Raw genomic sequence first — 112714 nt, 5'->3', positions numbered from 1 at the left:
CATTCGGCACGCGCGTCACGCAGATGCGGCTCGACGGGCGCTTCACCAACGACCGGCTGGACATTCGCGATTTCTCCGGCCGCGCGGGCGACGGGAACGTGCAGGCAAGCGGCTTTGTCGGACTGTCGGCGGACAGCGGCTATCCGATGAACATCGCGGTGAAGCTGGATCGTGCCCGCATCGCCCGCAGCGAAGCAATCACCAGCGTGGTGAGCGGCACGATCACCGTCACCAACAGCGCCGCCGATGGCGGGCTTGTCAAAGGCGACCTGAGGCTGCCCGAAACGCGCTATCGCATTGCCTGGCAAGGCGGGGCCGAGATCCGCCAGCTGCAGGGCGTGCGGCGCAAGGGCGAAGGCGCCGACCTGCTCGACCAGCGCCTGGCTGCGCGTCGGACGGCCCCCAGGCCAACGACGTGGAAACTCGACATCCGGGTGCGCGCCGACAATGAAATCTATCTGACCGGCATGGGCCTGGATTCCGAATGGAAGACCAACATGCGTATCACCGGCACCACCGCCGATCCGCGCGTCGTCGGCAGGATCGAGGTGATCCGTGGCCGCTACAGCTTCTCGGGCCATCAGTTCGACCTGGAACAGGGCGTCATCACCTTCAACGGCCCGATGATGAACCCCGGCCTTGCCATCCGCGCCGAAACGCGGATCAACACGGTGACGGCGGGCATCGCCGTCGGCGGCACGGCGCAGCGGCCCGATATCGGCTTCGTGTCGACGCCCAGCCTGCCGCAGGACGAGATACTGGCGCGCATCCTGTTTGGCGACAATGTCGCAAACCTGTCGGCGACGCAGGCGATCCAGCTGGCGGCGGCGCTCAACGGCCTGCGCGGCGGGGGCGGCGGCCTCAATCCGATGGGCAAGCTGCAAAATGCCTCGGGCGTCGACCGCATCGGCATCGTCAGCGGCGACGCGGCAACCGGGCGGGGGACGTCGCTGGCCGTGGGCCAGCACATCTCCAACAATATCTATGTGGAGGTCATCACCGACCCCAAGGGCTTCACCGCCACCCAGCTGGAAATCTCGCTCTCCAGGACGCTGAGCCTGCTGTCGAAGACCGGCACCAACGCGGGGTCATCGGCGAACCTGCGCTATTCAAAGGATTATTGAGGTGATCGGGTAGCGAGCGAGCCAGTTGCGCCTGGCCGCGACGGGTGGGCTTTTCGCGCCTGCATCCGGTGTCTGGGCACTTCGGCCAATGTCGGCGGGCTGAACATCACAGCCCGGTCGCCAGGGCGAGCGCGGATAAATGCATATTTCCCCCTTCGAAACGTCACCCGAATCTCGATATACGTCCGTATATGGAGGTCGCTTTGGTTCACAAGACGGGAAAATCAGGAGCTGCCTCATAAGCTGGGTTGGTCGGGAGAAGGGTTGCCTTCGGCCACGCGCGGGGCTGCCAGCAGCAATTTCATCAGTTCAGCATAGGCGGGGCTTTGGGTTATCGCTGAAGCTTCCTCCTGAAGGGTCCGATAGGCAGCCAGTATGGCCAATCCATGTTCCGTGACCCGTGCGCCACGCTCGCGTCCTCCGCCTGACAATGTTTCGACCAGCTTCTGCGCGAAACAGCGGTTCATCTCGTCAACCAGCAACCATGTGCGCCGGTAACTCATGCCGAGCGCCCGCCCCGCCGCGGAAATCGAGCCCTCTCGCCTGATCGCCTCAAGCAGGTCCGCCTTGCCCGGTCCCATGGCGTAGCCGTCCCCGCAGCGAAGCTGTAGTTTAATCTTCAGCCGACCCGTATCCACCTCAGATATCCAAAATGTCGCGAGCAGCGATCTGTTCGTGGAAGCCTTGATTCATTTCAGTCCTGATTCAGGAGAGCGAGTTACCCTTCGTGTAGGCAGTCGAATATCATCGCCGCACGCCAAAATCGACAATATGCTCGTCCTCACTCTGTCGACTGTAACCCTTGGGCCACGGAGAGGGAAAAAAACGTCCTATTTTTAATGCGGACCGCATTCCTCCCCTGTCCTACACCCCTCCGGCCCGCCCAGAATCGTGCGGTCTTTGAAATGTCGAACCGCTTCCCACGACGCCTACGCGCGCCTGCGCACGCGCGCGCATATGGTGTGAACTTCGGCGGAAAATCGCCGGTTTCACGCCTGATGCGCCGGGTCCGGAAGATGAGAATTCCTATCCACGGGAACTGGTCAGTTCATGTCATGCCGGCTTGAGCCAGCACTCCGCTATCTTCGACAAGGTGAGTGGAGCCCGGATCAAGTCCGCGATGACGAGAGGGCGAGGTGCGCGGCCCGGCGCGCCATCCTCAATGAAAATCGCGCGAGCGGGGCAATATCCGCACATTGCGCGGATGACTGGACGTACGAGGATGCTGCGGGTGCAGGAATTCATCCGCGCGTGACAGGGTGATGTTCGGGCGATGCGCGTCCGACAGGCGGGAAAGCTCGGCACTGCGGTCATGCACGCGGGCGGCCATCAGGTGGACGACGCCTTCCTTGCTGCGCTGCACTTCCCCTTCCACCAGCATCAGCCGCGACGCCATCACCGGGCGGCGCTGCATTTCGAACAGCCGCGCCCACAGCAGAATGTTGGTGATCCCGGTCTCATCCTCGATGGTGATGAAGACGGCATTGCCCTTGCCCGGCCGCTGGCGCACCAGCACCACGCCTGCGGTCCTGACCTGCGCGCCATTTTTAGCGGCGCTGGTTTCGGCGCAGCTCAGCACCCCTTCGGCGGCGAAGAGAGGCCGCAGAAACTGCATCGGATGGCCTTTGAGCGACAGCCGCGTCATCTGGTAATCGGCCGCGACCTGCTCGGCGAGCGGCATGATGGGCAGCCTCGCATCAGGCTCCTTGCCCAGTTCGCCTGCCTGCCCCTCGCGCTGGCGGGCGGCAGCGAACAGTGGCAGTTCGTCCGACGGCGTGCGCCGCGCTTCCCACAAGGCGGCGCGCCGGTCCTGACCCAGCGATCGGCAGGCGTCGGCATCGGCGAGCAGGCGCAATGCGCGCGCCGGCAGTGCCGCTCGCCGCGCCAGATCCTCGATACTGGCGAACAGTCCGCTTGCCCGCGCATCGACCAATTGCTGCGCCCAGGCTTCGCGAAAGCCGTCGATCTGGCGAAAGCCCAGCCGCAGCGCGAGCGCCCACCCCCTCCCCTCGCCCCGCCGACTGTCCCGCGAACGCAGCAGCGGCTCCAGGCTGTTGTCCCAGACGCTCATGTTCACATCGACATCATGCACCGTCACGCCATGTTCGCGCGCGTCGCGGACGATCTGCGCCGGGGCGTAGAAGCCCATGGGCTGGGAATTGAGCAGCGCGCAGGCGAAGACGGCGGGCTGGTGGCATTTGATCCACGCCGACACATAGACCAGCCGCGCGAACGACAGCGCGTGGCTTTCGGGAAAGCCATAGCTGCCGAACCCTTCGATCTGCTTGTAGCAGCGTTCGGCGAAGTCCCGTTCATAGCCGCGCCTGACCATGCCGTTGATCAGCTTGTCGCGAAACTTGTCCATGCCGCCCACCTGGCGGAAGGTCGCCATCGACCGGCGCAACTGGTTCGCTTCGGAAGGGGTGAATTCGGCGGCGACGATGGCGAGCTTCATCGCCTGCTCCTGGAACAGCGGCACGCCATAGGTATCCTTCAGCAGGTCCCGCAGCTCATGGGGATTGTGCGGCGGGCCGGGCGAAGGAAATTCGGCCTTTTCCAGGCCCGACCGCCGCCGCAGATAAGGATGCACCATATCACCTTCGATGGGGCCCGGCCGCACGATCGCCACCTGCACCGTCAAATCGTAGAGATTGATCGGCTTCAGACGCGGCAGCATGTTGATCTGCGCACGGCTTTCCACCTGGAACACGCCGATGCTGTCGCCCTTCTGCAGCATGGCGTAAACTTCCGTATCTTCGGAATCCAGGTCGACGGTCAGGTCATGCTTGCCCAGGCCATGGCGCTGCATCAGGTCATAGGCCTTGCGGATGCAGCTCAACATGCCGAGCGCCAGCACATCCACTTTCATGAGGCCGAGCGCGTCGATATCGTCCTTGTCCCATTCGATGAAGCTGCGGTCGGGCATCGCGGCATTATGGATCGGCACCGTCTCATCCAGCCGGTTCTGAGTCAGCACGAAACCACCTACATGCTGTGACAGATGGCGTGGAAAGGGAGCGCGGATCAGCTGTTCGACCAGCGTGCGCAGCCGCACCATTTCGGGATTGTCGAGCGCAAAGCCCGCTTCGGTGAAACGCGCATCGCCAAGGTCGCCCGAATAGCTGCCCCATACCGTGCTGGACAGGCGGGCGGCGATATCCTCCCCCAGGCCCAGCACCTTCGCCACCTCGCGCAGCGCGCTGCGTGAGCGATAGTGGATGACGGTCGCCGCGATGCCGGCCCGTTCGCGTCCATAGCGACGGTAGATATATTGCATCACCTCCTCGCGCCGCTCATGTTCGAAATCGACGTCGATATCGGGTGGCTCGTTTCGCTCATCCGACACGAATCGGGAAAAGAGCAGGTCGTGCTTCATGGGGTCGACAGACGTGACGCCCAGCAGGAAGCAGACGATGGAATTGGCGGCTGATCCTCGCCCCTGGCAGAGGATCGGCGGCTCCTGCGCACGGGCGAAGCGGACAAGATCGTGCACGGTCAGGAAATAATAGGCATATTTCTGCTTGCGGATGAGCCGCAATTCCTGACCGATCAACGCCCGGACCTTGGGAGGCAAGCTGCGTCCATAGCGTCGCTTCGCCCGCCTGCGCACCAGATTTTCCAGCCAGTCGTCGGGGGACCAGCCGGACGGAACCGGCTCATGCGGATATTCATATTGAAGGTCGCTGAGCACGAAGCTGATCCGATCGACAAATCGGATCGTTTCCGCCAGCGCATCCGGACAGGCGGCATAAAGCCGTGCCATCTCCTGGGGGGATTTGAGATGGCGTTCGGCATGGGCTCCCAGCCGTCGCCCCGCCTGCTTGAGCGTCACGCCGTCCCGGATGCAACTGAGCACATCCTGCAAGGGCCGCGCGCCATCGTCCGCATAGAGCACGTCATTGGTCGCGATGAGCGGCACCCCGAGTTGCGCGGCGATGCGCTGCATGGTGGCGGCATGGCGGCCATCCCGCCCGGCATAGCGCATGGTGAGCCCCAGCCACACCCGCCCCGGCGCTTGGTCCTGCAACTGTCGTACCGCATCCTGCCATGTGGAGGGCGAGGCAGGCGGAACCAGTCGCAGATGAGAGACAGGCCCCTTCTCCCCATCCCTGTCTTCGAAAGAATAAGCGGGAGGCGCTTTATGCACCTGTTGCGGCCGCGCGGTGGAGAGCGGCAGGACGATAAGCAGAAGATCGTCAAGATGATCGATCAAGTCCCCAAAGGTCAGGATGCAATCGCCCTTGATTGCTTCGATATTGCCCTTGGTGAGCAGTCGGGTCAGCCGTCCCCAGCCGAAACGGCTCTGGGGATAGGCGAGGATGTCGGGCGTGCCGTCGACAAAGACCAGACGGGCGCCCACCACCAGGCGCAGATCGGTGCGACAGGCGGCCTCTTCCGCCGGCGTCAGCCGAGGCGGCTCGCCCCTGTCCTGCTTCGCTTCGATCAGGGCAGCCCGCGCCTTGGCGGGAGCATCGCGCAAGGCGACATGGGCGCGAACGACCCCCGCGACGCTGTTCCTATCGGCAATGCCAATGGCGCGGAGGCCCAAATGGACCGCTTGCCCTACCAGATCGGACGGATGGGACGCGCCGTGCAGAAAACTATAATTGGACATGACGCCCAATTCCGCAAAGGCCGGCTGCGCCTGCCCGGGTGGTGAAGATGCGGGCGGGCGTGGCTTTCTCTCGCTCTCCCGCGCCGCCTCGATCGCGTTCAACTCGCGCCGATCGATCGACTTGGGCTTGGCCGGATCGGGTGCCTGGCCCCGCCGCTTCATGCGAACAGGCCGTGAATATACCATCGCGGATGGGCCACCTCCGTCCCGTACAGGCCGTGGCGGAAAATCCAGTAGCGCCGCCCCCGCGCATCCTCGATCCGGTAATAATCGCGCGTCAGGCCGGCGCCTTCCCCTTCGATCGCGCCGTCCTTCGCCTTCCACCATTCGGGGGCGATCCGCTCCGGTCCCTCGAAGCGGGTCACTTCATGCACCGTCCGGCGCCATCGGAAGCGATGCGGCGGCCCGTCGGGCACCTGCGCCACCACCTCGACCGGCTGGGGCGGATCGAACAGATGGATGGGACGCATCGGTGGATCGCCGGGTTCGGCCAGCTTCGGCCAACTCACAGGCGCCCGGCTTTCGACCGCCGGCAGGGCCAATTGCGCCTGTTCGGGGATATGGCTGTCGCGCGGCTCCAGCCGCTGGATACGCCCCCGCCCGACGCGGACCGACAGCCGATCGACCAGCGCGGCAACGGCTTCCTCGCGGCGCACCTCTCCCCCCTCCAGCGCCAGTTGAGTGGGGGCCATGGGCTCGGCCTGCGGGACAGTAAGGCGCAGCATGTCGAAGCCGAAGCCGGGGTCGATCGGGTCGGACAGGCTGTCGATCCGCTCCTGCGCCAGCCGCATGATCGACGCCGCATCGCGCAGCGGCAGGCTGGTTTCGATGCGCAGGGGAAAGGCAAGGCCATCGGTACGAAAGAAGATGATCTCGAACCGGCGCCCGCCCTGTCCGCGCTCGCCCAGCCGTTCGCCTGCTTCCTCCACCATCGCTTCCAGCGCCTTGAGCGCATAGGCGGTGCTGCCCACCGGCTCGGCGAAGCGGCGTTCGATGCGGACGATGGGGCGCGGGCGCCGGGGCGCCAGCGGGCGGTGGCCCAGGCCCAGCAGCCGGTGCAACGCGTCCACCGCATCCTCGCCGAAGCGAGCCGCCAGTATCGAGGCCGGACGCGCTGCGAGATCACCGATGATCCGCAGCCCCGCGCGGCGTAGCGCGACTAGGCTGTCCTCGTCCAGGCCCAGCGCCTCGACCGGCAGGCGGCGGAGCGCGCCCTCTTCATCGGCGGCAGGCGCGGAGGCGAAGCGGGCAAGCGCATGAGCACCTTCGGGGCTGCCCGCCAGCGCATGACGCACGCGCATGCCGTGCCGCTCCAACCGGTCGGCCACGTCGCGCACCAGTGCCTCTTCCCCACCCCACAAATGCGCGCAGCCGCTGATGTCCAACATCAGTCCCTGCGGCGCATCGACCGCGACGCTCGGCGTATAGCGGGCGCAGCCGTCGCACAGCCGCTCCAGCCAGTCCTGGTCGGCATGCGGATCGGCATCGAAGACGACAAGGCCGGGCTCGCGTGCCCGCGCGTCGGCCAGGGTCATGCCGGCCGTCAGGCCAATCGCCAGCGCATCGGCATCAGACGTGACGAGCCGCATGGCCCCGCGTACCGGTTCGACGATGGCGCAAGGCCCTTGCTGCGTCGCCCAGAGGTCAGGCCGCGCGATGCGCAGCCGGTCGAGCGGCAGGAACGGGAACCACAGCGCCAGGTAGCGGCGCGCCTGCACCGCGCCCTCCACCGTCCTGTCCATGGTCATGGCGTTCATGGCATTCGTCTCCAAAAGCTCCCCGCTCGCTGTCCCAGACCAGCCGCCAGGCAAGGCCATCGGGTCCCGACCGCCGGCGCAGCAAGCTGATGTCGAAGGCGCTCATCCCCGGCGCATTGCCCGGCAGGGGCACCGATGGTGCCGCCGTCACCTGCCAGCGCGTGTCCGCCGCGCTGGGCACGGGATCGCCATCGATCCGCAGCAGCAGCGCCGTGACTCCCGATGCCTCCGCCGCCAGCGCGAGACGACGGCTGGCGGTGAGGTCGAGCAGCGGCGCACGTCCGCGCAGTTCGATCACCAGCGCGCCCAGCGCCGGGCAGCGCAGCGCATCCGCCGCCGCCTGCAGCAACAGCGCCTCGGTCGCCATCATGCCGATCAGCAGCCTCGCCGGGTCCAGCCCCAGCGCGACCAACCCCGGCCCATAGGCCCGCGCCATTCCCTTGCCGCCGCCGCGCAGCCAGAAAAGCGGCGCTTGGCCCGCAGCCAGATGAGCGAGGATCAATCCCAGCCCGACCGCCGCGCCTTCATCCTCCGCGCCGCCGAACAGTTCATGCACGCGCCCCCGGGCCAATCCGCCTTGCAGTGCCTGGTCAAGCAGGCCATGGCCGGTGGCGACGCGGCCACAGCCTTTCACCGCCGGACCGCCCTCCAGCGATGCGATGCGCCGCCTCAACGCAGCTAATGTTGTCACCGACTCGGTCATATAGATGTTCCCTATATGTTCCTTTTCGGTGCTGGCAATCGCGCTGTCAATGTAGAGCGTTCGGGTGAAGAGAGACTTCCCTCTCCTCAAGGGGAGAGGAAAAGGTTCAACGCCGCCAGCGCGCCCAGATGGCGGTAGGCAGCAGCAAGCCCCGCGCTTCCTCGCGCACCACCAGTTCGCCCGCCTCGACCGTGCCGGGCAGGTCGGCAAAGGCTTGGGCGACCAGTTCGCCGATCGCCAGCGCCGACATGCGGACCGCATAGACCGTCAGAAACAGGAAGCGGCTGTCGCCATCCAGTAATTGCCGGCAGTTGGAGATCAGGCCGGGCAGATCCTCCTCCAGCCGCCAAATCTCGCCATCGGGACCCCGGCCATATTTGGGCGGGTCGAGCAGGATGCCGTCATAGCGCCGCCCGCGCCGCACCTCGCGGTTGACGAACTTGGCGGCATCATCGACGATCCAGCGCACAGGCCGATCCTCCAGGCCCGACGCGGCCGCATTGGCGCGGGCCTGCGCGACCGATTTCTTCGACGCATCGACATGCACCATCTGCGCGCCGGCCGCGCTCATCGCCAGCGTGCCAACCCCGGTATAGCCGAACAGGTTCATGACCTGGGGCTCCGCCTTGTCCGCCACCTGCTCGCGCATCCAGCTCCAGACCGGCGCCATGTCGGGAAAGAAGCCCAGATGGCGAAAGGGCGTGCAACTCGCCTGGAACGTCACCTCGTTCCAGCGGAGCGGCCATCCTTCCGCCGGCACCGGACGATCATAGAACCAGCGGCCGCCGCCTTCCTCATCGGACCCGGGGACGAATTCGCCATCGGCTTGCCAGTCGGCACTGGCGGGCGCCCACATCGCCTGCGGCTCGGGACGGATGAAGCGATAGCGGCCATAGCGCTCCAGCTTGCGACCATGGCCCGAATCGACCAGGCCATAGTCCGGCCAGGGTTCGCCGATCAGCGTTTCCAGCGTCATGCCCGAGGCGTGGAGCGCTCCGCGACATAGGCGGTGATCGCCTCGAAGGTCGCGGGCAGCTTGGCATAGGCCTCCTCACGGGCGAAGAGGTCTCCCATGCGCGACGGCAGCGGCGGGCGCAGCCCGGTAGCGCGCTCCACCGCATCCGGGAACTTGGCGGGATGTGCGGTCGCCAGCGTCACCACCGGCACAGCGGGGTCGACCTCCAGCGCGCGCGCAGCGGCGAGGCCGACCGCGGTATGCGGATCTATCACCTGGCCGGCGCCGTCGAATGCCCAGCGGATCGCCATGTTCATGGCGTCGCCATCGACGCGGGCCGAAGTGAAAAGCTTCGCCGCGCCATCGCGCTGCGCATTGGTGAGGCGCATCGACCGGTTTGCCTCGAATCCCTTCATCTGCTCGGCGAGCGCCAGGCCGCCGCGGCCGCCGCGGCCGCCGGCGTCGAACAGCAAGCGTTCGAAATTGGAGCTGACCTGGATATCCATGCTGGGCGTCGCGGTCTGGACCACCTGCCCCTGGCTGTAATCGCCATCGGCGAGCGCGCGATGCAGGATGTCGTTGACGTTGGTCGCGACCATCAGCTTCACCACCGGCAGGCCCATCTGCGCCGCGACATAGCCGGCGAACACGTCGCCGAAATTGCCCGTCGGCACGGAAAAGGCGATCGGCCGCTCCGGCGCGCCCAGGCGCACGGCGGCATAGAAATAATAGACCACCTGCGCCATCAGCCGGGCCCAGTTGATGCTGTTCACCGCCGACAGGTTGAACCGCTTTGAAAATGCGGCATCGTTGAACATCGCCTTCACCAGCGCCTGCGCGTCGTCGAAGCTGCCCTCGATGGCGATGTTGTGAACGTTGGGCGCCCTGACCGTGGTCATCTGCCGCCGCTGCACATCCGACACCCGCCCTTCGGGATGGAGCATGAAGATGTCGATCTTCTCCCGCCCGGCGACCGCATCGATCGCAGCCGATCCGGTATCGCCCGATGTCGCGCCCACGATGGTCAGATGATCGTCGCGGCGTGAAAGGAAACGCTCGAACATCTGTCCCAGCAGCTGCAGCGCCACATCCTTGAACGCCAGCGTCGGACCGTGAAACAGCTCAAGCAGCCAGTGCTGATGGTCCAGCTGCACCAGTGGCGTCACCGCCTGATGGCTGAACCGCCCATAAGCAGCGGTGCACAGTTCGCGCAGTTCGTCCTCGCCCAGCGATCCGGCAACATAGGGCGCCATCACTCGAACGGCGGTTTCAACATAGGACAGGCCGGCCAGCGCCCGAATATCATCGGCAGAAAAGCGAGGCCAGCTTTCGGGCACATAGAGCCCGCCATCGGACGCCAGCCCCGCCAGCGTCACATCCTCGAAACCCAGCGCCGGCGCGCTTCCCCTGGTGCTCACATATTGCATGATGGGGAAGCGCGGTAGCGGTGCGAAGCCGCGGGAGCAAGCTTTTACGACGCCTCGCCCTTCAGGCGGCACCCCGTCGCCGCAGCGCCAGCAGGTAGATGACGATCGCAATCGCGGCGAAGAAGAACCACTGCACGGCATAGGCGAGGTGATTGTTGGGCACGTCGGCCACGCTGGGCGGCGCCACGGCTTTAAGCCCCGCCGGCGCGCGATCGGCGATCAGCATCGGGCGCAGGGGCGGCGCCTTGCCGCCCAGCCGGGAAAGGAGCGATCGATGATCGGGCTCCTCCGAAATCCAGCCACTGACATGGCCGCCATTCCAATTCGGCCTGGCATCAGGTTTTTGCGTGACGCCCAGGGCGACGAGCAGACCCGGCCCTTCGGCGCCCGTCGCGCACTGTGCGATATGCCGGTATCCGACCGTTCCGTCGGCCGCGCGCCCCGCCTCTGTCTGCCAGCCGATGACCCGCAGGCAATAGGCCGACGAACGGCGGAACAGCAGTTCGGCGGGAACGGGGGGCACGCCAGGATAGCCGACCGCCGGCCTGGTCGGATTGGCGGCCGCCAACGCCAGCATCGCTTCCTTCTCGTCCCTCCGGTGCAATTGCCAGATGCCGAGGCCGATCATTACCGCGACGGCGAGCGCGACAATGATCGTGGGTATGAGGGGAACCTTCCGTATCACTGCGCTTCACTCCCGCTTCGCGATTCGCCTTCGTTCGCGCAATTCCCTAGGTTCGGCATGCCGCCATAATGGCCCTTCCCGCAAAAGAAAACGGCCGGGGGAAACCCGGCCGCATCCAATCGACATGTCGTGCGGATCAGCCGCCGTGGATCGGCGCGCCCCAGCCACCCCAGACATAGATGACGACGAACAGGAACAGCCAGACGACGTCGACGAAATGCCAATACCAGGCGGCCGCCTCGAACCCGAAATGCTGGCGCGGCGTGAAGTCGCCCTTGTGCGCGCGGACCAGGTTCACCAGCAGGAAGATAGTGCCGATGAGCACGTGGAAACCGTGGAAGCCTGTCGCCATGTAGAAGGCCGAGCCGTACGGCGTCTTGCCGAACGGGAAGGGCGCATGGGCATATTCATAGGCCTGGATCGAGGAGAAGAGCAGGCCGAGGATAACGGTCAGCGTCAGCCCCTTCTTCAGCCCTTCGCGATCGCCATGGATCAGCGCATGATGCGCCCAGGTGACGGTCGTGCCCGAGCAGAGCAGGATCAGCGTGTTGAGCAGGGGCAGCTCAAACGCATTCATCACCTCGATGCCCTTCGAAGGGAAAAGCCCTTCGATAGGCGCCAGCTGGCTGGGGAAAAGGGAGAAGTCGAAAAAGGACCAGAACCAGCCGACGAAGAACATCACTTCCGAAGCGATGAACAGGATCATGCCATAGCGCAGGTGCAACTGGACGACGGGCGTATGATCGCCGGCATGGGCTTCCGCGATCACATTGGCCCACCAGCTGTACATGGTGAACAGGACGCCCACCACGCCGATCAGGAAGACCCAGCCACCGCCCGCCGGCATGGCATCAGGATGCATCCACATGATCGCGCCCAACGCCATGACCAGCGCCGACATGGAACCGAACAACGGCCAGATGCTGGGCGGTAGGATGTGATAATCGTGGTTCTTGGCGCCTGCCATGACGTTCTCTTCCCTGTTCGCAGTTCGCGTTATCGTCTTTGCCTTAGCTTGGCTTCTTGTCCTGCTCAACAGGATAGAAGGTGTAGCTCAGCGTAATTTGTTGCGTGTCCCGGTTGTCGGGATCGGCCAGAATCTTGGGGTCGACATAATAGATCACCGGCATACGGACCTGCTCGCCAGGCTGCAGGGTCTGCTGGGTGAAGCAGAAACACTGGATCTTGGTGAAATAGGCCCCGGCCTGAAGCGGCGTCACGTTGAAGCTTGCCGATCCCGTCACTGGCTTGTCCGACATGTTCTTGGCGATGAAGATCGCCATTTCGCGGGCGCCCACCGTCACCGTGTCGGTCGGATGTTCAGGGTAGAACTGCCAGGGCATGCCGGGTTGCACGTTGGAATCGAAGCGGATCGACATGGTGTGGCCCACCGCGACAGGAACATTGACGCCTGCGACAGCGCGCTGCGTGGTCCCGCCAAAGCCGGTGCGCTGGCAAAAAATGCGGTAGAGCGGGACGGAGGCGAAGCCCAGGCCCAGCATGGCGAGCCCGACAATGGCCATCGCCATCAGCGTGCGCCGGTTGCGACGGTCCCGATCAAAGGGCGAAGGCGGCAGGGTCGTCATCCATGGCCTCCGCTGATCTTCGCGATGGTGATCGCGTAGAAAAGGATCACCAGCGCGGCCAGCAGCACGCCGGTGACGATCGCTCGCGAGCGCTGTCGGCCCCGCACGCGCTCCTGTTCTTCCGGCGTCATGCCATCAGCCAGCGGTCGACCACCACTGCCCCGAACAGGAGGAAAAGATAGACGATCGAATATTTGAACAGCCGGCGCTCGGGCTTCATGCGGCTGGGATCGGTCTCGCGCTGACGAAACACCTGAAAGGCGAGGAGCACAAACAGGGCCGTCCCGACCAGCGCCGTCACGCCATAGACCAGCCCGGTCAGGCGCAGGAGCACCGGCGCCATGGCCGCCGCCGCCATGACGGCAGTATAGAACCAGATCTGCCGACGCGTGGCCAGTTCGCCCGATACGACGGGCAGCATCGGAATATTGGCCGCGGCATAGTCAGTCTTCACGAACAGCGCCAGCGACCAGAAATGCGGTGGCGTCCAAAAGAAGATCAGCATGAAAAGTGCCACGGGCAACGCACTGATGTCGCCTGTCACCGCCGCCCAGCCGATCACTGGTGGGAAGGCGCCCGCCGCGCCGCCGATCACGATATTCTGGGTTGTGCGGGGCTTGAGCCAGATCGTGTAGACGAAGACATAGAAGAGGATCGAAACGGCCAGAATGGCTGCGGCCAGCCAGTTGGTCGCCATACCCATCAGCAGTACGGAAAAGAAGGACAGACCGACGCCGAAATGGAGCGCGGTCTGGCGATCCATGCGGCCGGCGGGCAGCGGGCGATTCGCCGTCCGCTTCATCTTGGCGTCGATGTCGGCTTCATACCATTGGTTGAGGGTCGCGGCCGCACCCGCCCCCAAGGCGATGCACAGGATCGCCGTGAAGGCCAGCACGGGATGGATATGGCCCGGCGCGGCCAACAAGCCGCAAAGACCGGTGAAAACCACCAGGGTCATCACGCGCGGCTTGGTGAGCGCGACGAAATCCCGCCAATCGGCGGCTATCGCGGGAGCCGTGCTCCCAGCCATGAACGGCGTACTTGCCATATGCTCCTCATGCGGCAGCCCGGCGCGGTCAAATGCGCCGGGACTGCTGATCAGGGGTACGACCTCAGCCGCACCCCGGCACCCCGCCGCCCGGGGCGCCCTTGAATTTCCCAGCCGTGTCAGTCGATGACCGGCAGCGTTTCGAACTGGTGGAACGGCGGCGGGCTCGACAGAGTCCATTCCAGCGTCGTTGCACCCTCGCCCCAGGGATTGGGGGCAGCCTTCTTGCCCGCAGCAAGCGACCAGATCAGGTTGACGAAAAAGATCAGCATGCCGGCAGCCATCACTTCATAGCCGTGGCTCGCGACCTTGTTCCAATAGGCGAACGCTTCCGGATAATCGGGATAGCGACGCGGCATGCCCGACAGGCCCAGGAAGTGCATCGGGAAGAACAGCATGTTCACGCCCACGAAGAACACCCAGAAATGCAGGTGGCCCAGGAACTCGTTATACATACGGCCCGACATTTTCGGGAACCAGTAGTAGAAGCCCGCGAACAGGCCGAACACGGCGCCAAGCGACAACACATAGTGGAAGTGAGCCACGACATAATAAGTGTCGTGCAGCACGTCATCGACGCCGCCATTGGCCAGCACGACGCCGGTCACGCCGCCAACGGTGAACAGGAAGATGAAGCCCAGCGCCCAGACCATGGGGGTCTTGTAGCTGATCGACCCGCCCCAGATCGTCGCGATCCAGGAGAAGATCTTGATGCCAGTCGGAACGGCGATCACCATGGTGGCCGCAGTGAAGTACATCTTCACGTTCACCGACATGCCCGTGACGAACATGTGGTGCGCCCAGACGACGAAGCCGACCACGCCGATCGCGACCATGGCATAGGCCATGCCGAGATAGCCGAAGACCGGTTTGCGGCTGAAGGTGGACACGATCTGGCTGACAATGCCGAAGCCCGGAAGGATCATGATGTAGACTTCGGGGTGACCGAAGAACCAGAACAGATGCTGGTACAGCTCCGGATCGCCACCGCCGGCGGCGTCATAGAAGGTGGTACCGAAATTGCGGTCGGTCAGCAGCATGGTGATCGCGGCGGCCAGGACCGGCAGCGCGAGCAGCAGCAGGAAGGCGGTAACCAGCACCGACCAGACGAACAGCGGCATCTTGTGCAGGGTCATGCCCGGCGCGCGCATGTTCAGGATGGTGGTGATGAAGTTGATCGCGCCCAGGATCGAGCTGGCGCCCGCGATATGGAGCGACAGGATCGCCATGTCGACGGCGGGTCCGGCCGAACCACTGGTCGACAGCGGCGCATAGACTGTCCAGCCCGTACCCGCGCCATTGCCCGTGCCGCCGGGGACGAACGTCGAACCCAGCAACAGGGTGAAGGCGGGGATCAGCAGCCAGAAGCTGATATTGTTCATGCGCGGGAAGGCCATGTCGGGCGCGCCGATCATGATCGGCACGAACCAGTTGCCAAAGCCGCCGATCATTGCGGGCATCACCATGAAGAAGACCATGATGAGGCCGTGCGCGGTGATCAGCACGTTCCAGAGGTGATAGGCCTGGTCGAGCGTGGCCGACGGGCCGTCGCTCCACCGCGCCCAGGTCTGGAGATACTGGATGCCCGGCTCTGCCAGTTCCGCACGCATCAGGCCGGATATTCCGCCGCCGATGATGCCGGCGATGATCGCGAAGATCAGATAGAGGGTGCCGATGTCCTTGTGGTTCGTGGACATGAACCAGCGCTGGAAGAAGGCCGGCTTGTGATCGGCGTCATGATGCTCGTGAGCATGATCGCCGTGATGATCTGCGGTAATGGTGGTCATGGCGTCTTGCCCTTACATCAAAGCTTGGCGGCGGGAGCGGCAGCCGGCGCGGCGGCTACGGCGGTCTTGGCCGCCGCGGCGCCCGCACCTTGGAGCTTGCCGCCCTGCGAGAGGACCCATTGATCGAACTGTGCCGGGGGCAGTGCTTCGATCGCGATCGGCATGAAGCCGTGGCGCGCGCCACACAGTTCCGAACACTGGCCATAATAGACGCCCGGCTTCTCGATCGAGAAGCTCTTCTCATTGAGGCGGCCGGGAACAGCGTCCATCTTCACCCAGAGCGACGGCACGGCGAAGCTGTGGATCACGTCGGCGCCCGTGATGATCAGCTTGATCGGACGGCCCACCGGCAGGACCAGCCGGTTGTCGGGCGCCAGCAGATAGGGCTCGCCATTGGCTTCCGCCTTTTCCCTGGGCAGCAGGTTCGACACATATTCAGGGATGCCGTTGTCGGGATATTCATACCCCCAATACCACTGATAGCCGGTCACCTTGACAGTCAGCGCATCCTTGGGCGCGGGCTTGTACTGATCCGCCAGCAGGCCGATCGAAGGCACCGCGATCACCAGCAGGATCACCACCGGAACGACGGTCCAGACCACTTCGATCAGCGTGTTGTGCGAGGTCTTCGACGGCACCGGGTTAGCGCTGCGGCGATAGCGCCACATCACCCACAGCATCAGGCCGAGCACCAACACCGAAATGATGGTGATGATCGGCAGCAGCATCTGGTCGTGCAGCCAGCGTGCGGTGTGGCCGGTGGGGCTGAACTGTTCCTGCAGGGTGATTTCACCCGGACGCGGCATGCCGATGCCTTGGGTCGGCTTCATGCGCGGCGGGGCGGCCACCTTGGCGGCAGGGGCATCGGCGGTCCCAGCCGGCGCCGCTGCATTCGCGCTCGAATCGGCCGGCGCGGCAGCATTGGCGGCAGACGCCGCGGTGGCGGCATTGTCCTGCGCGAACGCCTGACTGCCCAGCGCCGCCGCCGGCGCGAAGGCCAGCAAGCCGGCGAGAACGAGCGATTTCACCATTTTCATAAGCGTCTTCTTACCCCGTAACCCCTTGCGCCGCTGCAACGAAGGCGCGCGCTTACACGTCTCCCCCGCCCGGTCGGTCTGCCGCGGCTTATAGGCATGGTTTTTTCCGGCCTCAAGCGGGCAGGTGCAGATTTTCTTGGCTGTTGCAACACTTCCATCGTCCGCCTATCTCGCTGCTCGCGCGCAGGGGCGCGATCATGGGCGCCTGCCCATGCTGGGCAAGCGCCTGCTTGGCCGCCGTCAAAAGGCGGGCTGGCAGGGGCGAATGGATCGAATCTGGAAATGACCGACGAGGAAGTATTGGCGGAATTCAGGGCAGCAGGGGCGCTGCTTGAAGGACATTTCATCCTGTCGTCGGGCCGGCGCAGCGCCAACTATCTGCAATGCGCGCGCGTCCTGATGAATGCGGAGCGCGCCGGCCGCCTCGCCCGCGCCACTGTCCAGAAGCTGCCACGCGAATTGCGGCAGGATATCGACCTGGTCGCCTCACCCGCCATGGGCGGCCTGATCATAGGGCATGAGATTGGTCGCGCGCTCGACAAGGATGCCGTCTTCCTGGAACGGCCGGAAGGCACGTTCGAACTGCGGCGCGGCTTCGCGATCGCGCCCGGCCAAAGGGTCCTGATGGTGGAGGATGTCGTCACGACGGGCCTGTCGTCGCGGCAGGCGATCGAGGCGGTGGAGCGCGAAGGCGGCATCGTCGTCGCGGAAGCGGCGCTGGTCGACCGGTCGGCAGGAGAGGTCGATCTGGGCGTACCCTTCTACCCGCTCGTCAGCATCAATTTCCCGGTCTATGATGAACAGGACGTGCCGCCCGAACTGGCGGCGATCCCCGCCATCAAGCCCGGAAGCCGGAAACAATAGCCGATATGCAGCAGTCCCCCGCTCCCCTGCGTCTGGGCGTCAACATCGACCATGTGGCCACCATTCGCAACGCGCGCGGGGGCGCGCATCCTGATCCGGTCAAGGCTGCGCTGCTGGCGGTGAAGGCCGGCGCGGATGGCATAACCGCCCATCTGCGTGAAGACCGGCGCCATATCCGCGACGAAGACATCGCGACATTGATGGCGGCGCTGACCGTGCCGTTGAACCTTGAGATGGCCGCGACGCAGGAAATGCTGGAGATCGCGCTCAAGCATCGCCCCCATGCCGCCTGCATCGTCCCGGAAAAGCGCGAGGAACGCACGACCGAAGGCGGCCTCGACGCCGCCTCGAACCGGGATATGCTGCAACCGATCGTCACGGCGCTCGGCGAAGCGGGCATTCGCGTCAGCCTGTTCATCGAACCCGACCCGGCGCAGATCGAGGCGGCCATCGGCCTCGGCGCCCCCGTTGTCGAGTTCCACACCGGCCGCTACGCGCATCTGTCGGGAAGCGCCCGCGCCGAGGAGTTGAGGCGCCTTGCCGACGCGGCGGCGCTGGCGACAAAAAACGGCATCGAACCCCATGCCGGCCACGGACTGACGTTCGACAATGTCGGACCGATCGCCGCGATACCGCAGATTGCCGAACTCAACATCGGTCATTTCCTGATGGGCGAGGCGATCTTCGCCGGCCTGGAAGCCAGCATCCAGGAGATGCGCCACCAGATGGATCTGGTGCGTTGATCGTCGGCCTCGGCTCCGACCTCTGCAATATCGAGCGGATTCGGAACTCGCTCGATCGCTTTGGCGAGAGGTTCGAGCGGCGCGTCTTCACCGATGTCGAGCGCGCCAAGGCGGCGCGCCGCCCCTTCACCAAGGCGGGTACGCTTGCGAAGCGCTTCGCCGCCAAGGAGGCGTTCGCCAAGGCGGTAGGCACCGGCTTTGCCCAAGGCGTGTTCATGAAGGACATCGGTGTCGTCAATCAGCGCAGCGGAGCGCCGACGCTGGAACTCGCTGGCGGCGCGCTCGCCCGGCTCCAGTCGATGGTTCCGCCTGGCCACCGCCCCGTCATTCACCTGACACTCACCGACGATCATCCATGGGCGCAGGCCTTCGTGATCATCGAAGCCCTGCCGCAATGACTGCGGCGCCCACGCATCCGAGAAGCCAGGCATGACGGCATCAGACATGAGCGATAACAGCCCCCTCTCCTCCGACGAACCGGCAGCACCTCCCGTCGCACAGGATAGCGGCAGGACCCGGATAAACTGGTGGCATGAGGTCAAGAGCATAACCCTGCTCATCCTTGCCGTGCTCGCGTTCCACAGTTTCGTCGCCAAGCCCTTCTACATCCCGAGCGAATCGATGATGCCGGTACTGCTGAAGGGCGACCGGCTGGTGGTAAGCAAATTCCCTTATGGCTGGTCCTATGTGTCGCCGAGCTTTCACCCCCTGCCGTTCCTGAAGGGGCGCATATTCGGTCGCCTGCCCGAACGCGGGGACATCGTGATCGTGTCGCCCCAGCATCGGCGCGAAGATTATATCAAGCGCGTCATCGGCCTGCCGGGCGACATATTGGAAGTGCGCGGCGGCCAGGTGGTGCTGAACGGCGTGCCGGTGCCGCAAAAGGCGCTGAAGCCGCTCCGCATCCCGGTGGATGGCAATGCGCCCTGCCCGCCCAGCCAGTTCCCGGGCGCGCGCGTGACCGATGTCGCTGGAAAGGCCTGGTGCCAATTGCCGGTGAAGCAGGAGATGTTGCCCAATGGCCGCACCTATCTGACGATCGACATGGGCCCAAGCTCGCTCGACTGGTATGGGCCGGTACGCATTCCGCCCAATCACGTGTTCCTGATGGGGGACAATCGCGACAACAGCGCCGACAGCCGCGCGCCGCTCGATGAAAACGGCCTGGGCGGGCCGGTGCCGTGGGAGACGATCGGCGGTCGCGCCGAGTTCATCACCTTCTCGCTGGACGGCAATTCCACCTGGAATCCGATGAGCTGGCTGCACGCGCTGCGCGCCGGCCGCGCCGGGAACAGTCTGCGGCCGCAGAGCGTTTCAGCCCCGAAATAAAGCAGAAAAAGGGGGCTCGGTTGAGCGGCACAGACAGCTACACCGAGCAACCCGGCCCCAGCGAGCCGCACAGTCCGCTCGTTCAGCATGAGATGAAGCGGGCCGGCGTGTGGATCGCGATGGCGCTGGCGGTCGCGCTCGTCGCCTTGCTCACGCAGCCGATCCTGCTGATCATGGGCGCGCTGGTTCTGGCGACGATGATGGACGGCGGCACCCGGCTTCTGGGCCGGATTCTGCCGATCGGACGGGGATGGCGGCTGCTGATCGTGCTGCTCTCTGTCCTGTTGTTCGTCGCCTATACCTTCTATCTTACAGGGTCGAGCCTTGCCGAACAGGCGCAGGCGATGCGCAAGATCGTGGAAACCCAGTTCAATCGCGTCGGCGTATGGATGGAACAGCTGGGGATCAGCCATACGCCGGAGGATCTGAAGGGCATTGCCGGCCAGGCGCTGAATTCGCTTGGCCGCGTGACCGCTGCCGTCGGCACCGCCGTGGGCATCGTCACGAGCGTCGTCATGATGCTGGTCCTCGCAGTCTTCATTGCGATCGAACCCAAACTCTATGAACATGGCGTCGCCTGGCTGCTCCCGATGAAGCGGCGGCCCGCCTTCTATGCGGTCGCCGACCGGATGGGCTATACGTTGCGCCGCCTGATGCTGGGCCGGTTGATCGGCATGGCGGTAGAGGGGGTGGGCACTTGGCTGCTGTTGATGGCCGCGGGCGTCCCGATGGCGGGACTGCTTGGCATATTGACCGGCCTCTTCGCCTTCCTTCCCAATATCGGGGCGATCATATCGGGCGTGTTGATCCTGCTCGTAGGCTTTTCAGCCGGGACGCAAATCGGGCTTTACGCACTCGGCGTCTATCTGATCGTGCAGATCATCGATGGCTATCTGATCGTGCCAATGGTCGCGAAACGGGCGACCGACCTCGCTCCCGCCCTGGTGCTGGCGGCGCAAATCCTGTTGGGTGCCCTGTTCGGCATATTGGGCCTGTTCCTGGCCGACCCCATCGTCGCGATGATCAAGGTCTATCTGGAAGAGCGCTCAAAGGCGCTGGAAGCCGACGCGGAAAGCGCCACAGTCCCCCTGCCCCAATAAAAAAGGCCCGATCGCATCGGGCCCTTTTCCTCTTTCTGACGGCCATCAATGGCCTGGCATCGGCGGTGGCGTGGCGCCCTGCTGCATCATCTGCTGCATCCTCATGATTTCCGCCTTCGACTTGAAATCATGCAGCTGAACGTCGAATACCAGAACCGAATTGGCAGGGATCGGCCCGGCCGCCTGCGCGCCATAGCCAAGCTGCGGCGGAATCCAGAGGCGGTATTTGCCGCCCTTCTTCATCTTCTGCAGACCTTCCGAAAAGCCCGGCACCACGCCATCGACCGGCATCGCCGTCTGCGGGTTTTCGTCGAACACCGTACCGTCGAGCAGCGTGCCCTTATAGCCGACCAGCGCCACGTCGGCGGGGGTCGGGCTGGGTCCGGTACCTTCTTCCAGCACCTTGTACTGCAAGCCCGACTCGGTCGTCACGACACCGTCCACAGCCGCATTGCGCGTCAGATAGCTGGCAGGCGAGGCGGTGACGCCGCGCTGCCCGGCCCAGGCTAGGCCGCCCGCCGCCAGCGCGACCGCGGCGACGCCGATCCAGAGTCGCGTCAGCGATCCCTTGGCGATAGGACGAAGGGGAACAGCCGTCGTGGACATGGACGTCAAGCCTCGCAGTTGGTGCGGGTAATCAGCAGGAAGAACGGGCGATCAGGACGACCGCCCGGCAGCAATCTCAACGAACGCCGTCGCGCTCGGCGCGCTTGCGCTCCAGCTTGCGCGCGCGGCGAACAGCGGCCGCCTTTTCGCGGGCGCGCTTTTCCGACGGCTTTTCATAGTGACGGCGCAACTTCATCTCGCGATACACGCCCTCGCGCTGCAGCTTCTTCTTGAGCGCGCGAAGGGCCTGGTCGACATTGTTGTCGCGAACGATGATTTGCATAAGCCAGTCTAACTCCAGTCGAAAGCGGGCGGTTCGCCAGGAACAAAACCCCTCCCGACGGGCCTACCGAAAATAATAGCGGTGAGTCGTCGCAGGTCGCCCTACGCCGTGTGGGGCGCGCCCTACCAGCAGAGTCGGGCGAATTCAACCCCCCGGCGTGCAACTGCCCACAGGTGCAGGCGCCCCCGATTGGGAGGCGATGATCCGCAAGTTCGACCGGATCGATCCCGGCGGCAAGGACTGACGGGGCGCGGGTCGTCCTTCTGCCGATCGCCACAGCGTGCGGTCCCGGCCATGGACAGACAGATAAATAGAACATATCATGAACTGATGGCCGTCCTTTCGATCAAGCAAAAGCTGGAAATCCTTGCCGACGCGGCAAAATATGACGCATCCTGCGCCTCTTCAGGGACAGGGAAGCGCGACAGCCTGTCCGGAGGCAAGGGCGGGCTGGGCTCCACCGAAGGCATGGGCATCTGCCATGCCTACGCGCCCGACGGACGCTGCATATCGCTGCTCAAGATCCTGCTGACCAACAGTTGCATCTTCGACTGCCATTATTGCATCAACCGACGCTCCAGCGACGTGCGCCGCGCGCGCTTCACCGTGCGCGAGGTCGTCGACCTGACGCTGAACTTCTATCGCCGCAATTATATTGAGGGACTGTTTCTGTCCTCGGGCATCATCGGGTCGTCCGACTATACGATGGAGCAGTTGATCGGCGTTGCCCGGACGCTGCGCGAGGAGCATGATTTTCGCGGCTACATCCACCTCAAGACCATCCCCGATGCCGATCCCGACCTGGCGCGTCAGGCGGGGCTCTATGCCGACCGGCTGTCCATCAACGTCGAACTGCCGACCGAAGGGGGCCTCCAGCGGCTGGCGCCGGAAAAGGACAGCAAGCGGATCGAAGGCGCGATGGCGGACATGCGCGCATCGATCGATGATATGGGCGACGCCCGCCGCCGCTATCGTCACGCGCCGCGCTTCGCCCCTGCCGGCCAGTCGACGCAGATGATCGTCGGCGCCGATGACGCGAACGACCGCACGATCATCCGGCGCGCCCGGTCGCTCTACGACCGACACGCCTTGCGCCGCGTCTATTACAGCGCCTTTTCGCCCATCCCCTCGCCCAGCAGCGTGCTGCCGCTCAAGCGCCCGCCCCTGCTGCGCGAGCATCGGCTCTATCAATCGGACTGGATGATGCGCTTCTACGGCTATTCCGTGCATGACATGGAACAGGCGACCGATCCTGTCAGCGGCTGCCTGCCGCTCGACATCGACCCCAAGCTCGCCTGGGCGCTGCGGCACCGTGGCCTTTTCCCCGTCGACGTCAACCGCGCCCCGCGCGAGGCGCTGCTGCGTGTTCCGGGCCTGGGGGTCAAGGCGGTAGACCGCATCCTGGCGAGCCGGCGCCATCGCTCGCTACGGCTCGACGATGTAGGCCGCCTTACCCGCTCCGTGGTCAAGCTGCGGCCCTTTCTGGTCGCTGCCGACTGGCGCCCCGGCCAGCTGCTCGATCGCCAGGACCTGCGCCAGTCGCTCACCCCTGCCCCCACCCAGATGGAGCTTTTCGCCTGAACCCGAAATTTGCCGTTGATCCGCTGACTCGTTCATGTTTTCCTGATTTCAGCGACAGGGACGAACAGGGTGTCAGTGCCGATCAGGAATGGCTCGCTCAGGGCGAATGGCGGTTATGCAAGGCGGATGAGCAGCCATCTGGCCGCCGCCCTTATCCTCTTCTGCCTCCTCCAGATCGGCATTGTCGCGCGGATGGGCGGATCGCTCGTCCTGCATCTGGGCGTGATCGTCGCCATCGGCGCCTTTGCCGTCGCGGCACGTGGACTGGAACGGCGCTGGGAAAGGCTGGGCAAGCGCGACGTGTCACCTCTTGGCCTCGCCCCGCGCTTCCGTCGCGATGTGGCGCGTCTCTGGCTTGCGAGCGTCTTGGGTGGACTGCTCTGGATACCGGTCGCCATCCTCTTCCGCCCCTTGATCAGCTGAGCTGCGGACCCAAAAGCCCGGGCCTGTCGTTGTGTGTTCTTCATGTAGAGGAGCGCAGCATGGCGAACGCCACGATTTTCGATCGATTGAAGCAGGACCACGACCTGCACCGGCAGCTGTTTGACAAGATGGCAAGGGCGGAACAGGATCCGGAGCGGCTGGAACAGCTGTTCGCCCAATTCCGGGTGGAAGTGACCGCCCACGCCGCGGCCGAGGAGGAAACCCTCTACGCAACCATGCTTGCCCGTCCCGATCTGCGGGAAGATGCCCAGCACAGTGTCTCCGAGCACAAGGAGATTGACGACTATCTGGAGGAGATGGAGGAGCAGACGTTCAACAGCCCGGCGTGGCGCGAAACCTTCGCCAATCTGAAAAAACGCTACCTCCACCATATCGACGAGGAGGAAGAGGAGATGTTCCCCGATGCCGCGCGCGAATTGACGACGGAGGAAGAACAGCGGCTCGCGACCGTCTTCGCGCGGCGCAAGCCCGCCGAGCTGGAACGGGCGGAAGCCAAAGACTGACGAAGGCATGTATCGTGTCCTGCTGAGCGGTCCGGATGATTTCGACGGCTGGCGGGACGCGGCCCGGCGCCTCGCCCTGGCGAAGGTTCGCGCGGAGGACGTGGAGTGGCAAATTGAGGGCGAAGAGGCGTCGCTCCTCGCCCATGACCCGCCACCGCCTGCTCGCGACGACGGCGGGTTCAAGGTGCCCCGCGCCTTTGTCGACCTTGCGGAAAGCGCGATACTACACCGCAATCGCGAGCGCTTCGCGCTGCTTTATGCCCTGCTGCTGCAATTGCGGCGGGACCCGCGCTGCATGGAGGACCGCGCCGACTCCCTGCTGCAGCGCGTGGAGGGTTTGGCCAAGGCGGTCCGGCGCGACATGCACAAGATGCGGGCCTTCCTGCGCTTTCGCGAACTGGAGGACGCGGAAGGACCGCGCTTTGTCGCCTGGTTCGAACCCGATCATCATATTGTCCGCGCCAACGCCGGATTTTTTGTGCGGCGTTTCGCCTCCATGCGCTGGTCGATCCTGACGCCAGAGGTCAGCCTGCACTGGGACGGCGTACGGCTGAGCGAAGGACCGGGCGCGACCAAGGCTGACGCGCCGGATGGCGATCCGGTCGAGGAGATGTGGAAGGGCTATTATGCCGCGATCTTCAACCCGGCCCGACTCAAACGGCGCGCCATGCTTTCGGAAATGCCGCGCAAATATTGGCGCAACCTGCCCGAAGCAGCACTTATCCCCGACCTTGTCGCCGGGGCGCAGGCCAGGGAGGCAGCCATGATCGCCAAATCGCCGAATCCTGCGACGTCACACGGCGGCAACGCCGGGGCAGCCTGGGTCGCCTTGCGGAAGGAGGCGATGGGCTGCACCCGTTGCCCCCTCTATCGCGACACCACCCAGACCGTGTTCGGAGAGGGGCCGGTCGACGCCCCGCTGATGCTGATCGGCGAGCAGCCGGGCGACCATGAGGATCTGGCCGGCCATCCCTTCGTGGGGCCCGCCGGGCAGTTGCTGGACCGCGCACTGGACGAAGCCCGTATCGACCGCGGCAGCTTATACCTCACCAATGCCGTCAAGCATTTCAAGCATGAGCGACGGGGCAAGCGGCGCATCCACCAGACGCCCGAGACAGCTGAAATCAAGGCCTGCCATTGGTGGCTGGAGCAGGAGCAGGACCTCGTCCGGCCGCGCATCATCGTGGCCCTGGGCGCCACCGCCGCGCGGGCGCTACTGGGCAAGGCGGTAACGATCGGCCGCACGCGCGGCGCGCCGATCCGGCTGGACGGTGGCGTCGAAGCGTGGGTTACGGTGCATCCGAGCTTTCTGCTGCGGATGCCGGACGAGGCCCGCAAGGCAGCCGAACGGACGCGCTTCGTCGAGGAACTGCGCGCCATCGGCGAGCGGGTCCGGGCGCTTGCCTGAAGCTCCCCGACATCGCGGCTTGACCGCCGGCTCTCGCGCGGCGACATCCGGGGCGACCAACAGCCTTGCCGCAGGAAAGTCCACATCCATGTCCATCGCCTATCTCAATGGCCAGTTCCTGCCGATCGCCGAAGCCCGCATATCCGTGCTGGACCGGGGCTTCCTGTTCGCCGAGGGAGTTTACGAGGTGACGGCAGTCATCGACGGCCGTTTGGTCGACAGTGCATCCCATCTGGCGCGCCTTCAGCGATCAGCAGACGCCATCGGGCTTTCACTGCCGCTGGACGGCGCGCAGGTCGAGGCCGCTCAGAAGGAGTTGGTCGCGCGCAATGCCCTGGACCAAGGTCTGCTGTATCTGCAACTGACGCGCGGCGCCGATGCAAGCCGCGACTTCCTGCCCTCGCCTGGGATGGTGCCGACCCTGGTGATGTTCACGCAAGTCAAAGCCTTCCTCGACACACCGGCGGTGAGGGATGGCATCGCTGTCATCACTACACCCGATCTGCGCTGGGCCCGCCGCGATATCAAGAGCGTCGGCCTGCTCGCCCAGGCCATGGCCAAGCAACTGGCCGCTAAAGCTGGCGCGCAGGAAGCCTGGATGGTGGAGGATGGACATGTGACCGAGGGCGCCTCCTCCACAGCCTTTCTGGTCACCGATGAGGGCATTGTGACCCGATCCTATTCGCAAGCTGTGCTCGCCGGCTGCACCGGCGCGGCGCTGACCGCACTGGCAGAGGAAAGCGGGCTGACCATCATTCGTCGCCCCTTCACCGTCGCAGAAGCGCTGACCGCGCGCGAAGCCTTTATCACCAGCGCCTCAACGCTCTGCCAGGCAGTCGTCCGCATCGACGGCCAAGCGATCGGCGCCGGCGTTCCCGGCCCGGTCGCCACGCGGTTGCGGCAACTTTATATCGATTTTGCTCGCCGTACAGCGGTATGAAGGCGAACGATCGGGCAGACATATCCATTTCGGACGAAAGAGCGAGACCCGTCCGACGCCCCCATTTCGGCGTGAAAGCCGCGCCATTTTGGCGTCAGCGCCGACCGGCGGCCCGAACCGCCCGATAAAGATAGGGCGAATGCAGCTCCCGCCCTCTCCGATCTGGAGAAGAGAGCAGCGGCAGGACCCGAACTTTGCGCTAAGTTCGAAACAAGAGGGACAGGAGATATAAGGTGGAAATGGACCGTTCCGGGACCAACAACGGCAGATTCATGGACGAACCTTATGGGATTAAGGATATGCGGCCCGGCCTCCTGATCCTGGCTGACGACATCTTCCTGGACGATGTGGAGCAACTGTCCCGTGCCGCGCAATTCCGGCTGCTGGACATCGTGCCGCTGGCGGATGCGGCCTTGCGGCTTGACATGCAGGTCGGGTGCGACGTCATTCTGCTGTTCGCTTCACGCCCGTCGCAGATGCTGGAAAGGCTGGTGGTGCAGGCGGAAACGCTGGCCCTGCAAAACGATCTGGCCGTCATCCTGGTCGTCAGCCTGGACACGCTCGACCTGGCCTATGCCTGCATCCGCAGCGACCGCACACAGTTGCTGTGTGGCCCCGATCACGCCGATCTGGCCGGGGCGCTGCTGGCCGCGAGCAGCGCCACCCACACGCGAACGGTGCATGAGGTGAACCAGGAAAGCGAGGGCGTCCGCCTTCAGCAACTGAGCGAGGAGGTCAGCCGGCTGGCCCGCACGCTGGAAGCGCTGACCGCCCGCCCCCGCCACGCTACCCCGTCCTTCGCGCTGGGGCCGCGCATATCGGACCGGTCGAGCGACTATATCGGCATGCCCGCCATCGAACCGATCGGCGGGGAGAAAAAGGATGCCAGCCATTCGCCACTGACTGCGCCGCAGGTACGCGATCTGCTGCGGGCGCGTCGGCTGCGCGAGGAAATCCTGCCGGGCGACCTGTTCGCCGATCCGGCCTGGGACATGCTGCTCGACCTGCTGGCTGCCCGCCTGGAACAGGAGCGTGTTTCCGTCTCCAGCCTCTGCATCGCCTCTGCCGTCCCGCCGACCACGGCGCTGCGCTGGATTCGGACGCTGACGGACAAGGGCTTCGTCCACCGCCAGGCCGACCCGCATGATGGCCGCCGCGTCTTCATTGCGCTGACGGAGGAAACGGCGGACGCGCTGACCCGCTGGTTCACGGCCAGTCGCCGCTTCCTGTGCGGCTAGGCCGCCGCGTAGATCAGCGCTTGACGCGCCCGCCCATTGCCCTAGATAGACCCGCGCTTGCCGTGCCCCATCGGTCGCGGCGGCGGGCGATTAGCTCAGTTGGTAGAGCGTCTCGTTTACACCGAGAATGTCGGCGGTTCGAGCCCGTCATCGCCCACCATAAAACCCGCGGAAAACGGCGGGGGCACGATCTGCATGACGGGCAAATTGCACCTAAATGTCGGTTTCGGACTCCAGCGACCGATACATTTGCACGACATCCTTACTGGTGCGACCGAGCGTATATTCGCCCTTCCCCAATGATGCGAGAAAGCCATCGCCGAAATCTTCGAGCCGCTTGATCGAAAGCGCGCGCAATTTGGGCGATCTGTCCTTGACGGCTCTGCCCAGCGCATCGCGCAGTTCCGGCGCGGTCAGCTCGGTGCAATAGGCCGGTGTTCCCGGTTGCTGCCGCCACGATTCAGCCAAGGGGCCTCCATCGATGCCGTCGAAACCCAGATCGTCGACGAGGCCGATCACCGTCTTCTTGGCTTCGGTGTCGTCCCCGTAAACCGACATGGCCATGCGTCCGGGCGTGCCCGCCGGATGGCCTTCATTGGCCTGGGTGTAGGCCAACTGATGGTTGAACGCCTTGATGATGGGTCTGCCAATCTGCTGCTCGACCCAGAGGCTTTCCACCATCCCGTCCTCGATCGCCGGAATGATCTGATCGCGGAAGGGGAAGTAGTTGGAGGTGTCGATCAGGATCGCGTCGCTCGGCAACGCGTCGAACAGGCCCTTTGGCAGCGACGGGATAGCGTTGAGCGGAATGGTGACCACGACCGCATCGACGTCGGCCACAACGTCCGTCAATGCCACTGCCGTGGCGCCGATCTCCGCCGCAAGTTCGTCGCGCGCGGCCATGTCGAAGTCGTTGGCGATACGTACGGTATGTCCTGCGGCTGTCCATTTCCGTGCCAGATTGGCTCCGATGAGGCCAGTGCCGATAATTCCTATCTTCATGGGTTTTTCCTTCATTTTTCCTATGCCCGAAGTCAGATTAGACGGCCGTCTGGCCGCCGTCGACAGGCACGACCGCGCCCGTCATGTAGGAGGAGGCGTCGGACGCGAGGAACAGCATCGCCTGCGCGATCTCTTCCGGCTTTCCGACGCGTCCTGCCGGAATCTGTTCGACGCTCTTGCGCACGGCTTCGGGGTTTTTAGCGAGGTCCTCAAGGTAGATCGGGGTTTCGATCCCGCCCGGGCAGATCACGTTGGCCCGGACGCCCTTGCTCGCATATTCAGCAGCGATCGTCCGGGTCATGGCGATGATCGCGCCCTTCGTCGCCGAATAGACGGCAAGGCCTGGCATGCCAATCAGCGCGACGGCGGAAGAGATGTTCACGATGACGCCGCCGCCCCCCGAAACGAGATGCGGAAGCGCGTATTTCGAGCAGAGCAGCAGGCTGCGGATGTTCACAGCAATGACGCGATCGAAGTCTTCCTCCAGGGCGACTTCCAGTGACCCGCGCGGCCCCGTTATGCCGGCGACGTTGCACAGGATGTCCAGTTGCCCGAACTCTGCAATGGCCTTGTCGATCATGGCCTGCACATCGGCGCTTTGGCTGACGTCGGCCCGACAAGCCACCGCACGTTCCCCCAGTTCGGCTGCAAGTTCGGCTTCCTTTCCGCTCACGTCGGCAAGCACGATGCGAGCGCCCTCCTTATGAAAAAGCCGCGCCGCAGCCGCAGCGATGCCTGAGCCGGCGCCTGTGATGAGTGCGACCTTGCCGTCCAGAATTCCGTTCATTCTTCTTTTTCCTTCTAGCTCATGCGCCAGGGCGCGACCTCGCCGCGCAAGCCTCCATCATGCCGGTGTTGCCATGCGTGGGCCGCTACCGCTCAAGGCACGTTCAGGGATTGATGCTCAGGGCGGCGGCGTCTGCCGCCCTTTTTGCGGATCGCGACGCTCAACGCGGAGCCGTGACCTCGCGATTTCGAGCCACGACCTTTTCATGGCTCAGCGTGCCATTCTCTGCCATGAATTGTTCCATCACCACGTCGCGGTTGCGCGGTGCGCGATCCTTGTCGGCCATTTCCAGCGCTTCCTGAAGTTCGGCGAGCGTCAACTCGGTGCAATAGGCAGGAGTGCCCGGCTGCTGGCGCCAGGAACCGGCAAGGTCGCCTGCGTCGAGCGGATCGAAGCCGGCAGCTTCGACCAGTTCGCTTGCAATTGCCTTGGCGTCCGCATCGTCACCAGCGATCGGGATCGCGATCCGCCCGGCAGCCCCAGCCGGCTTGCCCTTTTCCGCCAGTGTATGGGCGAGCGCTGCATTGAACGTCTTGATCACCCGGCGTCCGAGCTGCTCGCTCGACCACACGCTCTCCGTCTTGCCTGCATCGACCGCCGCGATTTGTACGCCGAATTGCGGATAATAGTTCGACGTGTCGATCACGACAACATTGGCAGGCACGTCTGCAAATATACTCGCAACGTCGGGAATATTACCGAACGGGATCGAAACGATAATGACGTCGACACCTTTTACGGCATCCTCGACTTCGACGGGTGTCGCGCCAATTTTTTCTGCCTTTTCGCGAATTTCATCAACGCCTTCCGCGCCCGACAGCTTGACTGCATGTCCCGCCGCCGCCAACTTGCGGGCGATCGTGCCCCCGATGTTTCCCGCGCCGATAATACCAATGTTCATGTTGCTTCCTTTCACTCGTCTGTGATGATGATTACCGCGCCAGTCGCGGATCGATGCCATATTGTTGGGGAGCGCCAAGGTGTTCGCGCAGTGTGGCGCCCTCATAATCCCGGTGGAAAAGGCCGCGCTCCTGCAGCAGGGGCACGACGCCATCGACGAAGGCATCGACCCCGCCCTCGTAGATGTCGGGCGATACCCAGAAACCATCGACGGCTTCAGCCTCGAACCAGGCCTGCATATGGTCAGCGGCCTCGACGGCGGGGCCCGCGATGACGGGATGGTAGTCGATCACGCCGTGCGCCAGTATGTCACGCACGGTCCACCCTTCGCGCGCAATGCTGAGCGCGTTTGCCGAGCGCGGATCACGCGGCGAGGGACTGGCGATGGCGAGCTGTTGGGGCGACAATGGTACGTCGAGATTGGCAGTATCGATCCGCAAGCCGAGCATCTGGCCCAGATAGGCCGCGCGCTGGGGAAAGATTCGGCCGCTCAGGGCGATCCGCCTGTCGAGCGCCTCGCGACGGTCGGGTGCGAGCGTCGTCATAAGGCCGGCGAAAAACTTCAGTTCGTCCGGGTCCCGACCTGCTCGTTCTGCCGCGCGCCGGAACGCGGCGCGCTGAGCACGAGCATCATCGATCGTGAATGCCGCGCCGATCACCGCATTTGCGTAGCGGCCGGCAAGCTCATGGGCGTTGGGGCTGCCGCCGGCGTGGAAAATAACGGGCTGCCCCTGTTCGGAGGGCGGGATGTAGAGTGGCCCGCGTGACGCGACATAGGTGCCGCCAAGGTTGATCGGCGCGATGCCCTCGGCCTTCGCGAACCGTCCTGTCGCTTGGTCAGCCACCAGGGCGTCGCGTCCCCAGCTGCCCCACAGCGATTGCACGAGCTGGATCGTTTCATGCGCGCGACCATAGCGATCCGCGCTCGACGGCAAGCGTGCGCCGTAATTGGCGGCGACATCCTCACCGCTCGACGTCACGGCATTCCATCCTGTCCGACCATGGCTCAGAATATCGAGCGCCTTGAACTGCCGGGCGAGATTGAACGGTTCGTTAAAAGTGGTCGAGCCCGTCGCAACGAGCCCGATCCGGCTCGTCTCGCGCCCAACTGCCGCAAGCGTTACCATGACGTCCAGGTTGAAACTTGGGGGTTCGTTAGCGATGTCAGCAACGTGCGTCGGGCCATCGGGCAGAAACAGAAAATGCAGCTTGCCGCGCTCGGCCGCCTGCGCGTAGCGGACCTTCGCGTCGAAATCCGCATAGTTGAGAGGATCGACCGAAGGCGCACGCCAGGCACCTGGCACATTGCCATATCCGTTCCCCAGATGCATACCGATCAGCATCTGCCTGCTCATAATGCCCTCACTATTTCACGCTATTGGGGCTGTTCTATTGCCCGCAACCCGCTATATGGAGAATATCTCCGGTTCGTGATGCACAGATACGGAGAGTGTCTCCGATATTCAAGAGGTGCCGAACGAAATGTCCAACTTGCCGGTCAAAGCAGCTTCCAGACGAGACGCGCAGCATAATCGCGCGCGCATTCTGGACGTGGCTGGAACGGCGTTTGATCGCGACGGCATCGACGTGTCCATGGATGCCGTCGCCCGGATGGCGGGGTTTGGTGCCGGCACTCTTTATCGCAACTTTCCGAACAAGGACGCGCTATTAGCGGCGCTGCTGGACCGTCATTATGATAGCTTGGAAGAACGCCGCCGTGTGATTGAGGCTGAAGAGCCCGATGAGGCGCGAGTGCTGGAGCGCTGGATCGAAGCGCTCGGCGACTGGATGCTTGCCTATGAAGGCTTGCCTGAACCCTTGCGGGCGGCATGTCGCAACGAATCTCCTCTGACGCCGACGTGCCATGCGGTGATTGCAACGACCGAACGGCTTCTCAAGGCAGCGCAGGATAAAGGTCAGGCCCGTCCGCATATAACCGGACGCGATCTCTTCCTCGGTGCCCTTGCGATCGCCTGGGCGGGTGGTGATACGACGGCCGGGAAAGATACCACAAAAGTGCTTCGAACCGTTCTGCAGTCAGGTTGGCAGGGGGACGCCGCCTCATAGGCTCAGCGGGATGCAGGATTTGTCCCATCACAAGGCCTTCAAAAGGCGGAATGTCGGGAAACCCGTTTGCCGTCACAAATGCGCGGGAATCAGGTGGTTTGCGCCATGGCAGGTTTCGGCCGTATAGACGCGGTTTTTAGCCATATTACGAACTGAGGATGCCTACCATCCGGATCTGGTCCGCTGGTCGATCCAGGAAGTCCTGGGAAATGATCAGACTGCCGAGCCGAAAGAAAAAGCGGCTGCGCTTTTCCAAACTATATAGAGGGCCACCGCGAAAATCAGACCTGCAAAGACGATGTTCAATCGCCCGGCTTTTTCATCCAGCCGATGGGCGAGACGAGTCCCCGCGGCGCTTCCTGCAATTCCCCCGATTATGAAGGTTAGCGCCAGCGGCCAATCCACGAGATTCGAAAAGGCGTAGTTCGCCGCTGTCGTCAGGCCAAATGCGCAGACTGCAATGAGAGAGGTGCCGACCGCCGTCAGAATCGGCATCCCGGTCGATGCAACCAGGCCCGGCACGATCAGGAAACCGCCGCCGACGCCAAAAAAGCCGGAAAATATGCCGGACCCAAGGCCAAAGGCTGCGACCTTCGGCGCTTTTTCCCTGTTGCATTCCGCGCCGGGGGTGCCGGGATGGCCGCGCCCTTTCAACATCAGGGCGCCCACAGACAGCATCACCAATGCAAACAAAAACAGCAGGTTATCGCCGTCTATCATCTTGCCAGCCGTCGATCCCGCGAGCGCGCCGACCATGCCGGCCGCAGCCCAGATGCAGCCGCACCGCCACTTGACTTCGTGGGCGCGGGCATGGCCGGCAAGACTTCCGGCTGCGTTGGCCGCGACGGCGAGCGCGCTGGTCCCGATCGCGACATGCGGATTGGGCACTCCAACAAGATAGACCATCAGCGGCACGGCCAGGATCGACCCGCCTCCGCCTGTAAGGCCCAGTACAAAGCCGACGAGACTGCCTGAGCCGATGCCGAGCGCACAGTGGAAAGCGTCCATCACGGCTTTTCGTTTGCGTCGATCGCCTGCGGTTTCGCCATCCCTTCGCGGCCCTTGAGCATGCCGCGCCAATAGAGTTGTGGCAGGATCCTCCGTTTCAGCAGCCAAGACAGGCGCGAAGGCCGCGTGCCCTTAATCAGCCAATCGGGAAAACTCGGCAGTAGCGCGCCACCATAGCCGAATTCGGCCAGAACGATCTTGCCGGCCTCCACGGTCAACGGGCAACTGCCATAGCCGTCATAGGCCGCTACCGGTGCGGCGCCCTCCAGCGCGGCAAGAGCATTGACGGCGACCACGGGGGCCTGTTTTCGTGCCGCCGCAGCTGTCTTGGCGTTCGACGTGGAACAGGCGTCCCCCAGGGCAAAGATGTCCGGGTAGCGCGGGTGTCGCAAACTGGCCTCATCCACCTCCACGAAGCCGGACGCGGACGCCAGGGGACTCGTGCGGATAAAGTCCGGCGCAACTTGCGGCGGCACGACGTGGATCATGTCGAACCGCTCGGTTACGCGCTTCACGCCGTCGCCATCGGCCCGCTCAAAAATGGCCGTGCGTGCGGGTCCATCGACCGCCACTAGCGTCGACCCGAAATTCAGGTTTATGCCGTAACGGCCGATATAGTCCATCAGCGCGGGGACATAAGCGGGAACGCCGAACAGGACGGCACCGGCGGCGTGGAACTGCACATCGCTCTTCGCCAGGACGCCGGCCTTTTCCCAACGATGGCAGGACAGGTACATCGCCTTTTGTGGCGCGCCCGCGCATTTTATCGGCATGGCGGGCTGCGTAAATAGGGCGCGACCCCCTTTGAATGCCCGGGCCAGCCGGTCAGTATAGGGCGCCAGATCATATCTGTAATTGGACGTCACGCCATTCCGGCCGAGCGTGTCGGTCAGCCCTGGGATCGCGTCCCAGTCCAGCTTGATCCCCGGAGCGACGACAAGCACCCGATAGCCAATGCGGCGGCCGTCGGAGAGCGCCACCATCTTGCTATCCGGGTGAAAGGTCTCGACCGCCGCCTTTATCCAATGGGCACCGTCTGGAATAAGGGTCGCTTCGGCGCGGCGCGTAAACCCGCTGTCAAAAATTCCCGCGCCGACCATCGTCCAGCCGGGCTGATAATAATGATCGTCGCTCGGCTCCACGATCGCGAGGCGGACATCTCTCCGGCGCTTGAGAATGCTGGCGGCGGTCGCGATCCCGGCGCTGCCACCCCCGATAATGAGAATGTCGTAATCGCCCAAGGCGGCTTGCTCCAGCGCGGCCGCCATGTGCGCCAGTTTTTCCGAACGGGCGCCCGAGCGGCAATAGGCAAGGATCGGCGTGGGGAGCGCTTCCAGCGCCGCGCGCATTGCCGCGGCATCCGCCTCGGTTGGCGAACCCGCGATAACCGGCACATGGGCGAAAGAAAGACCAGCCTCGCTGGCGGCCGCCTTGATAGTCTCGGCTGCGGGTTGATCGTCGGATTCGCCGTCCGGGCGATTGCAGATGACTGACCGAAAGCCCGCCTGGACGATCTCTTCCATGTCATGCGGGCGCAGTTGCGGTCCTACGAAAAGGCAAGGCGTTAGTTGCTTGAAGTCCATGAGAGGCCCTTGATATCGACGGCGCGAGGGATCGAAGCGCTCCGTTCTGTGGGAAAGCGGGATAGGGCCGTCCGTCCATGGGATCGCTCACCATGGACGTGCCAGCCCCCTCACGGGTGACGTGCGCCGGCTCAGGATCAGGGATCAGCGCATGGCCACCGACCCACTACCCATTTCAGTGCTGGGGCGCTGGATCGATGCTAACCATGAATTCATCATCGGGGCGTTGACCATAGCCTGACGTCAACCGGTTGGTCATGTTGAACATCGCGGCCATTTCAATGATATAATATATTTTGTGGTCGCTGATCCCCACATCGCGCAGCTTTTGCAAATCGGCCTGCTCCATTCTGCCGGGCTGTTCGGTCAGCTTCACGCAATAATCGGCAATTGCGCGCTCCTGTGGGGAGAGCGTGACCGAGCGATAGTTGACGGCGAGACGTCTCGCCCTGCCATGATCGCCGATATACATGCCCAGCAAGTTTCCGTGGATGATCAAGCAAGTGACGCAGGAATTGACCGACGACACCACAATCCCGATGAACTCTCTCTCCGCGAGGGTCAGCAATCCATAGGACGGGTCCAGAAAAGCCGGTCCCATGAAAGCGCCCGCCCGGGAAAAGCCAGCCTCTTCATAGGAAGCGAGAACTCTCATCGAGTGTTTCTCGGGAACGGGGCTATCCAGCCACTCCTGCGGCAAGTTGTAGGACGGATCGCCGGGCAGCCAACAATAGGGATCGTTCGATTTATATTCCGGCGTAAGAGTGGCGTTTGGATCTGACATGATATCTCTCCGATCAATATAATGAGGGAAGGGCGGCTGCGTCCTCGCATTACCGCCAGACTTTATGCGTCCGGGGACATTTTTCAGAAACGGGCCGAAACGCGGGCATAATATCGTCCTCCATCCCCTTCGATCGCGCTTAGGACGGGATTGCGATTGCCAAGGAAAGAGAAGGCGCTGGTGTTCCGGTCGGGATAATTGTCGAACACATTATCCGCGCCCACCGTGATCTTGACGGCCGGAGTAATGGCGAAGGACGCGGCAACATCGACAAAGATCTCCGACCCATACCGCTGATTGTCAGACGGCTGGAAATAGGGCAAGGCGTCGACGAAAGAACTGGTATAGCGGCCGCGCACCGATAGTCCCAGCTTGCCCAGCTGATATTCCGCGCCGACGTTGGCGCTTTTATGTGGCAGAAGTTCCTCGACCTCCTGTTTCAGGTTCCCGTTGACGATCTTGGGGTCGCCGCCGATCAACTTGGATTTGTTGTAATTGAAAGCGGCGGTCAAAGAGAGCTGTCCGGCGCCTGCGCGGGTCGTATAGGCCGCGACGACATCGATGCCCTGGGTGCGGGTATCATATCCATTGATGAAGAACTGGAAATTGGCGAGCTGCGCCGCTTGGCTCACGCCTTGAGCGACAAGAGCGTCGCGTTGCGCCTGCGTCAAGGTTAGCGTCGATGTGATGCCGAGGCGATCCCGGATCTTGATATTGTAATAATCCGCCGAGATGGTCAGCCCCGAGGCAGGCGTGAGCACCACACCCCCGCCAAAGCTCGTCGCCTTCTCGGGCACCAGCGGTTTGCCGCCAACCGCAGCTGCAATCGGGCTGGTGGACGGGATCAGACCGCTTGTCAGGATTACCTGCGGCGCCGGCGGCGGATTGTTCACATCCGGCCCTTGCGATGTGGCGGTGTAATTTTGCTGGCCCAGTGTCGGCGCGTGGAATCCGGTGCTCATCGCCGCGCGCAGGCTGAGCCACGGTGTAGCCTTGTAACGTCCCGATACCTTGTAATTCCAGGTTGACCCGAACTGGTCGAAATCCTCGAACCGCAGCGCCGTGCCGATATTGAAGCGATCGGTCACATCGATGTCGACATCGACATAGGCGGCACGACTGGAGCGTGACCATCGGCCCGCTTGGTCGGGTGTCGGGGAAGGATGGCCATTGGCGCCCGGCGGCAAGTCGGAGAGCGGGCCGACGATATACGCCGCTTCATCTCCGACCTGGGTCTCATATTGCTCCTTGCGCCATTCACCGCCGAAGGAGAAGCTGATGGGCCGGAACAATCCGGCATCGATCAGCCATGTGAAATCCGCGTTGACCGCGTAATCGGTCTGAATTTCGGAACCCACATAGAAAGATGTCGGCGAAACTGGCCCCAGCGACGCATTGATGGAATTGCCGAGGACGTAGCTATTCCGGTTGCGCCCATAGCGGCCGCTGAGATCCCAGTTGAAAGATTCGCTTGGATGGCCACGAACGCCTGCGACCAGACTGCTATCCTTCGATCGCGCACGATAAATGGGAATGAAACCATTGGGATAGATGTCGGCGAGCTCGTAGTCCGGATATAGGAACGGGGCATTGTCCTGATAATAGGAGCGGCTGTATATGCCGTTCTGCGGCGAGCGGTAGTTGAATTCTATCCTGCTGCGGCCGCCATTGTAATTGCCGAATGCATACAGTTCCACGTCGTCTGTCAGGCTGTACTTGGCGTTACCGAACAGTCTCCAGGCCTTGATCGCCGGCTGACCAATTTTTTGCACTGCGGTTCCGCGGTCTGTCATGCCCATCGAATTATATTCGCCCGAGATGACCACGACGCCTCGTTCGCCCAGCTTCACGCCCGCCTTGGCCGCCACCTGGTAGCTTTCGCCGTCACCCGCATAATATTGCCCTGCCTGCGCATCAGCCGAGAAACCTGGCTTGTCGTCCAGCAACAGGTTGATGACCCCCGCGATCGCGTCCGATCCATATTGAGCCGAAGCGCCGTCGCGCAACACCTCCACCCGACTGAGCGCAATCTGGGGAATCTGCGCCAGATCGGCGCCCTGTGAGCCGCGCAACGCCGTATTGATGAAGGCGGAACGATGGCGGCGCTTGCCGTTTATGAGCACAAGCGTCTGGTCAGGCGACAGACCGCGAAGGGTGGCAGGCCGAACGAAGGTGGCTCCGTCGAAATTCGGCAGGCGCGAAATGTTGAAAGACGGGACCAGCCGGGCGAGCTTGTCGTTAAGGTCGGGCGACGGTGTCGAATTGGTCAAATCATTGGCGCTGACGACATCGACCGGGACGGATGAATCAGCAACCGTCCGTTCGGCTCGTCGAGTACCCGTGACGATGATCGCATTCTGATCGTCCGGCGTGGCCCTAGCGGCATCTGGCCCGGACTGGGCGGACGCGTTGCCAGCGGCGGCCAGCAGGGCCGCGGCGCAGGTGGAACCAGCCAGCATCCGAGCTACGCGGATACCCGCTCGCGATGCACTATTCGAAATCATAACTAACCCCTCCACTAGATTGATACTGTCGCTTCTAGGTCCGGCCCCGACGGAGAAATGCCCCGAGCCTGCGTGCGATCGTCGGCAAAGAGCGTTGCCGTTCTGCGGACATGCGCGTACCGGATCGCCCCCCATGCGATCATGACGGCGCTCGCGGTGAGAAAAATGGGGAGCAATTTTCCGATCGCCCCTTCGGAAAGCAGCAGATAGGTCTGAACACAGCAAACGCCGACACCTAAAATGCTAAGCAGCCATTGCACGCCCAGATTGAGCTTGAAAGGCGCGGCATCATGCAAATCGGGCCTTAAATAGCGGAAACGGAGTGCGGCAATGATGACCAGGCTGAACATCATCTGGATCATAGCCGAAACCGCACTGGCTATCATTTCAAGCGGGATATGGAACAGCACCGGAACCACGCCCACGACATACAGCAGGGTGAGCAGGAAATGCGGAGTCCCGAAACGCCGATTGACGGAGCCAAGCCTCTTGGGAAACCACCCGTCGTCCACTGCCGCGAGAAGGCTCTTTGAACCCGCCAGCAATTGCGAGTTCGTCGACCCGATAACCGCTATGATCGCCCCGCCTAGAATGAAAAACTGCAACGCTGCGGGCGGGAGAAAATGAGCGGCAACCACGCTGAGTGGCTGGTTGGCGACTTGCGGGATGGGCAATATGCCTGCGGCCACGATGGCTATCGCCACATATAGCGCGGCCGCAAGCAAGGTGCCGCCGAAGATGGCCATTGGGATGGCGCGGCCGGGATGTTTCAGCTCGCCGCCCAACTCGATTACCGTTAGGGCGCCGCCGCACGCGAACGTCAGGACGGCTGCTGCCTGAAACAGCTTTGGCAAACCATTAGGCAGCAGCGGTGGATAATGCACCCAGTCGATGTTCCAGAAGCCATAGACGATGAATACAGCGAAACCGGCGATGTGGAGCAGCATCATGATGGTGCTGAGCCGCGCGCCAATCACCGCGCCAAGCATGTTGGCGACATAGAAGAAACTGATCATCGAAAACGCTACGGTTGTCGGATCGAACCAGGGGTTCAGGCTGTGCATATATTGCCCTGCAACAATGCCGTACAGCGCCATGCTTGTCTGACTGAGTGTTGAAAAGCACATGTTGAGGTAGCCAGCCAATGGATGCACGAACCGACTAAGATAGGTATAGCCGCCGCCCGTCACTGGCATGGCCGACCCGATCGCCGCATAGGGTATCGACACGATGATGATCGACAGGGCGGCCATGAGATAGGCGATCGGCGCCCCGCCGCCGGTCAATGCGATAGCGACGCCCGTGAGCGAGACGACGCCGCCACCTACAACCTGGTTGAAGGCTATCCCGACGGCCTGACTCGTCGAAATCGAGCGGCGCAGCTTATCCTGGTTTCTTGTTATACTGGTCATTCATCCAGCCCCTATCCCTGTAGCCGAGCTACACGACCTGTGTATGTAGTCAACAAAAAATAAAATTGTTCAACATAATTTTTATCTCATACATAGGGGCCGAACGAAGCGATCAATCGGGAGAATTTGGTGGCCACAGAGGGCGACGTTGACCGGCAGGCACTGATGGCGATTTTCCAGTCGCTGGTTGCGCCGCTATGCAGCGCGCTGCCGACATCGGGTGAGGTTGTCCTTCATGACCTGTCGAAGCTGCCTAACTCGATCATCGCCGTGGCTGGCAGCATTACCGGCCGCGAACCCGGCGATGCCGCCACCAATTTATTGCTCGAAACAATGGCGTCGCGCGATTTCACCAACAAATCGGGTTATGAAACGCGGTTATCTGATGGGCGAAGATTGCGATCTTCCACGACGTTCCTGCCAGATCGGCATGGCGAGCCGATGGCAGCCTTGTGCATCAATATCGACATGTCGCCGTGGGAAGTCATGCGGGACGCGGCTGCTTTGGCGCTTGGCGAAAAAAATCCTGTGCGACGCAAGGCTTTTGCCGATCACGAAGTGTTCATGCGTGACATCAATGATCTTTCGACATTCCTGATCAGGAATGCGATTGATACCATTGGAGTTCCTGTCGACCTTATGCACAAGCGTCACAAGATTGCAGCTGTAAAAGAACTTTCTGAACGAGGTCTTTTTACCGTTCGTTCGGCCGTAGACAAAGTAGCCGAGGCCCTCAACACGACGCGTTTTACGATATACAACTATCTCAATGAATTGGCATCTTCCGACGAGGTGCAGGAAGAAGAAGACGCACGATGATCCTGTTCAAGTGAGGGTGCCTTGCCGTCTGACGATGGACCATGCGCATGAGGCTCTGGCCGGTGACATTAAAATTAAATCAGCTGTATCAACAAAATGTTGACAACTTCCTCTATTTGCCATTTCAAGGCGTGCGGCGCGATTTCGCAGTCGGGAAAGGGCGGACTATGAGGCTTGTCGAGGATTTCGATGCGATCACGATGGACAGGCTTCGGGATATCGGCGCGACGAAATGGCAAAATGATGATGGATCGATCGGGGCATTTATCGCCGAGATGGACTTCGGGATCGCTCCCGCCATCACCCATGCGCTGCACCAGGCGGTGGACATAGGCAGCTTTGGCTATTTCCCCCCGAAGCTTTCAGCCAATTTGACTGGTGCGACCGCGGCATGGCTGGAGAGCCGTTTCGAATGGAGCGTAAGTCCTTCCGACGTTCACCCGATAGCTGATGTCGTCCGGGCTTATGAATTTGCGATAGAGCATGGATGCGCGCCTGGTCGCGCGGTCATTGTGCCGACCCCCGCTTACAAGCCCTTTCTGCTCCTCCCGCAGATGATCGATCGGCACGTCATCGAGGTGCCGATGGCCGTGGAAGGCAACAAATATGTTTTCGACATGGCGGCTTTGCAATCGGCCTTTGATGCTGGGGGCGAACTGCTGGTCCTGTGCAATCCCTACAATCCCGCGGGCCGCGTATTCAGCCGGGATGAACTTGCAGCGCTAAGCGAGTTGGTAGCGCGCAATAACGGGCGTGTATTCGCCGACGAGATCTGGGCGCCGCTGACTTTCGCCGGCCATCATCATATCCCCTATGCCAGCGTCAGCGCGCTCAGCGCCAGCCATTCGATCACCGCCATATCAGCTTCCAAGGCGTGGAATATGCCTGGCCTCAAGTGCGCGCAGGTTATTGTGACCAATGAACGCGATCGCGAGACTTGGGCAGTGGAGGGACCCTGGCTCGAACATGGCGCCAGCAATCTGGGAGCGGTTGCCACGATTGCCGCCTATCAGGATGGTGACAGCTGGTTGAGCGGCGTCAATGCCTATCTCGACAGGAACCGCCAGGGTCTTGCCACGCTGATCCGCGATCATCTTCCCGGCGTGGGTTATGAAATGCCGGAGGGCACCTATGTCGGCTGGCTGGATTTTCGTCAGTCCGCAATCGCGAAACAGCCGGCGGCCTTTTTCAAGGAGAAGGCAGGCGTCATCCTGACCGAAGGAACGGATTGCGGAGCCATAGGCGCCGGCTTCACGCGCCTCATCTTCGCAACCCCTTTTCCGGTCATGGAAGAGGCGATCAGCCGGATGGCGCGGGCGATGCGGCTCGCCGAGTGACGCAAGTCGGCGCTGATTTTTTTTGATGTGGTGTCCCTGAGTTTCGCCAGACAAAAGCGAGAAGAAAGGCGCGCTCGATCCGACATGCGCGATTACGATTGCGCTGAGGCGAGATGTTCCGGCATTCTGGCGTCGAAATAGCGAGGTTGCTATGCAGGATTCCATTGCCGCACCTGCGGATGCCCCGCTGGCCGCGGCGGCGAGCGCGATAGGGGCAGCGCTCGCTTGTCCCGCCGACCGCCCCGTCGTGCGCGGTTTTTTCGATGAGGCCACCTTTACGGCTACCCATGTCATTCATGACCCGGCCACGCGCAAGGCAGCGATCATCGACTCGGTGCTCGATTTCGACGCCGCCTCGGGCCGAACGTCGCATCATTCTGCCGACGCCATCATCGCTTACGTCGAAGCCGAAAGTCTTTCGATCGAGTGGCTGCTCGAAACTCATGTCCATGCCGATCATCTTTCGGCCGCGTCCTATCTGCAGGAGCGATTGGGTGGTCGATTGGCGATAGGCGGCGAGATTACGAGCGTTCAGAAAGTCTTTGATGAGATTTTCGATGAAGAAGATGATCTTCATGCCGATCGGGCCTATTTCGATCACCTTTTCGAAGATGGCGAGCGCTTTGACATCGGGAATGTCAAGGCGATCGTTCTCCATGTACCCGGGCACACGCCCGCCGATGTCGCTTATGTGATAGGGGACGCGCTGTTTTGCGGCGATACTCTATTTATGCCCGACTATGGCACCGCGCGCACTGATTTCCCCGGCGGGAACGCGCGGCAGCTTTATCGGTCCATCCGGCGCCTGCTCGCCCTGCCCCGCGAGACCCGACTGTTCCTGTGCCACGATTATCAGGCGCCGGGCCGCGACTGCTATATGTGGGAAACGACGATCGGCCTCCAGCGTGACGGTAATGTGCATGTCCACGAGGGCATCGACGAAGAAGGATTCGTCGCGATGCGCACCGCGCGCGACGCCACATTGGCCATGCCCAAGCTGATCCTGCCGTCGATCCAAGTGAACATCCGCGGCGGGCGGCTGCCTGAACCCGCCAGCAACGGCACCCGCTATCTGAAGATTCCCCTCGACCGTATGTAATGTGCCCCACCGGTAATCAGTTTCCGCAGGAGAGCTGAGCCCGCTCGCTATGTATCCAGCCATGTGTACGAAGATCCGGTATTTCAGTGAAACGCCCTGTATACACGTGAATGGGCGAGAGCCCGAAACACGGCGACTTACCGCAATCGACCCTCTCCTTCTGGTTCTCGTTGAACACCCCTGATTGTATGGACTGGAAAACTTGCACCCAGAATGTCGGCGGTTCGAACCCGTCATCGCCCACCATATTGCACGGGTTTGCATGCGCCATGCCTTGCGATGCCATGGCGCCGCTGCTAATCGGCACGGCCATGATTCAGCCGCCTGAAATTCTCCGGGTCACCAAGTCGCGCGTCGTGTGCGACGGTTCAGGTGACATCCCTGCCGCTCTGGGGCATCCGCGCGTGTTCCTGGAAATCGACGAGCATGGCTATGTCGATTGCGGCTATTGCGACCGACGTTTCGTGCTGGTCGGCGGTCCGGCGGACACGCCGGAAGTCGCAGGCCTGCCCGATATATCCTCGGGCGCCAGCCTCTAGTCATTCCCTGAGGTCGTTGCGTTCGCCAATCTGAGTGCCCGGAGCCGCGACCGTCGGGGTCGGATCAAGCTGCAACGGAATATATGATGGAAGGGTATTGGTTTGGCGGCGCCGCCGCGCCTATATCCTCCTGATGACCAATCTTGCTTCCCAGTTTGCTGATGCCCGTGGCCTGCTCTATCGCCCCGGCCTGCTCGATCCCGATGGCGCCCGGCGCCTGACGGCCGATGCGCTCCGGCAATGCGATGACGGCGAACTCTATCTTCAGTATCGCGCGAGCGAGAGCTTCGGCTTCGATGACGGCCGGTTGAAGACGGCCGACTATTCGACCGACGCGGGCTTCGGCCTGCGCGGCGTGTCGGGCGAGATGACGGGCTTTGCCCACGCCAATGACATCAGCGAGGCGGCGATCCGCCGCGCGGCCGAGACACTGACACTGCTCGACCCGGCCAAGGGCCAGGCGGCGCCCCCGCCGCAACATACCAACCGCCATCTCTATACCGAAGCCAATCCGCTGGAGATCGTCCCTTTCGCGGAAAAGGTGACGCTCTGCGCCGCGATCGACGCCGCCGCGCGTGCCCGCGATCCGCGCGTGGCGCAGGTGTCGGTCAGTCTGGCGGGCAGCTGGTCGGTGGTCGAGATCGTCCGCGCGGACGGCTTTACCGCCACTGACATCCGGCCGCTGGTGCGGCTCAACATCTCCGTTATTCTGGAGGAAAATGGCCGCCGTGAAACCGGCGTGTTCGGCATTGGCGGGCGCTATCTCTACGATCAGGTCATGGACCCGGCTATCTGGAACCGCGCGATCGATGAGGCGCTGGCCCAGGCCCGGGTCAATCTGCGCTCGGTCGCCGCGCCGGCGGGCGAGATGACCGTGCTGCTCGGGCCCGGCTGGCCGGGCGTGCTGGTGCATGAAGCGATCGGCCATGGCCTGGAAGGCGACTTCAATCGAAAGGGGACCAGCGCCTTTTCAGGCCGCCTCGGCGAACGCGTCGCGGCGCCCGGCGTCACCGTGGTCGATGACGGATCGATCATGAACCGGCGCGGCTCGCTGTCCATCGACGATGAAGGCACGCCGACGCGGGAGAATGTGCTGATCGAGGACGGTATTCTGAAGGGCTATATGCAGGACCGGTTGAACGCGCGCCTGATGGGCGTGGAGCCCACGGGCAATGGCCGTCGTGAAAGCTACGCTCATGCGCCGATGCCGCGCATGACCAACACCTTCATCAAGGGTGGTCAGGATGACCCGGAGGAACTGCTGGGCCGAATGAAGTCGGGCATCTTCGCCAAGAGCTTTGGCGGCGGCCAGGTCGATATCGTATCGGGGAAGTTCGTCTTTTCCTGCACCGAGGCCTACAAGGTCGAGAATGGCAAGCTTGGCGATCCGATCAAGGGCGCGACGCTGATCGGCGATGGACCGACCGCGCTTACCAAGGTGATCGGCGTCGGCCACGACTGGGCGCTCGACGAAGGCATTGGAATGTGCGGCAAGGGGGGGCAGAGCGTGCCGGCAGGCGTGGGGCAGCCCACGCTGCTCATGGAAGGGCTGACGGTCGGCGGCACGGCGACCTGAGGCGGACGCGCCATAGGCTGCGGAACCACCGGGCCGCAGCATCTTTCTTCCTGCATGAACATGCTGACGGATACCCATGATCCGGTGACGGCGAACTGGGCGGCGTCATTGCTGCATTTCTGGTTCAACCAGGCCGGACCAGAGCGCTGGTATCAGCACGAGCCTGCTTTCGATCGACAATGCGTGATACGCTGTCGCGACACCTGGGAAGAAAAGCGCGCCTTGCCGCCCGAGGAGTTTCTCGGTCGTGCGGACGATGCCCTGGCGGCGGTCCTGCTGTTCGATCAGTTGCCCCGCAACATGTTTCGCGGCACGGCGCACGCCCTCGCCACCGACGGGCTGGCCCGCGCTGTCGCACGCGGCGCTATAGCACAAGGCTACGATATCCAGATTGGAGGCGCTGGCCGACTTTTCTTCTACATGCCCTTCCAACACAGCGAGGATCGCGACGATCAGGCCCTCTCGCTCAGCCTGTTCGAGGCTGCCGGGGACGCCGAAGCACTGGATTTCGCCCGCCGGCACCATGACATCATTCACCGCTTCGGCCGTTTTCCTCATCGCAATGCCATCCTCGGCCGCGAGACGCTGGCGGAGGAACGGGATGCCGCGCACCAGGGTCTGAACTGGTAATCTCCCTGCCCAATTTTTAGGCAATCGCGTCAGCCTGCCCGTTTTTTTGGCGGCGGCGATCGGGGTGGACGGGGAAAAGCACGCATCGGAGCGTCTTTTCGAAATTGGCACGCCTCTTGCCAGTAGGTCGTCGCACACCAGTAACAGGGGGCGACATGAAACTTGTCATGGCTATCATCAAGCCGTTCAAGCTTGACGATGTCCGCGAGGCACTCTCCTCGCTTGGCATCGCTGGTATGACGGTGTCCGAGGTGAAGGGCTTCGGCCGCCAGAAGGGGCAAACCGAAATCTATCGGGGCGCCGAATATTCGACGAATATGGTTCCAAAGATCAAGATCGAGGTGGTCTGCGACGACGACCTCGCGCCGCGAGTGGTCGAAGCGACGCAGCAGGCGGCCAACTCCGGTGCGATCGGCGACGGGAAGATCTTCGTCCTCGATGTCGGTCAAGCCGTGCGTATCCGCACCGGCGAGACCGGCGAAACTGCGCTTTAAGAAGGGGGGAAGAATGACCTTTTCCAAAAAGTTATGCGGCGTGATGGGGGCGGCCGGTTTGGCGCTGCTTGCGACCGCGCCGGCGCTTGCCGCGCCGATCAAGGCGCCCAACGCTGCCGCCATGGCAACCATGATGAACAAGGGCGACGTCGCCTGGATGCTGGTTTCTTCGGCTCTGGTGCTGATGATGTCGGTGCCCGGCCTTGCGCTTTTCTACGGCGGCCTGGTCCGTACCAAGAACATGTTGAGCGTCCTGATGCAGGTGTTCATGATCGTTTCGGTTGCGGGCCTCGTCTGGTGCTGCTGGGGCTATTCAATGGCCTTCACTTCCGGCGGCGAAAATCATTTCTTCGGCGGGTTTTCGAAGGCGTTCCTGATGGGCGTCGACGGCACGACCATGGCGGCAACGTTCAGCAATAACGTCTATCTGCCCGAATTCGTGTTTGTCGTCTTCCAGATGACCTTCGCCATGATCACCCCTGCACTGATCGTCGGCGCCTTCGCCGAGCGCGTGAAATTCTCATCGCTGATCGTGTTTGTCGTGCTGTGGCTGACCGTGGTCTATTTCCCGATGGCGCACATGGTCTGGTACTGGGCCGGCCCGGACTTCCTGGCTGATACTCCGACCGACTCCGGCATGCTGTGGGGCTGGGGCGCGCTCGACTTCGCCGGCGGCACTGTCGTCCACATCAACGCGGGTATCGCCGGCCTGGTTGGCGCGCTTATGATCGGCAAGCGCGTCGGCTTCCCCAAGGAACCCATGCCGCCGCACTCGCTGACCATGACGATGATCGGCGCAAGCCTGCTGTGGGTCGGCTGGTTCGGTTTCAACGCTGGCTCCAACCTGGAAGCCAATGGTGTCACCGGCGTCGCCTTCATCAACACGATGGTCGCCACCTGCGCGGCGGCGGTGAGCTGGTCGCTGGTCGAACAGGTCCACCATGGCAAGGCATCCCTGCTGGGTGCCGTCACCGGTGCGGTCGCGGGTCTCGTCGCCATCACTCCGGCGGCCGGCTTCGCGGCTCCCATGACGTCGATCGCGCTGGGCTTCGTGGTGTCGCCGATCTGCTACATCTTCGTAGCCTTCGTGAAGGGCAAGGTCGGCTATGACGACAGCCTGGACGTGTTCGGCGTGCACTGCATCGGCGGCATCGTCGGTGCGATCGGCACCGGCATCGTCGCGGCTCCGTCGCTGGGCGGCCAGGGCGTGTTCGACTACACGGTCTTCCCGGCGGCCTTCCATCCGGAAGCCTACAGCATCTCGGCGCAGGTCTGGATCCAGATCAAGGCGGTCGTGTTCACCCTGCTCTTCTCGGGTATCGGCAGCGCGATCCTCTACTTCATCATCGACAAGACGATGGGCCTGCGCCCGAGCGTCGACGCCGAGATGGAGGGCCTGGACCTCTCCAGCCACGGCGAGCGCGCTTACAACTATTGAGAATATGGCAGGGCGGGCCGCCCGACGGAAAAGGCCCGCCCGCCGCACGATGTTCCTCCTGCGAACACGCCTCGGGGCCGGTACGAAAGTATCGGCCCCTTTTTTTGTCAGCTCGCCGGGCGTTTCCACAGGCGAGCCGGACGCGGCGCCGAGGCCGGCCAGCGCCGCGCCCGCACGCAGACCTGGAGTCCGGCTCGGAAAATCCAGCCGATCTTCTCTCGCTTCGGCGTCACGACCCGGTGATCCCAGGCATGTTCCCCGCGGCGCGCGACTTCGCGAGCGATATCGCCATAGATGCCAGCCGCCGCGAGTACGGCCCAGGCGCTGCGGGGCGGCAGGGCGCCGGTGCCGTGTCGCGCGCTGGCTTCATGGGCGGCGGCCATGTCGGCGAGCCGGCGAGCGAGCATCGCCAATCGGGGGCGGACCCATGGCTTCATGTGCTCGCCGGGCGGTATGTCCATTTCGACCAGCCACTCTTCCGGCAGGTAGCAACGGTCTGCGGCTTCATCCTCGCTGATGTCGCGCGCGATATTTGCGAGCTGGAAGGCAAGGCCAAGGTCGCAGGCGCGGTCGAGGGTCGCGTCGTCGGCTGGATCGACGCCCATCAGCACCGCCATCATGCAGCCCACTGCCCCGGCGACATGATAGCAGTAGCGCAGCATGTCCGCCTCGGTGCGCGGCCTCCATTCGCGGGCATCAAGCGCGAAGCCTTCGATAAGGTCGTGGGCATAGCGCTCGGGAATACGACATTCGCGCATGACGAGACCGAAGCCGTCAAAGGCCGGGTCGCCGGTCGCCTCCCCCCGCAGGGCAGCGGCTGTCAGGACGCGGATGGTTGAGAGCCGCGCCTGACCATCATCCACGCCGCGCATCGTCCCGCCATGGTCCTGCCCGTCGGCGATGTCGTCGCATTTGCGGCACCAGGCGTAAAGTAGCCACGCTCGCTCCCGGGTCCGCGGATCGAACAGCTTCGAAGCGAGCGCGAAGGATTTGGAACCCCGCGCGATGCTGTCGCGGGCGTGGGCGACCAGGGCGTGACGATCAAAGGCTGGAAGGATGGTCATCGTCCCGGACATGCCCTGCCCGGCCAGTTCCCGCAACCGCTGGAACGATCAGAGCCGGTCCACTTTCATCGCGAAGATCGGCTCGTGCGGACGATGGTTCGCCATGCGGTCGAGCAGCAGGTCGATCCTGTCGGCATGGATCAGAATGTCGCCATGCTGGGCTCGAACGAATCCGGCGTCGACCATATGGCGGTGAAAGGCGAGAAGCTGGTCATAGAAGCCCGCGACATTAAGCAACCCGACCGGCTTGGCATGATAGCCAAGCTGGGCCCAGCTGATCGCCTCCCACAGTTCATCCATGGTGCCGACCCCGCCCGGCAGGGTCACGAAACCATCGGAAAGATCGGTGAACAACGCCTTGCGCTGGTGCATCGTCTGGACAACCCGCAATTCGGTGCAGCCGCGATGCGCGACTTCGGCATCGACCAGCGCTTCGGGAATCACGCCGATGACTTCGCCGCCGGCGGCCAATGCCGCATCCGCGACCGCGCCCATCAGGCCAAGGCGACCCCCGCCATAGACGATGCCGATGCCCCGCGCGGCCAGCGTACGTCCGACCTGCTCCGCCGCCGCGACATACTGGCGATCGGCGGGCATCGCCGATCCGCAATAGACGGCAAGGCGCTTCACGCCAGATCCTGAAGCATCAGCGCGGCGGTTGCCTTCGCGCTCCCGACCACGCCCGGGATGCCGGCGCCCGGATGGGTCCCGGCCCCGACCAGATAGAGGTTGGGGATGACATCGTCACGATTATGCGCCCGGAACCAGGCGCTTTGGGTCAGTAGCGGCGCCAGGCTGAAGGCGCTGCCCAGATGCGCGGACAGATCGGTCCGGAAATCGGGCGGCGCATAGTGGAACTGTGTCACGATGCGCGACCGGATGTCGGGGATCAACCGGTGCTGAATCTCGTCCAGGATGCGCTCCGCGAAAATCGGCCCGAACTGCTTCCAGTCGATCGGCAGCTTCCCCATGTGCGGCACCGGCGCCAGCGCATAGAAGGTGGAATGGCCTTCGGGCGCCATGCTGGGGTCGGTGACCGTCGGGTGATGCAGATACAGCGAAAAATCCTGTGGCAGCACGCCGTGATCGTAGATGTCGGTCAGCAGCCCTTCATAGCGCGGACCGAACAGGATCATATGATGCGGGATGCCCGGCCAGCTGCCCTTGATGCCGAAATGCAGCACGAAGAGGCTGGGCGACCAGTGCTTGCGCTGCAGCGCGTCCGCGCGCTTCTGCCCACGCGGGTGATGGCCGATGAGGTCGCGATAGCTATGCATCAGATCGGCATTTGATGCGACCGCATCTGCTTCCCCCCGCCAACCCGAGGCGGTCGACACGGCCACGGCGCGGTCGCCATGTGTTTCGATCCGCACTACCGGGTCGGCCAGACGCATCGTCCCGCCCAGCCGTTCGAAATGGGTGGCCATGCCCTGAACCAGCCGGTTCGTCCCACCCTTGGCAAACCAGACGCCGCCGTCCTTCTCCAGCTTGTGGATAAGGGCATAGATGGCGCTTGTGTCCATCGGATTGCCGCCCACCAGCAATGTGTGGAAGGATAATGCCTCCCGCAATTTCTCGCTCTTCACATAGGAGGAGACGATGGAATAGACCGACCGCCAGGCCTGATGCTTGGCCAGCGCCGGCGCGGCGCGGATCATGGAGGCAAAGTCGAGGAAGGCGACCGAACCGAGCTTGCGATAGCCTTCCTCATAGACGCCGGCGGAATATTCCAGGAAGCGCTCATATCCGGCCACGTCCTCCGGATTGAGCCGGGCGATCTGGGCCCGTAACGCGGCTTCGTCGTTGGAATAATCGAAATTGGTGCCGTCGCGCCAGTTGAGCCTGTAGAAGGGCATCACCGGCACCAGGCTCACATCCTCCGCCATGTCATGGCCCGTCAGGCGCCACAATTCGGCGAGGCAATCTGGGTCTGTAACCACGGTGGGGCCGGCATCGAAGACGAAACCGTCCTTTTCCCACATATAGGCACGCCCGCCGGGCCGGTCGCGCGCTTCGACGAGCGTCGTTTCGACGCCCGCGGACTGCAACCGGATGGCAAGCGCCAGGCCGCCGAAGCCCGCACCGATGACAATAGCTTTCCTGTTCATCGGGCGGCGGGGCTCAACAATGCGCTCATGGCGCTCCTTATGGGCACGGGTGGTCGGCCGCACAAGATGCGGATGCGGTCCGGCCAGGTCGATCGTCCGGCGTAGAAGCGATCGATGAGGCCTTCAGGGAGGCGATAGAAACGCTCGAAGATCCGCCAGCGCTCCTGCGGCGCAGCCGCGCGGAACAGCATCTTGCCCAACAGGCGGTAATAGGCGCCTGACCGCCAGTGCGCCGCCGCCCGGGCGCGGGTCGCCCCGGCAAGCCCGTCAAGTGGCTGATCGACGATCCAGCGCGCGAAGGCGACCGCGTCGGGCAGGGAATAGCCGGTCATCGGATGGAACAGCCCGGCGCGCGCACCTGCCCGCGCGACACGGTCCTCCACGGGCCAGAAACGATCGAAGCTGCCGCCGTAGACGACCGGCAGCACGCCGATTTCGCGATGCAGCATCTGTTCGATCTGCCAGCCGGCGGCTGCGGTATAGTCGTCGATGCGCTGCTCGATCGCGGGAAGGTCCAGATCGGGCGAATCGCTATAATAGGTATCCTCAACGAACAGCGTGCGTTCATCCCAGGGAAGCAGATAGACGAACCGATAGCCGTCCAGTTGATCGACGGTGCTATCCATGATCACCGGCCGCTCCACCCCATGAGGCGCGCGCAGGCGCAGCGCGTGGCCGACAAATTTCTGCCAGCCGCATTGCAGGGCGGAAAGGTCACCTCCTCCTCGTGCGTCAAGCACGGCGCCGGCACGAACCATCCGGCCGTCCGACAGCAGGATATGATCGGGCGCGACCTGCGCGACATCCACGCCGAAGCGGATCCTGTCGCCCAGCAAATGCCGCCCATGTGCGTCCAGCTGAGCCGAGGCGATGCTGTTATAGGGAGCGGCAAGCTGCCGGTCATGGCCGGGGAACCGGACGGCATGGCCCTGCTCCCAGCGATAGGTCACGACCGGGTCGACCAGCCAGCGATCTGCGGGCGGAATGTCACCATCGAAAAAGGACCAGAGGTGGTTGCCGCCAAGCACCTGTTCGCGTTCCAGCAGCAAGAAGCGCAGCTCCGGACGTAATCTGGCGAGTGCCAGTGCGACCAGGGTCCCGGCCAGACCGCCACCGACGATAGCCAGATCGCAATTCCATTCATCTGCCATCGGCCCCTGTTAGAATAGCGGGCAAGGGGCGGGAAGGATTATCGGCGAAGGATTGCGCATTTCGTTCGCATAGGGTAGTGGGGTATATTATGCATATAGTGATGAACCGGGAAAAGCTGCTGGCACGGGTGCGCCGAATCACGGGACAACTGGGCGCGGTCGAGCGGCAGCTGACGGGCGACGCGGATTGTTCAGAGACGCTGCAGCTGGTCGCTTCGGTGCGCGGAGCAGTCGGCAGTCTGATGGAGGAACTGATTGAACAGCATATGCGGGACCATGTGGCGCGCCCCGGCCTCACCGACGCCGAACGGGAAGCGGCGGCCGAAGAAATGCTTGCGCTGATCCGGCGGTACGGAAAATGACCATGCACGACGATCATGACCACCACGATGATGCGGGCCATGTCGATATCCTTGCAGACGGCCGGCAGGGACCGGCCGCCCGCGCCTCGGCCGACGTCGATGGCGAGGAGCAGCATTATTTCGACCATATCTATCTGACGGCGGGCCACGATCAGAACGCCCGGCGCACCTTGTGGGTCACCGGCCTGACCGCGGCGACGATGGTCGTCGAAATCATCTTCGGCTGGCTTACCGGATCGATGGCGCTGCTCGCCGACGGTTTTCATATGGCGACCCATGCGGGCGCGCTTGGCGTCGCGGCGGCCGCCTATGCTTATGCGCGGCGTCATGCCCGCAATCCCCGCTTCACATTCGGGACCGGCAAGGTCGGCGACCTGTCAGGCTTCGCCTCCGCGCTGCTGCTGGGAGCGACCGCGCTTTTCATCGCGGTCGAATCAGTGATGCGCTTCTTCGAACCCGTGCGCGTGCAATTTGGCGAGGCGACGCTGGTCGCCGTCGTGGGGCTGGTCATCAACCTGGTCAGCGCGCTGCTGCTGGGGCATGACCATAGCCACGACCATGACCATGACGGCGACCATGGCCATCACGGCCATGAAGCGCATAAGGGTCATGCCGACAATAATCTGCGAGCCGCCTATGTGCATGTGCTGACCGATGCGCTGACGTCCGTGCTGGCGATCGCGGCGCTGCTCGCCGGCCGCTACATGGGCTGGTGGTGGCTCGATCCGGCGGTGGGGATATTGGGCGCTGTCGTCATTGCGCGCTGGGCCTGGGGCCTGATGGGCGACACGGCAGCCATCCTGCTAGATACGGCAGAGCCTTGGCTGATGGACCGGATCAGGCATCTTGCGGACGATGAACAGGCGACGATTCGCGACCTGCATGTCTGGCGCATCGGTCCGCACGCCCACGCGGCGATCATCAGCCTGGCGCCCGGAGCGGATGCTGCCGCCGTGCGCCGACGCGTTCAGGCGCTGCCGCGCATGGAGCATGTGACCGTGGAAAGCCGCTGATCCTGCTTCTGTTTTCGGTCGATTGAGCCGCGAACGCGGCGACCGGACCGTCCGGAATGGCTGCTGCCGCTTCCATTCAGCAATGCGTCATGATGGCGGCCTCATACGGTTCCCCACAAGGTTCACAGGAGGCCATCATGTTCGGCAAGATCATCGCATCCGTTTCCATCGCCAGCGCCGCTCTGGTCGGCGTGAGCGCGGCACCCGCGTTGGCGCAGAGCAACTATCATTATAGCGAGCGCTACGAGGGCGAGGATGGCAGCTATTATCGCAGCGAAACCTACCGCAGCGATGATGGCGACTATGACCGCGGCTACCGCTATCGCTCCTATGATCGTCGTCCGGTCGAATATCGTGAAGACTATTATCGCGAGCGCCCGCGCACCTACCACCCGCATGGGCGCTACGCCGATTGTTCGTCCGGAACGACAGGCGCGGTGGTCGGCGGCGTCCTCGGCGGATTGCTCGGCCGCGAGATCGGCCGTGGCGGTCGCTGGAATCGCCCCAGCACGACGGGCCTGATCCTGGGCGCAGGTGCGGGCGCGCTGGCCGGTCGCGAGGTTGAACGGTCGGATTGCAGGTAAGCAGGATCGACCCGCGGCGGCATCTTCCGCCGCGCCGTCGTCCTACAGCGCCTGGCCGGCGGCCCAGCCGCTGGCCCAGGCCCACTGGAAATTATAGCCGCCAAGCCAGCCGGTGACGTCCACCGCCTCGCCGATCGCATAGAGACCGGGGACGCGGCGGGCCTCCATTGTCCGAGAGGACAGGTCGGCGGTGGCGATGCCGCCGATTGTCACTTCCGCCTTGGCCAAACCCTCCGTGCCATTGGGCATGAAAGCCCATGCGGACAGGCTCCGCTCGACCTTCTGCAATGCCCGGTCGGGGATGTTGCCCAGCTCCCCTCCAAGCGCCAGCCGCTCCGTCAGCACGTCAGCCAGGCGATCGGGCAGGCGCGCCCGCAGCAACTGGCTGACCGTCGCCCGCGGCTTGGCGCGCTTGGCTTCCGTCAGCCAATGGGCGGGTTCGTCGGGCAGGAAGTCGAGGCTGATCTCCTCGCCATGGCGCCAGTAGGAGGAGATTTGCAGGATCGCCGGCCCGGACAAACCGCGATGGGTCAGCAGCGCCGCCTCGCGAAAAGCCGTCTTGCCATGCCTTGCCACCACCTCCGTCGAGACGCCCGACAGCGAGCGGAACAGCAGGTCCTCGCCGCCCAGGGTGAGCGGCACCAGCGCGGGGCGCGGCTCGACGATCTTGAGTCCGAATTGCCGCCCGAGTTCATAAGCGAACCCCGTCGCCCCGATCTTCGGAATGGAAGGACCACCCGTGGCGATGACGAGCGCCGGCGCCTCGGCGAGCCGCGCTCCATGAGCCACGCTGTAACGGCCATCCGCATGACTCACCGCGCTGATGCCCTGGCCCAGCCGCATCGTCACTCCGCCCTTGTCGCATTCGGCCAGCAGCATGGCGACGATCTGGCGCGCGCTCTGGTCGCAGAATAGCTGGCCCAGCGTCTTTTCATGCCAGGCGATGCCATAGCCTTCCACGAGCGCGAGAAAATCCTGCGGGCTGTAGCGGCCGAGCGCGGACTTGGCGAAATGCGGATTGGCCGACAGATAGCGTTCGGGCGCCGTTTGGATATTGGTGAAATTGCAACGTCCGCCGCCGGAGATCAGGATCTTCTTGCCGGCCTGATCGGCATGGTCGATCACCAGGACCCGCCGGCCGCGCTGCCCTGCTGTGGCAGCGCACATCAGCCCGGCCCCGCCAGCGCCCAGAATGATGGCGTCGAACCGCTCGGCTGGTCCGGCCATCAGCCGGCGGACAGCGCGTCCATGATCTGGCGGACAGGGGCAAGGTCATAGCCAGCGGCCTCCGCCTTTTCCGTCAGCATCGCCGGGTGGTCGCCAGCACGGGCTCGAGTCAGCGCCCAGAGCAGCGTGCTGCGCGTGCCGGACCGGCAATAAGCGAGCACTTTCCCCTCCCCCGCCTGCTCCAGAGCGGCGGCCATGCCGTCAAGCTGCCAGGGCGCGAAACCGCCATGGGCGACCGGGACCGCCGCATAGCCGATCCCCGCCTCCCGGGCAGCGGCTTCGATCGCGGCGCCGTTGGTCTGACCGGGTTCTTCATCATCGGGACGATTGTTGATGATGACAGTGACGCCCATCGCCTTGGCTTCCGCGACCTGATCGACGCTGATCTGCGGCGAGACATAGAGGTTGGGCGTAAGCTGACGGAACATGGGTCGAAACTCCTTCTTGCGGCGTGCCATGCGCCCAAGCGACACGGACTTCAAGGGGGAAGGCCGCACCGCCGCCCTTTGCGCCCCGCTCGTCAAAGATAGGGACGGATCGCGGCCAGGAAAGCGTCGCCATAAGCGTCGAGCTTGCGCTGGCCCACGCCGCTGACATGGCCCAGTTCGGCAAGGCTGGCGGGCCGCTGTTGCGCCATTTCCCGCAGGGTCGAATCATGGAAGATCACATAGGGTGGCACGCCCGCTTCCCGGGCCAGTTCGCGGCGACAGGCGCGCAGCGCGTCGAACAGCGGGTCGCCGATCGGATTGTCGGCGCTACCGTTGCGCGCATTCCGCCGCCGCCGCTCCCTGCGCAGGGCGAGGACCAGACTGACCTCTTCCTCGCCCCGCAGGATAGGCCGTGCGTTCGGGCCCAGTTCCAATCCGCCATGTTCATTAGTGTGCAAAGCATCTTTGACGAGCAAGGCGCGCGATACCGGGCGGAGCAGCGCCACTTCCTCACCCCCGACAATGCCGTAGACCGATATCTTGTCATGGCCGCGTTCGCGGATGCGGTCGGTGACGGCGCCGGTCAGCACCTGCTCGATATGGCCCACGCCGAAGCTCTGGCCCGTGCGATAGACGGCCGACAGGAATTTGCGTGCCGTCTCGGTCGCGTCGATGCGGGCGGGCGGCTGCAGGCAATTGTCGCAGTTGCCGCAGTACGCCGGGGGATCCTCTCCGAAATGCCGCAGCAGGATGGCGCGGCGGCAAGTGCCGGTTTCGACAAGGCCGCCCAGCGCCGTTATGCGCACGCGCTCGCCCGACTGCCGCGCCGGGTCGAGTTCGCCGATGCGCTGCCGGGCGCGGGCGAAATCGTCAGCGCCCCAGAAGAGGTGGGCCTCCGCCGGTTCGCCGTCTCGCCCGGCGCGACCGGATTCCTGATAATAGCCCTCGATCGACTTGGGTAGCGCGGCGTGGGCGACAAAGCGGACATCAGGCTTGTCGATCCCCATGCCAAAAGCGATGGTGGCGACCATCACCATATCCTCGCTCGCAATGAAGGCGGCCTGATTGGCGGCGCGGACAGCAGGATCCAGCCCCGCATGATAGGCGCGCGTCGGGCGGCCAGTGCGGGCAAGGGTCTCGGCCAGCTTTTCGGTTGCGGCGCGCGTCGGCGCATAGACGATACCCGGCCCTTCGCTGGCGGCGATCAGATCGGCCAGCTGGCGCGGCAGCCCGTCGCGGGGATGCACTGCATAGCGGATGTTCGGTCGGTCGAAACCGGATATGACCAGCCCCTCACGCGCGATGCCAAGCTGGACCAATATGTCCTCGCGTGTATGGGCATCGGCCGTCGCCGTCAGCGCCAGGCGCGGGATGGCGGGAAATTCGTCGAGCAATGGCCGCAGCAGCCGGTAGTCTGGCCGGAAATCATGGCCCCATTCGGACACGCAATGCGCCTCGTCGATGGCGAAGAGGGCGACCTTTGCCGACCGCAACAGGCTGCGGAATCCTTCTCCGCTCGCCCGTTCCGGCGCCACATAGAGAAGGTCGAGCTCGCCGGCGCGCAGCCTGTCCTGCGTCTCGCGCCAGTCGGCGTCGACGCTGGTCAGGCTGGCGGCGCGGATGCCGACCGCCTGCGCCGCGCGCAACTGATCATGCATCAACGCGATCAGCGGTGACACCACCACGCAACAGCCGTCAAGCGCGACAGCAGGCAACTGATAACAGAGCGACTTGCCCGCGCCCGTGGGCATGATCGCCAGCGTGGACTCGCCGGCCATGATGCGCCCCACCACCTGTTCCTGCACGCCGCGAAAGCCGGGGAAGCCGAAGACGTCGTGGAGGAGAGCGGATATGTCGGGGCGCATGGAGAAGCGTCCTAGCGGCTGGGGGCGCTCACGCAAACGCTCATTGCGGCGGATCGAGCAGGCATCCCCAGCCCGGCCTGTACCGGGCGCGCCGGGTCGCGAGCAGCGGGACGCTGGCGCGCACCGCACGCACTTCGGGTTCATCGGACAGCGTCACCAGCACCATGCCGGGATCCTTGTCTGTCCGACAGCTGTCGAGCGACCGTCCCTCGACATAGCGACAGGAGCAGGTGATGCGCGCGCCAAAGCCTGCACCCACCTGCGCCCGGGCGCGAAGCGCGCTCCAGTTCCAGGCGAGCAGAGCCAGCAGCACCGCTCCCACGATGCTGGACGCATAAATCCATTTCGGGCGACCGGACATGCTCCCCTTTCCGATGAGCCGTGCTAAGGGCGCGGCTTATGAAGCTGGATCGAAAAAGGGTAAAGCATCTTGGCGGGGGCCTCGCCATTTTATCGCTGCTGGCAGTGGCGGGTGGCTTGGCGGTGCGCGCCGCCGATCCCGAGCCGACCTACACGGTCAGGCCCGACGGCTCCGTCAGCGAAGAGGCGCTGCGCAGCGTCATCGACCCGCTCTTTGACGGCGGCAGCGACCTGGGCGAGACGCGCGCGCTCGTCGTGATGCATCGCGGCGAGATTGTCGCAGAGCGTTACGCCCCTGGCTTCGGCCCTGACACCAAGCTGATGGCCTGGTCGGTCGCGAAGAGCGTGACGGCGGTGCTCGTCGGCCTCATGGTGTCGGACGGCCGGCTGGCGCTCGATTCGCCCGTGCCGGTCGACGCATGGAGCCAGCCGGGCGATCCGCGCGGCCAGATCACCTTGCGTCAGCTTCTGTCCATGTCATCCGGCCTCGACCATGTGGAGGACGCCGAACCGATCGCCAGCGCGGACACGGTCAGGATGCTCTTCAATGACGGCGCCCAGGACATGAGCGCCTTCGCCGAAGCCAAGCCGTTGGCGCATGCGCCGGGATCGACCTTCTCCTACAGCACAGGGTCCACCGTCATCCTTGCCGACCTCATGGCGCGGATGCTGACGACCAGCGACGATCCCGACATCCGGCGGAGCGCAATGCAGAGCTTCATTGACGGGCGGCTCAAGATCCCCGCCCGGCTCGACAGCCTGACCGCCGAATATGACGCGGCGGGGACGATGATCGGTGGCGCCTTTCTACATATGACCGCGCGCGACTATGCGCGCTTCGGGGAACTGCTCCGCAATGAGGGACGGGGACCGGCCGGCCATCAGATCGTGCCGGAAAAATGGGTCGCATTCATGCGCACGCCTTCGCGCCGCAACCCGGCCTATGGCGCGCATTTATGGCTCAACCGCGAAGGCAGGGACAGCGCCCTCATGCCGGGCGAGGCGCCGGCGAGCCTGTTCGGCTGCGTCGGCCATGACGGGCAATATATATTGGTCTCGCCCGGCCAGAGGCTGACAGTGGTACGGATCGGCATGTCCCCGAAGAAAGAACAGCGCACCGCCCTCAAAAGCGCGCTGGCAAAGCTGATCGGACTGTTCCCGCGATAGGGAAGGGTCAAAGCCGGAAACTGCCCTCGATCACTGTCCGGCACCGGCCCGAAAGGACAACGCGCCCCCCCTGCAACTCGCACGCGAGCCGCCCGCCGCGCGCGGAGGCCTGGAAGGCGGTAAGGCGCGTCCTGCCGAGGCGCTCCGCCCAGAAGGGCGTGAGCAGCCCATGGGCCGATCCGGTGACCGGATCCTCGTCGACGCCGCCGCCCGGCACGAAGACCCGGCTGATGATATCGCTGTCTTCTCCCGGCGCGGTCGCGATAAGCATGATGTCCCCCAGCGCCTTCAGGCGCCCGAAGTCGGGCGACAGCGCGCGGATCGCGGCGGCATCAGGGAACAGGAACAGGCTGTAGCCGCCGTCGCGCCAATGCGATTCCAGGGGCACGCGTCCCAACGCAGCGGCAAGGTCGGGCAGCGGGCGCGGCTTCATCGACCAGGCAGGAAGCGAGAGGGCATAGCCGTCCCCATCGCGCGCCACGGTCAGGACGCCTGCATGGGTGGTGCGGAAGCGGAGCGCCCTTCGCGTTCCCATCAGCACGTGGCCGCTTGCCAGGGTGGCATGGCCGCACAGCTTGACCTCCACCGTGGGAGTGAGCCACCGCAGCGCATAGTCGGCATCCCCATCGTCGGGAGCTGGCACGACGAAGGCTGTCTCGGACAGGTTGTTTTCTGCGGCGATCGCCTGCAGCGTCGCATCGTCAAGCCAGCGATCGAGCGGCATCACCGCGGCGGGATTGCCGGTGAAGGGCGCATCAGCGAAGGCATCAACCTGGGTGAAGGGCAATAGGGTCATGCGGGCTTCCCTTGGAGGCGTCGGCGATGATGATGGCCGTCAACCAGGGCATCCGACAGAGCCGGACGGGCCGGAATGGCCTTGCGATCCGAACAGTCGCCCGCCTCTGTCCTTCATCACGAGTTAATCCGCGGGATCGTTCATGCATTTCGCAAACGAAATGGGCCAGCCATGGTGTCATGGCTGGCCCGTGTTCGCGGCTGAAGGGGACGTTTTGACCGTCATTCATGCCGAGCATGATGACGCTCCCCAGGCTTACGCACTGCCGCTCGCCCTCCCGCGGGCGATCGATGAGGGGATGTTAACGCAGATTATCTGAGTCGTCTCGGACAAATCACACATCCAACCGAAGAACGGATCGTTTCAGCGCGTCAGGGGCCGCACTGGGCGCGATGGAGCAGTTTCTGGTCGGCAAGCACGAGCGCCATCATCGCCTCCACCACAGGAACGCCCCTGATCCCCACGCACGGGTCATGACGTCCCTTTGTGATGATCTCCGACGCCTCCCCTTCGCGCGTGATGGTTTCGACGGGGATGAGCAGGGAACTGGTGGGTTTGAAGGCAACGCGCACACGGACTGGCTGGCCTGTGGAAATACCCCCGGCGACACCGCCAGCGTGGTTGGCGAGGAAGACCGGGGCGCCCTCATTGCCAGGCCGCATCGGATCGGCATTCTCCTCGCCACGCAGACGAGCGGCAGCAAAACCGTCGCCGATTTCCACGCCCTTGACGGCGTTGATGCTCATCATGGCCGCGGCCAGTTCGCTGTCGAGCTTGGCATAGAGGGGCGCCCCCCAACCGGCCGGGACGCCGGTCGCGACACATTCCACCACGGCGCCCAGCGAGGAACCGTCGCGGCGGGCATCGTCCACCAGCTTTTCCCAGCGCTCCGCCGTTTCCGGATCGGGGCAGAAGAAGGGGTTGTTGCCGATTTCGGCCGCGTCGAACCGGCCCGGATCGATCACATCGCCCCCGATCTCGGAGACCCAGGCCAGGATCTCGATTTCCGGGATTACCGCCCGCGCAACGGCGCCGGCGGCAACGCGGCTCGCCGTCTCTCGCGCCGAGGAGCGACCGCCGCCGCGATAGTCGCGAAAACCATATTTCGCATCATAGGCGTAATCCGCGTGACCGGGGCGATAGGCCTTCGCAACGTCGGAATAATCCTTGGACCGTTGATCGGTATTCTCGATCATAAGGCTGATCGGCGTGCCCGTGGTGCGGCCTTCAAATACCCCCGACAGGATGCGCACCTCGTCCGCCTCTCGCCGCTGCGTCGTGAACTTGGACGTACCGGGCTTGCGCTTGTCGAGGAAAGGCTGGATGTCAGCTTCAGCGAGCGGCAGGCCAGGAGGACAGCCGTCGACGACCGCGCCGATCGCGGGGCCATGGCTTTCGCCCCAGGTAGTGAAGCGAAACACGCGGCCGAAGGTGTTGAAGCTCATCTCTGCCTTTCTTGGGAGAGGGGGTTTGCCCTCACCCTCCCCGACGTCGCCGCCGGGCTATCACGTCACTTTTCCAAAGCGATATCGGGCGCATCCTCCGCCTTCATCCCGATGACATTATAGCCTGCGTCGACGTGATGGATCTCTCCGGTCACGCCGGCCGCCAGGTCGGATAGCAGGTAGAGACCCGCGCCGCCCACATCCTCGATCGTCACGTTGCGCCGCAGGGGGGAGTTCAGTTCGTTCCACTTCATGATGTAGCGGAAGTCGCCGATGCCGCTCGCCGCCAGCGTCTTGATCGGGCCGGCCGAAATCGCGTTCACGCGGATATTCTCCGGCCCCAGGTCCATCGCAAGATATTTGACGCTGGTTTCCAGCGCAGCTTTGGCCACACCCATGACGTTATAATGCGGAATGACCTTTTCCGCGCCATAATAGCTGAGCGTCAGCAGGCTTCCGCCTTCGGCCATCAGGGCGCGGGCCCGCCTGGCGACCGCCACGAAACTGTAGGCCGAGATGTTCATCGTCATCAGGAAATTGTCGAGGCTGGTGTCGACATATTTCCCACGCAGTTCATTCTTGTCGGAAAAGCCGATGGCGTGGACGACAAAGTCCAGCTTGCCCCAGCGCGCGCGAACCTCGTCGAAGGCGGCGTCGAGCTTCGCCATGTCGGACACGTCGCAATCGATCAGGAAATCGGAACCCAGTTCCTGCGCCAGCGGCCGCACCCGCTTGGCGAGCGCCTCCCCCTGATAGGAAAAGGCCAGTTCCGCACCCTGCGCCCGCAGCGCCCTGGAGATGCCCCACGCGAGCGATTTGTCATTCGCCAGGCCCATGATGAGACCGCGCTTCCCCGCCATCAAGCCAGTCATTCTGTTGTCCCGTTCCCTTTGCTGTCCGGCGCGCCCCGGTCCACTTCCTCTTCCGGGAATTCAGCAAGCGCCGCGTTGAGTTCCGCGCCAATTACCACGCCAAGCCCGACGAGGAAGAAAAAAATGAGCGTGATCATCACGCCGGCCAGACTGCCATAGGTGCGATCATAGCCGCCGAGCAGGGCAAGGGTGGGCGGCAACAGCATAGTCACGGCATACCACCAAAGGCTCGTGGCGATCGCTCCGGGCAATTTGGGGAAGCATTTGTCCTTGTAAGCGCTGGGAGACAGCGAAAGGAAAAGGGAATATAGCGCGAAGCAGATGATGACCATCGGCACCACGCGCGTCAGGGTCACGATCCTGATTGCCTGATCGGCAAAGGGCAGGACCTGGTGCAGGAACTGGTCAATGCCTGCCATGACGACCTGCAGGGAAAAGGCAAACATCACCGCAAAGACGCTGACCAGCGTTATGCCGATGGCAGTCAGTCGATAATGCCAGAAGGAGCGCGTGCTCTTCGTGCCATAGGCACGCCGCAATATGTCGCGAATGGTTTCGATAAGGCTGCCGACGGTCCACAGCCCGACCAGACCGCCTAGCCACAACAGCGGCCCAGACCGGGCGTTCAACACATCGACGATGGGCTGCTTCACCACCGCGGCGACCCCCGGCGGCACGGCTTCCAGAAAGGCGCCAACAGCGGCAAGGCCATCCTGCGATCGGCCGAAGACGCTGGCCACCGCCGCTGCGACAATAAAAAAGGGAAACAGCGTCATCAACGACAGATAGGCAAGATTGCCAGCGTGGATGAAACCGTCGCTATAGGTGCCGACAACCACGCGCTTGAATATCTCGAAGGCATGGCTGCCGGGACGCACCTTGGCGATATGACGGTTGATGTGCGCGCGGGCATCCCCGGCGATTTTACGACGACGGGATTCGGGCGAATAGGGCGAAGGCTGGGGCATCCCGTCTCGAACGCGTCAGACGCCGAGATGGGCGCGTACAGCGCGGCTGTCGTGCCAATCTTCGAGCAGAGTCCTGATCGCGGGATCGTTGGCCGGAACGTCGATCATCAATCGAACCAGCTGGTCACCCCGCTCGCCCCCCTTGCCACTGAAGCCCTTGCCGCGCATGCGCAGCGTCTTGCCGCTGGTCGCACCGACCGGAATTCCCAGCATTACCGGACCGTCCACAGTCGGTACCTTGACCTTTGCGCCTTTTACCGCCTCGTCGAGCGTGATCGGCAGGTCCAGCAGCACATTGTCGCCGTCACGCACAAAGAAGGCGTGTGGCGTCACCTCGATAGTGACGATCGCGTCCCCCGCGCCGCCTGGACCGGGCTGTCCCTTGCCCGACAGGCGCATCTGCGTACCAGTCTCGACGCCAGCGGGCAGTTTCAGGTCGATCGTCTTGCCATCCTGCAAGGTGATGCGCTGCGGCGCCAGCGTGGCAGCGTCGACAAAAGCCACGGCGAGGCGGTAATTGACATTCGCGCCTTTCTGTGGCGGCGCCTGACGGCCGAAACCGCCAAAACCCCCAGCCCGCCGTCCGCCGGCGGCGCCGCCGAACAGCCCTTCGAAGATGTCCCCGAAATCCGCGCCGCCTTCGTTGAATTCAAAGCCGCCGGCCTGCCCGGGACGACCGCGAAAACCCCCGCCATTGCCGCCAAAGCCGAAAGGCGCGCTCGGATTGCCGTCCGCGTCGATCTCTCCGCGGTCGAAACGGGCCCGCTTGTCCTTGTCCGACAGCAGGTCATATGCGTTGGTTACAGCGGAAAATTTCTCCGACGCCTTGGGATTGTCCTGATTGCGGTCGGGATGCAGCTCCTTGGCAAGCTTGCGATAGGCCGACTTGATCTCTGCCTCGCTCGCGCCGCGCGCGACGCCCAGAGTGGAGTAGGGATCCGCCATTGCCCGTTTCATACCTCTATTCGGTGAAAAGTCGATTGGCGCCTTATGTGGCGAAACTGTCACGTTCCTTCAAGCACGGCCTTGATGCTTCATTTTGCTGCGGAGGCGCTATAGACCTGTGGCATGAACGATCCCATCATCCTGTTCGACCAGTGGTTTGGCGAGGCCCGCCAGAGCGAAGTCAACGACAGCAACGCCATGGCGCTGGCCACGGCCGACGCGCGCGGGCGCCCCTCAGTGAGGATGGTGCTGCTGAAGGGCCATGGCCCGGACGGCTTCATATTCTACACCAATTTCGAAGGGCGCAAGGCCGAAGAACTGCTCGCGAACCCACATGCCGCCTTGCTCTTTCACTGGAAGTCGCTCCGCCGGCAGATCCGGATCGAGGGGGCGGTCACGACCGTCGACGACGCCATTGCCGACGCCTATTTCGCGACCCGAAGTCGCGACAGCCAGCTCGGCGCATGGGCTTCGGATCAATCGCGGCCACTCGCCTCGCGCGACATCTTCATGACGCGATATGAGGAAGTGAGCGTGCGATTCGCGGGCGGTCCGGTGCCCAGGCCACCATATTGGTCAGGTTTCAAGGTCGTGCCGGACCGGATCGAATTCTGGCAGGATCGCGAGCATCGGCTGCATGAACGCCGGCTGTTCATGCGCGAGGGCGACGGGTGGATCGAGGGACTGCTCTATCCTTGATGAACGCCACGGCGAAGCGCGGCGGCAGAGAAGCCGGGCGGGGAATCCGCATCCTCATTCGTTGAACGAGACAGGTACGCACTTCGATTGCGAGGGTGCGAGGCGCCTGTTAGATGTGCCGGCGGCGTCAGGGGTTAGAGGGATTGCATGCGAAATAGACTGACGGCCTTCATCCTGGCGGGCATGGTCCTCGGCATAATCGCCGGTTTGGCCGCCAATATCTGGGTCGGCGGTGACAAGGCCCTGGCGAAGGACGTGGCGGGTTATTTCCACCTGTTGGCCGATATCTTCCTGCATCTGATCAAGATGATCATCGCGCCGCTGGTCTTTTCCACGCTGGTGGCCGGCATCGCGCATATGGGCGATAGCAGCGCGCTAGGGCGCATCGGCGGGCGGGCGATCGCCTGGTTCATCATCGCCAGCCTGATCTCGCTGACGCTGGGGCTGGTCTTCGTCAATTTCTTCGCGCCTGGCGAGGGGCTGAACCTCGTCCGCTCCGGAGCCGACTCAGGCGTGAATACCGAGGCCCTGAATTTCCGCGATTTCGTCCTGCATGTCTTCCCGACCTCCATGGTGGGGGCAATGGCCGAAAATTCGATCCTGCAGATCGTCATATTCTCGCTGTTCGTGGGCGTCGCCCTGACAGCCATTGGCGACAAGGGCAAGCCCATCGTCACAGTGATCGAAGCGATGGTCGAGCTGATGCTGCAGGTGACCGGCTATGTCATGCGCGTCGCGCCGCTGGCGGTGTTTGGCGCGCTTGCCTCCGCGATCACGACCGAGGGGCTGGGCGTGCTCAAGACCTTCGGGGAACTCGTCGGCGAATTCTACCTGTCCCTACTGGCGCTCTGGCTGCTGCTGTGCTGCGCGGGCGCGATCTTCCTCGGGCGGCGGATGGGCACGCTGCTGAAATATGTGCGCGAGCCGGTGCTGATCGCCTTTTCAACCGCTTCCTCAGAGGCGGCCTATCCCAAGATGCTGGAGCAGCTCGACCGCTTCGGCGTGCCGCGCCGCATCTACAGCTTCGTGCTGCCGCTCGGCTATTCGTTCAACCTCGACGGGTCGATGATGTATTCGACCTTCGCGACGATCTTCATCGCGCAAGCCTATAATATCGACCTGCCAATCGTAACGCAGATCACCATCCTGCTGGTGCTGATGGTCACGAGCAAGGGAATCGCTGCCGTCCCGCGCGCCTCGCTCGTGGTGGTCGCGGCGACGCTGGGCCAGTTCGATCTTCCGGTCGAAGGCATCGCGTTTATCCTGGCCGTGGACCATTTCATGGACATGGGCCGCACTGCCACCAATGTACTGGGCAACGCCATCGCCACGTCCGTGATCACAAAATGGGAAGGCATGCTGGAGGTCGAGGAAGCCGACTATGTGCCCCATCCCAAGGCGCCCGCGCATAGCGCGGCACGCGGGCGCGCGGGGCTGGAGCTGGCGTCCGACATGGTGGAGGAAGAGCGCAGGCGTTGAGGATCAGCGCCCCGTTCTTGCCGCCTCGGCCCACCATATGAGACTACGCGCAAAACCGGCGAACCCGCGCCCTAGCGCTGCCCCGCCCTCCCCTTGCGGCTGAGCCTGCTCGTCAAGCGCCTGACCGATCTGCCCAACGCTGAGGCGCTCGGGAACAACGACCATTCCCATGGCGGATAGGGTGACGGTCCAGTCGGCATGGCTGTTCACCCCGGCATAGCGGCCCGCCGAATAGCTGGCGATCCCCGCCGGACGGCGGCCGAACTCCTTGAGATAATGGTCGACAAGATTCTTAAGCCCCGGCTGGACGCCGCGATTATATTCGCCTGCAACGAACACGAATGCATCGGCGGCAGTGAGGCGCTCTGCGAGCGCCGCCATCGCAGCCGGCGCCTCACCCGCGGGGTAATCGCTGTAGCGCTGGTCGATCATCGGCAGGCCGACCTCCATCGCGTCGACCAGTTCCGCCTCGTGGCTCAGCGCCCGGAAGCCATCGATGATATAGTTCGCAAGGCGAATGCCCATGCGATTGCGGCGATAGGAACCATAGAGGACGAGTATGTCGAGTGACATCACGGAAGCTCCCTTGCTGTTCGAAGGATGGTCGCGTCACCGATGAAGAGCGCCCACCCGCCACAGCCTGTCTGATCCCCCTGTCCCAAAGGGCGCCGGCTCAAGCGGTGAACGAACCGGACAGCACGAAAGGGCCGTGTCCCGGGCGTAAACATCGGAACGCGATTCAACGCAGCTTGGCGATCGACAATCCGTCCTGCTTCGCCCGAGCTTTCACCGATTCCTCACTGCGGGTCAGCGCCTTGGCGATCGCCTTGAGCGCGATGCCCTTCTTCGCCAGCGTGTGGAGCTTCTGCAGCTCGTCCGCCGTCCAGGGCTGCTTGTGACGCTCGAAGCGATCGCCGGCCATGGCCTTCAGTCCGCGAAAGGATCGCGCACGAGGATGGTGTCCTCGCGCTCGGGGCTGGTGGAAACCAGGGTGACGGGACAGCCGATCAGTTCCTCGATGCGGCGGATATATTTGATGGCCTGTGCGGGTAGATCTGCCCAGCTGCGGGCGCCCGCTGTCGTGTCCTGCCAACCTTCGATATCCTCGTAGATCGGCTGGGCCTTCAGCTGATCCTGCGCATGGGCGGGCAGATAATCATAGGTCCGGTCCCCGATCCTGTAACCGACGCAAATCTTCAGGGTGTCAAAGCCGTCGAGCACGTCCAGCTTGGTCAGCGCGATGCCTGTCACCCCGGATACCGCCACCGACTGGCGGACCAGTACCGCATCGAACCAGCCGCAGCGACGCTTGCGCCCGGTGACGGTGCCGAACTCGTGACCGCGTTCGCCAAGTTGCTGCCCGACCTCATTTTCCTGCTCGGTCGGAAACGGCCCGGAACCGACGCGGGTGGTATAGGCCTTGACGATGCCCAGCACGAAGCCCGCGCCGTTGGGGCCAAGCCCCGTGCCGCTTGCCGCCGTGCCCGCCACCGTGTTGGAGGAGGTGACGAAGGGATAGGTGCCATGGTCAATATCGAGGAGCGTACCCTGCGCGCCTTCGAACAGAATGCGCTTTCCTTCCGCCTTGGCCTTGTTGAGCGTCAGCCAGACGGGCTTCACATAGGGCAGGATGAACTGAGCGATGTCGCGCAACTCGGCCATCAAAGCGTCGCGGTCGATCGGCGCCTCGCCGAAACCAGCGCGCAGCGCGTCGTGATGCGCGGTCAGGCGATCAAGCTGCGGGCCAAGGTCGTCGAGATGAGCGAGATCGCAGACCCGGATCGCGCGGCGGCCGACCTTGTCTTCATAGGCGGGGCCGATGCCCCGGCGGGTGGTGCCGATCTTGCCGGCCCCCGAGGCATCCTCACGCAGCCCGTCGAGGTCGCGGTGGAAGGGCAGGATCAGCGGCGCGGTCTCCGCGATCTGGAGGTTGTCAGGATGGATCTCCACCCCCTGCCCCTTGAGCTTCGCCACCTCATCGCGGAAGTGCCAGGGATCCAGCACCACGCCATTGCCGATGACGCTGAGCGTGCCGCGCACGATACCGGAGGGCAGCAGCGACAGCTTGTAGACCTTCTCGCCCACGACCAGCGTGTGGCCGGCATTATGGCCGCCCTGGAAGCGGGCAACGACATCAGCGCGCTCCGACAACCAGTCGACAATCTTGCCCTTGCCTTCGTCGCCCCACTGGGCGCCGATCACGGTCACATTTGCCACAGATACAGTCCTCCGCCCGCCGCGCGGACCGGCCATGCCCTTCGACGGGACTCGGCATGCCGGTGGGATCAATCGGGCGTGATTACCCTATGCGGGGCGCGCGTTAGCCTCGGTCGCCCCATGCGTCAAGTCAGTAGGGACGAGGCACGTCGCCATCAAGCCAGTGGGTGCAACGCAGAGCCTCGCCATTTTCGTCCGGCGTAAGCGCGGCGACGGTGTGCCAGCCCTCCTGCCGAAGTTGCGCGGCGCGACTTTGATCATGGAGCAGCGGCAGGAACAGCCGCTTGGGTGCCTCTGCACCGAAGCCAGCGTCGATCAACGGGTCTGGATAGAGGGAAAAGCCCATCGCCGGCTCTTCCGCACCGCCCGCGCGGGTGATGGCATAGCTACCCCCCCGGCCGATCTCGCCAGTGAACCCCTCCGCGAAGATCGAGAAGCCAAACCAGTTCTGATATTCAAAGCCGTGCCGCTCGGTGGGGTCGAGTGTCAGCGCGATGTCCCAGCCGATCGGCTTGGCAATGGCGCGCAGGCCCTCGATCCTGCTGCCGATCGCGCCACCAAGCCGGGCGTTGAACGCTTCCAGCCTCTCCATGGCGGGGTGGAAAGGGCCGGTAGCCTCGATCAGCGGGAGATAGGCGGCGGCGGCCGGGCTGATCGCCGCCAGCGCGCCCGCATCCTTGGCGTCCAGTTCGGCGCGGACCGCCTCAACCTCGTCATGCGCGAGCGGCAGAGGGCCGGCGGCAAGAGCGTCGATCAGGTCGGGCAGGGTAAAGTCGATGGTGATGCCGGTGACACCTGCGGCCTGCAGCGCCTCTATCGCCACATTCACAATCTCGACGGCGGCAGCGATGCTGTCGCTGCCGATCAGTTCGGCGCCGACCTGCAGGCGCTCGCGTTCAGGCCGCAACTGATTCGCGCGCAGGCGAACCACCGGACCGCCATAGGAGAGGCGCAGCGGACGCGGCGCGCTGGCCAGCCGGGTCGCGGCGATCCGGCCGATCTGCGCCGTCATGTCGGGACGCAGCGCAAGGCTGCGTTGGGATACCGGGTCCACGGCGCGTACCAGATCCTGCGCGCGCATCGATTTCAGACGGCCGACCAGCGTTTCCTCGAACTCGGCAAGGGGCGGCATCACGCGCTCATAGCCATGGGTCGCCACAGTATCCAGCACGCGCCGCGCAAGGCGGGCAGAGGCTTCGGCCTGCGGCGGCAGGCGGTCGGAAAGCCCTTCGGGAAGGAGGCCAGGGGGAAAGGTAGTCATGGCTGGCCCTTTACCAGCATCGGCCGGATTATCCAGCCTCCGTTCGGTTCAAGCCTGTCGAGAGAGGCTCTCAACCCACGCCTTTGAGATGCGCGAAGGCCGAACCGAACGGAGCAAGATGCCCATTCAGGCGAAGCGCAGCAGCTTCACCGTCTTGACGCCGGCCAATTTGCAGATGTCGTTCAGCACGTCCTGGCTCACCGCGCCATCAACCGACAGCAGCAGCACGGCTTCACCCCCCTGATTGCGGCGTCCGAGGTGGAAGGTCCCGATGTTGACGCCCGCTTCACCCAGCGTCGAACCCAGGCGGCCAATGAAGCCCGGCGCGTCCTGGTTGACGATGTAGAGCATGTGGCCGGCAAGGTCGGCTTCGACCTTGATGCCGAACAGTTCCACAAGACGGGGCTGCGAGTGACCGAAGAGCGTGCCGGCGACGGACTTGTCACCGCCTTGTGTCTTGACGGTCACGCGGACGAGCGTCTGATAGTCGCCCTCCCGGTCATGGCGCACTTCGCGCACGTCGAGGCCCCGTTCCTTTGCCAGGAAAGGCGCGTTGACCATGTTCACCGTGTCGGAATAGCAGCGCATCAGGCCAGCGAGCACCGCTGCGGTGATCGGCTTCTGGTTGAGTTCGGCGGCATGACCTTCAACCTCAACCGAGACGCTCTGCACATGATCGCCTTCCAATTGACCCACCAGCGAGCCCAGTTCCTCGGCGAGCGCCATGTAGGGCTTGAGCTTGGGGGCTTCCTCCGCCGAGAGCGAGGGCACGTTGAGCGCATTGGTAATCCCACCGTCGAGCAGATAGTCGGAAAGCTGCTCGGCGACCTGGAGCGCCACATTGACCTGCGCCTCGTCGGTCGACGCGCCCAGATGCGGGGTGCAGATGAAGTTCGGCGTGCCGAACAGCGGCGATTCCTTCGCCGGCTCGGTCACGAAAACGTCGAGCGCCGCTCCCGCCACATGCCCCGAATCAAGCGCTTCCTTGAGCGCGGCCTCGTCGATCAAGCCGCCACGCGCGCAGTTGATGATCCGCACGCCCTTCTTGGTCTTGGCGAGATTTTCCTTCGACAGAATGTTGCGGGTCTGGTCGGTGAGCGGCGTATGCAGCGTGATGAAGTCCGCCTTTGCCAGCAGCGTGTCGAGATCGGCCTTCTCCACGCCCATTTCGACGGCGCGTTCCGGGGTGAGGAACGGGTCGAAGGCGACGACCTTCATCTTGAGGCCCAGCGCGCGGCTAGCGACGATCGATCCGATATTGCCCGCGCCGATCAGGCCGAGCGTCTTGCCGGTGACTTCCACGCCCATGAAGCCGTTCTTGGGCCACAGGCCCGCCTGCGTCTGGGCGTTCGCCTCCGGCAACTGCCGCGCCAGCGCGAACATCAGCGCGATGGCATGTTCGGCGGTCGTGATCGAGTTGCCGAACGGCGTGTTCATGACGATCACGCCCTTGGCCGACGCCGCAGGGATGTCGACATTGTCGACGCCGATGCCGGCACGGCCGATGACCTTAAGGTTGCTCGCGTGGTCAAGAATGTCCTTGGTCACCTTGGTCGAGCTGCGGATGGCGAGGCCGTCATATTGGCCGATGATCGCCTTCAGCTCATCCGGCGTCTTGCCGGTGATCTCATCGACCTCGACGCCCCGCTCACGGAAGATCGCGGCGGCGCGGGGGTCCATCTTGTCGGAAATAAGGACTTTTGGCATTTGGAATATCCTATGTTCATCGTCACCCCAGCTTGATCCGGGGTCCCGCTTACTTGGCGGGTCAGACATGAAGAAGAAGCCGGACCCCGGCTCAAGGCCGGGGTGACATAATGGTGGATCAGGCAGCCTTGGCGGTCGCGTAGGCCCAGTCGAGCCACGGTCCAAGCGCCTCGATATCGGCGGTTTCAACCGTCGCGCCGCACCAGATGCGCAGGCCGGCCGGCGCATCGCGGTAACCGGCCACGTCAAAGGCGGCGCCTTCCTTCTCGAGCAGGCCGGCCATGCTCTTGATGAAGGCTTCGTCGGCACCCTCGACCGTCAGGCAGACGCTGGTGGTCGAGCGGCTCGCCGGGTCGGCCGCGAGATGGCCGAGCCAGTCGCGCTCTTCCACGATCTTGTTGAGCGCCGCCGCATTGGCGTTGCTGCGAGCGATAAGGCCGGAAAGGCCGCCAAGCGACCTGCCCCATTCGAGCGCAAAGATCGCGTCCTCCACCGCCAGCATCGAAGGCGTGTTGATCGTCTCGCCCTTGAAGACGCCTTCGGCCAGCTTGCCCTTCGCCATCAGGCGGAAGACCTTCGGCAGCGGCCAGGCCGGCGTGTAAGTGTCAAGGCGCTCGACCGCGCGGGGTCCAAGGATGAGCACGCCATGACCGCCCTCGCCGCCCAGCACCTTCTGCCAGGAGAAGGTCGCGACGTCGATCTTGGTCCAGTCGATCTCATAGGCGAAGACCGCGCTGGTGGCGTCGGCGAAGGTCAGGCCCTCGCGATCGGCCGGGATCCAGTCGGCGTTCGGCACACGCACGCCGGAGGTCGTGCCGTTCCAGGTGAACAGCACGTCGTGCCCGAAGTTCACACCGTTCAAGTCGGGCAGCTGGCCATAGTCGGCGCGGATGATCGTCGGATCGAGCTTCAGCTGCTTGGCGGCGTCCGTCACCCAGCCTTCGCCGAAGCTTTCCCAGGCCAGCGTCGTGACGGCGCGTGCGCCCAGCATCGTCCACATCGCCATTTCAAAGGCGCCCGTATCGGAGCCGGGCACGATACCGATGCGGTGAGTGTCGGGCAGCTGGAGCAGCTCGCGCATCAGGTCGATGCAATAGGCGAGGCGGGTCTTGCCGATCTTGGCGCGATGCGAGCGGCCGAGGGACTCAGCGCTCAGCTTGTCGGCACTCCAGCCCGGAGGCTTGGCGCAGGGACCGGAAGAAAAATAGGGACGAGCCGGCTTGGTGGCGGGCTTGGCTGCGGACGCAATAGGGGCGTCGGCGGCAGTCGTATCAGTCATGTAATGCGTCTCCTTGCAGAGAGCACGCGCGGCGTTGGGACCGCGTGGCCCGGCGGCCGCTCTAAAGGGCGCCCCGGAATAGTCAAGTCATCAAAGAGTCCAGTCGACGGTCAGGGCGCGACGAAGCGTTGGCGCCGTTAACCCCAACGCCAGCAAGCCATGCTAAGGAATCGGTCATGAACGAGCGGGCATGGGGGAAGACGGCATTGCGCATGGGTCATGTGACCCTGCTTGCCATGGCCCTGTCGCTCGCGGGGTGCGGCGGCGATCTGGTGCCGCGCGGGCGGGTGGAGCGGCCGTCCAAGCCACCACGCGGCGCCCGACCGACGGCCCAGCCTACGCCTGACCTGCGCCAGTGCATGATGAAGCTGGAATCGCAATCCGTCGCCTTCACGCTGCTGCCGGACCAGTATTTCGGCGGCGGATGCTCCGCCACCGGCAGCGTCAAGCTGATCGATATGGGCGTGCCCGCGACCAATCTGGGCGCCATGACGTGCGGCCTGGCCGCCAATTTCGCGGCCTGGGCCCGCTATGGCGTTCAGCCCGCCGCGCGGCTGATCCTGGGCGCGGAGATCCAGAAGATAGAAACATTCGGCACCTATAATTGTCGCCCGATCGCAGGCAGCGACAAGCTGTCCGAACATGCCCACAGCAATGCGGTCGACGTTTCGGCCTTTGTCCTGAGCGACGGCCGGCGGATCACCGTCGAGCAGGGGTGGAATGGCGACAAGACGACGCGCCAGTTCCTCGAGGTCGTCCGCGCGAGCGCCTGCAAGCGGTTCCGCACCGTGCTGAGCCCGGACTATAACGCCGCGCATCACGATCATTTTCATTTCGATATGGGCGGGCGTGGCGGCTTTTGCCGTTGAGCGCGGCAAAAACGTGGTGGATTCTGCCGTTAGCGCTCCTAAGTTGGGTTGAATGACAAGAAAAGAAATCGAAGAACGCAAATTCCGTCCCGCCCGGCAGGAGGCCGCCGATGCCCGCAAGGCGGTAGGCACCCCACAAACGACCAGCACCGCCTATCGCCTCGCCTTTCAGGATACCGAGTTCCTGCTACGCGAGGATCTGCGGCCGGTGCGATTCCAACTGGAGCTGCTCAAGCCGCAACTGCTGATGGACGAGGCGGGAATCGAATCGACCTTCGTCTTCTATGGTTCCGCCCGCATCCCCGAGCCCGAACAGGTGCAGGCGCGGATCGACGCCGCGACCACGCCCGAGCAGCGGCGGATCGCGGAGAATCTGGGGAAGAAGGCGCGTTACTATGAGGAAGCGCGCAAGCTCGCCCGGATCGCCGCGCAATATCCCGTGACCGACACGGGATCCCGGCACTTCGTTGTCTGTTCGGGCGGCGGACCTTCGATCATGGAGGCGGCCAATCGCGGCGCGGCGGATGTGGGGGCGCAGACGATCGGCATGAACATCGTGCTGCCGCACGAACAGTCGCCCAATCGCTTCGTGACGCCGGAGCTGAGCTTCCAGTTCCACTATTTCGCGCTGAGGAAGATGCACTTCCTGTTGCGGGCACGAGCGCTGGCGGTGTTTCCCGGCGGGTTCGGCACGTTCGACGAGATGTTCGAGCTGCTGACGCTGATCCAGACCGGGAAGATGAAGCCGATCCCCGTTCTGCTGTTCGGGCGGGAGTTCTGGACGCGGGTCGTGGATTTCGAAGCGCTGGCGGAGGAAGGGGTCATCTCCCCGTCCGACCTCAACCTGCTGACCTGGGTCGAGACGGCCGAGGCAGCATGGGAAGCGGTGCAGACCTTTTATGCGGATTCGCCAGCGTCCGACGGCGGCTAACGCCACCCTTGCCCTTACCTGCCGGGGGGATTAGGGCGCGCCAATGCGCCCGGACCTTGCCCACATCAATTGCTGGATCTTCGATCTGGACAATACGCTGTATCCGGCGAAGGCGGACCTGTTCGCGCTGATCGACGTCAAGATGGGCGAGTTCATCCAGGGCTTGCTGGGTTGCGACCCGGTGGTCGCGAAAGAGACGCAGAAGCGCTATTTCATGGAGCATGGAACGACGCTTTCGGGCCTGATGCACCATCACGGCATCGAACCACACGCTTTCCTCGACTATGTCCACGACATATCGATGGACCGGCTGGAGGTGGACGAGGCGCTGAATGCCCATATCGCCGCCCTGCCCGGCCGCCGGCTGATCTTCACCAATGGCGACGCGAATTATGCGGCGCGGGTGCTGGACAGGCTGGGGCTGTCGGGCACTTTCGAGCTGATTCACGACATCCACGCGTGCCAATATGTGCCCAAGCCCGATCCGTCGGGCTATGCGGAACTCTGCCGCGTCCATCAGGTCGAACCGACCCGCGCCGCCTTTTTCGAGGACATGGCGCGCAACCTTAAGCCCGCCAAGGCGATCGGCATGACCACCATCTGGGTCAACAACGGTTCCGAGGCGGGCAATCACGAACATCATCCCGACTTCATCGATTTTGAAACCGACCATCTGACGCCCTTTCTGGCGGATATCTTTGGGGAACAGCCATGAGCAACGAACTGATCGCAACCATCGACGCCGCCTGGGAGGACCGGGCCAATGTGGGCGTGGCGACGCAGGGACAAGTGCGTCAGGCGGTCGACAAGGCGCTCGCGCTGCTGGACAGCGGCGAACTGCGTGTCGCGCAGCCCGCAGGCGAAGGCTGGCAGGTCAACCAGTGGGCAAAGAAGGCCGTGCTGCTGTCCTTCCGCCTCAACGACAATGTCATGATCGACAACGGCCCGGGCGCCGGCCACTGGTGGGACAAGGTGCCGAGCAAATTCGCCGGCTGGGACGAAGCCGCCTTTCGCGCGGCCGGCTTTCGCGCGGTGCCGGGCAGCTTCGCCCGCGCCGGCGCGCATATCGCGAAGAATGTCATCCTGATGCCCAGCTTCGTCAACATCGGCGCCTTCGTGGATGAAGGCGCGATGGTCGACACCTGGGTGACAGTCGGCAGCTGCGCCCAGATCGGCAAGAATGTCCATCTTTCGGGCGGCGTCGGCATCGGCGGCGTGCTGGAACCCTTGCAGGCCGATCCGGTCATCATCGAGGACGACTGCTTCATCGGCGCCCGATCCGAGGTTGTGGAAGGCGTGCGCGTGGGCAAGGGGTCGGTGCTGTCGATGGGCGTTTTCATCGGCCAGTCGACCAAGATCGTCGACCGCGCCACGGGCGAGGTCTTCATGGGCGAAGTACCGCCCTATTCAGTGGTCGTGCCCGGCAGCCTGCCCGGCAAGCCGATGCCCGACGGCACGCCCGGCCCCAGCCTCTATTGCGCGGTCATCGTCAAGCGCGTCGACGCGCAAACCCGGTCGAAGACGGCGATCAACGACCTGCTGCGGGACTAAGGCTGATCGGCCCCTCTCCTTCGGGAGAGGGGCTTATAAGTGGCATTTGGGGCTAAGCAGCCCTACATAGCCCCCATGCCGCCCTCCACGCCCGACAATTCACCGCTCCCCCCCGTCTGGGCGACACTGCGGAGATTTCTGCCCTATCTGTGGCCCGCCGATGCCCCCGCCTTGCGCCGGCGGGTTGCCATCGCCATGCTGCTGGTGCTGGCGGCCAAGATCATCAGCCTCGCCATGCCCTTTGCCTACAAGGGAGCGATCGACCGGATGGTGCCGGGCATGGAGCCCGCCGCGGGGCTCGCCATGGCGCTGGTCGTCACCTATGCCGGCGCACGCTTCGGCAGCGTGCTGTTCGACAATCTGCGCAACGCGGTGTTCGAACGGGTGGGTCAGGAAGCCGGGCGGCGACTGGCCGACGACGTGTTCGTCCACCTCCACCGGCTGTCGCTGCGCTTCCATCTCGACCGGCGCACGGGCGCGGTCACCAAGATCGTCGAGCGCGGAACAAAGAGCATCGACACGATGCTCTATTTCCTGCTGTTCAACATCGCGCCCACGGTGCTGGAACTGGCGGCGGTCTGCGTCATCTTCTTCCTGAAGTTCGGCCCCGGCCTGGTCGCGGCGACGCTGGTGATGGTCGCGCTTTATATCTGGTTCACCCGCACCATCACCGAATGGCGCAACCAGCTGCGACGCGACATGGTCGACATGGATACCAGCGCCGTCGCCCATGCCGTCGACAGCCTGCTGAATTTCGAGACCGTCAAATATTTCGGCGCCGAGGAACGGGAGGCCGCGCGCTATGGCAAGTCGATGCGGCGCTACGCCGACGCCGCGGTCAAATCCGAAAACAGCCTGGCCTGGCTCAACATCGGGCAGTCGCTGATCACCAACCTGATGATGGCCGGCGCAATGGCCTACACCGTCTGGGGATGGAGCCATGGGCTGTTTTCGACCGGCGATGTGGTGCTGGTGAATACGCTGCTCAGCCAGCTTTTCCGTCCGCTCGATCTGCTCGGCATGGTCTACCGCACGATCCGCCAGGGGCTCATCGACATGGAGGCGATGTACAAGCTGATCGACACGCCGGCTGAAATCAGCGACGCGCCCGGCGCGCCGGCGCTGCACGCACATGGCGGCGAGGTGCGCTTTGACCATGTGCATTTCAGCTATGATGCCGAACGCGAGATATTGCACGGCGTCAGCTTCACGGTCCCTGCGGGCAAGACATTGGCAATCGTGGGACCATCGGGCGCTGGCAAGTCCACCATCGCGCGGCTGCTATTCCGATTCTACGACATACAGGGCGGCCGGATCAGCATCGACGGGCAGGACATCGCGCAGGTGACGCAGGCATCGCTGCGCGCGGCGATCGGCATCGTGCCGCAGGACATGGTGCTGTTCAACGACACGGTGGGCTATAATATCGGCTATGGCCGCGAAGGGGCGAGCCAGGAGGAAATCGAGGAAGCCGCAAGGGCCGCGTCGATCCACGACTTCATCCTGCGCCTACCCCAGGGCTATGCCACCCGCGTGGGCGAGCGGGGCCTGAAGCTGTCGGGCGGCGAGAAGCAGCGCGTCGCGATCGCGCGGACACTGCTCAAGGACCCGCCCGTACTCGTCCTGGACGAGGCGACGAGCGCGCTCGACAGCCGCACCGAAACCGAAATCCAGGATGTGCTGCGCAACATCGCCCGCCGGCGCACCACCTTGATCGTCGCGCACCGTCTTTCCACCGTTGTCGAGGCGGACGAGATTATCGTGCTGGATCAGGGCAGGATCGTCGAGCGCGGCCGTCACGGCGATCTCGTGCGCGCGGACGGCCTCTATGCCGCCATGTGGGCGAGACAGGCGACCGAGCGGAACGAGGCGGACCAGGACGCGGTGCCCGACAATGGACTCGGGAGGCTGGAGCCGGCGGCATCGGTGCGCTGAGCAGCGAGGCGATAGCTCGACGTCCGAGCAACAAATCAAGCTACGGCCGAGCTGGCGCTACTTCGTCCGGGCCGGGACCGCCTCGGTGCTGCTCGAACCCGCTTGTCGCCATGCGCTTCAAGGAGGCTCACGCGCGCTCACCACAAGCGGGCTGACGCTGCTGCTCGTCCTGCCGATATGGACCGAGGGCGCGGTCGGGATAGTCTGACGCGACAGGCGGGCGGCCCCTTCCCGCCGTGGCAGGAAAGGGACTGCCCGCCTGACTGGTCAATGGCTGCTAACGGTAGTCGTCGTCTTTTCCACGACGGTGGCACGTACGGGGGCACGGGTGCTTTTGCGAACCACCTTGCGCTTGACGGGGGCCGCCTTGCGGACCGTGGCCGGGGTGGACTTTACCGTCTCGGTGGTGACGGTCGTCGTCGCCGGGACGGCCGGCGTCGTCGCAGCAGCGCGGGCGGCCCGTGCCTCGGCAGCGGCGGAGGCGGCAGCGCGTTCGGCAGCATCCGCGCGCGCGTTGGCGGCCGCCGCATCCTGCTGCGCGGCGGAGGCGGTGGATGCCTGGAGCCGCGCGTCGGCCTCAGCGCTCGCCTGGCTCTGGCCAAGCGCCGTGTCGGCAAAGCCCTGCGCTTCGACCGCAGCCCTGATGGCGTTCTGTTCCTTGCCGCTCTTCAGCGCTTCCTGGGCAAGACGAAGGGAGGTCTCGGCCTTGGCCAGGACAGCCGGATCAAATTGGCCGGTCTTGAGCTTATTGACGGATTCAATCTTGCCCTGCGCTTCAGCAATGGCCTTGAGCGCGCGTTCCTCGTCGCCGGCCAGAGCCGGGCCGCTTGCGAGGAACAGGGCGGAAGCAGCCGCAAGGGCGCGGATGGAATAGCCAATCTTTCGCATAGTTTCTCCTGTCCATGTTCTACAGGGCAGGGAAACGACCCGCGGCACAATCAAGTTCCGGGAGGGTAACCATCCATCCCCGTGTCGAGGAAAGGCGCGGCCACTTGCCGGGGTACGCGCAGGATGCGGCCTGTCGCCTTGTCGATGATCGCCCAGGTCGATCGGGCGGCAACCTTGACCTTGCCGTCGGGCCCCGTGAACTCGATGTGGCGGTCAAAGCGGGCGCCGCGCGGACCTTCCGGAATCCAGGTGCGGGCGCTGACGGTTTCGCCCATTCGCACATTGCCGCGATAGTCGATCTCGTGGCGGGTCACGACCCAGACATAGGCATCCAGATGCTCCGGCGCGGCGTCGCGCGTCCAATGCTCGGTCGCGACCTGCTCCATCCATTGCACCCAGACGGCATTGTTCACATGGCCCAGAACATCGATATGCTCTGGCCCGGCGGTGATCCGGGTGGTGTAGCTGGAGGCCATCAGTCCGCGACGCCCAGCTGCCACAGGATGAAAGCGAACTCCTCCGCCGTTTCATGGAGGCTTTCAAAGCGGCCGGACTTGCCGCCATGACCCGCACCCATGTTTGTCTTGAGGATCAGGACATTGTCGTCCGTCTTGGTCGCCCGCAGCTTCGCCACCCATTTGGCCGGCTCCCAATAGGTGACGCGCGGATCGTTGAGGCCGGCGGTCACCATGATCGGCGGGCAAGGTTGCGGCTTCACATTGCTGTAGGGATCATAGCCAAGGATCGTCTCGAACGCCGACTTGTCCTCTATCGGATTGCCCCATTCAGGCCATTCCCCGGGCGTCAGCGGCAGGCTTTCGTCCAGCATCGTGTTGAGCACGTCGACGAAGGGCACATGCGCCACGACCGCGCCCCAGAGGTCGGGATCGCTGTTGACGACCGCACCCATCAGCTCGCCGCCGGCCGAACCGCCCGAGATGCTGATCCGTCCCTTGGCGGTATAGCCGCGTTCGACAAGGCCTTTTGCGACATCGACGAAGTCCGTGAAGGTGTTGCCGCGCTTGTCGAGCTTGCCGTCGAGATACCATTGCTGGCCCAGGTCATCACCGCCGCGTATATGGGCAAGCGCATAGGCAAAGCCCCGGTCGAGCAGCGACAATCGGCTAGTGGAAAAGCCCGGCTCCATCGCGATGCCATAGGCGCCATAGCCATAGAGGTGGAGCGGTGCGCTGCCGTCGCGGGGCAGCCCCCTGGGATAGACGATCGACACGGGGATCGGCGTGCCGTCGCGGGCCGGGACGGTCAGCCGCTCGGTCGCATAGCGGCTCGCCTCATAGCCGGACGGAATTTCCTGGACCTTCAGCACCTCCAGCTCGCCGGTCGCGAGATGATAGTCATAGATGGTGTCGGGCGTGACCATCGATTCATAGCCGATGCGCAGCTTGGTCACGTCATATTCGGGATTGTCGTCGAGGCTCGCCGAATAGCTGGCCTCCGGGAAGGAAATGCGCCTGGGGCTGTGGGTGGCGTAATCGCGAAGCTCGATCTGGTCGAGCCCGTCCTGCCGCCCTTCGGTGACATAGAAGTCTTTGAACAAAGTGAAGTCGGTGAGGTAGAAATGGGCGTCCGGCGCAATCACCTCTTCCCACTCGTCCGGATGGTCCAGCAATGCCTTCACCAGCCGGAAATTGGGATGGGTGTCGTTGGTGCGGATGTAGAGCGTGCCCTCATGCTCATCGACATCATATTCGCGCCCGGGTTTGCGCGTGGACACGAGCAGGGGCCGCGCCGTGGGCTCATTGGCGGGGAGCAGCCAGGCTTCGGTCGTCACATGGTCGCCAGTCGCAATGACGATCCACTTTTCCGAGGAGGTAAGGCCGATCGAAACGCGAAAACCCTCGTCATCCTCGTGGAACAGCTCGATATCAGCCTCCACCGGCTGACCGAGCCAATGAAGCTGGGCATTGTCGGTGCGCCACTGATCGTTGGCAATGCCGTAAATCAGGCCCTTGCTATCGGAGGTCCAGACCAGGGAGGACAGCGTGTCCGGGATGACCTCGGGCAGAATCTCGCCCGTCAAAAGGTCCTTGATCCGCGCCTCGAACCGTTCCGAACCATTATTGTCGATGGCATAAGCGAGATAGCGGCCATCCGGGCTGACCGATAGCGCGCCAAGCCGGAAATAGTCATGTCCGGCCGCGAGCGCCGGTTCGTCCAAGATCAGCTGGTCATCGCCGCCCGCCACGGGCTTGCGATACCATTTGCGATATTGCGCCCCGACCTCGAATGCGCGCCAGTAGATATAGTCGCCATCTTTTTGCGGGACCGAGCTGTCATCTTCCTTTATGCGGCCCTTCATCTCTTCGAACAGCCGGTCGACTAGCGTCGTGCGGGGCTGCATCGTCGCTTCGAACCAGGCGTTCTCCGCTTCCAGATAGGCGAGCACATCCTTGTCCTTTACCTCCGGGTAGCCGGGATCGCGCAGCCAGGCATAGGGGTCCTCCACCCTGATGCCATGGCATTCGAAGCTGTGCGGGCGGCGGGCGGCAAAGGGCGGCTTGGTCGAAACGGTCATCCAGGGTCCTGATTCTGATAGGGCGGCGCGCTGGCATATGCGCGCTGGCCTGCTTATGTTGGCGACAATGCATCCTGCGCAAGGGGCGCCAACAAGCCCCGGGCAAAATCTGATCCAGGGGAAATGGCGATGTCCACCTATGAAGACCGGCTGAAGGCGCTCCGGGCCCAGTTGAAGCGCGTCCAGCTGGACGGGTTTGTCGTGCCGCTCACCGACGAGCACATGAGCGAATATGTCGGCGCCTATGCCCAGCGGCTCGCCTGGCTGACGGGGTTCCACGGATCGGCGGGGAGCGCGGTGGTATTGCCGCAGGAGGCGGCGATCTTCGTCGACGGCCGCTATACGCTGCAGGTGCGCGAGCAGGTGGACGCGGCGCACTGGCAATATGAAAGCGTGCCGCAGACATCCGTCGCCCTTTGGCTCAAGGATCATGCCACCACCGGCGCGCGGATCGGCTATGACCCCTGGCTGCATACCCGCGCCTGGGTGAAGGCGGCGAGCGAAGCGCTGGCCCAGCGCGGCGCGGAACTGGTGCCGGTCGACAGCAATCCGGTCGACAGCATATGGGCGGATCGCCCAGCTCCGAGTACCGCCCGGCTGGTAGTGCATGAGGAGCGCTATGCCGGTCAGGCATCAGCAGACAAGCGACAGGCGATGGCCGACTGGCTGATCGCGAGCAAGGCCGGCGCGGTGATCCTGTCCGCGCTCGACTCGATTGCCTGGACCTTCAATATCCGCGGCAAGGATGTCGACCGCACGCCGGTCGCCCTTGCCTATGCGATCGTTCATGCCGATGCGACAGCAGACCTCTATGTCGCACCGGAAAAGGTTGACCTGGCCGTGGCGGAGCATCTTGGCCCTGCCGTGCGGCTTCACCCGCGCGATGCCTTCGCCGATGCGCTGAAGAAACTGTCGGGCAAGACGGTGGCGGCCGATCCCGAACGCGCCGTCGCCGCGATCTTCGAAGCGCTGGAGGCTGGCGGCGCGACCGTGCTGCCAGTGCGCGACCCGGCGGTGCTGCCCAAGGCGATCAAAAACCCGGTCGAGATCGCCGGCCACAGGGCGGCGCAGGCGCGTGATGGAGCCGCCCTCTCCCGCTTCCTGCACTGGCTGTCGGTCGAAGCGCCCAAGGGCACGATCGATGAACTGACGGCGGCGGCGCGGCTGGAGGCTTTCCGGCACGACACGGGACTGCTGGAGGACCTGTCCTTCGACACGATCAGCGGTGCGGGCCCCAATGGCGCGGTGGTGCATTATCGCGCGGAGGAAAAGACCAACCGGCGGATAGAGCCCGGCTCGCTTTACCTCGTCGATTCCGGCGGCCAATATCGCGACGGCACCACCGACGTCACCCGCACCATTGCGATCGGCACGCCCAGCGAAGAGATGAAGCGTTGCTTCACGCTGGTGCTGAAGGGACATGTCGCGCTCGCCCAGGCGGTTTTCCCGAAGGGCACGCGCGGCGGCCAGATCGACGTACTGGCGCGGCAGTTCCTGTGGGCGCAGGGGCTGGACTATGCCCATGGGACGGGCCATGGCGTCGGCAGCTTCCTGTCGGTGCATGAAGGGCCGCAGCGGATCGCGACGATGGGTAATGGCGACGAACCGCTCCAGCCCGGCATGATCTTGTCCAACGAACCGGGCTATTACCGCACGGGGGAATTCGGCATCCGTATCGAAAATCTGGTGCTGGTCGAACCGCGCGACATTCCCGGCGCCGAGCGGGAGATGCTGGGGTTCGAGACGCTGACTTTTGCGCCGATCGACCGCCACGCGATCACGCTGGACCTGCTGACAGAGCAGGAACGGCAGTGGATGAACGCCTATCATGCAAAGGTCGTGGAGGTGGTCGGGCCACAGCTGGACGGCGAAGCGCTGGCCTGGCTAAAAAATGCCTGCGCACCACTGTAAGCAAGCGCCAGCGAGGACCCGGCGGCGATCAGTCCGGCTGGCGCGGCCGCTTGGTCGCGGGCGGCCTGGTTTCGGCCTCGCCTGCCCGTGCCTGGGCCTTGCGGCGGCGCAGATTGTCCCGAAGCGCCTGCGCCAGCCTGTCCTTGCGATCGTCCTGTTCGCTCGTCATGTCGCGGCCCTTAAGCAAATTGCGCCATCGACCGCAAGCTGCCTTGACAAGCATCGCGGGCCCGGTCATAGGCCCGGCTCCGCCGCCCGAGAGAGCCGGGCGGAACGAAAAGTGCTGCCGTAGCTCAGTGGTAGAGCGCATCCTTGGTAAGGCTGAGGTCGTGAGTTCAATCCTCACCGGCAGCACCATTTTTCTCAATGGCTTAGCGGTGGGTTTGGGGCTTGCAGCGAGGGTGCTTCCCATAGGGGCAATCACCGGACAAGCACGCGGGAATAATGCGGTGTTGAAGTGCTCGATTGGTGCCATTACGTGATACTGACCCTCCTGCTAGCAAGGCATTCGGCTTCTTTCACGCCGTTCCCCCAGATTCGTGACGTGCTTGGCGAGTGGCCTGACGCTGTTAAGAATGATTTGGCCGGCCACACCCGGAACAGTCATCAACGCTGATCGGTCACGATGAAGAGCGATGCATATCGCGCCCGCAACCAAGGAAACCACCCAGCGTGTAGGATGTCAGCGAGTTGCGGAAAAGCACGTTCGACAGACATGTCGATGAAATCACCGGGGTTCACGAGAAGTGACCGAGATGCTGATATTTTCGGGCACTTCCAGCTTTCCGGTCATGTGCCACCCAGATTGATCCATCAGCAGCACACCTTGGGCACCTGGTTCGATAGCGAGCGATATCTCCGCCAAGTGCAGCGACATGGTCTGTGTGTTGCAGAACGGGAGAACCAGACCAGCCCTTGCCGAGTTCTGGGCAGATGGCACCGAAGATGTAGGCCGATTTCGTCCTCTGGTCCTTCGGCGCCGATGACCGGGTGCCGCGCTTGGCCCAGCGCCGGGTGATCTTGTTGTTCTGGCCGACGCGGGCCTCACCTGGAACCAGACCTCTATCGGCGTGCCGTGCGGGAGGGTGGCTTCGATCTTTGCCAGCCCGGCTGCAAAGCCCCCTTTTTGAAGTCCTCCATCGCATATTCGTTCTGGGCATGGTGACTTGGGCGTGCGGTCAGTTTGACATAGCCCAGCTTCTTCAGCTCCCGCCCCACGGTCGTTTCCGTCAGGGACACGCCAAACTCGTCATGGAGCCACCGCGCCAAGTCGATCAGCCGCCAGCGGACAATGCCATGGATTGCCGGGATCGGCCCGCTTTCAACGATGTCTGCCAGAGCCTGGCACTGGGCATCATTCAACAAGGGGAGCTTGCCCGGCGCTTGCCTGTCGAGGAGTCCGTCTGGACTTTGGGCATTGAACCGAACGACCCAGTCCCGCACGATCTGCAACGTCACCCCGCCAGTACGCGCCGCATCGCTGCGGCTCCCGCCATCATAAATGTCCGCCAATGCCAGCAGCCGCCGTCCCTGGTCGCGCTCCTTGTCGCACGCGCCAGTCGCCTCAAACCCACCGCATCAAAGTCCTCCCGCAATCCGATCGCTGTACCCATGGACGCGCCCTCCAACCGGCAGCCATAGAGTCAGAAATTCGGCGCATTTTGGAATCCCCCTGGGGAGTCAACATCAGGGGAAGCCGGTATAAGGCATGGTTGCTCGAGGGTGAAAGATGCAGAACGCGAAAGCGATATGGCTCTAGGTGGGTGCGTTCAGTATGCCACGCGAGCATCTGCTGTCGTAGCAGCTGGTAAAACGGCTGGTAAAAGAACTCATCGAATTATACGCCAGCATCGCTGCGGACGGGGGCCGTTCGGATGGAGAAATATATCCTGATAGCGTTGGCGGCGGGTCGCGTTGCCTTTCGGATCGAGGGGCTGACCGTAGCGCTGCGTATATTTCTGCTCGATCAGCATCAGGTGGACGCATCCCGCCGCATCGCAGAGCTTAACAGATTATGCTTCAGCCGGATCGCTTCGACCGTGATGGCGCCTTATGAGATGGTTGGGCTTCCCGCATGGTCACCGCAAAACGACGACGCTGGTCGCGGGGCTGAGAATGAGCGGGACGATCGCGCCGATGGTGCTCGACGGACCGATCAACGGCGACTGGTTCGAGGCTTACGTCGGCCAGGTGCTCGTCCCCGAACTTAAGCCGGGTGACATCGTCATCAGGGACAACCTCGCCAGCCACAAGCGCCCCTCGGTGCTCGCTATGATCGAGGATGCAGATGCAAGCCTGCGCTTCCTTCCGCCCTACAGCCCCGACTTCAACCCCATCGAAAAGGCCTTCTTACAGGGTGCTTTTTTGGTCCGCGCAGTGCCAATAGCAAAAGTGCGATTGTCGAATAACCGATAACAAAGCCAAGATAGTGTGCGGTGCTGCCAAGGTTTGCTAAAGAGACAACATAAAATGTGGGGGCTCCAACGAAAGGTAGCATGGCCAACGCCGTGAAACCAAAGGCGCGGCCCAGCAGCTCAGTGCCAAATGACCTTCTTAGCAACAGGCTTTGCGCGGGCAGCAATGCGCTGTACGCAAAGCCGAAAATGCCGAACGATGCGAGCATGACGGAATATTCCTTGGTGAGTATGAATATCCCGAGAGCAAGTCCGCAGAGCATGAGTGCCGAGCTTAAAAGTTTTCCCGGGTCAAACTTGTCGAACAGGGCTCCCCAAGCCGGGGTGGCGACTAATCCGGCTAATGCCGCAACAGATAGCAGCAGGCTTGCATCGATAAGCGGAATGCCGAGCTTCATTGCGTGGCTGATGCTGGTTAATCCGACAGCGATACCAATGCCATTAGCCAGCCCGGCAACGATCACTATGATCCAGAAAGCCGGCTGCTGCACAAAGAATTTGACTACCGAAACCGGCAATTTCTGCGTCCCCACCGCAATCGGGTTCACATGGCGACGTAGAAATAGCAACGGAATGACAAACAGAGCGGCGACAAGACTGAGGGCAGCGAAAGTCGATCGCCAACCAGCGATCTCCGAAGACCAGGCAGCAAACGGCGGCAAAATAATCCCTCCGGCCGAAACACCGGCTGCCGCGATCGCCAGCCGGATACCCTGCCGCGTACCGACGGTGCCGAGAATAAGCTTCGTCGCGCTCGCCATTCCCAAAGCGGTAGAAGGCAGGCAAATTGCCAGGATCGCTATCCCGCCGAAAATCACGGGACTGCCGGCGATGGCCAGCGCCGCATATGCGATTGCCGTAAGCGTCGCTGCACCTGCCATGACGGAGATGGCGGAGAAGCGGTCCAGCAGGAATCCGCACGGCAGTGCCCCCAGTGCCATCCCCATCGCCGCCAGCGAGCCAATTAGACGCGCGTTAGCGTCCGCCATATGGAGAGACGCAGAAACCGACGTGAGCAATACATTGAACGACACGACGAAGCTGGACATCATAAAATTGCCAATCAGCGCCACAATAACGATCGCTATCTGGACGGTGCGCCCAACCTCAGATGTGATACTCTTCTCGGTCCCGGATGCTTTAGCCATTGCCCAATACCTTTTTATCGCGCTTTTCGTGGGGTGCGCGCAAAATCGTTCAAACGGTCTTCGGGGAGAGTTGTGCTGCGATATGCTCCAACGCTCTCATCGAATCAGAATCCGCCTTCCTCCCGCAACCAGGTAATAAGGAGGCGCGCCAGGGTATATCGCTTGGTCAGGAACATATGGTCGGTATCAAGGACAACCTCGCTGAAATGCCTAGCGCCGGCTTCGCGAAGCGCGGCTGCATTGGGCTTGTGGCAGACGGTCAATGGCGACATGTCATCTTGGCTGGCACCGACCATCAGCAGATGCCTGTCGGTCAGGTTGGGCGCTTGCTGGATAATACTAAGCCGCCTTATCTCGGCGTCGGTCAGGGCATTGAGCCATTCTTCATAATCGACCTCCCCCGCCGTCGCATCCCTCAGGGCGCGATAGAAGGGCCTTGCCCGATTGAGGTTCTCGGGTGAAAGCTGGGCGTCTGGATTGCCCGGCGCGGCGGCAATCGCATAATTTGCGACCTTGGATTCCGCGCAGGCTGCAAAACTGACGTTCCCGCCGCCCCAACCAAGGCCGAACAGTGCCACCCGCTCCTTATCCAGGCGTAGGATCGTACCACCCATCCCGGTTTTGCCTTCACCCGCGTTCGCTACGATCCAATCCACCAGGGCATGCACGTCGTCCACTGCTTTGGACATCGAGTATGACTCGCCTTCACGCGAAGTTCCGCGAGGATGATATGTAAGCACATGAATTCCGGCATAATTCAGTGGGACAATCAGACTTTCCAAGCTATCGCCACCGCCCATTGGGGGGCTAATAATGACGGTTCCCTTTGCCCCGCATCCAGCCGCCAACGACAGGTCACCGAACACCTCGGTGCCGCCGCTTTCGACAATTACAGGGCAGCCACCAGGGGGAAAATCGGGATCGAGATAGGGGAGATCCCTGAAAGCACCATCGATATCTGCCAGCGGATCAAACATCTTATTTTCCACTTCTTCAATTCAGTCAGGAAAGCTGTGCGCTAAAACCCTGGCTGCGCAGCCATTCGATCATGATGCGGGCAAGTGAAAAGCGCTTGGTCAGGAAAGCGTGATCGGTCTCCAAGATCAAATCCGTAAGATCTTTGGCCCCGGACTCCCTCAGCGCGTTTGCTATAGGCTTATGACAAACCTCGATGGGAGATAATGCATCATGACTTGCTCCCAACAACAGCAGATGCTTTGAGACAAGCTTCGGGGCATTGTGATTAATACTGATCCTGTTCTTTTCCGCGGAAGTCATGGCGTTGATCCATAGTTCGTAATCAGAGCGCCCGCGGGTTGCTTCCTTCAACTCTCTGAACATTGGCAGCATCTTTTCAAGAATGGCTGGAGTTGTTTGGATATCAATGTTACCCGGGGCAACCGCAATTGCATAATGGGCATGCTCTGACTCGGCACATACAGCATAACTGACATTGCCGCCCCCGCCGCTAAGCCCGAACATTGCGATCCGGCCAGGATCGAGCCGCAGCGGCGGACCGGACAACGCAGTTTTATCCGCCGATGAATTCGCCACGATCCAGTCGATTATCGCGTGAACATCATCAACCGATCGCGGCATCGAATAGGTTGTATGCGGATCCCGCACGCCCCTAGGCCGATAGGAAACGACGTGGATGCCCGCATACATCAATGGAATCGCCACGCTGTTCATCGATTCCCACCCGCCCATGGGCGGGCTGATGATAACAGTGCCCTTGGGACCAGGGCCACCCGCCAGCCACATCTTGACGGGGATGTTCGTCCCACCGCTTTCAACGACAAATTGAGTGAAGGATGGAGGAAAGTTTGGGTCCGTCAACCGGGGGTCGGCAAAGGCGGCGTCAACGCTCGCACTGGAATCGTAATGAGGCAGTTGATCTTCCATGTCCTGTTCCCCGAAAGATGTCTTGATAAGCGTCAATCCCTTGGTGCAATATCCTGCATGAACTCATCATCCGGGCGCATGCCGTAGCCCGACGTCATTCTGTTGGTCAGATTGAACATCCCAGCCATTTCAATGATGTAATATATTTTTTCATCGCTGATCCCGACATCGCGGAGCTTCTGCAGGTCGGCCGGCTCCATTTTGCCGGGCTGTTCCGTGAGCTTTACGCAATAGTCGGCAATCACGCGCTCCTGCTCTGAGAGCGCGACCGACCGATAGTTGATCGCGATCCGCCTCGCTCGCCCGTGATCGCCGATATATTTTCCCAGCAAGTGCCCGTGAATGATGAGGCAGGTGACGCAGGCGTTAACGCTCGACACGACCACGCCAATGAATTCGCGCTCGGCCAGCGTCAGCAATCCGTAAGTAGGGTCGAGAAAGGCCGGCCCCATATACGCACCCGCCCGTTCATTTCCTTCTATGTCATAGGGATTGAGAATCTTCATCGCGTGCTTTTCAGGCACCGGACTCTCGAGCCATTCCTCAGGCAGGACGTAGGAGGGATCGGCTGGCGGTAGCCAGGCATAAGGGTCGCTTGACTTGAACTCTGGCACGAGCGTGGAATGAGGATCTGTCATTGAGTATCTCCAGTGAACTCGAAATGGGCGATTGTAGGCAGCGGCGATCGAGCTTCATTGCTCGCCGACAAAGAATGCGCCGACTTTGTGGCCATGTGTGTCCCGGATAAAGGCTGCATAGATATGCGGCGCTCCCGGCCGTTCGGCCCCCGGCCCTTCGTCCGATCCGCCTGCCGCCAAAGCACGTCTGTGGAATTCGTCGACGGACGCCCTATTGGGCGCAACCAGACCTATCGTGCCTCCGTTTCCCGATGTCGCGGGAGCGCCATTGATTGGTCTGATGACAATAAATTGGGGCACATCATTTCCGTAGCCGCTCCGATCGTCGAGATCGAAATGGCGCTTGATCCCGAGCGGCTCCAGTACAAAGTCCCAGAACGTCCTTGATGCATCGAGGTCGTTTGTTCCAACCGTAACGTGTGTAATTGTCGACATATACTTCTTTCCAGTCTTGTCGCTTATCTGCTGCATCAGTGCAGGAATATCGGCGATGAACCCTATCAAGTCGCAGCCGCCAAGCTTACGGCCTGCGACCTGTGACTAGGATTTCACCATCCCAGTTACCAGGAGACACGAAGCTCAAGTCCGTATGTTCTGGGATCCCCATAGGACGCCGTAGCGAACCCGAGTGACTTGAGACCCGATGCAGTCCCCCCAACCCGGTATTCCTTGTCGAAAATGTTATCGGCAAACAGGGCCGCATCGATTTTCGATCCGGCGATCCCGCGCCATTCCAGCCGCGCCTTGCTCACGCCAAAGCTTGGCATACGGGCCTCGGGAAGCCCGATATTATTTTCCGTATTGTAGGCCGCGTCCTGATGAAAATAAGTGCCAGAAAGGGTTATGGTCCCCAGGTTGTCTGGCAGCAACGGGAGATCATAGGCCGCGGAGAAGGAGAATGTGTTCCTGGCTGTACCGGCAAACCTGGTGGCGCTCAGATCCTCAAAGGTGATCGGGGTACCTGCGGCGCCATCCGAACAGCGGCGAGAGATATTCATCCCATTGGGGTTTAATGTAGGCATAGCTACCCGAAACACGAAGGCGGTCTGAGAGCTGAAGTGCAGTGTCGAATTCCAGTCCCTTGATCGTGGCGCTCTGAGCGTTGACCACCACTACCGTTATCCCGCCCAAGATAATGCTCCGCTGGGCATCTGAGAGCTTTTGCCGATAGGCCGCCAGATCGACAGTTCCGCGCATGCCAGCAACCTGGAACTTGGTCTTGACGCCGATTTCCACGTCCTTCAAGATTTCAGGTTTGTAGTTCACATAAGGACCTACGTTGGCGGGAAGAGTAAGAACGCCGATCTGATTAGAGCCGCCCGGCTTGAATCCCTTGCGATGTGCTATGTATAATAGAACATCCTCCGAGGGCTTGTAGTCGAGTGACGCGGTATAGGTAAATGCCTTCGATGAGGTAGACGCTTCTAACGGACTATCGATAAACACGGTCGTCTTTGACCAGGTCTCTCGTCCGCCCAATGTAACCGAAAGGCCTTCAAGCCCGACCATTGCACCTTTCAAGACCATCTGGCCGTAAACCGCTTTCTGCCCGTTATTGCTGGCCAGAGAGGGTGCGGTGGTGAAATCAATCCCATTAGGGTAGATTTGGCGCTCGATCGCCGCCGGCGGATTATGGTTCCGTTGATAATATCCGCCCACCCAAACGTCGATCGCATCTTTGACGCTGCCATGGATCTGAAGTTCTTCTGTGACTTGCGCGATCGGGCCGACGTTCCTTACAAATGAATCTATAAGCGTTAGTCCAGAAAACTCTAAACCATCAACGTCAGCCCCTCTTATCGAAATACCGGGCCTGGGCGTACTCGAAGCGGAATATCCGAATATATTCTTAATCGAGAATATATCATTAAATTTTATATTTGTTGTATTCGAAATTGTATGGACCTTCCAGCGATCAGCAAAGAATTGGTCGAGAGGCTCGCCATTGGAGGGAGGCGTCTGCTTGATCTTGAATGGTCCGCGTGCATTCTGCGCATCAAGTTCGGCTTGCAGCGTGGCCGTACCATAGGTGCAAACCACATTGAAAAAATTCGGACAGGTCGCGTTCTTGTCATAACCGGAGAACACACGCGCGACACCGCGAACATCGATGTTATCGTAAGAATAAACAGTGTCATTGGAAATCCAGTCTGCCGGCTCCATGCGTATCGAGGCCCGAAAACTGTCCTGATGGGAATCGCCTAGGCGCAAGCCTGGGATGTTGACCACTTTGGTGACGCCATCCCGCCGTGTCAAAAACCCTGCTACCCGGATAGCCAGCCAGCCCGTCACCGGAAGATTGATCGCCCCCTGCATCTCGCGATAGTTGAAATTGCCAAGGCTGCCTTGGGCATAGCCCTCAATTCCGTCGAATGTTGGCCGCTTTGAGGTGAACAGAACTGCCCCGCCGGTCGCACTGCCACCAAAAAGCGTACCCTGCGGACCTTTGAGGACCTGCACGGAATCCAGATCAAACAAGGGCGTCCCCAGCACACCCGACGGAACCTCGTTGAAATAGTTAATGACCGACGGGGGTGAGCCGTAACGGTCTGACACGCCCTGTCCCCGGATGTTGTAATTAATGCTGAGTGTTGAGTTGACATTACGGGCCGCGTTCAGTCCCGGGGTCGTCAGACCAATATCAAGAAGATTATTGATGCGCTGCTCTCGCAATGTTTCGTTACTTAGCACGGCGACCGCCGCGGGAACGTCGAGGGTGCTTTCCGCAACGCGCCGTGCCGTGACAATGATGTCCCCTACAGCGACGGAGTTCGCAGCGGAGTCATTCTGTATTTGAGCCCATGCAGGAGTCACGCCCACCAAACTGAGACCAGTTGCGACGCCACTAAGGCAGGAAACTAGCTTCATTGACATCCTCGATCCCCTATTCCTGTTTTGACTTTGCAAAACTTATGGAACGCCCGCCGCAGCTCATGTGACCCGTCACAATTCCGGCGAGTTCCTGGCCGGGCGTTGGCACTAGGCTATAAACGCGCTACATTAGCTTGGCAATCATTAAGTGTACCGCGGGGTACATCATATTAAATGACGGCCGGCGAATATGCCTGATTGGATGGAGGCCACGCAGTACGGATATGGTGATAGGAAAAAGGGAATCTCTGCGTTTGGCGCGACGTGCAAAGATCATAGCGGTCGCGCGCGAGCATTTCTGCGAGCATGGATATGCGGGCACAGCAATGTCCGCGATCGCAGCCAAGCTCGGAGGCTCGAAGGCGACGCTGTGGAATCACTTCCCGTCCAAGGAAGCGCTATTGACCGCTGTCGTCGAAGACACAGCGTCAGCGCTTCAGAGCAAGATATCGTTGCCGGACACCGGCGGCGACCCCATCAAGCATCTCGTCCGTTTGTGCCGAGCAATGGTGGATAATGCGGTGTCGCCGCTTTTTATCGCGATGCGTCGCCTGATATATTCTGAAGCGTCGCGCCAGCCGGAACTGGCGAATATCTTTCACGAGCGTGGAACATTGCGGGGCCAGAGGTTGCTTGCCGAACAGCTTCGCTTAGAATTTGGGGATATACTAAGGCCCGTAGATTTCGTGGAGGCAGCGCGAATCCTGCTATCTCTGTGCTGGGCCGGCCTACATGCGGACATGATGTCGGGCGTGAGAGTTGCGGCGTCTACAGTCGAACGTGACGCTGACGCTGCAAAGGCTGCGACGATATTTTTGCGGGCCTACGCCAAGGATCCGGCATCGCTATTCGCGTCGGAGGCTTGGCCTCCTTTGGAGGACGGTCGCCAGAATTAGTGGCAACCAGCCGCGCGGCGTCGCCCTGCGCTACATCCGCAAGGGCTTCGATCAAAGGAAATTTAATTGTTCTTGAGGATGTGCCCCCCGTAAAAACCGTACCACGCAGGCCATAAAATTTAAGAATGAGCGTTGCCTTTAGATGTTCCACGCGGTACGGTTAAATCATGCAGGGTATAAAACGGTCCTCGGGCGAACGGCCGCCAGCCGGGGCTTGCCAAACGCACCTTGCTTGCATTCGCCTGCCAAGGAAAACCCGCCTGGAGATTGCCTTAACATGTCATCTAATAATGCTATGACGACGGCAGAAAATGGATTGCCGCGCCACGTCATTGACTTCAAATTTGATACAGCGGGCGCTGCCGCCATTCTGGTCAATGTTCGCGGGCTTCACCCCTTGTTGAAACGCAGTGCTTCCGAACATGAGCGAATCGGGAAGCTGACCGATGAAGTTGTCGGGGCACTTAATTCGATAGGGGTGTTTAGGATGTCCACCCCTCGGCGGTGGGGCGGCATGAGGTTGCCCCTGCGGGGACGAGTGGATGTCGTATCCGAGATCGCGCGAGGATGTCCATCGACGGGCTGGGTTACAGTGGTATTTAACATTTCGGCGCTGGGTATATCGGTTCAAAGACCCGAGATGCAAAGGCGGTTGCTGGCTGATGGTGTATCACGGATTTGCGCCCCGGGGCCTGGCGGTGGCACGATCGCGCCCAGCGGCGACAAGTGGGTTGTGAACGGCAAATGGAGCATTGGATCGGGACTTCATCATGCTAACTGGGCAATGGTTCCGTCAACTTCACCTGACGGAAATTTAAGCTATGTGGCCCTGCCTATGTCGGAGGTACGCATCGCCCGGACATGGGCGATGTCAGGCATGAAGGGTACAGGTTCGGATACCATCATTGCAAAAAATGTAGTTGTGTCGTCCGATTGTTTCACCGATTGGAGCAAGGCGCTGGGCAACGACTCATATCTTTATGACGAGTTTTTGCTCGAGCCGACCGATTATGTGGCAACGTATCCGTCCTTTCGGACGGAAATGCTTGCAGTCTTGGTGGGAACGGTTGCCGGCATGCTGGAGATGGTTGTTGCTGACAAGCTGCGCCCACATTCTGGTACCATCTATCAACGTAAATTGGACTCATCTGTATACCAAGCGCGTGTCGGGCAGGCATATTCGGCGGTTTGGGCTGCGCAAGCCATCCTACATCAAGCTTCACACGACATTGATCGCGCCGCCGAAGGTCAGGTGATCATGGCGGCGAGCCAACGTGCCGAAAATAGGGGACAGGTATTAGCTGCAGTCGAACTTCTTCGATCAGCAGTCGATAATGTGATGAACCTCGCGGGCGCGTCCGGCTTTGCAGATGATAATTCCATCCAACGCCACTGGAGAGATTTCTGCTTGGCATCTCGTCATGTCGTCTGGAACTTGGAAACGGGCTATGAACGAATCGGACAGGAAGTTTTGGAGATTGAAAATGGTATCACCCCACCGTTTTTGCTGTGATGAGCTTTGTTGCAAAGCAACTGGCTGAACTGTTTCTCAATTCAGGGCACCCTAGGCGTTAGTCCTGGCCTTTGATGGTGCGGATGGATCGTAAACCTTTTGGGCTCGGTTGCCCAGCTCTTGCAGGTCAATGACCTGCAAGAGCTCTCGAAGACCCACGAGACGATCTCCAGGATGAAGACGCAGACCTGGCACCGGATCCTGACCCACTACCTGCCGCTGTACTTCCCTGAAATCGCCCGCTTTGCCGGCAACACCCGGTCCGACTGGTTCCTCGCGCTCATCGAGCGGTTTCCGACACCGGACAGGATCACGGCGCTGGACCGCGAGGTTTTCTCGGCCGCGGCGTGGCCGCTCATCGGCCGCAAGGTCTCCAAGCACGCCTCATCAACTACATTTACGAGACGGCGCCTGCCTCGACGGCTCTGCCGGTACCGGACGACTCAGTCGCCATCACCATGTTCCCAATGGTCAACGCGCAGGGCCGCAGCCTCATCCACCAGCGCGACGAGATCGAGCAGTTGGCCCATGCGCGGCTCGCCGATCACGTGGACTACCCGCTGCTGCGCAACATTCCGGGCATCGGTCCGATCAACGCGCTTACCATCCTTGCCGAGGCAGGCGACCTGCGCTGCTTCGGTCACCATCGCCAGTTCCTGAAGTTCTGCGGTCTCGATCTCGCGACCTGCCAGTCGGGCACGTTCCGAGGCCGCACGAAGCCGTCCAAGTACGGCAATGCGCGCCTGCGCCGGACCTTCTGGATGGCTGCTCAGGTCGCCGCGCGTCAGCGCGACAACAGCTTCCGCGACAAGCTCGGACGATACACCGCCGGGCACGCGGATGATGCCGACCGTCGCCGCAAGGCGATGACGGCGCTCACCGCCAAGATGGCGCGCGTGGCTCACGCCATCGTCAAGACGGGGACAGAGTACCGGCCGTTCCTTGAACGGTCGGATGCCAGGTGGAAGGGCCCCTCTCTGCAAGTGCCGTGAGGGCGCTCGTCGAGCGACCCTGTTGATAATGTTCGGGCCTTCCACCTGGGTGCGTATCTCGTCTTAAGGATGGTAAGGACCACGGCCGCCTCGGCGCCGCTGGAGCCTGTGTTTGCTATGGCAGGGAGCGATCCCGTTGACGGTGGAAGCCATCTGGCTCAGATTACATCAGCGTCGGCACGTGGCCGACGCAAGGAGACCTGCGGGATGAACCCGCCAACGCTTCCCGACATAGGACGTTATCGGTCAACACCGTATGGATGGTGTAGGTACGGCCCGGACCAGCTCGTCCAGGAACGGGGTGGCCGTCGATTTCATGGATGGGAAAAGCTGTCGAACATCTGCCTGATAGGCAGCACCGTGGTCAGGCGACAGGAAAAATCTAGGGCTTCTCTCATTTGACCAACTGTTCAATGAGTTGGTCTCCCGATGCTACGTTACCGCGACGTCGCCCGGCGCGCGCTACAGGTTATCGAGCGGGGGCATCGAAGGTGTTCTTGTTATCGTCGAAAATCTTGTTCAGCAGGGCCTCGCGATCGAGCTGCGGCTGCGGCTTCGCTTTGAACTTGGTGTTCCGGCGCCGTGGTTTGTTATCGGGCGCCTTATTGTCGGTCACGATCGTCTCGACGCAGCAAGAATCTGCTGGAGTATGAGAGACATTCCCTCGCGCGACAAGCACATTGTCGAAGCCCTTGAGCGCGCTTAACAAGGGGCTCAAGACATGGTTTCATCACCGGGGACGGTGACAAGGGGGACGACGATTCTTACCCAACAAGAGCTGGAGCGGCATCTGTGGGGTGCGGCTGACATATTGCGCGGGACCGGGACGGTCGATGCGGGCGACTATAAGCAAAGGAGAGAACGAAACGAATGATGCCAACCCGGTCAAGCCGGGGATCGGAATAACCTGCGTGATTCACCGCGCCGCGAACGCGAAACAGTGATGAGGATCCGGTCCACTGACACCATCATGGCCAGCGGCATATCGCGCCGCGCGAATAGGCCGGACACATCAATGAACCTGACCAGTCCAGCATCAGTCGTCAAAATTTCTCTTGCCCAGCAGGGGTCGTCTACACATGAATCACCTCACGCCGCCAGACGCTACCGGTTTTTCGAGGTGTCCAGCTTTATTCTCTGCCATCGCGCTCGCCGCCACAGCCATCTCCTGGCTGTTGTAAGCGAGTCCTGACCCTAGCCAACGCTCCAGATCTGCTTGCCAGTCCTCGTCCATGGCCAGCATCCAAAAATCCTGCTTATCATGAAACACGCATTCAACCCCGAGGAAATCCCAACAATCAATATTCTGCGAACGTGGTGCTAACTTTCAAAGCTCTGACCGACCATTTGTTCGCTGATTGTCCACAGCTTGGCTGCGCGCGATGGATTGAGCGCGTAGGCGCGTGGCCCGTGGTTGGACACGATCTCTGAGTCATTGACGTCAAACACGCGGCAATCCTGGCTGTAGCGGCCTCCGACTTCGTCGGCCGAGGCGACGAACGCGGCCCATACGGTGGTGGCAGCGCCTTCGGGAATGGATTTGTTGCGATGGTGGATATCCCGCTCGGAATCCGCGAACGCGGAGAAATCGTCCCGGCTCATATGGCGCGTGAGCGAGGTGTCGGTGACCACGCCGGGGTGGACAGCGGCCACCCGGACGCCGCGATTGCGCAGGCGCTTGTCCCTGCGAATAGGATATTGGCGGTTTTTGCGCCCCCATAGGAGGCCCATTCATCGTAGGGACGGCCTTCGAAATTGGGATCGTCGAGGTCTATGTCCGCCAAGCGGTGGCCCATGGACGACAATATAACGACCCGCGAGCCGGGGCGCAGCAACGGGATCAGCAAATTGACCAGCAGAAAATGCCCCAGATGGTTGACCCCGAATTGGGTTTCGAAACCATCCTGTGTTACCCCCTTGGGTGTGGCCATCACCCCTGCGTTGCAGATGATGACATCGAAGGGTTCGCCCTTCACCAACAACGCATTTGCGCACTGCCGCACGCTCTTCAGCGACGCCAGGTCGAGTTCAATCAGTTCCACATTGCCCGAAACGGGACTCCCAAGCTGAGCGATAGCAGCCCCGCCTTTGTCCATGTCCCGCACCGCGCCAACGACCCGAGCGCCGCGCACCGCAAGAGCCCGGGACGTTTCCAGCCCCAAACCTGCGCTCGCCCCGGTTACGAGCACCCGCTTGCCCGTAAGCTCCATGTTGCCAAGGACATCTTCGGTCGTCTGGTCCTTGTCGATCTGATATTCCATTGATCCTGCCCTATTTTCCTTTGAAACTTCAGTCGCGCCTTCAGTCGAAGATCGTCTCATGCTCTTCCAGAATGAAGATGGCTCGCTTGTGGGGATCCAAGAACCTGTTCTCATCTTCAAGAACCATTTTCCAAACCTCTTCCGGGCTGGAAAATTCGATCATCCGATGGAAATCTTCGCGTGACTCGAACCACATCTCCATGGCCAAATCGAAATCGGTCCCTGATAGCGTGTCAGCGAACGGCAGTATATCAGAGACAGAATGGAAATATTTCCGCATGTATTTTAACGGCTTGAAATCATTATCCAGAAAAAGTTTCTTAGCAAGCAATGAATGATGATTTTCATAATAGGAAATCAGGTCGGCTTGGGACGTACCTTCTTTGCGCTTCATCAGCCAAATTACTTTGAACATATTGCATCCTTCCTATGCGCGCGCCAAATCGGACAGGCGCATGCGCCCGGCATCTGTATGCTCCAGCGGATCGATCTCGAACCGCCGGATCGTCCCGTCGAGCGGCGTCAGCCATATCCCGCCAAAATCACGACGGCCGACCAGTTGGCTCACCAGCGCCGCAACGTGCGCGGGTTTGATGAAGTCCATAGCTGCTTCGCGAGAGGCCGAAGCTATCATCCGCGTGTCGACACCGCCTGGGCAGATAGCGTTGATGCATACATCGTCTCTGGCCAAGCGGGGCCCGAGCGAGCGGACCAAGCCCACGACCGCGAATTTGGTCATCGCATAAAGGGGATCTGCTTCGAAGCCGCGGACTCCGGCCATGGAGGCCGTGACGATGATGGACCCTCGCGACTCTCGCAAAAGCGGCAGGGCCGCCATGATCCCGTTCGTAACCCCTTTGATGTTGACGGTGATCAGACGATCGCAGATCGGTTCATCGAACCACGACAGGGGATCATCGGACGGCACGACGCCGAAGGGCCGAGCCTGGATGCCGGCGTTCAGGTGGAGAATGTCCAGCCGGCCCTCCTCCCGATAGATGCGCGATATCAAGTCTGTCCAGCTTCGATGGTCGCCCACATCCAGCCTGTGCGATGCGATAGAGAGACGGGCCAAGCCGGGGGTTTCGCCGACATCAATAGGATCCAGGTCGGCCACATGGACTAAAGCCCCCTGTTCCACCAGGCGCAAAGCAGTAGCGGCTCCTACGCCGCGTGCGCCGCCGGTGATAAGCGCGACCTTCCCCGACAGACTTTGACGCATGCTAACTCCTTTGGAAAATGCGCTTTACATTCCCAGCTCGTAGGAAAAATCGGTGCGGTCTCGTAGTCCGAGCGAGGGGCTGTTCTCGTCCGGGGGGATCTTGAACGACTGGTAGGTGCGGGTCGGCGTAGGGTGAAAGATGCCCCATTCGCCGACCAGGCGTCGATATGCTATGCGCCATTCGCCATTCCGATATTCGAACCGGTCCAGAAAGCGGACGCCGCCAATTCGCATATGCTTGCGGCCTTCTTCGTCGGGCTCGCGAAGTATTTTTGGGGAAATGCAATAACTCTCCGATATCGCCTGATCGCCATCGACTTTGATCAGGATCGTGCCCAGCGAATAAAAGCTCCGTTCGAACGAACTCTCCATCGACGGGATCGCCAGGTCCGCGAATTCCTTGCTGGAATGACTTGTGAAAAAACCATGCTCATCCACCGCGTCGGGGTGGTAGCAGGACATTAGAAGCTCATGGTCGAGCCGATCGATCGCTCGGCAATAACGGCCCAATACATCCCTGATCGCCTCCCGCGCCTCAAGTTCCTTTACGCGCGCTTCCAAGCGCTCCACAACGCCGCCCAGGCGGCTCAAATCCCCATATTCGGCATCGGCCATGTCCTGCTCCTTTTATTCAATCCCGTTCCTAAGGGAGTAAGGCAAGTTGCCTTGCTGACCGCTGGATGCGCTATGCGGTCATCATCTCCCTTTCCGAACGAGCAAGACGGTCATCCCATTCGCGGGTCGTGATGGGTTTGTCCCCAACCAGCGTAACGCGGTGCATCACGCGGCGCTGGGTATAGTCGAGCGATGCATAATGCGCAGTGCACCGATTGTCCCAGATCGCGAGCGAGCCCGCCGTCCAGCGGAACCGCACCTGCGTTTCGGGCGACCGGATCGGTTCCATCAGCAATGTCAGCAGCGATTGGCTCGCGCTCGGCGAGAGTCCCAAGATCTCACGCGTGAAATTCTCGTTCACTAGCAATGACTTACGTCCGGTCTCGGGGTGAACGCGGACGACTGGGTGGATCACGCCCTTGAAATGCTCGATCGGGCTTGTGTCTGTTGTGGCGATAACGGGGTAGCTATGCCGCGCTTCCATGCCTTCGATCAGATGCTGTATCTTTTCAGGCAGCATATCATATGCGGCCGCCAGGTTGCTCCACAACGTGTCGCCGCCAACGTCGGGAATAACTTGCGCGGTGAGCAGCGCGCCCTTGTAGGGATGGGGCAGAAAAGTGGTGTCGCTATGCCAGGCGGCGGTATAGAACTGGCCGTCGCGCTTCACCCATTCGCCGTTATTCTCGACTATCTGCACGCCTTCCAGCCCGTTTCCAAGCGTCCTGTTGTATGGATGGCTGTCGATCTCTCCAAACAGGCGAGCGATTTCGAGATGCCGCTGCGGTGCGAGATACTGATCACGGAAGAAGAGCACGTGATGGTCGAGAAAGGCCTTCAATAAGTCATTGCGATCCTGATCCGACAGTGGATCGTTCAGGTTCACGCCGGTGATTTCCGCGCCGATGCTCGGCGTCAGTCGATCTATCATGATAGCCATGTCGCAACTCCTGAAAGCTATGATTTATTGCCCGCAGTAAGGGCGGAGCATCCGATCCTCTCCTGCAAATAGGGGGTGGACACCATCCAGCGCGCGGCGATGACAAACAATATGCCGCCGACCAGATAACAGACGGGCAAACTCAGCAGCGCATAGCGCAAGGATTCATCGCCATAAGTTTGCGCCAGCCTATCGGACAACAATCCCACCAGTGGAACGCCCAGGCCCATCGCCAACACCATGATGCAAAAGGTCAGCATGGCCGATGCGGTCCCGCGTAATGTGGGACCCGCGAAATATTGGATCGCGGCCACGATCGGGCCGTTGCCTATCGAGGTCGCAATCGTCGTCAGGAGGAAGAATGTCCACGCCATTTGGGCTTCGCGCGTCAAGGCCACCATGATGACCATCGGGCAGGCCGCCAGATAGCCAAAGCCCGCCACCAGCGTCGGCGCCGCCGGATTGGCCCGCGCCCATCGATCGGATATATAACCCCCAATCAGAGCGCCGCTGATGCCGCCTGCGAACTGGATCGCCCCGAAAATCGTCGCCGTCCTGCCCATGTCGCCATCGAAACTTCGGGCGACATAGGAGGGAAACCAGAAAAACTGCGCAAGCGTCGCTATCGCACTGAACGTGCAGCCGAAGACGACGAACAAATAGCCGGGTTTTGCAAGCATGATCGCGATGCTGCGCAGAAATGGTAAGGGCGTCGATGACTCTCCCTCCCTCACGATCCGTGCAGGCTCCCTGACGGTCAACTTGAAAAGGATCGCAAGCATGATGCCCACGCCGCCCGCAATCAGGAACGCCGCGCGCCATCCCCAGAGGCCGGCGATCCAGCCGCCGCCCACAGAGCCGACCGCGACGCCGATCGGCACGCCAAAGCCATAGATCGCCATTGCCCGGGCGCGTTGCGAGTAGGGGAAATAGTCCATCAGCAAAGAGTGGGAGGACCCCATCCCAGCCGCTTCTCCCAAGCCGACCCCGGCGCGCGCCAGCATGAGTTGCGCCGGGCCATGGGAAAGGCCGAAACATGCCGTGGCCCCACTCCAGACCAGAAAGGCGGTGCCGATGATGCGGGTTCTGCTGAACCTGTCCGACAGCCAGCCGAACGGCACCGTCGTGATAGCTGACCGTGCGCCCCGTCGCCGACCTGCGCATTTCCGCCAGTGCTTCGGTCCTGGACGCTAAATATACCGAATGGCTCAACGCACCGCTGTTCCAATATGCGCCCAACGGTTTCGGCCTGATCCGAACCGTTTTCGACGCAAGTGGCAGGACAATGAGCAACGCGCCGAAACTATCGGCAACGCTGTCTGCGAGCTATGTGGTCCATAGCGGCTTTGGCAATGTAGAATTCTCGGCCAGCGACAGTTATGTTTCGAAATATTTCAACACGGTCGATCATTTGCAGGCTAGCCAGGCCCGCCATCTCCTAGGGGCTTCGGTAAAACTGACGTCGCTCGACGAGCGCTGGAGCGTGCAGCTTTGGGGCAATAATTTGACGAACAAGAAATATTTCGACGTGATCGCGCCCAATGCCTATCAGAACCGTGCTAACCCCGGGGCCCCGCGTACCTATGGGGTTACCGCCACAGCCAATTTCTAAGAGCCTGTTTTGGAAATCAGGGATGAAGGTCCGATGAAGGAAATGAAGGCCCCAGCTCGCTCCTGCGCTGTAGAGCGCCAAAGCATGATAGAATGACAAGCTGGTAGAGGTAATTTCATCCAACCGAAACTGTCCGCCATCAGCGCCTATGGCACAGATTTGAGGTTGTGACTTAAGGAGGATTTGGGCTTCGTCGTAGTGACGAAGGAACGAAGATGAAACCCAAATCCTCCTATTCAAAATTGTCGGCGAAGGCCCCTTCGGAGCAGGTGGTGAAGGACATCCGGCGGCAGACGCGGCGCCACTTCTCGGCCGAGGACAAGATTCGAATCGTGCTCGAAGGTCTGCGCGGCGGAGGACAAGTCCAAACTCCGCCGCGTCACTCGCGAACTGGACAAGAACCCCGCGCAATATGGCCGCTTCTCCGAGCGCGTGCTGGAGATCATCCGGCGCTTCGAAGAAGGGCAACTCGCCGCTGCTGATGGCCTGCGCGCGTTCGAGGGCTGGCCGGTGACATCCAGGCGGAACAGGGTCCCCATGCGGACCTAGGCATGGATGAGAATGGCTTTGCCATCATGCGCATCATCGAAGCGATCGTGCCCCATGCCGATCATGTGGTGATCTAGGACGCGACAATCGCCGTAGGTGCGCTCTATGCCGATGCAGCGGCGACCCAGCCCGCCTTCGCGCATATGGAATCCTATTTGCGAACCCTGCGGCAACAGGTGCGCCGCATCCTGACCGAGCGCGGCATCGGCGAAACCAAGGTCATCCGCGAGAAGATCGAGGAGTTCGCCGTCCACGCGTATGGGAGCGGCTTCTGATGCCGATGTTGCAGGTTGGACGGACGGAAATCGCCTATGACCTGCGCCGCTCCTCTGGCGCGACCGAACGGCGAATCACCGTCACGCCCGACCATGTCGAGGTGCTGGCGCTCGCGGATGACGACGACGAAGCGATCTAGGCCTTCCTGACCCGCAAACGTCAATGGCTCTTCAACGCCTTGCGGGACGTGGAGAAGGTCAACGCCGGACGCCATGCGGTGCCGCGCTTCATGACTGGCTCGAAGGTCCCCTAAGCGCGCGCACGGAATCTCCGATTGGCCAACAAGTCCGGCCGCTGGCAAAGGCCCGTGCAGCCTTCTTTAAAGTGAAGCAATGAGCGCGCTTATCCCCCGACGCTGACGCCGATCCAAAGCGTCCGTGGAGTGCCAAGGTCGATCGAACCGCCGGCATTGCGGGTCACGACATCCTCATCGAACAGATTTTCCCCGCGCGCGAGCAGGGCCACGCCACGCCCTAGCGACAAGCGCATGAAGGCATCGACAGTCAGCGCGTGGCGCAGCGCGTCTGTCTGCAGATCATCTTCATATTGTTTGCCGACATAGCGCAAGGTGGTGGACAGCACAGGTCCCTGAGCCGGTTGCCAGGCCAGAGTGGCGCTGGCGGCATGTCGAGGACTCTGCGCGGGCCACTTCCTGTCCAGCAAGCCCGTCGCGTGCACCCGACTGTCACTATAGGCATAGGAAGCAGACAGAAGGAAATCTGCAATACGCCCGGATGCCGACAACTCGATACCCTTGGCGGTGATGCGGTCGACATTCTGGCGCTGGCGCAGATTAGGATTGGCCGGATCAAGCGTCACATTGGCCACGGCATCGTCCAGCCTGTTGTAAAAGCCCGTGATCGACAGGGTTACGCCGGAGACGGGGGTCAGATCAAAGCCTGCCTCTGCCCCTTTCAGCTTTTCCGGCTTCAAGGAAGGATTGGCCAGAGTCGTGACCGGAAATATCACGAAAGGCCGGTATAACTCATTGAGCGTCGGGAGGCGAAAGCCGGTATAACCCGCAGCGCGCAGAGCAACGCTGCCGCCAAGCCGGACAAGCACGCCACCCCGCCCGGAAAATTCCCAACCGGATCGGTCGGAGAAATGATTATTGGCGGCCCCCACGCCGCTCGCGCGGAAGAAGCCGTCGCTGATCGTCCAGCGGTCCGCGCGAATGCCGCCGGTCAGGACCAGCGAACCGATCGTCCAGTCATCCTCCACGAACAGGCCGCTCGTCTGCTGCTCGCCCCCCGCGTGACGGCGCGCGGTGACAGCGCCGGTCGCGCTATATGCGTCCTCGAACATATCCCCGGTGGCGAAGCGGCTATCGGCGCCGATCCGCAGGACATGATCGGCTCCCACAGGTGGCCGCAACTCGATCTTGCCGCCAATGCCGGTGGAAGGCGTGTCGCGCTGGTCCAGGGACTTGCGGAAGGTGCTGGCGGAAATGACGATGTTGGAAAAGTTGCGGGCATGCAAATAAGCCAGCGCATCCACCTGCCAGCGACCTCGCGAGAGGAAACGGATGGATGCGTCCTGCCCCTCGCTCATGCTGTTGGCGCCGCGAAAGCGCAGGGTGCGATCATCGTGAAACAGGGTGACGCGATACTGAACCTCCGATGTCGCGGAGACGGGCGCCACCGCGCGCAGGTTGGCGGACCAACCGTCATAGGCCGCGGGCACGGTCGCGGCGACGCGCTGGTCGCGTGGCGTAGTCTGAAACCCATGGCCCCGGTCCCAACGGCCTGATAGCGAGACATAGCCGCTGCCGACGTTCGGCGACAGGCTGGCGGACAATTCGGTGGCGTCATGGCTGCCATAGAGCGCGCTCGCGGCAAAAGCGGGCAGTTGGTCGCGGGTTGCGCTGGCGAATTCTATCGAGCCCGCGACCGCGCCGGCGCCAAAGGCTCCGATCCCGCCGCCGCGCGTGACACGCACGGCCGACAAACGGTCCGGCACAAGCGCGCTGAAGGGAATATAGCCGAAGAAGGGGTCCGCCATGGGCACGCCATCGAGCAGGACCAGCGTCCGGCTCGACGCATTGCCGCCAAGCGCGCGCAACGTGGCTCCCTGCGCCGAAGGATTGGCTGATCGGCTGTCGGAGCGGCGGAACTGCTGAAAGCCGGCGACATCGGTCAGGATGCTTTCGATCCGCCCCGAGGCACTGCTGGCCATGCGGTCACGCGTGATCGTCACTGATCCATAGGCCGGCGTGCCGGGGGGCAATGGCAAGCCCTCGCCAGTGACGATGATCCGGCTATCGTCCGCGACCGGCCCGGAGGTCTGGGCCACGGCAATGGACGGCGCGGCCGCGAACAACAAGGCCAAGGAAAGATTTCTCACGCAACGCCCGCTCCCATATTGCTTCGCCGCCCTTCCATGAGCGCTAAGGCAAGCGGGCCTATGAACGAAGCAAAGTGCCTGTCAAGCGAGCGCGGATCCCTCTGCGACAGCAAGCATTTTGTCCAGCGTCAGCGGATAATCGCGCAGGCGGATGCCAGTGGCATTGTAGATCGCGTTCGCAACCGCTGCTCCTGCGCCACAGATGCCCAGTTCCCCGACGCCCTTGGCCTTCATCGGCGAGCTTTTATCGTCCAGTTCATCGAGGAACAGGACATCCTGATCCGGAATGTCGGCATGTACCGGCACGATATATTCGGCCATGTCATGATTGACGAAAAAACCGAAGCGCGTATCGACGTTCAATTCCTCCATGAGCGCGGCGCCCACCCCCATCGTCATGGCGCCAATTACCTGGCTGCGAGCCGATTTGGGGTTGAGTATGCGACCGGCTGCAAAAGCGCCCCCCATGCGCCGGACGCGTATTTCCGCCGTATCGACATCAACGCCGACTTCACAGAAGTGCGCGCCAAAGGTCGCCTGCGCATAGCGCTTGGCCAAATCCCCGAATTCGATGGCATCCTCGGCCCAAAGACCCTCCGGACCCGCCAGTGCGGCCAGACTTTGGGACTGGTTGTGCAGGCGAACCAGCCCCTCCTCGAACACGGCCTGCTCTGCGGGAAAGCCCGCCTTTTCCGCCAGTTTGGCACGCAGCGCGACGCAGGCGGCATAGACCCCGGCGGTCGAGCTGTTTGCACCGAACTGCCCACCTGAACCGGCGGCTACGGGAAAGCGGCTGTCTCCCAGTCGCACCGTCACGGCATCCAGGGGGACGCCCATCATCTCCGCAGCCGTCTGGCCGATGATGGTATAGCTGCCAGTGCCGATGTCCGTCATATCGGTTTCGACGATCACGCGGCCGCCGCCGTCAATCCGGACGCGCGCGGCGGAACGAGTGACCAGATTGTTGCGGAAGGCGGACGCCATCCCCATGCCGACCAGCCACCGGCCGTCACGCCGCTGGCCGGGGCGGGCAGACCGCTTGTCCCAGCCGAACCGTTGCGCCCCCTGCCTCAGGCATTCCACCAACTTGCGGCTGGAAAAGGGTCGTTGCGGTCCCGCTTCTGGATCATATTGCACGTCGTTGCGGATGCGCAGTTCGACTGGGTCCACGCCGCAGGCCTCCGCCAGTTCGTCCATCGCCACTTCGAGCGCCAGGAGGCCGACCGCCTCACCCGGCGCGCGCATCGCGTTGCCTTCCGGCAGGTCGAGCACCGCCAACCGGTGCGCGGTCATGCGATTGGCGCCGCGATAGAGCAGCCGCGTCTGTTGGGCGGCCATTTCGGCGCCTCCGCCAGGCAGGTCGCCCGACCAGACTTCATGCGCGATGGCGTCAATAACCCCGTCCCGGCCGGCGCCGAGGCGTATGCGCTGGATCGTGGCGGGGCGATGGGTGGTGTTGTTTGGGATTTGCGGACGGGCGAGCGCGACCTTAACGGGCCGACCGACCAGTCGCGCGCCCAGCGCCGCCAGCAGGGCATCCGCGCGCAGGAACAGCTTGGCGCCGAAGCCACCGCCCACAAAGGGCGACACGATCCGCACCTTGTCCTTCGGTATTTTCAGCGTCTTGGCGACTTCTCCGACGCTCCAGCCCACCATTTGGTTGGATGTCCAGAGCGTCAGGCGGTCGCCATTCCACGCTGCGGTGGTTGCGTGCGGCTCCATCATGGCATGGCTCTGGTCGGGCGTCGTATAACGCTGGTCGATCCGGATCGCGGCCTTGGCGAACGCACTTTCGAAATCGCCGACACTGGTATCGGCCGGCCCGCCGAAGCCGTCTGCCGCCACCGTTGCGCTGTCCATCTGCGCCGCGAGGCTGAAGCGCCCCTGCTCGACCGCATAATCGATCCGCACCAGCCGGGCAGCGTCGCGCGCATTTTCCAGCGTATCAGCGATCACCAACGCTACCGCCTGCTCATAATGTTCGATCTGCGGGCCGCCCAGCAGATGGGCCGTGTTCATATTGCCCTTGCCCAGCGGCCCTGCATTCTGGTGGGTGACAATGCCGAGCACGCCCGGAGCCGCCTCAGCCGCGCGCAGGTCGATGACGACGATCCGCCCTTTTGCGATCGCAGACCCGACGATCCAGCCATAGGCCGGGTTCGTCGCGGCGTCATGCCGCTCATAGGCGTAAGGCGCCGTGCCGGTGACTTTCGCCGGACCATCGATGCGATCATGAGGCACGCCGACCACGCGGCCGCGGTCGATGGGATTGTTGGCGGCGGGGCTGTCGAACCTCATGCCCGTGCCTCCTTCTGTCGAAAGACGGACGCGAGCGTCCTGGCCGTAAGCTGTTGCTTGAACCCATTCTGCGCCGTGGGGCGAGCGCCGGCCAGCGCCGCCTCCGCCACCGCGCTGGCGCCTTTGCCGGCGGCGGCATCGGCCGCTTCGACGCGCCAGGGCCTGGGCGCGATGCCACCAAAGGCGAAGCGCGCCTTGCCCTCCCCGCTGAACACCGCAGCTACCGATACCAGCGCGAAGGCGTAGGACGTCCTGTCGCGCACCTTGCGATACATATGGATACCACCGATTGGCCTGGGCAGCGTGACAGACGCGATCATCTCCCCAGGTCGAAGGGCATTTTCGACCTGCGGCGTGTCGCCTGGCAGCAGGTGGAAGTCCGCAATGGGGATTGATCGTCGAGCGCCAGCGGGGCCCACCGTGTCGACCGTGGCATCGAGCAGGCGCATCGCGACGGCCATGTCGGAGGGGTGCTGGGCAATGCAGGCCTCGCTCGTGCCGATGATCGCGAGGCCTCGACTGACGCCCTCGATCGCGCCGCAGCCGCTGCCCGGCCTGCGCTTGTTGCAGGGCATGCGCACGTCGTAGAAATAGGGGCAGCGGGTCCGCTGCAGCAGGTTGCCTGCGGTCGTCGCCTTGTTACGCAGTTGCCCGGACGCCCCCGCCAACAGGGCGCGGCTCAGCACCGCATAGTCGCGCCGCACGGTCTGGTCGGCGGCAAGATCCGTGTTCCGCACCAGTGCGCCGATCCTTAAGCCGCCCTCCTTGGTCCGTTCAATCCGGTCGAGCCCGACATGATTGATGTCGACCAGATGTGTGGGCGTTTCGATCTGCAGCTTCATGAGGTCGAGCAGATTGGTTCCGCCCGCGATGACGCGAGCGCCCGGCGTCGCGGCGACAGCATCGGCCGCTTCCTGCAGGCTGCTGGCGCGGCTGTAGGTGAAAGGCTTCATGCCCCGGCCTCCCCCGCAACGTCGCGAATAGCAGCGATGATGTTGGGATAGGCAGCGCAGCGGCAGATATTGCCGCTCATCCGCTCTCGCAATTCGGTATCCGACAATAGGACGTTTTGCAGGTCTTCCGTCGCATGACTGGGGATGCCGGCCTTGATCTCCTCCAGCACGGCCACGGCTGAACAGATCTGGCCCGGCGTGCAATAGCCGCACTGGTAGCCGTCATGCGCGACGAAGCCGCGCTGCATCGGGTGAAGCCGGTCAGGCGTGCCCAGCCCCTCGATCGTGGTCACCGCATCCCCTTCATGCATGACCGCGAGCGTCAGGCAGCTGTTGATTCGTCGTCCCTCGACGATGACGGTGCAGGCGCCGCACTGGCCGTGGTCACATCCTTTCTTGGTGCCGGTGAGGTGCAGATGCTCACGCAGGGCGTCCAGCAGCGTCGTGCGCGGATCGAGTTGGAGGTGGACCTCGCGGCCGTTGACAGTCAGTTCCACGGCGGCCATGCGCCCTCCTCTACTCATCTGTCCCCCCGCTGCGGCGGTCGCCTGCCGCCCCGCCAAAGGCAGTACCGCCGCGGCTGCGGCCCCGCCCTGCAGCACACCACGCCGAGTAACATCATCACGCGTCATGCGTTAAACCTCCGATGGCTGCTCTGCATTACGAAACAGGCCGGACGATGATCCCTCCAGTCACAGAAAAGATCGAGCCCGGCCCATAGTAGCAGAGCGACAGGCGACGCCAACATCACGAATCTGGCTCAAGACCATTGATGCCAAGAAGGCCGGAAGAAAATTGCTCTCGTTCCCATTTCTCCCTTGCCGATGGTGAGAAGCGCTGCTAGTTGCCCGCCTCACCCGCCGAGAGGGACCTTATCCTCCGGCCGCCAGAGCGGGCGTAGCTCAGGGGTAGAGCACAACCTTGCCAAGGTTGGGGTCGAGGGTTCGAATCCCTTCGCCCGCTCCAGATTTTTCAATAAAAGCAGCGATTTAGTACCCCAACACTGAGAACTGAGTGCCGCCGGGGTAACACGGGGGTAATTTCTCTCTTTTGCTAGGCAGGTTGCGCTCACGGGGCGCCCTGCCGGACCGCCCCCCCCCTTCGTGCCTCTGGCAGCTGTGCCGCCCCGCCACGGGTCGGGGGACCGCAGCGTCAGCTAATAGTCGCCTTGGAGCGATGGCCGGGTTCCTTCTGTTTCCGTTCTCGAAGTCCATGGAGGCGTCGCCGCTGGCATCCCGGCTACCAAAGTGCCGTCCGGGCGCGCCGCCGCTCCTCGATGACCTGCAAAATCCGCCAAGCGCTATCACCGACCAGAAACTGAGGGGTGTTGGGTGGTAAAAGTTTTGCAAGCGGGCACGACTGATTCGCGCCATTATCGGTCATTCGAAGATGCCTCGGAGGAGCTCAAGAGCGGTCGCCGACTGCACAGTTGCGCGTTGAAAGGCTACGCCCCGTAGCCTGTCCGTCAGCGCGGCATCGAAGCGGGCGAAGAGCTTGTCGATCGCTTTAGCCTTCACCAGTCGCTCCCGGAACAACCACATAGTCGTCGCATGGGGCACCGTGCCATCGAGACCGAGACCCAGAAAAGGCTGGAAAGAGAGCCGGTCCTTGATCTGGAATTCCGTTGCATCATCCGACAGCGAATAGAGCGCCTGCAGCAGAAGGATCTTGAACATCAGCACCGGGTCGAACGGCGGCCGTCCGCCCTTGCGACGGGGACTGCGGCGCAATGCCGCTGCCAACGGCCCGCGAAAACCTCGAAATCCACTACAGCCGCCAATCGCTCCAGCGGATTGCCAGCGACGCTCAGTGCCTCATATCGGTCCGCAAGATCAAAGAAACCAGGTTGCACCGCCATCTCTGCCTCCACTGTCGCGCTAGACAAGTGAATCAGGTCAAGCCGTCAGGCTCCAGAGGTTCTTCGAGGCGTCCAGTTGACACCCAATCCCCCATGTGAGTCGGAGGGGTTCCTCCTCATCGAGGACTCTAAAAAACCAAGGCGCAGTCTTTCCCCGTGAGGGCTGATGTAGCCCGATGCATTTACCTGCCTGCGACCGCGGTCCTGATCGTACAACGGCTGGCCACCAGGAGGTGGCCAGCCGCTTGCACTTCATCGGGTCAGAACTTGTACCGTGCTTCCACCGTGATCGTGCGCGGATCGCCCGGAAGGCGATTGGCAAATCCCAGAAGCCCTCCGAACGGAATGCCGCCCACATAATGGATTTTGTTGAAAGCATTTTTAAGATTAGCGGTCAGCGACCAGCCCGCATCGTGATCTTCCAGGCCGGCACGGAAGTTGACCAGAGCATAGCCTGGAAGAACCGAACCCTCGCTGAAAAGGCTTTGAACAGAGACATTTACCTTCGACTGAGCATAGACTTCCCCGTGCAAGGAAGCTTCGATCGACCCCGATACTGGCATCACATAATCCACATATGCCGAACCAGAAAATTTGGGAGTATCCGGATATGTATCGTACTTCACAAACTGCGGGCCGGGGACCGCGACCAGATCCGAACCAAAACGCGCATGGGTGTAGTTAAACGTTCCACCCAAAGTGAAACCACTTATCGGGCCGACTGAGCCGTCGACCTCAAGGCCGTATACTTTCGAGGTCGGCACATTGACGGTTGCCACTGCGGCTCCGGTAGGGAGAAGGAAAATTGCAACCGTTTGCCGGTCCTTCATCCACTCGTGATAGGCGGCGATATTGATGCGCTTGGGTACTCCGCCCGAATTGCTCTGGTGCTTCAGACCGACTTCGACATCGGTAACCTGTTCCGACTCAACGCTATCGCCACCCGCGGCAGCCGAGCCATTCAGCGGTGTTGCCGTTCCGTTAAAACCGCCGCTCTTGTAGGCGCGCCGTGACATAGCATAGAGAAGCGTGTGTGCGTCGAACTGCTCTTGCACTCCGAGCGTCCAGCTAAACTTATTGAATGTCCTGGATTTATCGTAGGAATAGCCCGCCGGTGCCGGGTTACCCAGAGCGATCCTGTTGGTATCGTCCGGCTCCAGGAGCTTCCGCACTTTCTCGGACGTATATCGGCCACCAACAGTGACCGAGAGACCAGTATCGTTTAGCGCATAGGTTCCTTGCGCATAACCGGCATAGGTTTTGTTCTGGAGCTCGTAGTGAAAGTTTGAAGAAAAACCACCAAGCAGGATGTCGAGCGTGAAGAAAGAGTTGGCGTTGTTGTAGCTTTCATCTGAATAGTAGCCGCCAACAACATAAGTCAGTCGGTCATCAAACGCTTTTCCCGCAAGCTGAAGCTCTTCGGAGAACTGCTTGGTCAGATTGGGAATGCCCTTACCACTACCCGGAGGTCCGTTATCGGCAATATCATAGGGCGTACCTTCATCAACGGAGTTAAACGAATCGAGATGCGTATAGCCGATGATGTTTCTGATTTCGGTATTATCGCCGATCGCAAGTGTCGTCTTGTTGGTAACAACCCAATTCTTCGATCTGAAGACATTCAATCCGTCGGCCGAAACCGTGTATGGGCCCCTTGCCTTTTGTTCGGCCAGCAACTGGGTCATGCCGGGGCGATTAGGGACCGCAAAATATGCGTCGTAGAAAGCGGGCACGAACGGAGCGCCTGCTGGCCCCACGAAAGCCTGAATTGTAGCGATACCTGTGGCCCGGTCCTGCGGCGTTGCAACACCTGCATATAGCGAGGCAATGGGGAATGCGTTCGGGACAATTGCTGAAAGCTCGGGTACGGTGTTCGACCCGTCCGTGTGGTAATAATCGACCATCAGATTGTTGGTCAGGCCGCCGGTTTTGAGCGCCACGCTTCCACGGATGCCATAGCGTTCATAGCTGGACACCTCGAAAAACCGAGTGATTTTGGTATGAGGGCGTAGGAAGGGGCACGCGGCTCTGATGAAAGGCGCCGTTTCGG

At 62.5% G+C, this 112714-nt stretch carries 106 protein-coding genes, 3 tRNA genes and 4 pseudogenes (1 of these 113 cut by a window edge); 43 read left to right on the top strand and 70 right to left on the bottom strand.

The features are described 5' to 3' along the window. On the top strand, positions 1 to 1124 hold the 3' portion of the coding sequence (locus tag AAC640_RS09265; protein ID WP_340265828.1) for a translocation/assembly module TamB domain-containing protein. 3088 nt of this gene lie to the left of the window's left edge; 1124 of the gene's 4212 nt are visible here — the last part of the coding sequence; the start codon falls outside the window, past its left edge; the stop codon is at positions 1122 to 1124. Positions 1125 to 1360: 236 nt separating this feature from the next. On the opposite strand, the gene AAC640_RS09260 is transcribed toward AAC640_RS09265, so the two are convergent. The 13 genes from AAC640_RS09260 to coxB form a co-directional block, all read right to left on the bottom strand. Further along, a complete protein-coding gene (locus AAC640_RS09260) occupies positions 1361 to 1762 on the bottom strand; it encodes a winged helix-turn-helix domain-containing protein (protein ID WP_340265827.1) in 402 nt (133 codons plus the stop codon). A gap of 521 nt (positions 1763 to 2283) precedes the next feature. Then, positions 2284 to 5901: an error-prone DNA polymerase gene (locus AAC640_RS09255; RefSeq protein ID WP_340265826.1), complete on the bottom strand. Its 3618-nt coding sequence runs from the start codon at positions 5899 to 5901 to the stop codon at positions 2284 to 2286. Then, positions 5898 to 7487 carry a Y-family DNA polymerase gene (locus AAC640_RS09250; RefSeq protein WP_340265859.1) on the bottom strand — a complete coding sequence of 530 codons (1590 nt, stop codon included), beginning with the start codon at positions 7485 to 7487 and terminating at the stop codon, positions 5898 to 5900. Before AAC640_RS09250 ends, AAC640_RS09255 begins: the two co-directional genes overlap by 4 nt. Further along, a complete protein-coding gene (locus AAC640_RS09245) occupies positions 7384 to 8199 on the bottom strand; it encodes an ImuA family protein (RefSeq protein ID WP_340265825.1) in 816 nt (271 codons plus the stop codon). The genes AAC640_RS09250 and AAC640_RS09245 overlap by 104 nt, the downstream gene beginning before the upstream one ends. Positions 8200 to 8305: 106 nt before the next feature. Continuing rightward, positions 8306 to 9175 (bottom strand): class I SAM-dependent methyltransferase, encoded by an 870-nt coding sequence (locus AAC640_RS09240; RefSeq protein ID WP_340265824.1) that lies wholly within the window; start codon positions 9173 to 9175, stop codon positions 8306 to 8308. Continuing rightward, on the bottom strand, positions 9172 to 10581 hold the full coding sequence (thrC, locus tag AAC640_RS09235) for a threonine synthase (protein WP_340265823.1): 1410 nt from the start codon (positions 10579 to 10581) through the stop codon (positions 9172 to 9174). The genes AAC640_RS09240 and thrC overlap by 4 nt, the downstream gene beginning before the upstream one ends. A gap of 61 nt (positions 10582 to 10642) precedes the next feature. Continuing rightward, complete coding sequence (locus AAC640_RS09230) at positions 10643 to 11266, bottom strand: SURF1 family protein (protein WP_340265822.1); 624 nt, start codon at positions 11264 to 11266, stop codon at positions 10643 to 10645. A gap of 136 nt (positions 11267 to 11402) precedes the next feature. After that, positions 11403 to 12233, bottom strand: coding sequence for a cytochrome c oxidase subunit 3 (locus AAC640_RS09225; protein WP_340265821.1), 831 nt, complete (start codon positions 12231 to 12233; stop codon positions 11403 to 11405). 43 nt (positions 12234 to 12276) lie between these two features. Next, positions 12277 to 12852 carry a cytochrome c oxidase assembly protein gene (locus tag AAC640_RS09220; RefSeq protein WP_340265820.1) on the bottom strand — a complete coding sequence of 192 codons (576 nt, stop codon included), beginning with the start codon at positions 12850 to 12852 and terminating at the stop codon, positions 12277 to 12279. Further along, entirely contained in the window at positions 12849 to 12983 is a 135-nt protein-coding gene (locus AAC640_RS09215) for a hypothetical protein (protein ID WP_340265819.1), read from the bottom strand. The genes AAC640_RS09220 and AAC640_RS09215 overlap by 4 nt, the downstream gene beginning before the upstream one ends. Beyond that, positions 12980 to 13900 carry a heme o synthase gene (locus AAC640_RS09210; protein ID WP_340265818.1) on the bottom strand — a complete coding sequence of 307 codons (921 nt, stop codon included), beginning with the start codon at positions 13898 to 13900 and terminating at the stop codon, positions 12980 to 12982. Before AAC640_RS09210 ends, AAC640_RS09215 begins: the two co-directional genes overlap by 4 nt. Positions 13901 to 14019: 119 nt before the next feature. Further along, positions 14020 to 15687 (bottom strand): cytochrome c oxidase subunit I, encoded by a 1668-nt coding sequence (gene ctaD, locus AAC640_RS09205; protein WP_340265817.1) that lies wholly within the window; start codon positions 15685 to 15687, stop codon positions 14020 to 14022. Between the two features lie 17 nt (positions 15688 to 15704). Further along, positions 15705 to 16724 carry a cytochrome c oxidase subunit II gene (gene coxB / locus AAC640_RS09200; RefSeq protein ID WP_340265816.1) on the bottom strand — a complete coding sequence of 340 codons (1020 nt, stop codon included), beginning with the start codon at positions 16722 to 16724 and terminating at the stop codon, positions 15705 to 15707. Between the two features lie 282 nt (positions 16725 to 17006). Here coxB and pyrE point away from each other — a divergent pair, with 282 nt between their 5' ends. The 5 genes from pyrE to AAC640_RS09175 all read left to right on the top strand — a co-directional run bounded on the left by pyrE (position 17007) and on the right by AAC640_RS09175 (position 20760). Beyond that, positions 17007 to 17588, top strand: a complete 582-nt coding sequence (gene pyrE, locus AAC640_RS09195) for an orotate phosphoribosyltransferase (protein WP_340265815.1) — start codon at positions 17007 to 17009, stop codon at positions 17586 to 17588. Positions 17589 to 17593: 5 nt separating this feature from the next. Further along, positions 17594 to 18331, top strand: a complete 738-nt coding sequence (locus AAC640_RS09190; protein ID WP_340265814.1) for a pyridoxine 5'-phosphate synthase — start codon at positions 17594 to 17596, stop codon at positions 18329 to 18331. Continuing rightward, positions 18328 to 18729: a holo-ACP synthase gene (acpS, locus tag AAC640_RS09185; protein ID WP_340265813.1), complete on the top strand. Its 402-nt coding sequence runs from the start codon at positions 18328 to 18330 to the stop codon at positions 18727 to 18729. Before AAC640_RS09190 ends, acpS begins: the two co-directional genes overlap by 4 nt. Before the next feature lie 31 nt (positions 18730 to 18760). Continuing rightward, positions 18761 to 19660 carry a signal peptidase I gene (lepB, locus tag AAC640_RS09180; protein WP_422794975.1) on the top strand — a complete coding sequence of 300 codons (900 nt, stop codon included), beginning with the start codon at positions 18761 to 18763 and terminating at the stop codon, positions 19658 to 19660. A gap of 92 nt (positions 19661 to 19752) precedes the next feature. After that, the gene (locus AAC640_RS09175; protein WP_422794976.1) at positions 19753 to 20760 is read left to right on the top strand and encodes an AI-2E family transporter; all 1008 of its coding nucleotides are present in this window, start codon (positions 19753 to 19755) and stop codon (positions 20758 to 20760) included. A 45-nt stretch (positions 20761 to 20805) separates the two neighbouring features. On the opposite strand, the gene AAC640_RS09170 is transcribed toward AAC640_RS09175, so the two are convergent. Together AAC640_RS09170 and rpsU are read right to left on the bottom strand one after the other, a co-directional pair. Further along, positions 20806 to 21366 carry an FKBP-type peptidyl-prolyl cis-trans isomerase gene (locus AAC640_RS09170; protein WP_340265810.1) on the bottom strand — a complete coding sequence of 187 codons (561 nt, stop codon included), beginning with the start codon at positions 21364 to 21366 and terminating at the stop codon, positions 20806 to 20808. 76 nt (positions 21367 to 21442) lie between these two features. Then, complete coding sequence (gene rpsU / locus AAC640_RS09165) at positions 21443 to 21649, bottom strand: 30S ribosomal protein S21 (RefSeq protein WP_004208618.1); 207 nt, start codon at positions 21647 to 21649, stop codon at positions 21443 to 21445. Positions 21650 to 21979: 330 nt separating this feature from the next. Here rpsU and AAC640_RS09160 point away from each other — a divergent pair, with 330 nt between their 5' ends. The 7 genes from AAC640_RS09160 to AAC640_RS09130 all read left to right on the top strand — a co-directional run bounded on the left by AAC640_RS09160 (position 21980) and on the right by AAC640_RS09130 (position 27923). After that, a complete protein-coding gene (locus AAC640_RS09160) occupies positions 21980 to 23230 on the top strand; it encodes a putative DNA modification/repair radical SAM protein (protein WP_340265809.1) in 1251 nt (416 codons plus the stop codon). 126 nt (positions 23231 to 23356) lie between these two features. Then, the gene (locus tag AAC640_RS09155) at positions 23357 to 23653 is read left to right on the top strand and encodes a hypothetical protein (RefSeq protein ID WP_340265808.1); all 297 of its coding nucleotides are present in this window, start codon (positions 23357 to 23359) and stop codon (positions 23651 to 23653) included. 59 nt (positions 23654 to 23712) lie between these two features. Next, positions 23713 to 24177, top strand: coding sequence for a hemerythrin domain-containing protein (locus AAC640_RS09150; protein WP_340265807.1), 465 nt, complete (start codon positions 23713 to 23715; stop codon positions 24175 to 24177). A 7-nt stretch (positions 24178 to 24184) separates the two neighbouring features. Further along, on the top strand, positions 24185 to 25585 hold the full coding sequence (locus tag AAC640_RS09145) for a UdgX family uracil-DNA binding protein (RefSeq protein WP_340265806.1): 1401 nt from the start codon (positions 24185 to 24187) through the stop codon (positions 25583 to 25585). 88 nt (positions 25586 to 25673) lie between these two features. Further along, complete coding sequence (locus AAC640_RS09140; RefSeq protein ID WP_340265805.1) at positions 25674 to 26525, top strand: D-amino-acid transaminase; 852 nt, start codon at positions 25674 to 25676, stop codon at positions 26523 to 26525. Positions 26526 to 26797: 272 nt separating this feature from the next. Further along, complete coding sequence (locus AAC640_RS09135) at positions 26798 to 27763, top strand: MarR family transcriptional regulator (protein WP_340265804.1); 966 nt, start codon at positions 26798 to 26800, stop codon at positions 27761 to 27763. 84 nt (positions 27764 to 27847) lie between these two features. Further along, a tRNA-Val gene (locus AAC640_RS09130) sits at positions 27848 to 27923 on the top strand. Positions 27924 to 27976: 53 nt separating this feature from the next. Here AAC640_RS09130 and AAC640_RS09125 read toward each other — a convergent pair. The 4 genes from AAC640_RS09125 to AAC640_RS09110 all read right to left on the bottom strand — a co-directional run bounded on the left by AAC640_RS09125 (position 27977) and on the right by AAC640_RS09110 (position 31807). Beyond that, positions 27977 to 28780, bottom strand: a complete 804-nt coding sequence (locus tag AAC640_RS09125; protein ID WP_422794974.1) for an NADPH-dependent F420 reductase — start codon at positions 28778 to 28780, stop codon at positions 27977 to 27979. Between the two features lie 22 nt (positions 28781 to 28802). Beyond that, the gene (locus tag AAC640_RS09120; protein WP_340265802.1) at positions 28803 to 29552 is read right to left on the bottom strand and encodes an SDR family NAD(P)-dependent oxidoreductase; all 750 of its coding nucleotides are present in this window, start codon (positions 29550 to 29552) and stop codon (positions 28803 to 28805) included. 160 nt (positions 29553 to 29712) lie between these two features. Continuing rightward, the gene (locus AAC640_RS09115) at positions 29713 to 30513 is read right to left on the bottom strand and encodes an NADPH-dependent F420 reductase (protein ID WP_422794973.1); all 801 of its coding nucleotides are present in this window, start codon (positions 30511 to 30513) and stop codon (positions 29713 to 29715) included. Then, positions 30485 to 31807, bottom strand: a complete 1323-nt coding sequence (locus tag AAC640_RS09110; protein ID WP_340265800.1) for an NtaA/DmoA family FMN-dependent monooxygenase — start codon at positions 31805 to 31807, stop codon at positions 30485 to 30487. The genes AAC640_RS09115 and AAC640_RS09110 overlap by 29 nt, the downstream gene beginning before the upstream one ends. Positions 31808 to 31934: 127 nt before the next feature. On the opposite strand from AAC640_RS09110, the gene AAC640_RS09105 reads away from it, so the two are divergent. After that, positions 31935 to 32519 (top strand): TetR/AcrR family transcriptional regulator, encoded by a 585-nt coding sequence (locus AAC640_RS09105; RefSeq protein WP_340265799.1) that lies wholly within the window; start codon positions 31935 to 31937, stop codon positions 32517 to 32519. Between the two features lie 213 nt (positions 32520 to 32732). Here the strand turns inward: AAC640_RS09105 and AAC640_RS09100 are convergent, their stop codons facing one another. The 5 genes from AAC640_RS09100 to AAC640_RS09080 all read right to left on the bottom strand — a co-directional run bounded on the left by AAC640_RS09100 (position 32733) and on the right by AAC640_RS09080 (position 39810). After that, the gene (locus AAC640_RS09100; protein ID WP_340265798.1) at positions 32733 to 33527 is read right to left on the bottom strand and encodes a sulfite exporter TauE/SafE family protein; all 795 of its coding nucleotides are present in this window, start codon (positions 33525 to 33527) and stop codon (positions 32733 to 32735) included. Beyond that, positions 33527 to 35110 (bottom strand): bifunctional protein tyrosine phosphatase family protein/NAD(P)/FAD-dependent oxidoreductase, encoded by a 1584-nt coding sequence (locus tag AAC640_RS09095; protein WP_340265797.1) that lies wholly within the window; start codon positions 35108 to 35110, stop codon positions 33527 to 33529. Before AAC640_RS09095 ends, AAC640_RS09100 begins: the two co-directional genes overlap by 1 nt. A gap of 175 nt (positions 35111 to 35285) precedes the next feature. Next, complete coding sequence (locus AAC640_RS09090; protein WP_340265796.1) at positions 35286 to 35894, bottom strand: peroxidase-related enzyme; 609 nt, start codon at positions 35892 to 35894, stop codon at positions 35286 to 35288. An 83-nt stretch (positions 35895 to 35977) separates the two neighbouring features. Next, positions 35978 to 38398 (bottom strand): TonB-dependent receptor plug domain-containing protein, encoded by a 2421-nt coding sequence (locus AAC640_RS09085; protein WP_340265795.1) that lies wholly within the window; start codon positions 38396 to 38398, stop codon positions 35978 to 35980. 14 nt (positions 38399 to 38412) lie between these two features. Then, positions 38413 to 39810, bottom strand: a complete 1398-nt coding sequence (locus AAC640_RS09080) for an APC family permease (RefSeq protein ID WP_340265794.1) — start codon at positions 39808 to 39810, stop codon at positions 38413 to 38415. A 129-nt stretch (positions 39811 to 39939) separates the two neighbouring features. Here AAC640_RS09080 and AAC640_RS09075 point away from each other — a divergent pair, with 129 nt between their 5' ends. From AAC640_RS09075 to AAC640_RS09040, 8 genes are all read left to right on the top strand, one after another. Further along, complete coding sequence (locus AAC640_RS09075) at positions 39940 to 40629, top strand: helix-turn-helix transcriptional regulator (RefSeq protein ID WP_340265793.1); 690 nt, start codon at positions 39940 to 39942, stop codon at positions 40627 to 40629. A gap of 167 nt (positions 40630 to 40796) precedes the next feature. After that, positions 40797 to 41966 carry a MalY/PatB family protein gene (locus tag AAC640_RS09070; protein WP_340265792.1) on the top strand — a complete coding sequence of 390 codons (1170 nt, stop codon included), beginning with the start codon at positions 40797 to 40799 and terminating at the stop codon, positions 41964 to 41966. Positions 41967 to 42117: 151 nt separating this feature from the next. Next, a complete protein-coding gene (locus AAC640_RS09065; RefSeq protein ID WP_340265791.1) occupies positions 42118 to 43065 on the top strand; it encodes an MBL fold metallo-hydrolase in 948 nt (315 codons plus the stop codon). A gap of 311 nt (positions 43066 to 43376) precedes the next feature. Next, positions 43377 to 43604 (top strand): zinc-finger domain-containing protein, encoded by a 228-nt coding sequence (locus AAC640_RS09060; protein ID WP_340265858.1) that lies wholly within the window; start codon positions 43377 to 43379, stop codon positions 43602 to 43604. Between the two features lie 133 nt (positions 43605 to 43737). Further along, on the top strand, positions 43738 to 45180 hold the full coding sequence (gene tldD / locus AAC640_RS09055; protein WP_340265857.1) for a metalloprotease TldD: 1443 nt from the start codon (positions 43738 to 43740) through the stop codon (positions 45178 to 45180). Positions 45181 to 45234: 54 nt separating this feature from the next. Then, a complete protein-coding gene (locus tag AAC640_RS09050) occupies positions 45235 to 45810 on the top strand; it encodes a DUF924 family protein (RefSeq protein ID WP_340265790.1) in 576 nt (191 codons plus the stop codon). A gap of 155 nt (positions 45811 to 45965) precedes the next feature. Further along, complete coding sequence (locus AAC640_RS09045; protein WP_037462870.1) at positions 45966 to 46304, top strand: P-II family nitrogen regulator; 339 nt, start codon at positions 45966 to 45968, stop codon at positions 46302 to 46304. 13 nt (positions 46305 to 46317) lie between these two features. Next, positions 46318 to 47742: an ammonium transporter gene (locus AAC640_RS09040; RefSeq protein WP_340265789.1), complete on the top strand. Its 1425-nt coding sequence runs from the start codon at positions 46318 to 46320 to the stop codon at positions 47740 to 47742. Positions 47743 to 47849: 107 nt separating this feature from the next. Here AAC640_RS09040 and AAC640_RS09035 read toward each other — a convergent pair whose 3' ends face one another. From AAC640_RS09035 to crtY, 4 genes are read right to left on the bottom strand one after another with little or no spacing between them, the layout of a single operon-like run. Further along, positions 47850 to 48806: a phytoene/squalene synthase family protein gene (locus AAC640_RS09035; RefSeq protein ID WP_340265788.1), complete on the bottom strand. Its 957-nt coding sequence runs from the start codon at positions 48804 to 48806 to the stop codon at positions 47850 to 47852. Between the two features lie 48 nt (positions 48807 to 48854). Next, entirely contained in the window at positions 48855 to 49436 is a 582-nt protein-coding gene (locus AAC640_RS09030) for an LOG family protein (protein ID WP_340265787.1), read from the bottom strand. Beyond that, on the bottom strand, positions 49433 to 50914 hold the full coding sequence (locus AAC640_RS09025; RefSeq protein WP_340265786.1) for a phytoene desaturase: 1482 nt from the start codon (positions 50912 to 50914) through the stop codon (positions 49433 to 49435). Before AAC640_RS09025 ends, AAC640_RS09030 begins: the two co-directional genes overlap by 4 nt. Next, positions 50911 to 52065 carry a lycopene beta-cyclase CrtY gene (gene crtY / locus AAC640_RS09020; protein WP_340265785.1) on the bottom strand — a complete coding sequence of 385 codons (1155 nt, stop codon included), beginning with the start codon at positions 52063 to 52065 and terminating at the stop codon, positions 50911 to 50913. Before crtY ends, AAC640_RS09025 begins: the two co-directional genes overlap by 4 nt. 89 nt (positions 52066 to 52154) lie before the next feature. Between crtY and AAC640_RS09015 the strand changes: the two genes are divergently transcribed. From AAC640_RS09015 to AAC640_RS09005, 3 genes are all read left to right on the top strand, one after another. After that, positions 52155 to 52427: a metal/formaldehyde-sensitive transcriptional repressor gene (locus AAC640_RS09015; protein ID WP_340265784.1), complete on the top strand. Its 273-nt coding sequence runs from the start codon at positions 52155 to 52157 to the stop codon at positions 52425 to 52427. Beyond that, entirely contained in the window at positions 52424 to 53440 is a 1017-nt protein-coding gene (gene dmeF, locus AAC640_RS09010) for a CDF family Co(II)/Ni(II) efflux transporter DmeF (protein ID WP_422794972.1), read from the top strand. The genes AAC640_RS09015 and dmeF overlap by 4 nt, the downstream gene beginning before the upstream one ends. Positions 53441 to 53577: 137 nt before the next feature. Beyond that, entirely contained in the window at positions 53578 to 54024 is a 447-nt protein-coding gene (locus AAC640_RS09005) for a glycine zipper 2TM domain-containing protein (protein WP_340265782.1), read from the top strand. A gap of 42 nt (positions 54025 to 54066) precedes the next feature. On the opposite strand, the gene AAC640_RS09000 is transcribed toward AAC640_RS09005, so the two are convergent. From AAC640_RS09000 to AAC640_RS08985, 4 genes are all read right to left on the bottom strand, one after another. Next, positions 54067 to 55251 (bottom strand): BaiN/RdsA family NAD(P)/FAD-dependent oxidoreductase, encoded by a 1185-nt coding sequence (locus AAC640_RS09000; protein ID WP_340265781.1) that lies wholly within the window; start codon positions 55249 to 55251, stop codon positions 54067 to 54069. Beyond that, a complete protein-coding gene (locus AAC640_RS08995) occupies positions 55251 to 55679 on the bottom strand; it encodes a protein tyrosine phosphatase family protein (protein WP_340265780.1) in 429 nt (142 codons plus the stop codon). The genes AAC640_RS09000 and AAC640_RS08995 overlap by 1 nt, the downstream gene beginning before the upstream one ends. A gap of 92 nt (positions 55680 to 55771) precedes the next feature. Continuing rightward, positions 55772 to 57544: a DNA helicase RecQ gene (gene recQ / locus AAC640_RS08990; protein ID WP_340265779.1), complete on the bottom strand. Its 1773-nt coding sequence runs from the start codon at positions 57542 to 57544 to the stop codon at positions 55772 to 55774. Between the two features lie 40 nt (positions 57545 to 57584). Next, positions 57585 to 57905 carry a hypothetical protein gene (locus AAC640_RS08985; protein WP_340265778.1) on the bottom strand — a complete coding sequence of 107 codons (321 nt, stop codon included), beginning with the start codon at positions 57903 to 57905 and terminating at the stop codon, positions 57585 to 57587. A gap of 38 nt (positions 57906 to 57943) precedes the next feature. Here AAC640_RS08985 and AAC640_RS08980 point away from each other — a divergent pair, with 38 nt between their 5' ends. Further along, complete coding sequence (locus AAC640_RS08980) at positions 57944 to 59071, top strand: serine hydrolase domain-containing protein (RefSeq protein ID WP_340265777.1); 1128 nt, start codon at positions 57944 to 57946, stop codon at positions 59069 to 59071. A 7-nt stretch (positions 59072 to 59078) separates the two neighbouring features. Here AAC640_RS08980 and AAC640_RS08975 read toward each other — a convergent pair whose 3' ends face one another. The 5 genes from AAC640_RS08975 to AAC640_RS08955 form a co-directional block, all read right to left on the bottom strand. Continuing rightward, entirely contained in the window at positions 59079 to 59867 is a 789-nt protein-coding gene (locus AAC640_RS08975) for a PhzF family phenazine biosynthesis protein (RefSeq protein WP_340265776.1), read from the bottom strand. Positions 59868 to 60238: 371 nt separating this feature from the next. Further along, on the bottom strand, positions 60239 to 61312 hold the full coding sequence (aroC, locus tag AAC640_RS08970) for a chorismate synthase (RefSeq protein ID WP_340265775.1): 1074 nt from the start codon (positions 61310 to 61312) through the stop codon (positions 60239 to 60241). Positions 61313 to 61377: 65 nt separating this feature from the next. Further along, positions 61378 to 62184, bottom strand: a complete 807-nt coding sequence (gene fabI / locus AAC640_RS08965; protein ID WP_340265774.1) for an enoyl-ACP reductase FabI — start codon at positions 62182 to 62184, stop codon at positions 61378 to 61380. Continuing rightward, positions 62181 to 63152 (bottom strand): YihY/virulence factor BrkB family protein, encoded by a 972-nt coding sequence (locus tag AAC640_RS08960; protein ID WP_340265773.1) that lies wholly within the window; start codon positions 63150 to 63152, stop codon positions 62181 to 62183. The genes fabI and AAC640_RS08960 overlap by 4 nt, the downstream gene beginning before the upstream one ends. A 15-nt stretch (positions 63153 to 63167) precedes the next feature. Next, the gene (locus AAC640_RS08955; RefSeq protein WP_340265772.1) at positions 63168 to 64097 is read right to left on the bottom strand and encodes a DnaJ C-terminal domain-containing protein; all 930 of its coding nucleotides are present in this window, start codon (positions 64095 to 64097) and stop codon (positions 63168 to 63170) included. A 123-nt stretch (positions 64098 to 64220) separates the two neighbouring features. On the opposite strand from AAC640_RS08955, the gene pdxH reads away from it, so the two are divergent. Both pdxH and AAC640_RS08945 read left to right on the top strand, forming a co-directional pair. Continuing rightward, the gene (gene pdxH, locus AAC640_RS08950) at positions 64221 to 64796 is read left to right on the top strand and encodes a pyridoxamine 5'-phosphate oxidase (protein WP_340265771.1); all 576 of its coding nucleotides are present in this window, start codon (positions 64221 to 64223) and stop codon (positions 64794 to 64796) included. 147 nt (positions 64797 to 64943) lie between these two features. After that, positions 64944 to 66275: a dicarboxylate/amino acid:cation symporter gene (locus AAC640_RS08945; RefSeq protein ID WP_340265770.1), complete on the top strand. Its 1332-nt coding sequence runs from the start codon at positions 64944 to 64946 to the stop codon at positions 66273 to 66275. 3 nt (positions 66276 to 66278) lie between these two features. On the opposite strand, the gene AAC640_RS08940 is transcribed toward AAC640_RS08945, so the two are convergent. The 6 genes from AAC640_RS08940 to AAC640_RS08915 form a co-directional block, all read right to left on the bottom strand. Next, positions 66279 to 66848: an NADPH-dependent FMN reductase gene (locus AAC640_RS08940; RefSeq protein WP_340265769.1), complete on the bottom strand. Its 570-nt coding sequence runs from the start codon at positions 66846 to 66848 to the stop codon at positions 66279 to 66281. Positions 66849 to 67014: 166 nt separating this feature from the next. Next, the gene (locus AAC640_RS08935) at positions 67015 to 67197 is read right to left on the bottom strand and encodes a hypothetical protein (RefSeq protein WP_340265768.1); all 183 of its coding nucleotides are present in this window, start codon (positions 67195 to 67197) and stop codon (positions 67015 to 67017) included. 5 nt (positions 67198 to 67202) lie between these two features. Beyond that, the gene (locus AAC640_RS08930; protein ID WP_340265767.1) at positions 67203 to 68492 is read right to left on the bottom strand and encodes an adenylosuccinate synthase; all 1290 of its coding nucleotides are present in this window, start codon (positions 68490 to 68492) and stop codon (positions 67203 to 67205) included. A gap of 130 nt (positions 68493 to 68622) precedes the next feature. Beyond that, entirely contained in the window at positions 68623 to 69753 is a 1131-nt protein-coding gene (locus AAC640_RS08925; RefSeq protein WP_340265766.1) for an ATP phosphoribosyltransferase regulatory subunit, read from the bottom strand. 126 nt (positions 69754 to 69879) lie between these two features. Beyond that, positions 69880 to 71460, bottom strand: coding sequence for a phosphoglycerate dehydrogenase (gene serA, locus AAC640_RS08920; RefSeq protein ID WP_340265765.1), 1581 nt, complete (start codon positions 71458 to 71460; stop codon positions 69880 to 69882). Between the two features lie 118 nt (positions 71461 to 71578). Continuing rightward, positions 71579 to 72739 carry a phosphoserine transaminase gene (locus tag AAC640_RS08915; protein ID WP_340265764.1) on the bottom strand — a complete coding sequence of 387 codons (1161 nt, stop codon included), beginning with the start codon at positions 72737 to 72739 and terminating at the stop codon, positions 71579 to 71581. A gap of 176 nt (positions 72740 to 72915) precedes the next feature. Here AAC640_RS08915 and AAC640_RS08910 point away from each other — a divergent pair, with 176 nt between their 5' ends. The 5 genes from AAC640_RS08910 to AAC640_RS08890 all read left to right on the top strand — a co-directional run bounded on the left by AAC640_RS08910 (position 72916) and on the right by AAC640_RS08890 (position 78025). Beyond that, positions 72916 to 73608 (top strand): extensin-like domain-containing protein, encoded by a 693-nt coding sequence (locus AAC640_RS08910; protein ID WP_340265763.1) that lies wholly within the window; start codon positions 72916 to 72918, stop codon positions 73606 to 73608. A gap of 52 nt (positions 73609 to 73660) precedes the next feature. Beyond that, positions 73661 to 74539: an LOG family protein gene (locus AAC640_RS08905; protein WP_340265762.1), complete on the top strand. Its 879-nt coding sequence runs from the start codon at positions 73661 to 73663 to the stop codon at positions 74537 to 74539. Positions 74540 to 74582: 43 nt separating this feature from the next. After that, positions 74583 to 75254 (top strand): pyrimidine 5'-nucleotidase, encoded by a 672-nt coding sequence (locus AAC640_RS08900; RefSeq protein ID WP_340265761.1) that lies wholly within the window; start codon positions 74583 to 74585, stop codon positions 75252 to 75254. Then, entirely contained in the window at positions 75251 to 76090 is an 840-nt protein-coding gene (dapD, locus tag AAC640_RS08895) for a 2,3,4,5-tetrahydropyridine-2,6-dicarboxylate N-succinyltransferase (protein WP_340265760.1), read from the top strand. The genes AAC640_RS08900 and dapD overlap by 4 nt, the downstream gene beginning before the upstream one ends. Positions 76091 to 76165: 75 nt before the next feature. Then, positions 76166 to 78025, top strand: coding sequence for an ABCB family ABC transporter ATP-binding protein/permease (locus AAC640_RS08890; protein WP_340265856.1), 1860 nt, complete (start codon positions 76166 to 76168; stop codon positions 78023 to 78025). 267 nt (positions 78026 to 78292) lie between these two features. Here the strand turns inward: AAC640_RS08890 and AAC640_RS08885 are convergent, their stop codons facing one another. The 3 genes from AAC640_RS08885 to AAC640_RS08875 are packed head-to-tail and all read right to left on the bottom strand — an operon-like array spanning position 78293 to position 81449. Then, the gene (locus AAC640_RS08885; protein WP_340265759.1) at positions 78293 to 78913 is read right to left on the bottom strand and encodes a hypothetical protein; all 621 of its coding nucleotides are present in this window, start codon (positions 78911 to 78913) and stop codon (positions 78293 to 78295) included. A 50-nt stretch (positions 78914 to 78963) separates the two neighbouring features. Next, positions 78964 to 79389 (bottom strand): acyl-CoA thioesterase, encoded by a 426-nt coding sequence (locus AAC640_RS08880; RefSeq protein WP_340265758.1) that lies wholly within the window; start codon positions 79387 to 79389, stop codon positions 78964 to 78966. Then, entirely contained in the window at positions 79389 to 81449 is a 2061-nt protein-coding gene (locus AAC640_RS08875; protein ID WP_340265757.1) for a S9 family peptidase, read from the bottom strand. The genes AAC640_RS08880 and AAC640_RS08875 overlap by 1 nt, the downstream gene beginning before the upstream one ends. Positions 81450 to 81578: 129 nt before the next feature. Between AAC640_RS08875 and AAC640_RS08870 the strand changes: the two genes are divergently transcribed. Continuing rightward, complete coding sequence (locus tag AAC640_RS08870) at positions 81579 to 83360, top strand: aminopeptidase P family protein (protein WP_340265756.1); 1782 nt, start codon at positions 81579 to 81581, stop codon at positions 83358 to 83360. Between the two features lie 28 nt (positions 83361 to 83388). On the opposite strand, the gene AAC640_RS08865 is transcribed toward AAC640_RS08870, so the two are convergent. Further along, positions 83389 to 83529, bottom strand: coding sequence for a hypothetical protein (locus tag AAC640_RS08865; protein ID WP_340265755.1), 141 nt, complete (start codon positions 83527 to 83529; stop codon positions 83389 to 83391). 113 nt (positions 83530 to 83642) lie between these two features. On the opposite strand from AAC640_RS08865, the gene AAC640_RS08860 reads away from it, so the two are divergent. Continuing rightward, positions 83643 to 83717, top strand: a tRNA-Thr gene (locus AAC640_RS08860). A 705-nt stretch (positions 83718 to 84422) separates the two neighbouring features. Here AAC640_RS08860 and AAC640_RS08855 read toward each other — a convergent pair. After that, positions 84423 to 84872: a winged helix-turn-helix domain-containing protein gene (locus tag AAC640_RS08855; RefSeq protein ID WP_422794971.1), complete on the bottom strand. Its 450-nt coding sequence runs from the start codon at positions 84870 to 84872 to the stop codon at positions 84423 to 84425. A 552-nt stretch (positions 84873 to 85424) separates the two neighbouring features. Here AAC640_RS08855 and AAC640_RS08850 point away from each other — a divergent pair. Next, positions 85425 to 85709: pseudogene (locus AAC640_RS08850) on the top strand (transposase); the annotation flags it as partial. Here the strand turns inward: AAC640_RS08850 and AAC640_RS08845 are convergent. The 7 genes from AAC640_RS08845 to AAC640_RS08815 all read right to left on the bottom strand — a co-directional run bounded on the left by AAC640_RS08845 (position 85687) and on the right by AAC640_RS08815 (position 92333). Beyond that, positions 85687 to 86922, bottom strand: coding sequence for an MFS transporter (locus AAC640_RS08845; RefSeq protein ID WP_340265754.1), 1236 nt, complete (start codon positions 86920 to 86922; stop codon positions 85687 to 85689). The pseudogene AAC640_RS08850 and the gene AAC640_RS08845 sit on opposite strands and share 23 nt — an antisense overlap. A 104-nt stretch (positions 86923 to 87026) precedes the next feature. Further along, entirely contained in the window at positions 87027 to 87899 is an 873-nt protein-coding gene (locus AAC640_RS08840) for an alpha/beta hydrolase family protein (protein ID WP_340265753.1), read from the bottom strand. A gap of 25 nt (positions 87900 to 87924) precedes the next feature. Further along, entirely contained in the window at positions 87925 to 88827 is a 903-nt protein-coding gene (locus AAC640_RS08835) for an alpha/beta hydrolase family protein (RefSeq protein WP_340265752.1), read from the bottom strand. 32 nt (positions 88828 to 88859) lie between these two features. Next, positions 88860 to 89465: a peroxidase-related enzyme gene (locus tag AAC640_RS08830; RefSeq protein WP_340265751.1), complete on the bottom strand. Its 606-nt coding sequence runs from the start codon at positions 89463 to 89465 to the stop codon at positions 88860 to 88862. 54 nt (positions 89466 to 89519) lie between these two features. Next, entirely contained in the window at positions 89520 to 89969 is a 450-nt protein-coding gene (locus AAC640_RS08825; protein ID WP_340265750.1) for a VOC family protein, read from the bottom strand. A 56-nt stretch (positions 89970 to 90025) separates the two neighbouring features. Next, entirely contained in the window at positions 90026 to 90334 is a 309-nt protein-coding gene (locus tag AAC640_RS08820) for a hypothetical protein (protein WP_340265749.1), read from the bottom strand. 73 nt (positions 90335 to 90407) lie between these two features. Beyond that, positions 90408 to 92333 carry a TonB-dependent receptor gene (locus AAC640_RS08815; protein ID WP_340265748.1) on the bottom strand — a complete coding sequence of 642 codons (1926 nt, stop codon included), beginning with the start codon at positions 92331 to 92333 and terminating at the stop codon, positions 90408 to 90410. A gap of 227 nt (positions 92334 to 92560) precedes the next feature. Here AAC640_RS08815 and AAC640_RS08810 point away from each other — a divergent pair, with 227 nt between their 5' ends. The 3 genes and pseudogenes from AAC640_RS08810 to AAC640_RS08800 all read left to right on the top strand — a co-directional run. Next, positions 92561 to 93232 (top strand): TetR/AcrR family transcriptional regulator, encoded by a 672-nt coding sequence (locus tag AAC640_RS08810; protein ID WP_340265747.1) that lies wholly within the window; start codon positions 92561 to 92563, stop codon positions 93230 to 93232. A 277-nt stretch (positions 93233 to 93509) separates the two neighbouring features. Further along, positions 93510 to 94745 carry an acyl-CoA dehydrogenase family protein gene (locus tag AAC640_RS08805; RefSeq protein ID WP_340265746.1) on the top strand — a complete coding sequence of 412 codons (1236 nt, stop codon included), beginning with the start codon at positions 93510 to 93512 and terminating at the stop codon, positions 94743 to 94745. A gap of 129 nt (positions 94746 to 94874) precedes the next feature. After that, a pseudogene (locus AAC640_RS08800) lies at positions 94875 to 95729 on the top strand (transposase); the annotation flags it as partial. Positions 95730 to 96206: 477 nt separating this feature from the next. On the opposite strand, the gene AAC640_RS08795 reads toward AAC640_RS08800, so the two are convergent. The 8 genes from AAC640_RS08795 to AAC640_RS08760 all read right to left on the bottom strand — a co-directional run bounded on the left by AAC640_RS08795 (position 96207) and on the right by AAC640_RS08760 (position 101896). After that, positions 96207 to 96455, bottom strand: a complete 249-nt coding sequence (locus tag AAC640_RS08795; protein WP_340265745.1) for a hypothetical protein — start codon at positions 96453 to 96455, stop codon at positions 96207 to 96209. Positions 96456 to 97057: 602 nt separating this feature from the next. Beyond that, positions 97058 to 97339 (bottom strand): SDR family NAD(P)-dependent oxidoreductase, encoded by a 282-nt coding sequence (locus AAC640_RS08790; protein WP_340265744.1) that lies wholly within the window; start codon positions 97337 to 97339, stop codon positions 97058 to 97060. Next, positions 97336 to 97998, bottom strand: a complete 663-nt coding sequence (locus AAC640_RS08785; RefSeq protein ID WP_340265743.1) for an SDR family NAD(P)-dependent oxidoreductase — start codon at positions 97996 to 97998, stop codon at positions 97336 to 97338. The genes AAC640_RS08790 and AAC640_RS08785 overlap by 4 nt, the downstream gene beginning before the upstream one ends. 40 nt (positions 97999 to 98038) lie before the next feature. Next, complete coding sequence (locus AAC640_RS08780) at positions 98039 to 98413, bottom strand: EthD domain-containing protein (protein WP_340265742.1); 375 nt, start codon at positions 98411 to 98413, stop codon at positions 98039 to 98041. A 12-nt stretch (positions 98414 to 98425) separates the two neighbouring features. After that, the gene (locus tag AAC640_RS08775) at positions 98426 to 99220 is read right to left on the bottom strand and encodes an SDR family NAD(P)-dependent oxidoreductase (protein WP_340265741.1); all 795 of its coding nucleotides are present in this window, start codon (positions 99218 to 99220) and stop codon (positions 98426 to 98428) included. Between the two features lie 24 nt (positions 99221 to 99244). Continuing rightward, positions 99245 to 99835: a nuclear transport factor 2 family protein gene (locus AAC640_RS08770; RefSeq protein ID WP_340265740.1), complete on the bottom strand. Its 591-nt coding sequence runs from the start codon at positions 99833 to 99835 to the stop codon at positions 99245 to 99247. A 70-nt stretch (positions 99836 to 99905) separates the two neighbouring features. Beyond that, the gene (locus AAC640_RS08765) at positions 99906 to 100775 is read right to left on the bottom strand and encodes a TauD/TfdA dioxygenase family protein (RefSeq protein WP_340265739.1); all 870 of its coding nucleotides are present in this window, start codon (positions 100773 to 100775) and stop codon (positions 99906 to 99908) included. Between the two features lie 17 nt (positions 100776 to 100792). After that, positions 100793 to 101896, bottom strand: coding sequence for a spinster family MFS transporter (locus AAC640_RS08760; protein WP_340265738.1), 1104 nt, complete (start codon positions 101894 to 101896; stop codon positions 100793 to 100795). A gap of 17 nt (positions 101897 to 101913) precedes the next feature. On the opposite strand from AAC640_RS08760, the gene AAC640_RS08755 reads away from it, so the two are divergent. Both AAC640_RS08755 and AAC640_RS08750 read left to right on the top strand, forming a co-directional pair. Further along, on the top strand, positions 101914 to 102387 hold the full coding sequence (locus tag AAC640_RS08755) for a TonB-dependent receptor (protein ID WP_340265737.1): 474 nt from the start codon (positions 101914 to 101916) through the stop codon (positions 102385 to 102387). A 215-nt stretch (positions 102388 to 102602) separates the two neighbouring features. Beyond that, positions 102603 to 102740, top strand: a pseudogene (locus tag AAC640_RS08750) (IS3 family transposase); the annotation flags it as partial. Positions 102741 to 102932: 192 nt separating this feature from the next. On the opposite strand, the gene AAC640_RS08745 reads toward AAC640_RS08750, so the two are convergent. Next, positions 102933 to 103079 (bottom strand): hypothetical protein, encoded by a 147-nt coding sequence (locus tag AAC640_RS08745; RefSeq protein WP_340265736.1) that lies wholly within the window; start codon positions 103077 to 103079, stop codon positions 102933 to 102935. 131 nt (positions 103080 to 103210) lie between these two features. On the opposite strand from AAC640_RS08745, the gene AAC640_RS08740 reads away from it, so the two are divergent. Continuing rightward, a complete protein-coding gene (locus tag AAC640_RS08740; RefSeq protein ID WP_340265735.1) occupies positions 103211 to 103351 on the top strand; it encodes a hypothetical protein in 141 nt (46 codons plus the stop codon). Between the two features lie 203 nt (positions 103352 to 103554). On the opposite strand, the gene AAC640_RS08735 is transcribed toward AAC640_RS08740, so the two are convergent. The 4 genes from AAC640_RS08735 to paoA form a co-directional block, all read right to left on the bottom strand. Then, positions 103555 to 105555, bottom strand: coding sequence for a TonB-dependent receptor plug domain-containing protein (locus AAC640_RS08735; protein ID WP_340265734.1), 2001 nt, complete (start codon positions 105553 to 105555; stop codon positions 103555 to 103557). Between the two features lie 81 nt (positions 105556 to 105636). Further along, positions 105637 to 107853 carry an aldehyde oxidoreductase molybdenum-binding subunit PaoC gene (paoC, locus tag AAC640_RS08730; RefSeq protein WP_340265733.1) on the bottom strand — a complete coding sequence of 739 codons (2217 nt, stop codon included), beginning with the start codon at positions 107851 to 107853 and terminating at the stop codon, positions 105637 to 105639. Beyond that, a complete protein-coding gene (locus AAC640_RS08725) occupies positions 107850 to 108806 on the bottom strand; it encodes an FAD binding domain-containing protein (RefSeq protein WP_340265732.1) in 957 nt (318 codons plus the stop codon). The genes paoC and AAC640_RS08725 overlap by 4 nt, the downstream gene beginning before the upstream one ends. Further along, on the bottom strand, positions 108803 to 109438 hold the full coding sequence (gene paoA / locus AAC640_RS08720) for an aldehyde dehydrogenase iron-sulfur subunit PaoA (RefSeq protein WP_340265731.1): 636 nt from the start codon (positions 109436 to 109438) through the stop codon (positions 108803 to 108805). Before paoA ends, AAC640_RS08725 begins: the two co-directional genes overlap by 4 nt. 259 nt (positions 109439 to 109697) lie before the next feature. Between paoA and AAC640_RS08715 the strand changes: the two genes are divergently transcribed. Further along, positions 109698 to 109772: transfer RNA gene (locus AAC640_RS08715), tRNA-Gly, on the top strand. 491 nt (positions 109773 to 110263) lie between these two features. Here AAC640_RS08715 and AAC640_RS08710 read toward each other — a convergent pair. Together AAC640_RS08710 and AAC640_RS08705 are read right to left on the bottom strand one after the other, a co-directional pair. After that, positions 110264 to 110664 (bottom strand): annotated as a pseudogene (locus AAC640_RS08710) (transposase); the annotation flags it as partial. A gap of 260 nt (positions 110665 to 110924) precedes the next feature. Continuing rightward, positions 110925 to 112714, bottom strand: a 1790-nt coding sequence (locus tag AAC640_RS08705; RefSeq protein ID WP_340265730.1) for a TonB-dependent receptor, incomplete at its 5' end; no start/stop codon positions are given.

This window comes from Sphingobium mellinum, from assembly GCF_037860795.1.
Classification (GTDB): domain Bacteria; phylum Pseudomonadota; class Alphaproteobacteria; order Sphingomonadales; family Sphingomonadaceae; genus Sphingobium; species Sphingobium mellinum.
The sequence above is the reverse complement of the archived record's forward strand: the minus strand, read 5'-3'. Positions and strand labels throughout refer to the sequence as shown.

What these genes read in the sequence shown, in the direction of transcription:
- AAC640_RS08845 (WP_340265754.1), bottom strand. Translation starts at nt 86,922, where the DNA reads ATGGCTAAAGCATCCGGGACCGAGAAGAGTATCACATCTGAGGTTGGG.
- AAC640_RS09050 (WP_340265790.1), top strand. Translation starts at nt 45,235, where the DNA reads ATGAACATGCTGACGGATACCCATGATCCGGTGACGGCGAACTGGGCG.
- AAC640_RS09190 (WP_340265814.1), top strand. Translation starts at nt 17,594, where the DNA reads ATGCAGCAGTCCCCCGCTCCCCTGCGTCTGGGCGTCAACATCGACCAT.
- tldD (WP_340265857.1), top strand. Translation starts at nt 43,738, where the DNA reads ATGACCAATCTTGCTTCCCAGTTTGCTGATGCCCGTGGCCTGCTCTAT.
- AAC640_RS08830 (WP_340265751.1), bottom strand. Translation starts at nt 89,465, where the DNA reads ATGACAGATCCTCATTCCACGCTCGTGCCAGAGTTCAAGTCAAGCGAC.
- AAC640_RS09015 (WP_340265784.1), top strand. Translation starts at nt 52,155, where the DNA reads ATGCATATAGTGATGAACCGGGAAAAGCTGCTGGCACGGGTGCGCCGA.
- AAC640_RS09150 (WP_340265807.1), top strand. Translation starts at nt 23,713, where the DNA reads ATGGCGAACGCCACGATTTTCGATCGATTGAAGCAGGACCACGACCTG.
- AAC640_RS09215 (WP_340265819.1), bottom strand. Translation starts at nt 12,983, where the DNA reads ATGACGCCGGAAGAACAGGAGCGCGTGCGGGGCCGACAGCGCTCGCGA.
- AAC640_RS09245 (WP_340265825.1), bottom strand. Translation starts at nt 8,199, where the DNA reads ATGACCGAGTCGGTGACAACATTAGCTGCGTTGAGGCGGCGCATCGCA.
- AAC640_RS08935 (WP_340265768.1), bottom strand. Translation starts at nt 67,197, where the DNA reads ATGGCCGGCGATCGCTTCGAGCGTCACAAGCAGCCCTGGACGGCGGAC.
- AAC640_RS09155 (WP_340265808.1), top strand. Translation starts at nt 23,357, where the DNA reads ATGAGCAGCCATCTGGCCGCCGCCCTTATCCTCTTCTGCCTCCTCCAG.
- AAC640_RS08810 (WP_340265747.1), top strand. Translation starts at nt 92,561, where the DNA reads ATGGTGATAGGAAAAAGGGAATCTCTGCGTTTGGCGCGACGTGCAAAG.
- AAC640_RS08885 (WP_340265759.1), bottom strand. Translation starts at nt 78,913, where the DNA reads ATGCGAAAGATTGGCTATTCCATCCGCGCCCTTGCGGCTGCTTCCGCC.
- AAC640_RS09175 (WP_422794976.1), top strand. Translation starts at nt 19,753, where the DNA reads ATGAAGCGGGCCGGCGTGTGGATCGCGATGGCGCTGGCGGTCGCGCTC.
- AAC640_RS08985 (WP_340265778.1), bottom strand. Translation starts at nt 57,905, where the DNA reads ATGTCCGGTCGCCCGAAATGGATTTATGCGTCCAGCATCGTGGGAGCG.
- AAC640_RS09255 (WP_340265826.1), bottom strand. Translation starts at nt 5,901, where the DNA reads ATGAAGCGGCGGGGCCAGGCACCCGATCCGGCCAAGCCCAAGTCGATC.
- AAC640_RS09135 (WP_340265804.1), top strand. Translation starts at nt 26,798, where the DNA reads ATGGACGAACCTTATGGGATTAAGGATATGCGGCCCGGCCTCCTGATC.
- AAC640_RS09090 (WP_340265796.1), bottom strand. Translation starts at nt 35,894, where the DNA reads ATGTCAGATCCAAACGCCACTCTTACGCCGGAATATAAATCGAACGAT.
- ctaD (WP_340265817.1), bottom strand. Translation starts at nt 15,687, where the DNA reads ATGACCACCATTACCGCAGATCATCACGGCGATCATGCTCACGAGCAT.
- AAC640_RS08740 (WP_340265735.1), top strand. Translation starts at nt 103,211, where the DNA reads ATGCCGATGTTGCAGGTTGGACGGACGGAAATCGCCTATGACCTGCGC.
- AAC640_RS09220 (WP_340265820.1), bottom strand. Translation starts at nt 12,852, where the DNA reads ATGACGACCCTGCCGCCTTCGCCCTTTGATCGGGACCGTCGCAACCGG.
- AAC640_RS08925 (WP_340265766.1), bottom strand. Translation starts at nt 69,753, where the DNA reads ATGACTACCTTTCCCCCTGGCCTCCTTCCCGAAGGGCTTTCCGACCGC.
- AAC640_RS09110 (WP_340265800.1), bottom strand. Translation starts at nt 31,807, where the DNA reads ATGAGCAGGCAGATGCTGATCGGTATGCATCTGGGGAACGGATATGGC.
- AAC640_RS09250 (WP_340265859.1), bottom strand. Translation starts at nt 7,487, where the DNA reads ATGACCATGGACAGGACGGTGGAGGGCGCGGTGCAGGCGCGCCGCTAC.
- AAC640_RS08840 (WP_340265753.1), bottom strand. Translation starts at nt 87,899, where the DNA reads ATGTTTGATCCGCTGGCAGATATCGATGGTGCTTTCAGGGATCTCCCC.
- AAC640_RS08725 (WP_340265732.1), bottom strand. Translation starts at nt 108,806, where the DNA reads ATGAAGCCTTTCACCTACAGCCGCGCCAGCAGCCTGCAGGAAGCGGCC.
- AAC640_RS09105 (WP_340265799.1), top strand. Translation starts at nt 31,935, where the DNA reads ATGTCCAACTTGCCGGTCAAAGCAGCTTCCAGACGAGACGCGCAGCAT.
- AAC640_RS09170 (WP_340265810.1), bottom strand. Translation starts at nt 21,366, where the DNA reads ATGTCCACGACGGCTGTTCCCCTTCGTCCTATCGCCAAGGGATCGCTG.
- AAC640_RS08790 (WP_340265744.1), bottom strand. Translation starts at nt 97,339, where the DNA reads ATGAGCCGGGACGATTTCTCCGCGTTCGCGGATTCCGAGCGGGATATC.
- AAC640_RS09240 (WP_340265824.1), bottom strand. Translation starts at nt 9,175, where the DNA reads ATGACGCTGGAAACGCTGATCGGCGAACCCTGGCCGGACTATGGCCTG.
- AAC640_RS09100 (WP_340265798.1), bottom strand. Translation starts at nt 33,527, where the DNA reads ATGGACGCTTTCCACTGTGCGCTCGGCATCGGCTCAGGCAGTCTCGTC.
- fabI (WP_340265774.1), bottom strand. Translation starts at nt 62,184, where the DNA reads ATGACTGGCTTGATGGCGGGGAAGCGCGGTCTCATCATGGGCCTGGCG.
- AAC640_RS09040 (WP_340265789.1), top strand. Translation starts at nt 46,318, where the DNA reads ATGACCTTTTCCAAAAAGTTATGCGGCGTGATGGGGGCGGCCGGTTTG.
- AAC640_RS09005 (WP_340265782.1), top strand. Translation starts at nt 53,578, where the DNA reads ATGTTCGGCAAGATCATCGCATCCGTTTCCATCGCCAGCGCCGCTCTG.
- AAC640_RS08995 (WP_340265780.1), bottom strand. Translation starts at nt 55,679, where the DNA reads ATGTTCCGTCAGCTTACGCCCAACCTCTATGTCTCGCCGCAGATCAGC.
- AAC640_RS08940 (WP_340265769.1), bottom strand. Translation starts at nt 66,848, where the DNA reads ATGTCACTCGACATACTCGTCCTCTATGGTTCCTATCGCCGCAATCGC.
- AAC640_RS08805 (WP_340265746.1), top strand. Translation starts at nt 93,510, where the DNA reads ATGTCATCTAATAATGCTATGACGACGGCAGAAAATGGATTGCCGCGC.
- AAC640_RS09070 (WP_340265792.1), top strand. Translation starts at nt 40,797, where the DNA reads ATGAGGCTTGTCGAGGATTTCGATGCGATCACGATGGACAGGCTTCGG.
- AAC640_RS08890 (WP_340265856.1), top strand. Translation starts at nt 76,166, where the DNA reads ATGCCGCCCTCCACGCCCGACAATTCACCGCTCCCCCCCGTCTGGGCG.
- AAC640_RS08905 (WP_340265762.1), top strand. Translation starts at nt 73,661, where the DNA reads ATGACAAGAAAAGAAATCGAAGAACGCAAATTCCGTCCCGCCCGGCAG.
- pdxH (WP_340265771.1), top strand. Translation starts at nt 64,221, where the DNA reads ATGAACGATCCCATCATCCTGTTCGACCAGTGGTTTGGCGAGGCCCGC.
- AAC640_RS08945 (WP_340265770.1), top strand. Translation starts at nt 64,944, where the DNA reads ATGCGAAATAGACTGACGGCCTTCATCCTGGCGGGCATGGTCCTCGGC.
- AAC640_RS08955 (WP_340265772.1), bottom strand. Translation starts at nt 64,097, where the DNA reads ATGGCGGATCCCTACTCCACTCTGGGCGTCGCGCGCGGCGCGAGCGAG.
- AAC640_RS08910 (WP_340265763.1), top strand. Translation starts at nt 72,916, where the DNA reads ATGAACGAGCGGGCATGGGGGAAGACGGCATTGCGCATGGGTCATGTG.
- serA (WP_340265765.1), bottom strand. Translation starts at nt 71,460, where the DNA reads ATGCCAAAAGTCCTTATTTCCGACAAGATGGACCCCCGCGCCGCCGCG.
- paoC (WP_340265733.1), bottom strand. Translation starts at nt 107,853, where the DNA reads ATGAGGTTCGACAGCCCCGCCGCCAACAATCCCATCGACCGCGGCCGC.
- AAC640_RS08880 (WP_340265758.1), bottom strand. Translation starts at nt 79,389, where the DNA reads ATGGCCTCCAGCTACACCACCCGGATCACCGCCGGGCCAGAGCATATC.
- AAC640_RS08815 (WP_340265748.1), bottom strand. Translation starts at nt 92,333, where the DNA reads ATGAAGCTAGTTTCCTGCCTTAGTGGCGTCGCAACTGGTCTCAGTTTG.
- AAC640_RS08775 (WP_340265741.1), bottom strand. Translation starts at nt 99,220, where the DNA reads ATGCGTCAAAGTCTGTCGGGGAAGGTCGCGCTTATCACCGGCGGCGCA.
- AAC640_RS08900 (WP_340265761.1), top strand. Translation starts at nt 74,583, where the DNA reads ATGCGCCCGGACCTTGCCCACATCAATTGCTGGATCTTCGATCTGGAC.
- dmeF (WP_422794972.1), top strand. Translation starts at nt 52,424, where the DNA reads ATGACCATGCACGACGATCATGACCACCACGATGATGCGGGCCATGTC.
- rpsU (WP_004208618.1), bottom strand. Translation starts at nt 21,649, where the DNA reads ATGCAAATCATCGTTCGCGACAACAATGTCGACCAGGCCCTTCGCGCG.
- AAC640_RS08915 (WP_340265764.1), bottom strand. Translation starts at nt 72,739, where the DNA reads ATGACTGATACGACTGCCGCCGACGCCCCTATTGCGTCCGCAGCCAAG.
- AAC640_RS09160 (WP_340265809.1), top strand. Translation starts at nt 21,980, where the DNA reads ATGGCCGTCCTTTCGATCAAGCAAAAGCTGGAAATCCTTGCCGACGCG.
- AAC640_RS09095 (WP_340265797.1), bottom strand. Translation starts at nt 35,110, where the DNA reads ATGGACTTCAAGCAACTAACGCCTTGCCTTTTCGTAGGACCGCAACTG.
- AAC640_RS08960 (WP_340265773.1), bottom strand. Translation starts at nt 63,152, where the DNA reads ATGCCCCAGCCTTCGCCCTATTCGCCCGAATCCCGTCGTCGTAAAATC.
- AAC640_RS09065 (WP_340265791.1), top strand. Translation starts at nt 42,118, where the DNA reads ATGCAGGATTCCATTGCCGCACCTGCGGATGCCCCGCTGGCCGCGGCG.
- AAC640_RS09210 (WP_340265818.1), bottom strand. Translation starts at nt 13,900, where the DNA reads ATGGCAAGTACGCCGTTCATGGCTGGGAGCACGGCTCCCGCGATAGCC.
- AAC640_RS08765 (WP_340265739.1), bottom strand. Translation starts at nt 100,775, where the DNA reads ATGGCTATCATGATAGATCGACTGACGCCGAGCATCGGCGCGGAAATC.
- AAC640_RS08975 (WP_340265776.1), bottom strand. Translation starts at nt 59,867, where the DNA reads ATGACCCTATTGCCCTTCACCCAGGTTGATGCCTTCGCTGATGCGCCC.
- lepB (WP_422794975.1), top strand. Translation starts at nt 18,761, where the DNA reads ATGACGGCATCAGACATGAGCGATAACAGCCCCCTCTCCTCCGACGAA.
- AAC640_RS08875 (WP_340265757.1), bottom strand. Translation starts at nt 81,449, where the DNA reads ATGACCGTTTCGACCAAGCCGCCCTTTGCCGCCCGCCGCCCGCACAGC.
- AAC640_RS09115 (WP_422794973.1), bottom strand. Translation starts at nt 30,513, where the DNA reads ATGGCATCGATCCGCGACTGGCGCGGTAATCATCATCACAGACGAGTG.
- paoA (WP_340265731.1), bottom strand. Translation starts at nt 109,438, where the DNA reads ATGACGCGTGATGATGTTACTCGGCGTGGTGTGCTGCAGGGCGGGGCC.
- AAC640_RS08870 (WP_340265756.1), top strand. Translation starts at nt 81,579, where the DNA reads ATGTCCACCTATGAAGACCGGCTGAAGGCGCTCCGGGCCCAGTTGAAG.
- AAC640_RS09140 (WP_340265805.1), top strand. Translation starts at nt 25,674, where the DNA reads ATGTCCATCGCCTATCTCAATGGCCAGTTCCTGCCGATCGCCGAAGCC.
- AAC640_RS09125 (WP_422794974.1), bottom strand. Translation starts at nt 28,780, where the DNA reads ATGAAGGAAAAACCCATGAAGATAGGAATTATCGGCACTGGCCTCATC.
- coxB (WP_340265816.1), bottom strand. Translation starts at nt 16,724, where the DNA reads ATGAAAATGGTGAAATCGCTCGTTCTCGCCGGCTTGCTGGCCTTCGCG.
- AAC640_RS09025 (WP_340265786.1), bottom strand. Translation starts at nt 50,914, where the DNA reads ATGAACAGGAAAGCTATTGTCATCGGTGCGGGCTTCGGCGGCCTGGCG.
- AAC640_RS08835 (WP_340265752.1), bottom strand. Translation starts at nt 88,827, where the DNA reads ATGGAAGATCAACTGCCTCATTACGATTCCAGTGCGAGCGTTGACGCC.
- aroC (WP_340265775.1), bottom strand. Translation starts at nt 61,312, where the DNA reads ATGAGCTTCAACACCTTCGGCCGCGTGTTTCGCTTCACTACCTGGGGC.
- AAC640_RS09045 (WP_037462870.1), top strand. Translation starts at nt 45,966, where the DNA reads ATGAAACTTGTCATGGCTATCATCAAGCCGTTCAAGCTTGACGATGTC.
- AAC640_RS09085 (WP_340265795.1), bottom strand. Translation starts at nt 38,398, where the DNA reads ATGATTTCGAATAGTGCATCGCGAGCGGGTATCCGCGTAGCTCGGATG.
- AAC640_RS08785 (WP_340265743.1), bottom strand. Translation starts at nt 97,998, where the DNA reads ATGGAATATCAGATCGACAAGGACCAGACGACCGAAGATGTCCTTGGC.
- AAC640_RS09225 (WP_340265821.1), bottom strand. Translation starts at nt 12,233, where the DNA reads ATGGCAGGCGCCAAGAACCACGATTATCACATCCTACCGCCCAGCATC.
- AAC640_RS09080 (WP_340265794.1), bottom strand. Translation starts at nt 39,810, where the DNA reads ATGACCAGTATAACAAGAAACCAGGATAAGCTGCGCCGCTCGATTTCG.
- AAC640_RS08770 (WP_340265740.1), bottom strand. Translation starts at nt 99,835, where the DNA reads ATGGCCGATGCCGAATATGGGGATTTGAGCCGCCTGGGCGGCGTTGTG.
- AAC640_RS09000 (WP_340265781.1), bottom strand. Translation starts at nt 55,251, where the DNA reads ATGGCCGGACCAGCCGAGCGGTTCGACGCCATCATTCTGGGCGCTGGC.
- dapD (WP_340265760.1), top strand. Translation starts at nt 75,251, where the DNA reads ATGAGCAACGAACTGATCGCAACCATCGACGCCGCCTGGGAGGACCGG.
- recQ (WP_340265779.1), bottom strand. Translation starts at nt 57,544, where the DNA reads ATGCGCCCCGACATATCCGCTCTCCTCCACGACGTCTTCGGCTTCCCC.
- AAC640_RS08865 (WP_340265755.1), bottom strand. Translation starts at nt 83,529, where the DNA reads ATGACGAGCGAACAGGACGATCGCAAGGACAGGCTGGCGCAGGCGCTT.
- thrC (WP_340265823.1), bottom strand. Translation starts at nt 10,581, where the DNA reads ATGCAATATGTGAGCACCAGGGGAAGCGCGCCGGCGCTGGGTTTCGAG.
- AAC640_RS09120 (WP_340265802.1), bottom strand. Translation starts at nt 29,552, where the DNA reads ATGAACGGAATTCTGGACGGCAAGGTCGCACTCATCACAGGCGCCGGC.
- pyrE (WP_340265815.1), top strand. Translation starts at nt 17,007, where the DNA reads ATGACCGACGAGGAAGTATTGGCGGAATTCAGGGCAGCAGGGGCGCTG.
- AAC640_RS08980 (WP_340265777.1), top strand. Translation starts at nt 57,944, where the DNA reads ATGAAGCTGGATCGAAAAAGGGTAAAGCATCTTGGCGGGGGCCTCGCC.
- AAC640_RS08780 (WP_340265742.1), bottom strand. Translation starts at nt 98,413, where the DNA reads ATGTTCAAAGTAATTTGGCTGATGAAGCGCAAAGAAGGTACGTCCCAA.
- crtY (WP_340265785.1), bottom strand. Translation starts at nt 52,065, where the DNA reads ATGGCAGATGAATGGAATTGCGATCTGGCTATCGTCGGTGGCGGTCTG.
- AAC640_RS09035 (WP_340265788.1), bottom strand. Translation starts at nt 48,806, where the DNA reads ATGACCATCCTTCCAGCCTTTGATCGTCACGCCCTGGTCGCCCACGCC.
- AAC640_RS09145 (WP_340265806.1), top strand. Translation starts at nt 24,185, where the DNA reads ATGTATCGTGTCCTGCTGAGCGGTCCGGATGATTTCGACGGCTGGCGG.
- AAC640_RS09060 (WP_340265858.1), top strand. Translation starts at nt 43,377, where the DNA reads ATGATTCAGCCGCCTGAAATTCTCCGGGTCACCAAGTCGCGCGTCGTG.
- AAC640_RS08745 (WP_340265736.1), bottom strand. Translation starts at nt 103,079, where the DNA reads ATGCGCGAAGGCGGGCTGGGTCGCCGCTGCATCGGCATAGAGCGCACC.